89 protein-coding genes and 4 tRNA genes (1 of these 93 only partly in view) are annotated in these 115,343 nt (G+C 74.0%); 30 read left to right on the top strand and 63 right to left on the bottom strand.

Annotation, left to right across the window (positions count from 1 at the left end):
• Window positions 1-145 precede the first annotated feature (145 nt).
• The 4 genes from BCD49_RS05450 to BCD49_RS05465 all read right to left on the bottom strand — a co-directional run bounded on the left by BCD49_RS05450 (window position 146) and on the right by BCD49_RS05465 (window position 4,000).
• Window positions 146-1,015, bottom strand: coding sequence for a hypothetical protein (locus BCD49_RS05450; protein WP_007518466.1), 870 nt, complete (start codon window positions 1,013-1,015; stop codon window positions 146-148).
• Window positions 1,012-1,908, bottom strand: a complete 897-nt coding sequence (locus BCD49_RS05455; RefSeq protein ID WP_007518465.1) for an ABC transporter permease — start codon at window positions 1,906-1,908, stop codon at window positions 1,012-1,014. Before BCD49_RS05455 ends, BCD49_RS05450 begins: the two co-directional genes overlap by 4 nt.
• Window positions 1,909-1,951: 43 nt before the next feature.
• On the bottom strand, window positions 1,952-2,905 hold the full coding sequence (locus BCD49_RS05460; protein ID WP_007518464.1) for an ABC transporter ATP-binding protein: 954 nt from the start codon (window positions 2,903-2,905) through the stop codon (window positions 1,952-1,954).
• A 450-nt stretch (window positions 2,906-3,355) separates the two neighbouring features.
• A complete protein-coding gene (locus BCD49_RS05465) occupies window positions 3,356-4,000 on the bottom strand; it encodes a DUF6308 family protein (RefSeq protein ID WP_007518463.1) in 645 nt (214 codons plus the stop codon).
• A 428-nt stretch (window positions 4,001-4,428) separates the two neighbouring features.
• Between BCD49_RS05465 and BCD49_RS05470 the strand changes: the two genes are divergently transcribed.
• Window positions 4,429-5,376: a PhzF family phenazine biosynthesis protein gene (locus tag BCD49_RS05470; protein ID WP_007518462.1), complete on the top strand. Its 948-nt coding sequence runs from the start codon at window positions 4,429-4,431 to the stop codon at window positions 5,374-5,376.
• Here BCD49_RS05470 and ileS read toward each other — a convergent pair.
• The gene (ileS, locus tag BCD49_RS05475) at window positions 5,373-8,672 is read right to left on the bottom strand and encodes an isoleucine--tRNA ligase (RefSeq protein ID WP_007518461.1); all 3,300 of its coding nucleotides are present in this window, start codon (window positions 8,670-8,672) and stop codon (window positions 5,373-5,375) included. The two genes, BCD49_RS05470 and ileS, sit on opposite strands and share 4 nt — an antisense overlap.
• A 580-nt stretch (window positions 8,673-9,252) precedes the next feature.
• On the opposite strand from ileS, the gene BCD49_RS05480 reads away from it, so the two are divergent.
• The 4 genes from BCD49_RS05480 (at window position 9,253) to BCD49_RS05495 (ending at window position 13,639) form a co-directional block, all read left to right on the top strand.
• Window positions 9,253-10,440 carry a class I SAM-dependent methyltransferase gene (locus tag BCD49_RS05480; RefSeq protein ID WP_007518460.1) on the top strand — a complete coding sequence of 396 codons (1,188 nt, stop codon included), beginning with the start codon at window positions 9,253-9,255 and terminating at the stop codon, window positions 10,438-10,440.
• 261 nt (window positions 10,441-10,701) lie between these two features.
• Window positions 10,702-11,529 (top strand): signal peptidase II, encoded by an 828-nt coding sequence (lspA, locus tag BCD49_RS40295; RefSeq protein WP_232794164.1) that lies wholly within the window; start codon window positions 10,702-10,704, stop codon window positions 11,527-11,529.
• Complete coding sequence (locus BCD49_RS05490) at window positions 11,526-12,473, top strand: RluA family pseudouridine synthase (RefSeq protein WP_007518458.1); 948 nt, start codon at window positions 11,526-11,528, stop codon at window positions 12,471-12,473. Before lspA ends, BCD49_RS05490 begins: the two co-directional genes overlap by 4 nt.
• Complete coding sequence (locus BCD49_RS05495) at window positions 12,470-13,639, top strand: hypothetical protein (protein ID WP_007518457.1); 1,170 nt, start codon at window positions 12,470-12,472, stop codon at window positions 13,637-13,639. Before BCD49_RS05490 ends, BCD49_RS05495 begins: the two co-directional genes overlap by 4 nt.
• 96 nt (window positions 13,640-13,735) lie before the next feature.
• Here the strand turns inward: BCD49_RS05495 and BCD49_RS05500 are convergent, their stop codons facing one another.
• The 7 genes from BCD49_RS05500 to ftsZ all read right to left on the bottom strand — a co-directional run bounded on the left by BCD49_RS05500 (window position 13,736) and on the right by ftsZ (window position 19,072).
• Complete coding sequence (locus BCD49_RS05500) at window positions 13,736-13,915, bottom strand: hypothetical protein (RefSeq protein ID WP_007518455.1); 180 nt, start codon at window positions 13,913-13,915, stop codon at window positions 13,736-13,738.
• Between the two features lie 233 nt (window positions 13,916-14,148).
• Window positions 14,149-15,090, bottom strand: a complete 942-nt coding sequence (locus tag BCD49_RS05505; RefSeq protein ID WP_007518453.1) for a DivIVA domain-containing protein — start codon at window positions 15,088-15,090, stop codon at window positions 14,149-14,151.
• 93 nt (window positions 15,091-15,183) lie between these two features.
• The gene (locus BCD49_RS05510; protein WP_027140979.1) at window positions 15,184-15,438 is read right to left on the bottom strand and encodes a YggT family protein; all 255 of its coding nucleotides are present in this window, start codon (window positions 15,436-15,438) and stop codon (window positions 15,184-15,186) included.
• Window positions 15,439-15,516: 78 nt separating this feature from the next.
• Window positions 15,517-16,065 carry a cell division protein SepF gene (locus BCD49_RS05515; RefSeq protein ID WP_007518449.1) on the bottom strand — a complete coding sequence of 183 codons (549 nt, stop codon included), beginning with the start codon at window positions 16,063-16,065 and terminating at the stop codon, window positions 15,517-15,519.
• A gap of 9 nt (window positions 16,066-16,074) precedes the next feature.
• A complete protein-coding gene (locus tag BCD49_RS05520) occupies window positions 16,075-16,929 on the bottom strand; it encodes an alanine racemase (protein ID WP_007518447.1) in 855 nt (284 codons plus the stop codon).
• Window positions 16,926-17,687: a peptidoglycan editing factor PgeF gene (pgeF, locus tag BCD49_RS05525; RefSeq protein ID WP_007518446.1), complete on the bottom strand. Its 762-nt coding sequence runs from the start codon at window positions 17,685-17,687 to the stop codon at window positions 16,926-16,928. Before pgeF ends, BCD49_RS05520 begins: the two co-directional genes overlap by 4 nt.
• A 2-nt stretch (window positions 17,688-17,689) precedes the next feature.
• A complete protein-coding gene (ftsZ, locus tag BCD49_RS05530; RefSeq protein ID WP_071041233.1) occupies window positions 17,690-19,072 on the bottom strand; it encodes a cell division protein FtsZ in 1,383 nt (460 codons plus the stop codon).
• Window positions 19,073-19,503: 431 nt separating this feature from the next.
• Between ftsZ and murC the strand changes: the two genes are divergently transcribed.
• Entirely contained in the window at window positions 19,504-20,997 is a 1,494-nt protein-coding gene (gene murC, locus BCD49_RS05535) for a UDP-N-acetylmuramate--L-alanine ligase (protein ID WP_071041234.1), read from the top strand.
• Window positions 20,998-21,123: 126 nt separating this feature from the next.
• Here the strand turns inward: murC and murG are convergent, their stop codons facing one another.
• From murG to mraZ, 10 genes are all read right to left on the bottom strand, one after another.
• The gene (murG, locus tag BCD49_RS05540) at window positions 21,124-22,254 is read right to left on the bottom strand and encodes an undecaprenyldiphospho-muramoylpentapeptide beta-N-acetylglucosaminyltransferase (protein ID WP_007520547.1); all 1,131 of its coding nucleotides are present in this window, start codon (window positions 22,252-22,254) and stop codon (window positions 21,124-21,126) included.
• A 142-nt stretch (window positions 22,255-22,396) separates the two neighbouring features.
• Window positions 22,397-24,262 (bottom strand): putative lipid II flippase FtsW, encoded by a 1,866-nt coding sequence (gene ftsW, locus BCD49_RS05545; RefSeq protein ID WP_335341675.1) that lies wholly within the window; start codon window positions 24,260-24,262, stop codon window positions 22,397-22,399.
• A 380-nt stretch (window positions 24,263-24,642) separates the two neighbouring features.
• The gene (murD, locus tag BCD49_RS05550) at window positions 24,643-26,052 is read right to left on the bottom strand and encodes a UDP-N-acetylmuramoyl-L-alanine--D-glutamate ligase (RefSeq protein WP_051467195.1); all 1,410 of its coding nucleotides are present in this window, start codon (window positions 26,050-26,052) and stop codon (window positions 24,643-24,645) included.
• Between the two features lie 110 nt (window positions 26,053-26,162).
• The gene (mraY, locus tag BCD49_RS05555) at window positions 26,163-27,233 is read right to left on the bottom strand and encodes a phospho-N-acetylmuramoyl-pentapeptide-transferase (protein WP_007520677.1); all 1,071 of its coding nucleotides are present in this window, start codon (window positions 27,231-27,233) and stop codon (window positions 26,163-26,165) included.
• Between the two features lie 266 nt (window positions 27,234-27,499).
• On the bottom strand, window positions 27,500-28,912 hold the full coding sequence (locus tag BCD49_RS05560) for a UDP-N-acetylmuramoyl-tripeptide--D-alanyl-D-alanine ligase (RefSeq protein ID WP_071041235.1): 1,413 nt from the start codon (window positions 28,910-28,912) through the stop codon (window positions 27,500-27,502).
• Window positions 28,909-30,558, bottom strand: a complete 1,650-nt coding sequence (locus BCD49_RS05565; protein WP_007520536.1) for a UDP-N-acetylmuramoyl-L-alanyl-D-glutamate--2,6-diaminopimelate ligase — start codon at window positions 30,556-30,558, stop codon at window positions 28,909-28,911. Before BCD49_RS05565 ends, BCD49_RS05560 begins: the two co-directional genes overlap by 4 nt.
• 79 nt (window positions 30,559-30,637) lie before the next feature.
• On the bottom strand, window positions 30,638-32,746 hold the full coding sequence (locus tag BCD49_RS05570; RefSeq protein ID WP_071041236.1) for a peptidoglycan D,D-transpeptidase FtsI family protein: 2,109 nt from the start codon (window positions 32,744-32,746) through the stop codon (window positions 30,638-30,640).
• The gene (locus BCD49_RS05575) at window positions 32,743-33,561 is read right to left on the bottom strand and encodes a hypothetical protein (protein ID WP_071041237.1); all 819 of its coding nucleotides are present in this window, start codon (window positions 33,559-33,561) and stop codon (window positions 32,743-32,745) included. Before BCD49_RS05575 ends, BCD49_RS05570 begins: the two co-directional genes overlap by 4 nt.
• Window positions 33,558-34,616, bottom strand: coding sequence for a 16S rRNA (cytosine(1402)-N(4))-methyltransferase RsmH (gene rsmH / locus BCD49_RS05580; RefSeq protein WP_083401272.1), 1,059 nt, complete (start codon window positions 34,614-34,616; stop codon window positions 33,558-33,560). Before rsmH ends, BCD49_RS05575 begins: the two co-directional genes overlap by 4 nt.
• Before the next feature lie 496 nt (window positions 34,617-35,112).
• Window positions 35,113-35,544: a division/cell wall cluster transcriptional repressor MraZ gene (gene mraZ, locus BCD49_RS05585; RefSeq protein ID WP_007519229.1), complete on the bottom strand. Its 432-nt coding sequence runs from the start codon at window positions 35,542-35,544 to the stop codon at window positions 35,113-35,115.
• A gap of 806 nt (window positions 35,545-36,350) precedes the next feature.
• Between mraZ and BCD49_RS05590 the strand changes: the two genes are divergently transcribed.
• The 4 genes from BCD49_RS05590 to BCD49_RS05605 all read left to right on the top strand — a co-directional run bounded on the left by BCD49_RS05590 (window position 36,351) and on the right by BCD49_RS05605 (window position 43,100).
• Window positions 36,351-37,382: an AAA family ATPase gene (locus tag BCD49_RS05590; protein ID WP_007519227.1), complete on the top strand. Its 1,032-nt coding sequence runs from the start codon at window positions 36,351-36,353 to the stop codon at window positions 37,380-37,382.
• 10 nt (window positions 37,383-37,392) lie between these two features.
• A complete protein-coding gene (locus BCD49_RS05595) occupies window positions 37,393-38,766 on the top strand; it encodes a DUF58 domain-containing protein (protein WP_007519226.1) in 1,374 nt (457 codons plus the stop codon).
• Window positions 38,763-42,317 carry a transglutaminaseTgpA domain-containing protein gene (locus tag BCD49_RS05600; protein ID WP_071041238.1) on the top strand — a complete coding sequence of 1,185 codons (3,555 nt, stop codon included), beginning with the start codon at window positions 38,763-38,765 and terminating at the stop codon, window positions 42,315-42,317. Before BCD49_RS05595 ends, BCD49_RS05600 begins: the two co-directional genes overlap by 4 nt.
• A 390-nt stretch (window positions 42,318-42,707) precedes the next feature.
• Entirely contained in the window at window positions 42,708-43,100 is a 393-nt protein-coding gene (locus tag BCD49_RS05605; protein ID WP_007519222.1) for a DUF3040 domain-containing protein, read from the top strand.
• 36 nt (window positions 43,101-43,136) lie between these two features.
• Here BCD49_RS05605 and dinB read toward each other — a convergent pair whose 3' ends face one another.
• From dinB to BCD49_RS46090, 7 genes are all read right to left on the bottom strand, one after another.
• A complete protein-coding gene (dinB, locus tag BCD49_RS05610; protein WP_007519221.1) occupies window positions 43,137-44,417 on the bottom strand; it encodes a DNA polymerase IV in 1,281 nt (426 codons plus the stop codon).
• Window positions 44,414-45,214, bottom strand: coding sequence for a methyltransferase domain-containing protein (locus BCD49_RS05615; protein ID WP_007519219.1), 801 nt, complete (start codon window positions 45,212-45,214; stop codon window positions 44,414-44,416). The genes dinB and BCD49_RS05615 overlap by 4 nt, the downstream gene beginning before the upstream one ends.
• A 203-nt stretch (window positions 45,215-45,417) precedes the next feature.
• On the bottom strand, window positions 45,418-49,224 hold the full coding sequence (locus tag BCD49_RS05620) for an error-prone DNA polymerase (RefSeq protein WP_083401286.1): 3,807 nt from the start codon (window positions 49,222-49,224) through the stop codon (window positions 45,418-45,420).
• A 90-nt stretch (window positions 49,225-49,314) separates the two neighbouring features.
• A complete protein-coding gene (locus BCD49_RS05625) occupies window positions 49,315-51,060 on the bottom strand; it encodes a DNA polymerase Y family protein (RefSeq protein WP_071041239.1) in 1,746 nt (581 codons plus the stop codon).
• Complete coding sequence (locus BCD49_RS05630) at window positions 51,061-51,813, bottom strand: hypothetical protein (RefSeq protein WP_425343355.1); 753 nt, start codon at window positions 51,811-51,813, stop codon at window positions 51,061-51,063. It abuts the gene before it with no gap.
• A 62-nt stretch (window positions 51,814-51,875) separates the two neighbouring features.
• A complete protein-coding gene (locus tag BCD49_RS05635) occupies window positions 51,876-52,301 on the bottom strand; it encodes an SAV_6107 family HEPN domain-containing protein (RefSeq protein ID WP_007519070.1) in 426 nt (141 codons plus the stop codon).
• A 747-nt stretch (window positions 52,302-53,048) separates the two neighbouring features.
• Complete coding sequence (locus BCD49_RS46090) at window positions 53,049-54,869, bottom strand: MFS transporter (RefSeq protein WP_007519072.1); 1,821 nt, start codon at window positions 54,867-54,869, stop codon at window positions 53,049-53,051.
• Between the two features lie 237 nt (window positions 54,870-55,106).
• On the opposite strand from BCD49_RS46090, the gene BCD49_RS05645 reads away from it, so the two are divergent.
• The 4 genes from BCD49_RS05645 to BCD49_RS05660 all read left to right on the top strand — a co-directional run bounded on the left by BCD49_RS05645 (window position 55,107) and on the right by BCD49_RS05660 (window position 59,579).
• Entirely contained in the window at window positions 55,107-55,730 is a 624-nt protein-coding gene (locus BCD49_RS05645; protein WP_007519074.1) for a GNAT family N-acetyltransferase, read from the top strand.
• 130 nt (window positions 55,731-55,860) lie between these two features.
• Window positions 55,861-56,757 (top strand): carotenoid biosynthesis protein, encoded by an 897-nt coding sequence (locus BCD49_RS05650; RefSeq protein WP_071041240.1) that lies wholly within the window; start codon window positions 55,861-55,863, stop codon window positions 56,755-56,757.
• On the top strand, window positions 56,754-57,926 hold the full coding sequence (locus tag BCD49_RS05655) for a glycosyltransferase (protein WP_007519077.1): 1,173 nt from the start codon (window positions 56,754-56,756) through the stop codon (window positions 57,924-57,926). The genes BCD49_RS05650 and BCD49_RS05655 overlap by 4 nt, the downstream gene beginning before the upstream one ends.
• Before the next feature lie 117 nt (window positions 57,927-58,043).
• A complete protein-coding gene (locus BCD49_RS05660; protein ID WP_027140982.1) occupies window positions 58,044-59,579 on the top strand; it encodes a phytoene desaturase family protein in 1,536 nt (511 codons plus the stop codon).
• 18 nt (window positions 59,580-59,597) lie between these two features.
• Here the strand turns inward: BCD49_RS05660 and BCD49_RS05665 are convergent, their stop codons facing one another.
• Complete coding sequence (locus BCD49_RS05665) at window positions 59,598-60,131, bottom strand: cupin domain-containing protein (RefSeq protein WP_007519080.1); 534 nt, start codon at window positions 60,129-60,131, stop codon at window positions 59,598-59,600.
• Complete coding sequence (locus tag BCD49_RS05670) at window positions 60,128-61,045, bottom strand: NmrA/HSCARG family protein (RefSeq protein WP_035925261.1); 918 nt, start codon at window positions 61,043-61,045, stop codon at window positions 60,128-60,130. Before BCD49_RS05670 ends, BCD49_RS05665 begins: the two co-directional genes overlap by 4 nt.
• Window positions 61,046-61,194: 149 nt before the next feature.
• Between BCD49_RS05670 and BCD49_RS05675 the strand changes: the two genes are divergently transcribed.
• Both BCD49_RS05675 and BCD49_RS05680 read left to right on the top strand, forming a co-directional pair.
• Entirely contained in the window at window positions 61,195-62,121 is a 927-nt protein-coding gene (locus BCD49_RS05675) for a helix-turn-helix transcriptional regulator (RefSeq protein WP_007519084.1), read from the top strand.
• 215 nt (window positions 62,122-62,336) lie between these two features.
• Window positions 62,337-62,756: a globin family protein gene (locus tag BCD49_RS05680; RefSeq protein WP_007519086.1), complete on the top strand. Its 420-nt coding sequence runs from the start codon at window positions 62,337-62,339 to the stop codon at window positions 62,754-62,756.
• Between the two features lie 46 nt (window positions 62,757-62,802).
• On the opposite strand, the gene BCD49_RS05685 is transcribed toward BCD49_RS05680, so the two are convergent.
• A complete protein-coding gene (locus tag BCD49_RS05685) occupies window positions 62,803-63,486 on the bottom strand; it encodes a CDP-alcohol phosphatidyltransferase family protein (protein ID WP_027140983.1) in 684 nt (227 codons plus the stop codon).
• A gap of 26 nt (window positions 63,487-63,512) precedes the next feature.
• Here BCD49_RS05685 and BCD49_RS05690 point away from each other — a divergent pair, with 26 nt between their 5' ends.
• Window positions 63,513-63,761, top strand: a complete 249-nt coding sequence (locus tag BCD49_RS05690; protein ID WP_007519088.1) for a hypothetical protein — start codon at window positions 63,513-63,515, stop codon at window positions 63,759-63,761.
• Window positions 63,762-63,873: 112 nt separating this feature from the next.
• Here BCD49_RS05690 and metF read toward each other — a convergent pair whose 3' ends face one another.
• Together metF and BCD49_RS05700 are read right to left on the bottom strand one after the other, a co-directional pair.
• Entirely contained in the window at window positions 63,874-64,776 is a 903-nt protein-coding gene (gene metF / locus BCD49_RS05695; protein ID WP_007519090.1) for a methylenetetrahydrofolate reductase [NAD(P)H], read from the bottom strand.
• Window positions 64,777-65,206: 430 nt separating this feature from the next.
• Complete coding sequence (locus BCD49_RS05700; RefSeq protein WP_007519092.1) at window positions 65,207-65,908, bottom strand: DUF4097 family beta strand repeat-containing protein; 702 nt, start codon at window positions 65,906-65,908, stop codon at window positions 65,207-65,209.
• 555 nt (window positions 65,909-66,463) lie between these two features.
• Between BCD49_RS05700 and crtI the strand changes: the two genes are divergently transcribed.
• From crtI to BCD49_RS05735, 7 genes are all read left to right on the top strand, one after another.
• Window positions 66,464-68,050 (top strand): phytoene desaturase family protein, encoded by a 1,587-nt coding sequence (crtI, locus tag BCD49_RS05705; protein WP_007519094.1) that lies wholly within the window; start codon window positions 66,464-66,466, stop codon window positions 68,048-68,050.
• Window positions 68,051-68,123: 73 nt separating this feature from the next.
• Window positions 68,124-69,224 carry an AAA family ATPase gene (locus BCD49_RS05710; protein ID WP_007519096.1) on the top strand — a complete coding sequence of 367 codons (1,101 nt, stop codon included), beginning with the start codon at window positions 68,124-68,126 and terminating at the stop codon, window positions 69,222-69,224.
• Window positions 69,221-70,600, top strand: coding sequence for a DUF58 domain-containing protein (locus BCD49_RS05715; RefSeq protein WP_241832263.1), 1,380 nt, complete (start codon window positions 69,221-69,223; stop codon window positions 70,598-70,600). The genes BCD49_RS05710 and BCD49_RS05715 overlap by 4 nt, the downstream gene beginning before the upstream one ends.
• On the top strand, window positions 70,597-71,556 hold the full coding sequence (locus BCD49_RS05720; RefSeq protein WP_007519703.1) for a VWA domain-containing protein: 960 nt from the start codon (window positions 70,597-70,599) through the stop codon (window positions 71,554-71,556). The genes BCD49_RS05715 and BCD49_RS05720 overlap by 4 nt, the downstream gene beginning before the upstream one ends.
• The gene (locus BCD49_RS05725; protein WP_007519702.1) at window positions 71,553-72,488 is read left to right on the top strand and encodes a phytoene/squalene synthase family protein; all 936 of its coding nucleotides are present in this window, start codon (window positions 71,553-71,555) and stop codon (window positions 72,486-72,488) included. Before BCD49_RS05720 ends, BCD49_RS05725 begins: the two co-directional genes overlap by 4 nt.
• Before the next feature lie 246 nt (window positions 72,489-72,734).
• Window positions 72,735-73,997, top strand: coding sequence for a serine--tRNA ligase (gene serS / locus BCD49_RS05730; RefSeq protein ID WP_007519701.1), 1,263 nt, complete (start codon window positions 72,735-72,737; stop codon window positions 73,995-73,997).
• A 319-nt stretch (window positions 73,998-74,316) separates the two neighbouring features.
• A complete protein-coding gene (locus BCD49_RS05735; protein ID WP_007519700.1) occupies window positions 74,317-75,243 on the top strand; it encodes a peptidylprolyl isomerase in 927 nt (308 codons plus the stop codon).
• Between the two features lie 77 nt (window positions 75,244-75,320).
• Here BCD49_RS05735 and BCD49_RS05740 read toward each other — a convergent pair whose 3' ends face one another.
• Window positions 75,321-77,093, bottom strand: coding sequence for a DEAD/DEAH box helicase (locus BCD49_RS05740; RefSeq protein ID WP_007519699.1), 1,773 nt, complete (start codon window positions 77,091-77,093; stop codon window positions 75,321-75,323).
• 819 nt (window positions 77,094-77,912) lie between these two features.
• Here BCD49_RS05740 and BCD49_RS05745 point away from each other — a divergent pair.
• Window positions 77,913-79,355: a helix-turn-helix transcriptional regulator gene (locus tag BCD49_RS05745; RefSeq protein WP_035929776.1), complete on the top strand. Its 1,443-nt coding sequence runs from the start codon at window positions 77,913-77,915 to the stop codon at window positions 79,353-79,355.
• A 748-nt stretch (window positions 79,356-80,103) separates the two neighbouring features.
• On the opposite strand, the gene BCD49_RS05750 is transcribed toward BCD49_RS05745, so the two are convergent.
• The 19 genes from BCD49_RS05750 to pgsA all read right to left on the bottom strand — a co-directional run bounded on the left by BCD49_RS05750 (window position 80,104) and on the right by pgsA (window position 102,712).
• Window positions 80,104-81,318 (bottom strand): CaiB/BaiF CoA transferase family protein, encoded by a 1,215-nt coding sequence (locus tag BCD49_RS05750; RefSeq protein ID WP_007519697.1) that lies wholly within the window; start codon window positions 81,316-81,318, stop codon window positions 80,104-80,106.
• A 1-nt stretch (window position 81,319) separates the two neighbouring features.
• Window positions 81,320-82,462, bottom strand: coding sequence for a CaiB/BaiF CoA transferase family protein (locus BCD49_RS05755; RefSeq protein WP_007519695.1), 1,143 nt, complete (start codon window positions 82,460-82,462; stop codon window positions 81,320-81,322).
• Window positions 82,463-82,495: 33 nt separating this feature from the next.
• A complete protein-coding gene (locus BCD49_RS05760) occupies window positions 82,496-83,242 on the bottom strand; it encodes a dienelactone hydrolase family protein (protein ID WP_007519693.1) in 747 nt (248 codons plus the stop codon).
• A gap of 124 nt (window positions 83,243-83,366) precedes the next feature.
• Window positions 83,367-86,165, bottom strand: coding sequence for a RelA/SpoT family protein (locus BCD49_RS05765; protein ID WP_071041241.1), 2,799 nt, complete (start codon window positions 86,163-86,165; stop codon window positions 83,367-83,369).
• Between the two features lie 31 nt (window positions 86,166-86,196).
• On the bottom strand, window positions 86,197-88,821 hold the full coding sequence (locus BCD49_RS05770) for a RelA/SpoT family protein (protein ID WP_083401276.1): 2,625 nt from the start codon (window positions 88,819-88,821) through the stop codon (window positions 86,197-86,199).
• Between the two features lie 212 nt (window positions 88,822-89,033).
• Window positions 89,034-89,621: an adenine phosphoribosyltransferase gene (locus BCD49_RS05775; protein ID WP_007520026.1), complete on the bottom strand. Its 588-nt coding sequence runs from the start codon at window positions 89,619-89,621 to the stop codon at window positions 89,034-89,036.
• A gap of 9 nt (window positions 89,622-89,630) precedes the next feature.
• Window positions 89,631-90,845, bottom strand: a complete 1,215-nt coding sequence (gene secF / locus BCD49_RS05780) for a protein translocase subunit SecF (RefSeq protein WP_007520027.1) — start codon at window positions 90,843-90,845, stop codon at window positions 89,631-89,633.
• Window position 90,846: 1 nt separating this feature from the next.
• On the bottom strand, window positions 90,847-92,685 hold the full coding sequence (gene secD / locus BCD49_RS05785; RefSeq protein WP_007520028.1) for a protein translocase subunit SecD: 1,839 nt from the start codon (window positions 92,683-92,685) through the stop codon (window positions 90,847-90,849).
• A gap of 164 nt (window positions 92,686-92,849) precedes the next feature.
• Window positions 92,850-93,341, bottom strand: a complete 492-nt coding sequence (yajC, locus tag BCD49_RS05790) for a preprotein translocase subunit YajC (protein ID WP_007520029.1) — start codon at window positions 93,339-93,341, stop codon at window positions 92,850-92,852.
• 344 nt (window positions 93,342-93,685) lie between these two features.
• On the bottom strand, window positions 93,686-94,771 hold the full coding sequence (ruvB, locus tag BCD49_RS05795; protein WP_071041242.1) for a Holliday junction branch migration DNA helicase RuvB: 1,086 nt from the start codon (window positions 94,769-94,771) through the stop codon (window positions 93,686-93,688).
• Between the two features lie 31 nt (window positions 94,772-94,802).
• On the bottom strand, window positions 94,803-95,417 hold the full coding sequence (gene ruvA, locus BCD49_RS05800) for a Holliday junction branch migration protein RuvA (protein WP_071041243.1): 615 nt from the start codon (window positions 95,415-95,417) through the stop codon (window positions 94,803-94,805).
• On the bottom strand, window positions 95,414-95,977 hold the full coding sequence (ruvC, locus tag BCD49_RS05805) for a crossover junction endodeoxyribonuclease RuvC (protein WP_071041244.1): 564 nt from the start codon (window positions 95,975-95,977) through the stop codon (window positions 95,414-95,416). The genes ruvA and ruvC overlap by 4 nt, the downstream gene beginning before the upstream one ends.
• Window positions 95,978-96,094: 117 nt before the next feature.
• Window positions 96,095-96,850, bottom strand: coding sequence for a YebC/PmpR family DNA-binding transcriptional regulator (locus BCD49_RS05810; RefSeq protein ID WP_071041245.1), 756 nt, complete (start codon window positions 96,848-96,850; stop codon window positions 96,095-96,097).
• A gap of 345 nt (window positions 96,851-97,195) precedes the next feature.
• Window positions 97,196-97,807 (bottom strand): pyridoxal 5'-phosphate synthase glutaminase subunit PdxT, encoded by a 612-nt coding sequence (pdxT, locus tag BCD49_RS05815; RefSeq protein ID WP_007520606.1) that lies wholly within the window; start codon window positions 97,805-97,807, stop codon window positions 97,196-97,198.
• Complete coding sequence (pdxS, locus tag BCD49_RS05820) at window positions 97,804-98,748, bottom strand: pyridoxal 5'-phosphate synthase lyase subunit PdxS (RefSeq protein WP_007520608.1); 945 nt, start codon at window positions 98,746-98,748, stop codon at window positions 97,804-97,806. The genes pdxT and pdxS overlap by 4 nt, the downstream gene beginning before the upstream one ends.
• A gap of 342 nt (window positions 98,749-99,090) precedes the next feature.
• Complete coding sequence (locus BCD49_RS05825; RefSeq protein ID WP_051466383.1) at window positions 99,091-99,693, bottom strand: hypothetical protein; 603 nt, start codon at window positions 99,691-99,693, stop codon at window positions 99,091-99,093.
• 67 nt (window positions 99,694-99,760) lie between these two features.
• A complete protein-coding gene (locus BCD49_RS05830; RefSeq protein WP_007520143.1) occupies window positions 99,761-100,900 on the bottom strand; it encodes a glycosyltransferase family 4 protein in 1,140 nt (379 codons plus the stop codon).
• Window positions 100,897-101,853 (bottom strand): phosphatidylinositol mannoside acyltransferase, encoded by a 957-nt coding sequence (locus BCD49_RS05835; RefSeq protein WP_007520141.1) that lies wholly within the window; start codon window positions 101,851-101,853, stop codon window positions 100,897-100,899. The genes BCD49_RS05830 and BCD49_RS05835 overlap by 4 nt, the downstream gene beginning before the upstream one ends.
• A 19-nt stretch (window positions 101,854-101,872) precedes the next feature.
• Window positions 101,873-102,712 carry a phosphatidylinositol phosphate synthase gene (gene pgsA / locus BCD49_RS05840; RefSeq protein ID WP_083401277.1) on the bottom strand — a complete coding sequence of 280 codons (840 nt, stop codon included), beginning with the start codon at window positions 102,710-102,712 and terminating at the stop codon, window positions 101,873-101,875.
• Between the two features lie 368 nt (window positions 102,713-103,080).
• Between pgsA and BCD49_RS05845 the strand changes: the two genes are divergently transcribed.
• The gene (locus BCD49_RS05845; RefSeq protein ID WP_007520138.1) at window positions 103,081-105,198 is read left to right on the top strand and encodes an elongation factor G-like protein EF-G2; all 2,118 of its coding nucleotides are present in this window, start codon (window positions 103,081-103,083) and stop codon (window positions 105,196-105,198) included.
• A gap of 95 nt (window positions 105,199-105,293) precedes the next feature.
• On the opposite strand, the gene BCD49_RS05850 is transcribed toward BCD49_RS05845, so the two are convergent.
• Both BCD49_RS05850 and BCD49_RS05855 read right to left on the bottom strand, forming a co-directional pair.
• Window positions 105,294-105,806, bottom strand: coding sequence for an HIT family protein (locus BCD49_RS05850; protein WP_051467206.1), 513 nt, complete (start codon window positions 105,804-105,806; stop codon window positions 105,294-105,296).
• Window positions 105,807-106,597: 791 nt separating this feature from the next.
• A tRNA-Val gene (locus BCD49_RS05855) sits at window positions 106,598-106,669 on the bottom strand.
• A 539-nt stretch (window positions 106,670-107,208) separates the two neighbouring features.
• Between BCD49_RS05855 and BCD49_RS05860 the strand changes: the two genes are divergently transcribed.
• On the top strand, window positions 107,209-107,640 hold the full coding sequence (locus tag BCD49_RS05860; RefSeq protein WP_007520135.1) for an SsgA family sporulation/cell division regulator: 432 nt from the start codon (window positions 107,209-107,211) through the stop codon (window positions 107,638-107,640).
• A 420-nt stretch (window positions 107,641-108,060) separates the two neighbouring features.
• Here BCD49_RS05860 and BCD49_RS05865 read toward each other — a convergent pair.
• From BCD49_RS05865 to BCD49_RS05885, 5 genes are all read right to left on the bottom strand, one after another.
• Window positions 108,061-108,132, bottom strand: a tRNA-Val gene (locus tag BCD49_RS05865).
• A gap of 27 nt (window positions 108,133-108,159) precedes the next feature.
• Window positions 108,160-108,231, bottom strand: a tRNA-Cys gene (locus BCD49_RS05870).
• 43 nt (window positions 108,232-108,274) lie between these two features.
• Window positions 108,275-108,347: transfer RNA gene (locus tag BCD49_RS05875), tRNA-Gly, on the bottom strand.
• 292 nt (window positions 108,348-108,639) lie between these two features.
• Window positions 108,640-109,578 (bottom strand): N-acetylmuramoyl-L-alanine amidase, encoded by a 939-nt coding sequence (locus tag BCD49_RS05880; protein ID WP_007520134.1) that lies wholly within the window; start codon window positions 109,576-109,578, stop codon window positions 108,640-108,642.
• Between the two features lie 193 nt (window positions 109,579-109,771).
• Window positions 109,772-110,584 carry a DUF3097 domain-containing protein gene (locus BCD49_RS05885; RefSeq protein WP_007519525.1) on the bottom strand — a complete coding sequence of 271 codons (813 nt, stop codon included), beginning with the start codon at window positions 110,582-110,584 and terminating at the stop codon, window positions 109,772-109,774.
• Window positions 110,585-110,683: 99 nt separating this feature from the next.
• Here BCD49_RS05885 and BCD49_RS05890 point away from each other — a divergent pair, with 99 nt between their 5' ends.
• Window positions 110,684-111,301, top strand: coding sequence for an isochorismatase family protein (locus tag BCD49_RS05890; RefSeq protein ID WP_007519527.1), 618 nt, complete (start codon window positions 110,684-110,686; stop codon window positions 111,299-111,301).
• A gap of 161 nt (window positions 111,302-111,462) precedes the next feature.
• Here the strand turns inward: BCD49_RS05890 and BCD49_RS05895 are convergent, their stop codons facing one another.
• Together BCD49_RS05895 and BCD49_RS05900 are read right to left on the bottom strand one after the other, a co-directional pair.
• Window positions 111,463-111,756 carry a DUF4193 domain-containing protein gene (locus tag BCD49_RS05895; protein WP_007519529.1) on the bottom strand — a complete coding sequence of 98 codons (294 nt, stop codon included), beginning with the start codon at window positions 111,754-111,756 and terminating at the stop codon, window positions 111,463-111,465.
• A 355-nt stretch (window positions 111,757-112,111) separates the two neighbouring features.
• The gene (locus BCD49_RS05900; RefSeq protein ID WP_007519531.1) at window positions 112,112-112,642 is read right to left on the bottom strand and encodes a DUF3145 domain-containing protein; all 531 of its coding nucleotides are present in this window, start codon (window positions 112,640-112,642) and stop codon (window positions 112,112-112,114) included.
• A 425-nt stretch (window positions 112,643-113,067) separates the two neighbouring features.
• Between BCD49_RS05900 and glgX the strand changes: the two genes are divergently transcribed.
• Together glgX and treY are read left to right on the top strand one after the other, a co-directional pair.
• Entirely contained in the window at window positions 113,068-115,230 is a 2,163-nt protein-coding gene (gene glgX / locus BCD49_RS05905; RefSeq protein WP_071041246.1) for a glycogen debranching protein GlgX, read from the top strand.
• A gap of 48 nt (window positions 115,231-115,278) precedes the next feature.
• Window positions 115,279-115,343, top strand: the start of a protein-coding gene (gene treY, locus BCD49_RS05910; RefSeq protein WP_071041260.1) for a malto-oligosyltrehalose synthase. The gene runs 2,485 nt beyond the window's last position; only the first 65 of its 2,550 coding nucleotides appear in the window; its start codon is at window positions 115,279-115,281; its stop codon lies beyond the right edge, outside the window.

Consider the following 115,343-nt stretch of genomic DNA (forward strand, 5'->3'; position numbering starts at 1 on the left):
TCCCGCCGCGCCCTACGATTCCAGCCGGCCCAGACCCCGGCGCGGATCCCCGCGCCACGGCCGCCGGACGCCGACTCCGCCGATGTGACCATCCCCATGGTCGCACCGCAGGCGAGCACCCGATGTGGACCGGACTGACCGGAACCTAACAGTCCGGGTCCCGGGTCACCGCATCACCCGACGCCACTGTGGTGTCAGCCGGCGGACAACGCGGGTCCGCCGGGCCGGCGGCGCTGGCGCCGGTACGACCAGAACCGTTTGGTGCCGCGCCATGCGAGGCGGCGCCGTTCGGGCCGGCGCCGGCCGGGGCACCGCCGTCGGTGGCCGAGACACCGCCGTCGGTGGCGGGCGCGGGTGGCTCGTCGTCGGCGAACGGCAGCGGCGGCGGCTGGAAGGCGGACGCCGCGGCGAACACCGCGTCCGGCTCAGCCGGCGCCCCCGGCTCGGCCACCAGCTCGTCGGTTCCGCCCCAGCCCCGGCCACGCGGCCAGGGCGCCGGCAGCCACAGCGACAGGGCCAGTACCAGCAGGGCCACCACCGGCAGCACCAGGTACAGGCCGGTCGCGCGCACCCGCATGTCGACCAGGTCGATGACGTAGTTGCCCGCGTTCGGCGGCAGCTTGTCCAGCACGCCCGGCGAACGGATCAGGTGGCCGATCCAGCCGGCGAGCAGGGAGCCCGCGAATCCGCCGACGGTGAGTCCCACGGGCACCGGCCAGCCGCCGTCGGCCGCCTTGAGGCGGGCCAGCACGCCAGCGGCGATGCCAGCGCCCAGGCAGATGAACCCGAAGATCGCGTCGATGTCGGCCTGCGTGGTGAACGCGTTCTCGCTGCCGCTGATGCTGGCCGCGACGTCCAGGTGCGGCGCGGTCGCCGCCCACAGCAGGCCCAGCAGCGGCCCGGCGGCGGTGAGCGCCAGCAGGCAGACGATCCCGGCGCGCACCCCGGGACGCCGGTACAGCCCGGCGAACCACCCGGCGAGGCCGGCGAGGAGCGGCCCGAACTGCTGGTTCACGCAGTCCCGGCCCGGCGCAGCGCCCCGGCGGCGGCCGCCAGGGTGATGACGGCGACGAGGGCGCACACGCCCAGGTCGAGGGCGACGATGCCCCAGCGGGCCGACGGCAGGAACGTCTCTGAGAGGGCGTCGACGGCGTAGCTGCTCGGCAGCACGTCGCGTACCAGCCAGCCGACGCCCGGCAGGCGGTCCGACGGGATGATCCCGAGGAAGAGCACGATGCTCATGCCAAGCTGGCCGGCGACCGTGGCGAGCTCGGGACGGGGCGCGAGCAGCCCCGCCGCGGCGCCGATGCCCGCGAGGCTGGCGCCGGCGAGCAGCGCCACCGGTGCGAGGACCCAAAGGCCGGACAGCGGAAGGCCGAACAGCAGGGCGCCGGTGACGGCGGTGACGATGACCCCGGGGACGGCGAACGTCGCGTAGGAGGCGGCCGTGCCGAGCACGACGGCGGTGCCGGGCACCGGCAGCGTCAGGTAGTAGTCGAGCGCGCCGGCGGCGCGCAGCGCGCCGAACCGCTGCGCGAGCAGGTTCAGCGCGACGAACGCGACCACGAGCACGGTGCACCCGGCGACGACCTGGGCGCAGGTGGTGACGTCGGAGATGCTCACGACGCCGCGCAGCAGCAGGAGGATGCCCACCGACTGCAGCGTGGCGACGAACATCAGCGGCATGCGAGCGACCCTGCCGCGCGAGAGCTGCCCCCGGTAGACGGCGACGAACGCCACCGAAAACGAGGTGCGCCCCGGCACCGCGGGGACTACCGGCACGCCCACCGGCCCGGCGCCAGCGCCAGCGCCAGCGGCGGCGCTCGCTACCGGGGAGGTCTGGGAGCCGCCGGTCACGCGGGCCGGCACTGCGGGGATGCCGCCGTGGGCGACGGGGGCCACAGTCACCGGGGCACCAGCCCAGGCCGGGGGCCGCGCGCGTGGATGGGGGTCATGTGCGCTCCAGGTCGCGGGAGGTGCCGCCGAGCGACAGGTAGACGTCTTCGAGGGACGGCGTCGCCAGGCTGAAGTCGTCGAGGGCGGCGAACGCCGGGCCGGTGGTGAGCAGGGCGAGCGCCTCCCGGGCGCGCTCCGGCGTCATCCGGACCGTCCAGCGCCGGCCCGCGCGGCTCGCCTCGGCGCCGAGCCAGCGCACGGTCGGGTCGTCGGCCGGCGGGTCCTGGCGCCAGGCGAGCTCGAGGCGCACGTCCGCGTCGACCAGGGCCTTGAGGCGGCCGGGGGTGTCACAGGCGATCACCCGGCCGGCGTCGAGCACCGCCACCCGGTCGAGCACCGTCTCCGCCTCCAGCACGTTGTGGGTGATGAGGACCACCGTCACACCGGCCTCGTCGCGCCGCCGCCGCAGCGAGGCCCAGACCGCCCGTCGGCTGCGCGGGTCGAGCCCGGTCGTGGGCTCATCCAACACCAATACCGGGCGGGAGCCGACCAGTGCCGTCGCGACGCAGGCGAGCCGGCGCTGGCCGCCGGAGAGCTTCCCGAGCGGCCGGTCGGCGACGCCGGTCAGCTCGAGCTCGTCGAGCACGGCGTCCCGTTCGGCCCTGGCTGCGGCCTTCGTCAGGCCGCGCATCCGGCCGGTGGTCTCGATCGCGATGGCGACCGGCAGCTCGGCCAGCGCGAGGTCGCTCTGGCCGAGGTAGGCGACCAGCCGCGCCGGCAGGTCGGGCCGGGCGACGACATCGTGCCCGAACAGCTCGATGCTGCCCTCGTCCGGGCGCAGCAGCCCCATCAGCTGCCGCACGAGCGTCGTCTTCCCCGCCCCGTTCGGCCCGAGAATCCCGAACACCTCGCCCGCGGGGACGTCAAGGTCGACACGGTCGTTGGCGACCACGACCGTGTCCCCTGTCCGGTGCCGTCGGGTCAGACCCCGGACGGCGAAACTACGCACTCGCCCATTCTCCCGTACGACGGGCGTCGTTCGTACGGCCGCTCTGTCCGGAACGTCACTCGCCGGCCCACACGCCGTGCCACCTCGGGGCCGCACGGCCGCGGACGGGGCAGACATCACACTGTTCGAACGTCACTGAACACACATCCGTGCCCCAGAAACGTCCTATAGGCCTCGACATCACGCCATCGCCGTTGGTGAGCATCAAGCGCAACCGAGCCCAAGAGGTGACGGCGCATCAGCGCCGGCACCAGACCAACCACGTCCTGTGCCCGGAGCCAGTCCAACTCGGAAATATGCCTTCACCCGGATCCACCCGGGGAGGGCGCTCAGCGCCCGACGGCCGCGCCCTGCCGGATCGCGAAGCCGGGGTCCCTGCCGGATCGCCGGAGGCGATCTGGGAGGTCTGCTGGGAGGTCTGGGGCGCGRAGCGTCCGCCACGGGACGGCCTCAGACGGCGCTGCTCATCCAGACGACGATGTCGAGCATCCGCAGCGCGGTGACGGGCGGGCCGCCGCCGGGGACGAGGGTGGCCAACCGCTGGAACTCCGCGGCGTTCTCGCGCAGGTCGTACTGCATGGCGCGGACGAGCAGCTGCATGTACTCGCGCCAGGAACGGCCGTCCTTCGGCGCCGCCGGGACGCAGTTCTCATGCTGGTAGAAGATCCGTACCTTGGAGTCGAACAGCGGCACGAGGGCGGGCCGCTTGCGGTGCAGCACCTTGGCGATGAGTGAGCCCTTGACGTCGCGGTCGACGACGTCAGGGTCGTCCAGCGGGTCGTAGAGCGCGGCGACCAGGTCCAGGGTGACGTCGTCCGCCTCGATCAGCTCGATCCCGGGCGGCAGCTTGTCCAGCGCGCGCTGGAGCAGCGGCAGCAGCGCGGTCAGGGTGTGCAGCCGGTCGATGTCCACGCCGACGCCCAGCAGGCAGGGTGCGAGCAGGTCCCCGGTGCAGAGCAGGTCCGAGTCGCCGTTCGTCACCAGGCCGTCGTAGTACGGGTAGGCGTAGCGCAGCCCACGCTTGCGTGGTCCCAGGTACTCCTCGAGCAGGCTCTCCGCGTCGAAGACCTCCCGGGTGCCCATCGCCAGCTTCACCGAAAGCTCCTCATCCCTCACGTCGGGTGCCGTTCTTGGCACACGGGCGTCGGCGGCCGGTCGGCTGTGAGGGCGTTCTCCCCCGATACCGGGCTGCGCGGCGCCAGTTTCCCAAACAGTACGGCCGAGCGTGGCACTCTGTGACCATCCGTCGGGATCGTCACTGATCGCCCCGAGCACCCGGCGGCGATCCCCGCACGCCACTTTGGCGGGTACGGGCATCTCATCATCTCCCGACCCGCCATCCCCGGGAAGTACCGGTTACCGCCCCGCGAACGCGCGGCCCAACAGTTCCGGACCGTCCCGTTTGACCAGTCCCGGTTGACCAATCCCGTTTGACCGGTCCGTTCGGCCGTCAACGGTGTCGCGTGGGCGCGGCTACCGGGAGCCAGCCACGACGGGCCACCGCGATGTGGTGACGTAGCGGTATGAACGAGCTCTCAACCGAGGTCATCACGATCAGCGCGTGCCTTCGGGGCGGAAGCGGCGGAAGCGGCGGAAGCGGCGGCAGCCCCACCGCGGTCGTCGTGGACGGCCGCGGGCTCGGTGACGCGGAGCTCGCGCGGATTCCCGCGCGGATGGGCACCTCACACGTCGCGGTCGTCGCCCCGCGCACCGGTGCGCGGGGCGAGCGGGGTGTCCGGTTCTTCACGGCAACGGGCGAGCTACCCGGATGCGGCCACGGAACGGTGGCGGCGATCGCCCTCCTCACCGTCCAGGAGGCGGGGCTCCCGGAGGGAGCGCAGGCAGCGACGGCCGCGGCAGCGGCCGTGGGCAAGGACTTCCAGGGCCTGCTGCGCGTGGCTGGACGGGACGTCGAGGCCACCGGCGTGCTCGCCGCCGGATCCGGCGGCGCCGTGGTGGAGGCCTGGTTCGACCAGGGTCTGGTGGACCACCGCGCCGCCACCGCCTTCGAACGCGACGCGTTCCTGGCCGCTCTCGGCCTGGAACCGGACGCGCTGCACCCCGAGGACGACGTGTCCATCGCCTCGCCCGGCCGGGAGCGCCTGATGATCCCCGTCACCGACCGCGCCGTCCTGGCCGGCATCCGGCCGGATCAGGACCGGCTGGCCGCCGAGAGCCGTCGCCATGGGCAGCTCGGCTGCTTCGTGTACGTCCCGCCGTCCCTCACCGAGCCGACCGCCGCGGCACGCATGTTCGCCCCGGCCATCGGCGTACCGGAGGACGTCGCCAACGCCAACAGCAGCGGCTGCCTGGCCGCCCATCTCCTCCTTAGCGGCCACGACTCGACCGTCGCCGTCGATCAGGGCGACGCCCTCGGACACCCATCCACCGTCCACGCCGCCGCCACCCGCACCCCGCGCGGCATCACCACCCGGGTCGGCGGCACGGCCCGCGTCCTGCCCAGCCGCTAGCTGGCCGCTGGTTCCGCGACGCCGAGGGCGAAGGTGACGCCCAGCTCGTCGGCGGTGTGGTGGATGCCGGCCGGAAGGGCGCCCTCGACGAAGCGGACGGCCAGGACCTCGTCGGCGACCGCGGCGGCGTGCTCGCGCAGCGCCAGGGCGGTCGACGCTCTTGAGGCGGTCCACCAGACGTCGATGCGGTCGGTGATCTGCAGGCCGGAGCTCTTGCGGGCGTCCTGCAGGACGCGGACGACGTCGCGGGCGAGGCCCGCGCGGGCGAGCTCGGGGGTGATCTCCAGGTCGAGCGCGACCGACAGGCCGGACTCGGAGGTGACCGCCCAGCCCTGCCTCGGCGTCTCGGTGACGATCAGCTCGTCGCCGGAGAGCTCGACCCGCTCGCCGTCGACCTCGACCTGGAGCACCCCGTCGGCCGGGAGGCCCGCGGCGGCCACTGCCGCGGCGACGACGGGCGTGCGCTTGCCGAACCGGCGGCCCAGCGCCCGGAAGTTCGGCTTGACGGTGACGTCGACGACGTCGGCGGTCGCGCCCTCGACGCCCGCGACGTTGAGCTCGTCGGCGATCTGCGCGCGCAGCTCGGCGGGCAGCGCCTCGAACGCGGCGCCGCCGACGACGGCGCGCGGCAACGGCTGGCGGGTGCGGACCGCGCTCGACGCGCGGGCCGCGCGGCCGAGCTCGACGATCCGGCGGACCAGGTCCATCTGCTCGGACAGCGTCTCGTCCACCCATTCGGCGGGCAGCTGCGGCCAGGTCGCCAGATGCACCGAGTCCGGCGCGCCCGGCGCCGCCGCGAACAGCCGCGCCCACAGCCAGTCGGTGAGGAACGGGGCGAACGGCGCCATCGCCCTCGTCACGCCGTCCAGGCAGCGGTACAGCGTGTCCAGCGCGTCCGGGTCGCCGTCCCAGAAGCGGCGCCGCGAGCGGCGGACGTACCAGTTCGACAGGTCGTCGATGAACCGGGTCAGCCGCCGGCCGGCGCGCAGCGAGTCGAAGCCCTCCAGCGCCTCGTCCACCTCGCGGACCGTCGCCGCCAGCTCCGAGAGCGCCCAGCGGTCGAGCACCGGCCGCTCGGCGGGCGCCCGGCCGGGCGCCGCCGCGGGGTCCCAGTGCGCGGCGGAGGCGTAGAGGGCGAAGAACGAGGCGGTGTTCCAGTAGGTCAGCAGGACCTTGCGGACGATGTCCTCGATCGCCTCGTGGCCGACGCGGCGGTCCGACCACGGCGAGCCGCCGGCGAGCATGAGCCAGCGGACCGCGTCCGCGCCGTGCTGCTCGAACAGCGCGAACGGGTCGAGGACGTTGCCCAGGTGCTTCGACATCTTGCGGCCCTCGGCGTCGAGCAGCAGGCCGAGGCACAGCACGGTCTCGTAGCTCGACTGGTCGAAGACCAGCGTCCCGATGGCCATCAGGGTGTAGAACCAGCCGCGGGTCTGGTCGATGGCCTCGCAGATGTACCGCGCCGGGTAGTGCTTCTCGAACTCGGCCTGGTTGCGGTGCGGGGCACCCCACTGGGCGAACGGCATCGCGCCGCTGTCGTACCAGACGTCGATCACCTCGGGCACGCGGCGCGCGGTGCCGCCGCAGCCGGCCCGCTGGCAGGGCAGCGTCACCTCGTCGACGAACGGGCGGTGCGGGTCGAGGCCGGACAGGTCGCGGCCGGTGAGCGTCGAGAGCTCGGCGAGCGAGCTGACACAGGTCAGGTGAGCGGGGTCGTTCTCGCAGCGCCAGATGGGCAGCGGGGTGCCCCAGTAGCGGTTGCGCGACAGCGCCCAGTCGACGTTGCCCCGCAGCCACTCGCCGTAGCGGCCGTGCTTGATCCGGTCCGGGTGCCAGTCGGTCTTCTCGTTCTCCTCGACGAGCCGGTCGCGGACCGCCGTCGTCCGGATGTACCAGCTCGGGAGCGGGTAGTAGATCAGCGGTGTGTGGCAGCGCCAGCAGTGCGGGTAGCTGTGCACGTAGCTGGTGCCCCGCCAGAGCAGCCCGCGGGCCGCCAGGTCGGCGGACAGCGGCGCGTCGGCGTCCTTGAAGAACATCCCGCCGACGAGCGGGACCTCGGGCAGGAACCGGCCGTTCGAGCCGATCGGGTTGACGACCGGCAGGCCGTTCGCCCGGCAGACCGCGAGGTCCTCGGCGCCGAACGCCGGCGACTGGTGGACCAGGCCGGTGCCGTCGGTGGTGGTGACGTAGTCGGCGAGCAGGACCGAGTGCGGGGCGGCGGGGGTGGCGCCGGCGGCGTGCCGGCCGACGACGCCGTCGGCGCCCGGCTCGAAGCGGGCGGCGTCGAGCAGCTCGAACGGGCGGCGGTAGCGGGTGCCGGCGAGCTGGGCGCCGGTCAGCCGGTCGACGACCTCGGCGTCCTCGGCGGCGTCTCCCAGCGCGGCCGCCAGCAGTGGCTCGGCGACGACGAGGTGCTCGCCGGCGGCGGTGCGGGCCAGGACGTAGGTGACGTCGGGGTGGGCGGCGACGGCGGTGTTGGAGACGAGCGTCCAGGGCGTGGTCGTCCAGACGAGCAGCTTGGCGTCCCGTTCCGGGGTGAAGATGCCCTCAGGCCCGGTGCCAGCCACGACCGGGAAGCGGACGTAGACCGACGGGTCGGCGACATCCTTGTAGCCCTGGGAGACCTCGTGGTCGGACAGCGGCGTCTCGTCGCGGGGGCAGTACGGCGTGACGCGGAAGTCCTCGACCAGCAGGCCCTTGTCGAAGATCTGCCCCAACGACCACCACACCGACTCGATGTAGGAGGTGTCCATCGTGCGGTAGGCGCCGTCGAGGTCGACCCAGTAGCCCATCCGCTCGGTCATCGCCGAGAAGTCGGCGACGTGGCGCAGCACCGACTCGCGGCAGCGGGCGTTGAACTCGGCGATCCCGAACTTCTCGATGTCGCTCTTGCTGGTGAAGCCGAGCTCCTTCTCCACCGCGAGTTCGACGGGAAGACCGTGGCAGTCCCAGCCGGCCTTGCGGGGAACGTGATAGCCCTTCATCGTCCGGTAGCGCGGGAAGATGTCCTTGAACACCCGCGCCTCGACGTGATGGGCGCCCGGCTTGCCGTTGGCGGTCGGTGGGCCCTCGTAGAACATCCACAGCGGCGCGTCGGCACTCGCCCGCAGCGAACGTTCGAAGACCTTGCTGTCACGCCAGCGGTCGAGCGTCTCCTGCTCGAACTCCGGCAGGTCGACCTTCGCCGGCAACGGCGCGAACACCGCCGGGCGGGCGGCGGCAGGCGCGTGAGACGTGGCGGCCGCGGTGTTGGCGGACGTGGTGGCTGGGGTGCTGGTGGGTGTGGGGGTGCTCATCGCTGTGGGGTCCCGGTCTCCGTCGGACGTGGCAGTTCCGGCGGAGGGACGACGCCACTCCATTCCCAGGGCCGCTAACGGCCTCGGGGTGGGCGGGGCACCGCGGTACCACCCTCCTTGCGCGCCGCCAGGTCTCGGACCCGCGACGGCCACTCGTTCGCGCCACGGCTGCCGGATCTACTGACGCCCCGGATCGCTTCAACGTCCCAGGAACGCGTTCTCCCGACGGCTCCGGGGTGATGTTCACGACGCGCTGGCCACCGGGCTTCCACCGTCCCCGGCTCGCTCAGTACCTGTTGGATCCAGGTACCTGTTGGATCTAGGCCGCGCCTGCCGCTACTCGTCCCCATCGACGCCTTGCCGCTGGCTTGCTGCGCCCAGCCTAGCCGAACCGCCGCCGGGCTGGCACCGGGGTTTCCCGCAAGATCACGTCGCGCGGATGGCGCTGAGCCGCCTCCCGGGGTTTCGGCGACGGTCACGTCGACGTTCCCCGGGCCGTACCCGCGCGGTCATATTCTTTGTCATGCAAAAAGTCGGCACTTTCCGGGGCAGCCCGGACGGACGCTGAGGACCGGTGAGGATGAGCACGTCGACGTGGGAGCGGTTCGCCAAGAAGCTGCGGCAGGCGAGCCAGCGGAAGTCGGTGCGGACGCCGTTCGGAGTCCGAATGTCGGACGGCTCATCGTTCCAGGTCGGTGACGGCGAGCCACGGTTCTGGCTCGAAAGCCGGGGCAGCGCCGGAGACCGGGCGCTGTCGTCGATGGACCTGTTCCAGGTGGGTGACGCGTTCATCGCCGGCGCGTTCGACATCGACGGCGACGTGGTGGCGGCCTTTGCCGCGCGCAGGGTTTTCTCCGATTTCCACCCGATCGTCTGGATCAGGCGGTTCGCGCCGCTGGCGCTCGGCGCGCGCGGCCGGCGCAAGAAGGACGACGAGGCGATCGCCGCGCACTACGACGAGGACGCCGACTTCTTCCGCACGTTCCTCGACAGCGAGTTCCGCTGCTACACGCATGGGGTCTTCACCGCGGACGCCGAGCCGCTGGAAGCCGCGATGGCGAACAAGATGCGCTACGCCTACGACGCGCTGGCGCTCAGGCCGGGGGCGCGGGTGCTCGAGGTCGGCGGCGGCTGGGGGGCGTTCCTGCAGTACGGCTCCGAGCAGGGCGCGCGGGTGACCTCCCTCACCCTGTCGAGGGCGTCCGAGATGTTCATGAACGACCTCGCCAAGGAGCGCGGTTACGAGGAGGCCACCGTCGTGCGCCAGCACCTGTTCGCCTACGAGGGCGCGGGCGAGACGTACGACGCGCTGGTGAACATGGGCGTCACCGAGCACCTGCCCGACTACGAGACGACGCTGCGCAGGTACGCCGCGCTGGTCCGCCCCGGCGGGCGGGTCTATCTGGACGCGGTGGCGATGCGCCGCAAGCACCACCTGTCCAGCTTCATGAGCCGGCACATCTACCCGGGCCGGTCGACCCCGATGGTGCTGCACGACTATCTGGCCTGCGTGGCGAGGTCAGGGCAGTTCCGGGTGCGGACCGTGATCGAGGACACCCACAACTACATGCTGACCTGCCAGGCCTGGGCGCTGCGGCTCGACGCCGCCCGTGAGCAGATCGTCGAGCGCTGGGGACAGGAGGTGTACCTGAAGTTCCGCGCCTTCCTGTGGGGCTCGACCGCCGGTTTCGTCACCGGCCAGCTGGAGGCCTACCGCGTCGTCCTCGAGCGCCTCGGCACCCCCGACCCCACCCCGTCGGCCGCCTGACCGCCTGACCGCCTCCGCCGTCAAACCGCGCGGCGGGGTTTGTGATGTCGTTCTGGCAAGCCAGGCACGCAACCCAGCCACACCTGGTGACGGCGCATCGGCGCTGCGCCAACCCAGCCACGTCATCAGCCCCGGTCCAGCCCCACCACCGCTATATGCCAGCACCCGGAACCACGTAGGGAGGGCGCTCAGCGCCCGACAGGCTGCGCCCGGGTGCGGGCGCGGAGCGTCCGGCACCGGGACAGCCGTACAGTTGACGACGTGGGAGAGGCGCCGACCAGCGAGGGCGATGTACCCGGGCCTGGCGCGCGGGGCGATGAGGAGACCTCCATCGCGCGCGCATACCTGGACTGGGGCAGGGGCCCCGATCTGGCGGCCGGGAAGGCCACCGGCGCGCACGCCGGTCAGTCCGCGCAGCCGCGGGCCGACGGTGCGCCCGGCGGGGTCACCCGGGCCGGCGATGACGGGGAGGATGGGGGCGGAGGGTCCGCCCCGCACACCACCCCGTCCCGCCGGTCGGCGGGACGGCGCCCGATCGCCGTGCTGCTCGCCACCAGCCTCGGCGTGGTCCTGCTCGACGCCATCACGAAGATCATCGTGGTGGCGAGGATGAAGCCGGGCAACCCCGTCACGCTGATCCCCGGCGTGCTCGACCTGCAGCTGACCCGCAACTCCGGCGCCGCGTTCAGCATCGCCGGCGGCGCGACGGCCCTGTTCAGCATCATCGCGGTGGCCGTGGTCGTCGTGGTCGCGCTCACCGCGCGCAAGCTCGGCTCCCTCGGCTGGGCCGTCGTCCTCGGCGCCATCGTCGGCGGCGCGGTCGGCAACCTMGTCGACCGGCTGGTACGCGCCCCCGGCCCACTACGCGGCCACGTCGTCGACTGGATCCACCTGCACCACTGGCCGATCTTCAACGTCGCCGACTCGTCGATCGTCGTCGGAGCCGTCCTCGCCGTGGTGATCTCCGCGCTCGGCATCGGCCTCGACGGCTCGCGCCTGGCCCGGCAGGGCCCGGCGGCGGACGCGGACGGTGGCACGGCGGGCGAGCCCGAGACGGACAGACCGTCCGAGCCGGCGGGCCGGGAATGACGGCGGTGCGGGCCGGCGAGCGGCGGTCCCTGCCGGTTCCGGACGGGCTCGACGGCCTGCGCCTGGACGCGGCGCTCGCGCGGATGTTCGGCCTGTCGCGGACGGTGGCCGCGGCGCTGGTCGCCGACGGGCAGGTCAGCGTCGACGGCCAGATGCCCGGCCGGTCGGACCGGGTCCGCGGCGGCGCCTGGTTGGAGGTCGAGCTGCCGCCCCCGCCGGGCCCGGCCGTCGAGGCCGCGCCGACGCCGGTCGAGGGCCTGACGGTCCTGCATGACGACGACGACATCATCGTGATCGACAAGCCGGTCGGCGTCGCCGCCCACCCGGCGCCCGGATACACCGGCCCGACCGTGATCGGGGCGCTGGCCGCCGCCGGCTACCGGGTCTCCACCTCCGGTGCCTCCGAGCGCCAAGGGGTCGTGCACCGCCTCGACGTCGGCACGACCGGGGTCATGGTCGTCGCGAAGAGCGAGCTGGCCTACACGGCGCTCAAGCGGGCGTTCCGCGAGCGGACCGTCGACAAGCGCTACCGCGCGGTGGTCCAGGGCCACCCCGACCCGCTGCGCGGCACGATCGACGCCCCGATCGACCGGCACCCCCGCAAGCCCGGGCTGTTCGCCGTCGTCGCGGACGGCAAGCCAAGCGTCACCCACTACGACACCGACGAGGCGTTTCGGGCGGCGTCGCTGCTGATCATTCGGCTCGAGACCGGGCGAACCCACCAGATCCGGGTGCATCTCTCCGCGTTGCGCCACCCGTGCGTCGGCGACCTGGCCTACGGCGCCGACCCGACGCTCGCCGAGAAGCTCGGCCTGCGCCGGCAGTGGCTGCACGCCTTCGAGCTCTCGTTCGAGCACCCGGCGGACGGGCGGCCGGTCACGTTCACCAGTCCCGACCCGCCGGATCTCGCCGAGGCGCTGGAGCGGCTCCGGGCGATGTCGTGAGCCTGCGCCCGCCGCCGGTGCGCGCCAGCGGCTCCGGGGGCAAGGACCGCCAGGTGGGGCACGAACGAGGAGCATTTCCGCGCACCATCTGGTCTTCCGGGGCCCGTTCGGCGCGGAGCGCGGCCGACGCGGTCACGCACCGGGCCACCGCGGCGGTGGTGGAGGTCGCGACCGCCAGCGGCGCCGAGATCGCGAAGGCGGCGGATCGGGCCGGCCCGATGCTCGACCGACTGGACGACGCGCTGGTGCCCAGGACCGGCCAGGTGCTGGAGGCCGCGGTCGGCGCCGCCGCGGCGACGAGCAGGACGGTCACGGCCGGGCTGCTGCGTCTCGCGCTGCGCACCCGGCTGCTGCCCGGTCCGCCCCGCCCCCGGCGGGCGGACCACGGGTCCGGCTCGTTTCCCGCCGACGCGGCGGACGCCGAGGGGGCGGACACGGCGGACGGGCCGTCGGTCGGCCGGGCGTTACTCGAGCGCGGTGCCCGGATCGCCGTCCTCGGCCTCGTCGCGATGATCGTGTTGAGCGCCGCCGCCGCCCTGCTGCCCGGGATCGACGGCCAGCCCCGCAGCACGGGCGGGGCCGAGCCGGCGAGCCCACCGGCGGGAAACACGCCTGGCGGTCAGGCGAGCACCGCCGTCGTGCCCAGCGTGACGATCGGGCCGCCGGCAGGCGAGTCGACGGCGGACTACATCGGCGGCGCGGACCAGTCCCTCGCGTCGCTCGCCAGGGCCGCGCCGGCGGCGGACCTGCTGGCAGTGGTGAGCCTGACCGGCTACCGGAACCCGGACGGCCTGCAGGCGCTGCTGGCCACCTACCGGGTGACGCAGGTCTTCTTCGCGATCCCCGGGTCGGGCGCGGTACACCAGGCGGCGGTGCGCACCCCGGTGGACGACGTGCTGACGGCGTTCGCCGCGCAGGCCGCCGAGTCGTCCAGGCGAGCGACGACGGCCACCGACCCGGGGGCGCGGGAGAGCGCTCGGGCGGAGGCGGAGGCGCTGCGGGGTGGCCGGAGCTGCTCCTGCCTGTTCGCCGCCGTCGTGCGGGCGTCGGCCGCCCGGCTGCTCGCGCTGCGCCAGGACCCGTCGGTCCGCGTCATCGACGCCGCCCCACCGGCCACCCTGGAAAACACCGCCCGTTTCGTCCCCGTGAGCCCTGACCGACCGTAAGCCCCGCCCCTGACCGACGTGACGAGCCGCCGTCACGGCCATGCCGGGAACTCGTTCGCCGGGGGCGCGCCGGGCGGGTTGTGGCTCGGGGTGAGGTCAGGAGCTGACGGCGCCTCGGGCGGCGCGGCGGGCACGGCGGGCGGCGCCCAGTGGGAGCAGGCCAGCGGCGAGAAGCGTCAAGGCCAAAGATGCATACACGCACGCGGTCGGGCCCACGGCGCCGGCGACCAACAGCACCGCGGCGAGGACCAGCAGCACACCGCTAAGAATGATCACCTCGACCACCTCCGTCGTTCACCATTGTCGCCGCGGGTGACGCCCTGGCGGGCACGACACGGACGACCACGGCAGTGCGCGCGGGACTTCCCCGGCCCGCGCKCCGAAAGCTCGCGCGCCGGAAAGCGCGCGGGCGGCGACGGAGCTCCGCGCGGGCCGGCGGCGCGGCGGTCCACCACCAGTAGGCGGACGCGACCGTCCACCGGCCTGGCGACGGCGGACCCTCGGGCGGGTCAGAACTCCTGGATGCCGCCAGCGCGCGGGTCGCGCTCCCCGTGGTTGACGCCGTTCTGGCCACCCATGGCGGGCGGCCCCGGCTGGTAGGCACCTGCCGGAACCCCTACGGCCGCGGGCTGAGGCTGCTGGGGCTGCTGCTGACCGCCGCCCTGGGTGCCCGGGTTCAGGCCTGGACGGGCTGGGCCACCAGGGCCTACGGCCGGCTGGGTCGGCATGCCGTCGAGGTCGCGCAGCTGCATCTCCAGGTAGGCGCGCAGGCGCGTGCGGTACTCACGCTCGAACGCGCGCAGCTGCTCGACCTGGCCCTCGAGGCGGCGCTTGTCCTCCTCCAGGCCACCGAGCTGCTCGGCCACGTGCGCCCGCGCCTCGGCGAGGATGCGGTCGGCGTCCGAACGCGCCTCGCGGCGAGCCCGCTCCGACTCGGCGCGCGCCTCACGCAACGCCTCGTCCGCGGTCCGCTGGGCGAGCACCAGCGTGCGAGCCACCCGCTGCTCGATCTCGGCGTCGAGCTGGGCGCCGGCATTGGCGGGCGCGGGCACGCCGCCGCCACGCTGGCCGACGGCCGGCATGACCTGGGTGGCCCCGCCGGGGATCGGCACCGGCGAGGTGGACGGGCCTCGGGCGGCCGCCGCCTGTGCCTGGGCCTGGGCCTGCTGGGCCGCCGCCTGGGCCTGGGCGGCGGCCCGGCGCGCGTCGTCGAGCTGCCGGCGCAGCTGCTGGTTCTCCTCGAGAAGCTGGGGGGGCACCCCGGGGCCGCCGCCACCGGTGCGACGCGCCTCGTCGAGCTGGCGGCGGGTGTCGGCGTTCTCGTCGAGCAGACGAGTCAGCTCGGCCTCGACCTCGTCGAGGAAGGTGTCGACTTCGTCCTCGTTGTAACCGGTCCGGAACCTGGTCGGGCTGAAGACCTTGTTCTGCACATCCTGTGGTGTCAGCGCCACGTCGCCTCCTCTTGCGGCATCGCCGCTCCCCGAAGAGAGGGCGGTCTACGGGCAGTCTCCCGCGCTCGTGTCAGCGGCGTGCACACGACCCCGTCACAACCTCGTCGCATAGTTCTGCAACACCACGATCACGATGAACAACAGCAGGAAACCGAGGTCGAAGGCCACAGCCCCCACGCGCAGCGGCGGGATGAAGCGCCGAAGCAATCGTAACGGCGGGTCCGTGGCCGTATACACGACCTCGCAGAGCACCACCCACGGGCCGGTGGGCCGGAACGAGCGGCTCACCGACTGCAGCAGGTCGATAACCATCCGCGCTATCAGGAGCAGTAGGTACGCGGTCAGCACCCAGTAGAGCACGGTGCCGAAGATGCTTATGGCTGCCTCTCCCTGCCTTGCGGACGTCGACGGCCGGGCACCGCGACGTCAGGACTGGTTGTAGAAGCCACCTTCGGCGATACGACGCTTGTCGCTCTCGGTGACCTCGACGTTCGAGGGGGTCAGGAGGAAGACCTTGTTGGTCACCCTCTCGATCCTCCCGTGCAGACCGAAGATCAGCCCAGCGGCGAAGTCGATCAGCCGCTTGGCCTCGACATCRTCCATCTCGGTGAGGTTCATGATGACGGGCGTGCCGTCCCTGAACTCCTCACCGATCTGACGGGCGTCATTGTAGCTCCGCGGCTGGAGCGTTGTGATCCGGTAGGGGGATGCTTCCTCGACGGCGGCTACCCTCCGCATCGGAACGGCACCAGAGGGGCGCAACGGTTCGACGGAGGAGGAACGTCTGGCCATGGTCGGCGGCTCCTCGCGTGCGTCGATACGCCTCACCGTCCGGTCGAACGGAACGGGCTCGCGCACGTCCCGCCGGTCATCCTGCTGGTCGTCCTGACCGTCGTCATCGTCGTAGTCGTCGAGATATTCGTCGTCCTCCTCGGCCAGACCGAGGTAGACCATCGCCCTGCGACCGAGCCCCATGGCGCGACTCTAAGGGACAGGGCGCCGCTCACCGAACAAAGCGGTGCCGATCCGTAGGTGTGTCGCGCCTTCGGCCACCGCGGCCTCCAGATCGCCCGACATTCCGGCACTCATGACCCATGCCTCCGGGTGATCGCGCGTCAACCGTTCAGACACTTCCCGTAACCGGGCGAACGCCGGCCGTGGATCTTCTCCCCGGGGGGCCACCGCCATCACACCCGCCAGCCGCAGCCCGGCCGCCGCGGCGACAAGATCTGTCAACCGGGCGACATCGCTCGGCGCCACGCCACCTCGTCCGCTGACGCCGCCATCTCCCGATGTGTCCAGGGACACCTGGAGGCAGACGGCGATCATACGGCCCTGGCTCGTCGCCGCCCTCGCCAGGGCCGCCACCAGCTCCGGCCGGTCGACCGACTGCACCCAGTCCGCCCACCGGACGACCGCGTTCGTCTTGTTGCGCTGCAACTGCCCGACGAAGTGCCAAACCGGTCCATGCAACCCATCCGGTGCACCCGGCTCATCCGGCGAGGCCGTTCCGCCCAGCCGGGACAGTACCTGGGCGACCTTCGGGGCGGCCTCCTGCTCGCGGTTCTCGGCGAAATGGGCGACGCCCAGCGCACGCAGCGCCAGCACGTCGTCGGCGGGCCAGGTCTTGCTGACGGCGACGAGCGTGAGCCCGGCCGGGTCACGGCCGGCGGCGCGCGCCGCCGCGTCGATCCGCTCCCGGACGTCGCGCAGGTTCGCCCGCAGCCGCGCGAGGCGCGCCGCGCCGACCCCCCACCGGGCCGCCAGCTCGTCGGCCTCGCCCGCCGCGAGGTCGGGAGGAGCGCCGCCGGCCGGCGCCCCCGGATCACCGGGACTCAAAGCCAGACAACCCCGGCGAAACGGCCCGTACGCCCCTGGTCCCGACGGTGCGAGAACAGGGTGGGGTCCTCCATCGTGCAGCGGTCGGAGACCTCGACGTCGGTGACCCCGACGGCACGCAGCTGGGCGGCGACGCCCGCGCGCAGGTCGAGTGCCGGGGTGCCGGCCCTGGTGACGCTGGCCGTGCCGGGGACCAGTGCGGCGACCTCGTCGCGCATCGACGCKGGCACCTCGTAGCAGCGCCCGCACACCGACGGGCCGATGACGGCGCGCAGCTCGCCCGGCTCGGCGCCGAGCTCCCCGAGCGCCGCCACCGCCGCGGGCACGACGCCGGCGGCGAGCCCGACCCGCCCGGCGTGTGCGACGCCGACGGCTCCTGGGCTGGTGAACACGACCGGGACGCAGTCCGCGACCAGCACGGCGAGCCCACATCCCGGCGCGGCGGTGACCATGGCGTCGGCCTCCGGCGGCCGCGGCCAGCCGGCCGCCTCACCGGAACCACCCGGCAGGTCCCCGACCGGGGCGTCACCCGGCGGGCCGTCGGGTGACCAGCCGTACCGCGACGCGTCCCGGTACGTGATGACGCTGGCGCCGTGGACCTGGCGCATGAAACGGACCGGCACGCCGGTGGTCTCCACGAGCCGCTGCCGGTTGGCTCCCACGGCGGCCGGGTCGTCGCCGACCTTGCCGCCGAGGTTCAGCGAGCTGTACGGGCCGGTGGAGACGCCGCCGGCCCGGTCGGTGAACAGCAGTGGCACGGCTACTTGAGGAAGTCGGGGACGTCCAGCTCGTCCTCGTCGTCGGCGATCGGCCGGACCGGGCGCCGGGGCGGCGGGTAGCTCGGCCGCGCCCCCTGGCGGGGGCCCGCCGGGTCGGCGCCGTAGCCGCCCCCGGGACCAGCCGGCAGCCCCTGGCCCTCACTGGGGACGTGCTGCGCGGCGTAGCGGGCCGGCGGCTCGTCCAGGTCCGGCTGGGGCTCCAGCGGCTCGGGGATGTACTGCGGCGGCGCGGGCTGCGGCGCCGCCGGCGGCGGGCCCACCGGCGGCGCGTAGCTCGGGGCCGCCGGCCGGGACGCCGGCGGCGGCGGGACCACCGGCGGGATCGCCGGCAGCGCGCCCGCGACCGCCGGCGCCGCGGCGACCGCCGGCGGCACGGGGCGGGAGCGCGGCTGCGTGATGCCCTTCGCGCGCCGGTCGGGCACCGTGTCGAAGCCGGCGGCGATGACGGTGACCCGCACCTCGTCGCCGAGCGCGTCGTCGATCACGGCACCGAAGATGATGTTCGCCTCGGGGTGGGCGGCGTCGGCGACCAGCTCGGCGGCGGCGTTGATCTCGAACAGGCCGAGGTCGGACCCGCCGGAGATGTTGAGCAGCACGCCCTGCGCGCCGTCCATGCTGGCCTCGAGCAGCGGCGAGGCGATCGCCTGCTCGGCGGCGACGGTGGCCCGGTCGTCGCCGCGGGCGCGGYCGATGCCCATGAGCGCGCTGCCCGCGTGCGACATGACCGTCTTGACGTCGGCGAAGTCGAGGTTGATCAGGCCGGGCGTGGTGATCAGGTCGGTGATGCCCTGGACACCGGAGAGCAGGACCTGGTCGGCGCTGCGGAACGCGTCGAGCACGCTGATGTCGCGGTCGGTCATCGCCAGCAGCCGGTCGTTCGGGATGACGATGAGGGTGTCGACCTCGTTGCGCAGCGTGTCGATACCGGCGTCGGCCTGGTTCGCCCGGCGGCGGCCCTCGAAGGTGAACGGCCGGGTGACCACACCGATGGTGAGCGCGCCCAGCGAGCGGGCGACGTTGGCCACGACCGGCGCCCCGCCGGTGCCGGTGCCACCGCCCTCACCCGCCGTGACGAAGACCATGTCGGCCCCCTTGAGGACCTCCTCGATCTCCTCCCGGTGGTCCTCAGCCGCCTGCCGGCCGACCTCGGGGTCCGCGCCAGCGCCAAGGCCGCGGGTCAGCTCGCGGCCGACGTCCAGCTTCACGTCGGCGTCGCTCATCAGCAGCGCCTGCGCGTCGGTGTTGATGGCGATGAACTCGACGCCCTTGAGACCGACCTCGATCATGCGGTTCACGGCGTTGACGCCGCCACCGCCAATGCCGACAACCTTGATGACCGCTAGGTAGTTCTGCGGGGCAGCCATTGCGGGGTCGGTCCTCCAGCGGCGTCGGTGGGGCGGACAAAACCCGGCTCGCGCGGCATGACCGTGGGGACGGCGCCACCGGGACGAGACCGGAGAACTAGCCGCCGAGCTCCAACCTTCACCGTCCACTAGACGGTTAGAGTTATGTCAACTTGCGACTGTGGTTGGACAGTAGGCATGGCGTCCGCATGGGTCAAGGAACCTCCCGGCGCGTCAAGCGATGGAATTCGCCGTCCCGTTCGTCACACCCTCCACCGGCATAGCCGCCTCCCGCCTCGCCTCCCCACCCGTCCGCTTCCTCCCCCCTCACCAGCCTGGTGGCGGGAGTCCGGCGAGGTGTCCTTACCAGCCCTGGGCCGGGGGCCCATTCGGACCGGCCGCGGGTCCCGCCGGCGCATGCCAGGCCTTGCTCAGCCACACGGTGGGGGAGGATGGCGGCCGTGAGTTCGCGCGTGCACTTCCTTGGCATCGGCGGCTCGGGCCTCGCCCCGCTGGCCCGGATCGCGTTGGCCCGTGGCCACCTCGTCTCCGGCAGCGACCAGGAGCCCTCGGCCCGGGTCGAGGCGCTGCGGGCCCTGGGCGCCCGGGTGCGCACCGGCGCCGCGCCCGGCCCGGCGGCACTGGCCGCCGAGCTCGCCGGCGTGGACGTCGTCGTGGCCTCCAGCGCCCTGGGCGACGACCATCCGGAGGTCGCGGCCGCACGGGCCGCCGGCGTGCCGGTGCGCCGCCGCTCCGACTGGCTGCCCGAACTGACCGCCGGCTACCAGCTCGTCGCCGTCGCCGGCTCGCACGGCAAGACCACGACCTCGGCGATGCTCACCCTCGCGCTGCGCGCCGCGGGCGCCGACCCCACGGCGGTGATCGGCGCCGAGGTGCCGCAGCTCGGCGGCGGCGGCGCGCTGGTCGGTTCCGGCGAGCTGTTCGTGCTGGAGGCCGACGAGTACGGCGGCGCGTTCGGCGGACTGGACCCGGCGCTCGCCGTGGTCACGAACGTCGAGTGGGAGCACCCGGACCTGTTTCCCGACGAGGCGGCGGTGCGGGCGGTGTTCACCGCCTTCGCCGCCCGGATCCGTCCAGGCGGCGTGCTGGTGGCCTGCGGCGACGACCCAGGGGTGGCCGCCGTGCTCTCCACCCTCGCCGAACAGCCGGGCGGCGGGCCACGCGTCGTGCGCTACGGCCTCGGCGACGGCCTCACCTGGCGCGCGGCGGACGTCACGACCGTCGATGGCACCACCGGTGGGTCGGCGGGCAGCCAGGAGCTGAGCGGGATCCCCGGGGACGCACCGGCCGTCGTGACGCGGGCCACCGTGCTGCGCGACGGGGAGCCGGTCGGCACGCTGCGCCTGGCGTTGCCGGGCCGGCACAYGGTCCTCAACGCGCTCGCGGTGCTCGCCGTCACCAGCGAGCTCGGAATGCCCGTCGAGGCGGCGCTGTCGGCGCTGGCCGGCTACACCGGCGCCGCCCGGCGCTTCCAGCACGTCGGCTCCGCCGACCTGGTGAGCRCCGGCGGCTCGGTAGAGGTGATCGACGACTACGCCCACCACCCGACCGAGATCCGCGTGACGCTCGCCGCCGCCCGGCAGAAGGCCGCCGGCCGGGAGGTCTGGGCGGTCATCCAGCCGCACACCTACAGCCGGCTCGCGGCGCTGCTGGACGACTTCGCCGTCTCCTTCGGCGACGCCGACCGGCTCTACGTCACCGACATCTACGCCGCCAGGGAGCACGACGACCTCGGCCTGCACGCCACGGACCTCGCCAAGCGGGTGCGCTCCCCCGCCGAGACGAGCTACGTCGGCTGGGGCGAGCTGCCCGAACGCCTCGCCGCCGACCTGCCCGGCCATGACGTCCTGCTCCTGACCCTCGGCGCCGGCACGATCACCGAGCTGGGCCCCCGCCTGCTGGCCCTCGTCACCGCCGCGACCTGAAGTGCGGCGGACCAGCGCCTCTATAGGGACGTCCAGGTAACACACCTACACACCGGACCGTCGGAGCGTGTTGCCTGGACGTCGTCATAGAGGCGTCCAGGTGACACGGTTTGCGTGTCGCGCCGGTCAGTGGGCGGCGTGGCGGCCGCCGCCGCGGCGGCGGGACGCGGCGGCCTCGTGGATCATCGCGACGATCGTCCGCGCCGCCTCGGGGTGGCCCATGCCGGCGCAGGCGGCGCTCATCTTCGCCAGCCGCTCCGGCACCGTGACCACCGGCAGCACCTCGCGCGCGATCCAGTCGGGCGTCAGCTGCGCGTCGTCGACGAGCAGGCCGCCACCGGCCTCGACGGTCGGCAGCGCGTTGCGCCGCTGCTCGCCGTTGCCGAACGGCAGCGGCACGTAGACGGCCGGCAGGCCCACCGCGGCGAGCTCCGCGCAGGTCATCGCCCCGGACCGGCTCAGCACCAGGTCCGCGGCGGCGTAGGCCGACGGGATGTGGTCCAGGTAGGGCACCAGCACGTAGGGGGCGGGCAGGCCCGACGGCAGCGCCGCCGCCACCTCGTCGAAGTTCTTCGGGCCGGTGGCGTGCAGCACCTGCACCCCGGACTGGGTGAGCGCCCGGGCGGCCCCCGTCATCGCCTGGTTGAGCGAGCGGGCGCCCTGCGAGCCACCGAACACGAGCAGGGTGGGGCGGTACGGGTCGAGCCGGTAGCGGGCCCTGGCGGCGCGCACGGCGGCCGGCGACCGGTCGAGGGTGAGGATCTCCTCGCGCAGCGGGATGCCTGTGAGCCGCGCGCCCCGCAGCGTCGTTCCCGGGTAGGAGATGGCGACGTACGGCGTCAGCCGCGCGCCGAGCCGGTTGGCGACCCCGGGCAGCGGGTTGGCCTCGTGGACGACGATCGGGACCCCGTGGCGGCGGGCCGCCAGGTAGGCGGGCACGGAGACGTAGCCCCCGAAACCGACGACGACGTCCGCCCGGGTCTCGGCGAGCACCTCGGCCGCCCGGGAGATGGCGCCCGCGAGCCGGCCGGGAACGGTAAGCAGTTGCGTCGACGGGCGCCGGGGCAGGGGGACCTTCGGAACGGTCGCCAGCTCGTAGCCGCGCGCGGGCACGACCCGCGCCTCCATGCCCGTCTCGGTGCCGAGCAGGGTCAGCCGGATCCGCGGGTCCGCCGCGCGCAGCGCGTCGGCGACCGCCAGCGCGGGTTCGACATGGCCGGCCGTACCGCCGCCGGCGAGCAGCACACTTTTCAGCATCGGCTCTCACGATGGCACACCGACCGGCCACCCGGAGCGGCCGGCCCGCGATGCCCGTCTGCTCCCCGCGTACCCGGCCTGGCGGCTCTGGCCCGTTTCCCTGCTTGCCCGCCGGGGCTCGCCGGGTCGCCTCCGCGTCCGCTCAGCCAGCGGCGGGGGGACCAGTGGGATCCGGACGCTGAGGGCGCCGGTAGGGCCCCGGCTCGGCGGGCCCACGCCGAGTGCCTCCCCCGCCGGAACCGGCACCGCCAGCGGAACCGGAAGGACCGGATCGGCCGGAGGAACCAGCACGGCCGGCGTCGTCCGCACCCGCGCGGGTGCGCGGCGCGCGACGGGTCGCGGAGCCGGCCGACCTGGCGGGGCTGGCGCCCTGGCGCGGGCGGCGGCCCGCGCCTGCCGGGTTGGCGGCCCGGGTGTCTTCCGTGGCCCGGGCCGCGCCCTCCTGGCCGGCGCGGGCGGGACGGGCATTGCCGCGGGTGCCGCGGGTGTCGGCGGTCGCCGCGCGGTCCGCGGGGCGAGACCGGCCCGGGCCACGGCGTCCTTGGCGGCCCTGCCGGGCGCGGCGGGCCTCCCGGCGCTCCTGGGCGCGCTCGGCCAGCAGCCGGGCCGCGGCCGGCTCCGACCGGGCGAACGCGAGCAGCATGCCGATCGAGAGCATGGTCGGCACCAGGGACGAGCCGCCGAACGACACCAGCGGCAGCGGGATGCCGGTGATCGGCAGCAGGCCGACGACCGCGCCCATGTTCACCACGGCCTGGGTGAGGATCCAGCCCGTCGACCCGGCGGCGGCCAGCCGCACGAACTGGTTGTCGGTGCGGTGCGCCACCCGCAGCCCGGCATAGCCGAAGACGCCGAACAGCAGGACCACGAGCAGGCAGCCGAGCAGGCCCAGCTCCTCGCCGATGATCGCGAGGATGAAGTCGGTGTACGAGGCCGGCAGCAGGTCGGGCCATTTCTCCCGGGACGCTCCCAGGCCCTCGCCCCACCAGCCGCCCGAGGACAGCGCGTAGATCCCGTGAACGGCCTGCCAGCCGCTGCCCTGGGCGTTTTCGAACGGGTCCCGGTAGGACAACAACCGTTCCAGCCGGTACGGCTCGATCACCGCCAGGATCGTGCCGATCACCCCGATCACCCCGAGCAGGCCGCCGTAGACCCGGCCGGGCGTGCCCACCACCCACAGCACGACGAAGAGCACCGAGAACACCACGATCGTCGTGCCCATGTCGGGCTGCAACATGATCAGGCCACCGACCAGCACCGTCATCGGCACGATCGGGATGATCAGGTGCTTCCAGTCGCCGAGCAGCCGGTGCTTCCTGGTCAGCAGGTCGGCCGACCAGAGCACCAGCGCGAGCTTGGCCAGCTCGCTCGGTTGCAGGGTGAGCGAGCCGACGCCGACCCAGCGCTGGGCGCCGTTGGACGACACCCCCAGCGGCGAGAGCACCGCCAGGAGCAGCAACAGGGCGACCCCCATGAGCGGGTAGGCGACCCGGCGGAACACCCGCAGAGGCATCCGGCTCGCGGCGAGCAGCACCGGCAGACCGATGCCCATCCAGGTCGCCTGCCGAACGAAGATCGTGTAGGACGAGCCGAAGGCCTCGAACGACCGCACGTTCGACGCCGAGAGCACCATGACCAGGCCGAGCAGCAGCAGCAGCCCGGCCGACGAACCAAGCAGGTAGTAGGAGGCCAGCGGGCGCTCCAGCAGCGGCAGCTTCGCCAGCGCCGCGCCCTGAGCCTCGAGGTCCGGCACCGGGCGCAGCAGGGCACGCCGCTGACCGGGCCGCACGGCGGCCGGCTGGCGCCGCCGTGGCTCCCGGCCGGTCTCGTCCTCGGCCGGGCGGGCCGGGCGGGCCGCGCCGGCGGCCTCGTCGTCCTGGGGTTTCGTCCCGGGGCGGATCCCGGGACGGCGCACGGCCGGCGCCATCGCGTCGCGCAGGTTCGTCGCCCGTCTGCCCGAGCCGGCCGGCGGTGTGGCCCCGCGGCCCGCGGGCACCCCTCGAGCCACGGTGGGCACGGCGGGCGACGGGCGTCCCTCACGCGCCGTGCCCGGCCTGCCCTCCCCCGGTGGTCTGCCGCGCGAGCCCGTGCGCGGGTCCCGGGCGGGTCCCTGCTGGTCGCGCCGCTCCGGGCGCGCCCGACCGCCGGGCGGATCCTCGTCGCCGGCCGCGGCGCGCGGGCGCGCGGACGCCCCGGCGCGCGGGCCACCGGCCCGGGGGGCGGCGGCCGATCTGGCACGGGCACGCTGGCCGGATGCCGAACCGGAGCCGGAGCCGGCACCGCCGGACCCGGCACCGCCGGACCCAGCACCCGGCCTGGAGCTCGGCGCCTCGCGCACGCTGCCGCCAGCCTCCTCGACTCTGTCGCTCCAGGGAGTGGCCCCCGGCCCTAGCTGTCCGGGGTAACGGTCCCCCGGATCGTCCGACGACGGGCCGCCGCGGCGAACAGGTCGCCACGTTCGGCATAGTCGCGGAACATGTCCATCGAGGCGGCGGCGGGCGCGAGCAGGACAGTGTCGCCCGTCCTGGCCAGACGCGCCGCGACCTCCACCGCATCGTCCATGCCCGTGGCCCTTTCTACGGGGACATCGGGGGCGTGTCGGGCGAGAGCCGTCGCGATCTCGTCCGCGCAGCGCCCGATCAGGACCACGGCGCGCAGCCGGTCACGGGCCAGCAGCACCAGCTCGTCGAACTCGAGGCCCTTGTTGAGACCGCCCGCGATCCACACCACCAACGGATAGGCGGTCAGCGACGCGGCCGCGGCGTGCGGGTTGGTGGCCTTGCTGTCGTCGACGTAGCGGACGCCGTCCGCGGTGACGACGTGGGCGTCGCGGTGTGCCCCCGGCCGGTAGCCGGCCAGCGCCGAGGCGATCGCGGCGGGCTCGACGCCGTCCGCGCGAGCGAGCGCGGCGGCGGCGAGCGCGTTGGCCACCAGGTGGCGGCCCGGCCCGGCACCACCGGGCGCCGGCGCGGCGGCACCCGGACCGGCGCCGGGGCCAGGACCGGGGCCGGTGAGCAGGTCGGCGACGGCGGCGAGCACCCCGCCGCCGAACGCGCGGTCGACGAGCTGGCCGTCGATGACCGTGACGTCGGCGCTGGCCGGGTCGAGCCCGAAGGTGACCCGCCGCCCGGGCGCGCGGGCGAGCAGCGCCGAGCTGACCGGGTCGTCGGCGTTGCCGACGGCGATCGTGGCCGGGTGCATCCAGATCCGCGCCTTGTCGGCGGCGTAGCCGTCGGCGCCGCCATGCCAGTCGAGATGGTCGGGCGCGACGTTGAGGATCGTGGCCGCGACCGGCGCCGCCGTGTCGGTGTAGTGCAGCTGGAAGCTGGACAGTTCCACCGCGAGGGTGTCGTAGGGCGGCTCGGCGAGCGCGGCGGTGACGAGTGGGGTGCCGATGTTGCCTGCTGTGGCGGACCGCCGGCCGGCGGCGGCGAGGATCGCGCCGAGCATCTCCGTCGTCGTCGTCTTGCCGTTGGTGCCGGTGATCGCGAGCCAGCGGGCGTCCGGCCGCATCCGCCAGCCCAGCTCGATCTCGCCCCAGATCGGGACCCCGGCGGCGCGCGCCGCGGCCAGCAGCGGGGTACCCGGCGGGACGCCGGGCGAGGTGACGACGAGCCGTGCCGCGCCGGGGCCGGGAGGCAGGCCACCGAGGGTGACCTCGGCGCCGGCGGCGCGCAGCTCGGCGGCGGCCGCGCGGGGCCGCTCCCCGTCGACGGCGTCGACGACGTGAACCCGGGCACCGAGACCGAGCAGGGCGCGCGCCGCCGCGGCGCCGGACACGCCGGCACCGACGACCATCACCGGCGCGCCCTTCAGCTCGTCGACCGCCGGCCCGCCAGCGGCGGACTGGCGGTCGCCACGGTGGCGGTCGGCGGGCCGGCCGCCACCCGTTCCGGCGCCCGGGGAGGTCACGGGTTACCGCCGTTGGAGAGGAACTCGGCGTAGAACAGCCCGAGCCCGAACGCGACCGCGAGCCCGGAGACGATCCAGAACCGGATGATCACAGTCGTCTCCGGCCAGTCGGCGAGCTCGAAGTGGTGGTGGATCGGCGCCATGTTGAACACGCGTTTCCTGGTCAGCTTGAAGCCCGCGACCTGGACGATGACCGACACCGTCTCGATGACGAACAGCCCGCCGAGGACGAACAGCAGCAGCTCGGTGCGGCTGACGATGGCAATGCTGGCGAAGGCGCCGCCGAGGGCGAGCGAGCCCGTGTCCCCCATGAAGATCTTCGCCGGGCTGGCGTTCCACCACAGGAAGCCGAAGCAGGAGCCCATCGCCGACGCCGCGACCAGCGCGACGTCGAGCGGGTCGCGCACGAGGTAGCAGCCGGCCTCCAGGTTGCCGGGCTCGCACAGGTTGCCGAACTGCCAGAACGAGATCACCACGTAGGCGCCGAACACCATCGCCGACGTGCCGGCCGCGAGCCCGTCGAGGCCGTCGGTCAGGTTCACCGCGTTCGACGTCGCCGCGATGATCATCCAGGCGAGCAGCGGGAAGCCGATGATGCCGATGGAGATGTCGGTGTCCCGCACGACGGAGATGAACGTGGAGCCGGGCAGCAGCCCGTCCGCGTTCTTGAACCGCACGGCCAGCAGGCCGAACGCGAGCGCCACGGCGGCCTGGCCGGCGAACTTCGTCCGGGCGGTGAGGCCGAGGCTGCGCTGCTTGCGGATCTTGATGTAGTCGTCGAGGAAGCCGACGCCGCCGAGCCCCGTCATCACCATCAGTACGAGCAGGCCGGACGCGGTGAACCCCGCGCCGGTGGCCAGGTGCGCGATGAAGTAACCGATCAGCGTCGCGGTGACGATGACGGTGCCGCCCATGGTCGGCGTGCCGCGCTTCTTCAGGTGGGTGGACGGGCCGTCCTCGCGGATCTCCTGGCCGTAGCCCTGACGGCGGAAGAGTCTGATCACCCACGGCGTGCCGAGCAGTGACACCACCAACGCGACCGAGGCCGCGACAAGAACTCCCCTCACCCGTGGCCGCCCCGGTCGGCGGCCCTCAGGGCTGCCAGCGCGCCCTCTGGCCCGCGGGCCCAGCTAAACACCCTTTCCCACGTCCCCTCGATCACGGCGTCTCTCGCGCCGTCTGTGCCGTCCCGTCGCCCCCGTGAGCCCGGTCGACGCTGTCTGACCGGTCGACGCTGTATGTCCGACCTGCCTCTCGGGGCCGGACTCCGTTGGACGTCCGGACGCCTTGGAAGATCCGGTCGTTGCCGTGGACGCGCCACCGCGCCGCCCGTTCACCGGTCGCCGCCCCCGTCGCCGCGGGGCTCGGCGAGCGCCCGCGCGAGCTTCTCCAGCCCGTAGGACCGGCTGGCCTTGACCAGCACGACGTCGCCGGCGCCGAGGCCGGCGGCGGCGAGCCAGTCGGCCGCCGCGGCGACGCCATCGACCCAGTCGGTCCGCGCCCCGGCTGCCGCGGCGGCTGCGGCCAGCGGGCGGGCCCCCTCGGCGACGGCCAGTACCCGGTCGACCCCGAGCCCGGCCACGAACCGGCCGAGCTCGGCGTGCTCGGCGTCGGCGGCCGCGCCGAGCTCGGCCATCGGGCCGAGCACCGCCCACGTCCGCCGCCGCGAGGCGGYCGGTTCGGCCGAGGCGCCGCCGAGGTCGACCAGCGCGCGCAGCGCGGCGCGCATCGACTCCGGGTTGGCGTTGTAGGCGTCGTTGACGACCACGAGCCCCGACGGGGCCGTCGTCACCTCCATGCGCCAGCGGCTGCGCGGCCGGGCGGCGGCGAGCGCCTCGGCCGCGGCGGCGGGCGTCATCCCGACGGCGCCGGCGGCCGCCGCCGCCGCCAGGGCGTTGCTCACCTGGTGGGCGCCGACCAGCCCGAGCGTCACCCGGTGGCGCTCGCCGCCGGCGAGCAGGTCGAACGACGCCCGGCCGGCGCGGTCGATCTCGACGCGCTCGGCGCGCACGTCGGCGCCGGCGGCTCGGCCGAACGTCACCACCCGGCCGGCCGCCCTGGGTCGCATCGCGGCGACCAGCGGGTCGTCGGCGTTCAGCACGACCGTGTCGGTGGCGGCCTCGGCGAGCTCGCCCTTGGCCCTGGCGATGCCGGCGCGCCCGTCGGCRTACTCACCGACGTGCGCCGAGCCGACGTTGAGCACCAGCCCGACGTGCGGCCGGGCGACCGCGCAGAGCGCCGCGATGTGGCCGATGCCGCGGGCGCCCATCTCCAGGGCGGCGTACTCGGTCGTCTCCTCGAGGCGCAGCAGCGTCAGCGGCAGCCCGATCTCGTTGTTGAACGAGCCGGGCGGGGCGATCGTCGGGCCGAGCACGCCGAGCAGGTCCGCGAGCAGGTCCTTGGTGGTGGTCTTGCCGGACGAGCCGGTGACGGCGAGCACCGCGGCCTTCGCGAGGTCGCGGACGTGCCCGGCAAGCGTCACCAGCCCCGCCGCCGGGTCGGCCACCAGCACCGCCGGGACGCCGACCGGGCGGGCCGCGAGCACCGCCGACGCCCCGCTGGCGGCCGCGGCGGCGGCGAAGTCGTGCCCGTCGGCTCTGTCCCCCGGCAGCGCGACGAACAGCGCGCCCGGTTCCGCCAGCCGCGAGTCGACGACCACCGAGGTGACGAGTGCGTCCGGCTCGGCGCCACCGTCGAGACGGCCGCCGGTGGCCGCGGCCACCTCGGCGAGCGTCACCGGGATCACCGGCGCACCACCGGTGTCCCCGAGCCCGCGGCGCCTGCCGGACCGGCCCGGCCGTCACCGACCCGGCCGCCGCCAACCGAACCGCCGAGCGTGGCGGCGATCGCCGCGGCGAGCGCCGCACGGTCGTCGAACGGCGTCACCACGCCGTGCTGCTCCTGCCCACGCTCATGGCCCTTCCCCGCGACAACGACCGCGTCGCCGGGGCCGGCCTCGGCGACGGCGGCGGCGATCGCCTCGGCCCGGTCGGGGATGACGGTGACCTTCGCCGCCGTGCCTGCCTGGCCGGCGCCGGCGCTCATCTGGGCGAGGATCTCCGCCGGGTCCTCGGAGCGCGGGTTGTCGTTGGTGAAGAACGCGAGGTCGGCCTGCCGCGCGGCCGCGGCACCCATGAGCGGACGTTTGGCCCGGTCCCGGTCCCCGCCGCAGCCGAGGACGACGATCAGCCGGCCGTCGACCAGCCCGCGAACCGACGTGAGGACGGTCTGCACCGCGTCCGGGGTGTGCGCGTAGTCGACCAGGGCGAGGTAGGACTGCCCGGCCTCCACCCGCTCCATCCGGCCGGGGACGCCGGCGAGCTCGCCGATCCCGGTGGCCGCGGCCTCGGCCGGCACCCCGGCGGTCACCAGCAGCGCGAGCGCGCCGAGGGCGTTGACGACGTTGAACCGCCCGGGCAGCCGGACCTGGACCGGGACCTGGAGCCCGCCGGGCCCGCGGGCGGTGAACGTGCTGCCTCGCTCGCCGACGACCAGGTCGTCCAGCCACCAGTCGGCGGGCGGATCGGGCGCGTACGTGACGGCCCCGGGGATGCGGGCGGCCAGCTCGGGCCCCCAGGGGCCGGTGGCCACGTCGGTGCCGATGACGGCGGCGGCGGACCGCTCCGGCTCGAACAGCTTCGCCTTCGCCTCGAAGTAGTCCCGCATCGTGGGGTGGTAGTCCAGGTGGTCCTGGCTGAGGTTGGTGAACAGTGCGCCCGCGAACCGCAGCCCGTCGACGCGGTGCTGCGCCAGCGCGTGGCTGGACACCTCCATCGTCGCCGCCGTGACCCGCCGCTCGACCATCAACGCGAACAGCGCCTGCAGGTCGGCGGACTCCGGGGTGGTACGCACCGAGTCGAGCCGTTCGTCGCCGACGCGGGTCTCCACGGTGCCGAGCAGCCCGGTGTGATGGCCGGCGGCGCGCAGGCCCGCGTCGATGAGGAACGCCGAGGTGGTCTTGCCGTTCGTCCCGGTGACGCCCAGCAGGGTGAGCTGGCGCGACGGCTGGCCGTAGAGCCAGTCGGCGACCAGGGCCAGGTCCTGGCGCGGGTTGTCCGTCACGACCACCGGCACCGCGAGGGCGCCAGCGAGGATCGCCGCGCCCGCCGGGTCGGTGAGGACCGCGGCGGCACCCGCGGCGACGGCACCCGCGGCGAAGGTGGCCCCGTGCGCGTGGGCACCGGGCAGCGCGGCGTACAGGTCACCGGGACGGACGGCGCGCGAGTCGTGGGTGACACCGCGCAGCACGACGCCGGCGGCGGCGTGAGCCGTGGCGCCGGGCGGGCTGGGCGCGCCGGCCGACGCGAGGCTCCCGAGGCCGGCGAGCAGGCCGTCCAGCTCGGGGAGCGTCCGCGCCGGCGGATGGGCCGGGCGCAGGGCCGGAGGGGTCACGCCGTCGACCTTAGTAGGGCACCTGGCGAGGCCTCACGCCTGCCGTGGGTGTCGCCTCGTGGCCGTGCCGGCCGTCCGTTCATCCGGATGGCGGCGAGCCGCCCGCCGCCGGGTTCGTCCCCTGCCCGCCGGTAGCGTCCGCCGGGGCCGCGCCCGCCGGGGCCACCGCGCCGTCACCGGCCCCGCCGGCCGTTGTCTGGTCGGTGGTCCTCCCATCGGCGGCCGTGCCGGGCTGGGTGAGCGGCAGGTGGGGCGCCGCGGAGCCGGCCGGTGGCACGCCGAGCGTGGCGAGGGTGAAGGTCATCACCTTCTGGAACGCCGGCGCCGCGGTGAGACCGCCGAAGTGCTCCGCCTTCGGGTTGTCCAGGACGACCGCGATCACGACCCGCGGGTTGTCGGCCGGGGCGTAGCCGATGAACGAGGAGACGTAGCTCTGCCCGTTCGGGCCGAAGTAGCAGCCGCAGGACGGGATGATCTGGTTGGCGGTGCCGGTCTTGCCGGCGACCCGGTAGCCGGGCACGGCGGCGGCGGGCGCGGTGCCGTTCGTCGTGATGACCTGCTCGAGCATGTCGGACAGCGTGCGCGCGGTCTGCTCGCTCACGACCCGCACCCCCGGCGCCCGCTGCGTCGGGACCATCGCGCCGCCGCTCGCGCCGATCGCGTCGACCAGCCGCGGCGTCATCCGCACCCCGCCGTTGGCGATCGTCGCGTAGACCGTCGCCATCTGCAGGGCCGTCACACTCATCCCCTGGCCGTAGGCGACGGTGGCCGCCTGCGAGGCCGACCACTTCGTCGACGGGGCCAGCTGACCGCCGCTCTCGCCGGGGAAACCGAGCCCGGTGGGCTGGCCGAGGCCGAAGTCGCGCATGGTCGCCTCCAGCCCCGCGGCGCCGACCTTCTCCGAGATCAGTACGGTGCCGATGTTGCTGGAGTGGGCGAGAACCCCGGCAGCGGTGAGCTGCAGCGTCCCGTGCGTCTCCGAGTCGCCGATCGGCGAGCCGCCGCGGCGGATGCTCGGAGGGACCGTGACCGGGGTCGTCGCGGTGATCAGGCCACTGTCGAGCGCGGCGGCCATCGGGATGACCTTTTCCACGCTGCCGGGCTCGAACGCGAACGCGGTGGATCGGTTGCCGAGCGCGTCGGAATTGGCCGCGCCGACGTTGTTCGGGTCGAAGTCCGGGGAGTCCGCCATCGCCAGGATGTCCCCGGTGTGCGGATCCATGATCACGATGGTTCCAGCGACGGCCTGGTTCTCGCGCACCGCGTCGGCGATCGCCGTCTGCGCCTCCCACTGGATGTCGGTGTCCAGGGTGAGCCGCAGGTCGGAGCCCTCGACGGGGGCCTTCTCACTGCTGTGTGCCGACGGGATCTCCCGCCCGGCCGGGTCGGTCTCCAGGGTGCGGGTGCCGTCCCGGCCGCGCAGGACGTCGTCGTAGGCGAGCTCGATCCCGCCGTTGCCCACCAGCAGGTCGTTGTCGCCGAAACGGGTGTAGCCGATGACGCCCGCCCCCACCGAGTCGTTCGGGTAGACCCGGCGGCGCTCGTCGAGCACGCCGACGCCCTTGAGGTCGAGCTTCTCGACCTTGGCCTTGACGCCAGGGTCGAGGCCCCTGGCGATGTAGACGAACAGCAGCTTGCGGTCGCGGGTGATCCGCTTCTCGATCGTGTCCGCCGGCTGCCCGACGAGGGGGGAGAGCTTGGCGGCGACGGCGGCGGGGTCGGCGATGACGCTGGGGTTGGCGTAGACGGCGCGGGCGTCGACGTCCTGGGCGAGGGTCGCCCCGTGCCGGTCGGTGATCTCGCCGCGGACCGCCGGCAGGGTGATCTCCTGCATCCGCTGCTTCTCCGCCTGGCGGGCGTAGGTGGCGGCGTTGAAGCCCTGCAGCTGGGTCAGCCGGCCTGCGAGCGCCAGCAGCACCACCACCAGCATGACGACGCCGATACGCAGCCTGCGCCGCGAGCTGGCCAGCGCGCGGCGCCGCGAACCACCCGGTGGCCGCCGCCGCGGCCGCTGGCCGCCCGGTCCCCGACGGGCGGCGGCCGCCCTCGCGGCCGCCGCCCGGGCCGCCTGCGGCCGGGCGCGGTCGCTCCTGGTCGGCCGGCCGGCCCGCGCGGAGCCGGTACGCGCCCCCTCCGTCACCAGCCGCAGGCGCGTGCGACCCCCGGGCGGGAGGAGCGTGGAGCTCACCGCCCGGACGTCCCCGCGCCCGCGGCGGCCGTGCCCTGGCCCGGCTGCACGCCCTGCCCCTGCTGACCGTCCTGGCCGGCGGGCTGACCGGCCGCGGCGTCCGCGGCCGGCTGCCCGGGGGCCGGGACGACGTAGAGGATGACACCGCCGTTCGCGTCCCCGCCGCCGGCGACCACGCGGGCGCCCGACGGCAGCGGGGTACCCGCCGGCACGTACCGGGGCAGGCCGCCGGGCATCATCCCGAGGGCCTGCGCCCGCGCGGCGAGCGCGCCCGGCGCGGACAGCCGGTCGGACTTGACGGCGAGCGCCTCCTCCTCGTCGGCGAGCGCCGAGGAGGTGGCCTGCAGCGAGTGCTCCTGGAACGCGTTCTCGCTCAGCGCCGTGTTCAGCAGCAGCAGGCAGACGAGGCCGCTGCCCATGAGCACGAGCAGCAGGATCACGAACGGGGCCCGCGGTGCCCGCTGCGACCGGGCTGCCTTGGCCCGCGCCCGAGCCAGCGCCGTCGGCCCCGGCGCCGGGGCGGCCCGGGACCCGGGCCTCGCGGCCGGCCGCGCCGCCGGTCTGGCGGCGGGGGCGGCCGCCCCCGCGCTCGCGGCCCGCGCCGGCCGGCCGGCCGGCGCGGGGCGCTCGACCGGCTCGGACCGCTCGACCGGCTGGGCCGAGGCGGTCGGCGGGCCGGCGCGGCGGGGCCGCTGCTGGCGGGCTGGTGGCTGGCGGGGTGAACGCGGCGCCGGAGTCGGGGCCGCCGGCTGCGGCGCCAGCGCGGTCGCGCCGGCCGACATCGGCAGCTGCTCGTCGCTCGGCGCGGCGGTCATGGTGTTCCTCCCCTGGATCCTTCTGGCGACGAGGGCGGCCGGAGGCGCGAAGGCGGAAGATTTTCGCGCCTCCTTCGGCCCACTTGGCCTCCCGTTCTGTCGGTGTCGGCCGGCGGGCGGACCCGCTCGGCGGCCCGCAGCCGAGCGGACGCCGCCCGCGGGTTGGCCGTCACCTCCGCCTCGGACGCGGCCTGCGACCCGCGGGTGAGCAGGCGAAAGGTCGGCTCGGCGCCGGCGGGCACCACCGGCAGGTCCGGCGGCGCCTTCGTCGTGATGACCTCGGCCAGCGCCCGCTTGACCATCCGGTCCTCCAGTGAGTGGTAGGCGAGCACGGCGATCCGCCCGCCCACCGCGAGCCGGTCGAGCGAGGCGGGCAGGRCCCGGTCCAGCACCTCCAGCTCGGCGTTGACCTCGATGCGCAGCGCCTGGAACGTGCGCTTGGCCGGGTTCCCGCCGGTCCGCCGCGCCGCCGCCGGGATCGCCGCGCGCACCAGCTCGGCGAGCCGGGCCGAGGTGGTGAACGGGCTCCTGGCCCGCTCGGCCACCACGGCGGCGGCGATCCGCCGGGCGAACGGCTCCTCGCCGTAGCGGCGCAGCACCCGGGCGAGCGACGCCTCGTCGTAGGTGTTGAGGATGTCGGCGGCTGTGCGCGGGCCCGTCGGGTCCATCCGCATGTCCAGCGGGGCGTCCCGCGAGTAGGCGAAGCCGCGGTCGTCGGTGTCCAGTTGCAGTGAGGAGACGCCGAGGTCGAACAGCACCGCCTGCACGGTCCGGATGCCCAGGCCGTCCAGCACGTCCGGCAGCTCGTCGTAGACCGCGTGCGCGAACTCCACCCGCCCGGCGGCGAAGTCGAGCCGGTCGCGGCTGGCGGCCAGCGCCTGCGGGTCACGGTCCAGGCCGACCAGCCGAAGCTCGGGCAGCTCGCGCAGCAATGCCTCGGCGTGCCCGCCGAGGCCGAGGGTGGCGTCGACGGCGACGGCGCCGGGCTGGCCCAACGCCGGGGTGAGCAGCGCGCTGACCCGGTCCAGCAGGACCGGGATGTGGCTGGCCTGCACCGCTCGCCGCCCCTCTCGACTGGGCCCTTCCCGCGCCGGTCCCTCTCGGCCGAAGCGCCAGGCGAACGGGTACTTACGCACGGGCCCGCCCACGTCGGCATCCAGCCGGTGGAGGGCCGGGGCCGGTGGGCACGCGCCGACGGCGGCGCGCCCGCGGGAGGAACGAGCGGACGCGGCGTGCGCCCAGGTCCCGCCCCGCCGGGCCGCCGGGCGCCGGGGAAGTGGCGCCCGGAGGCAGGCGGGGGGAGAACTCGACACGCGACGGCCGTCTGTTCCAGTTGCTGGTGGTTGCGCTTGGTTCCGCTGGCCGTGCGGAGGGCGGGGCCACCCTGTCGGGTCACCGGGCCGGGCCCTCGCCGGCAAGCCTGGCCCGCCGCGGGTTCGAGGCCGCGGGCCGCGGAGAGCGCCCGGAGGTTCCCGGGTACTCCTGGGGCTCGGTGGTACGTGTGGGGCTCGGTGGTACGTGCGTTCCCGGGCGTCGCGTCGCCCTGGAGCGCTAGATGACGCCGGGCAGCACCTCCTCGGACAGCTGCGCGAAGCTCTCCTCCTGCTCGGTCAGGTAGGCCGTCCACCGCTGCGCGTCCCAGATCTCGACCCGGGTGTTCGCGCCGTTGACGACGCAGTCGCGGGTCAGCCCGGCGTACTCGCGCAGTGCCGATGGGATGTTGATCCGGCCCTGCTTGTCGGGGATGTCGTCGCTGGCGGAGGAGAAGAAGACTCGGCTGTAGTCGCGCAACGACTTGGCCGTAACCGGCGCGGTACGCAGCGACTCGCTGATTCTGGAGAACTCGGCCAAGGGGAACACATAAAGACAGCGTTCCTGCCCTTTGGTAATCACGAGTCCTCCTTCCAACTCCTCCCGGAACTTCGCGGGCAGCGTGAGCCGGCCCTTGTCGTCCAGGCGCGGGGAGTGGCTACCGAGAAACACGGCGCCCCTCCTCGCTCACCAGCGCGGGGTCATGCGCCGCGGCCGACGGTCTCCCCACAGATCCCGCTCATCGGTCCCGCAAACAGGCCATCAGTCCGTCGCCGTCCCCCCACTGCGCGCCACTGTACCCCACTATCCCCCACCCAGCACCCCCGCGACACCCCGAAGAGGTGGCTTCCCCCACTGCTCCCACACGGCTGCGAGACGTCGTTCCGTACGCCCGCCGGTTCCCGGGACCACCGACGTCCCGTGCGCCAAGAAGTGCGCCAATTCGGCGTACGTAAAGGCGGCGCAATCCGGTCACGGGCCATCACCGTCGCTGATAGGCCGCACAGGCATCGCCCGGGCTCCGTGATAGGCGAAGGCCGCCTCCGCGGAGCCGCGCGGGACGGCCGGCGAGCCTTGGACACGCCGGCCACGTCGACGGCCGGCGGAACGAGGACCGGAGGAGGCCAACGCACACCGGTGGCGTCCGACCGATGCGCCGACGGCGGGGCGTCGACCCGGGCGGCGAACCCACGATGACGTGCCGGCGACGCGCTGGTGGAACGCTCGCGGGCGGGGGCCGAGACCCGCGAACAGACGGGGATCGAACGGCCGATGCCACTCGGCCCGCACCCGGCGGTCGCGGGCCACTGGCGTCACTACGGCGCATCACGCCGCCGCGTACCGGCGCGCGACCCCCTCCCCCAGGTGGTGGTTTGACGCCCTTGCACGCAAGGATCGCCGGTTGGGATGTCACACTCGGGAATGGAGAGCTCCCGCCGGGGGCCGGACCGATCCGCTGATCCCGGAGGAGGGCCTACGTGGCGACGGAGCCAGGAGTCCTGCACTGGCGTGACCCCGCGGGCGATCTCGGCCAGCTCGCCGATGTCGCCGACCGGATCCAGCATTCGGTGGCCGCGGTGATCGACGGCAAGCCCGAGGCGATCAGGGCGGCGCTCGTCGTGCTGCTGGCCGAGGGCCATCTGCTCATCGAGGACGTGCCCGGCGTCGGCAAGACGATGCTGGCCAAGGCGCTCGCCCGCTCGATCGACGCCCGGGTGCGCCGCATCCAGTTCACCCCCGACCTGCTGCCCGGCGACGTCACCGGCGTGAGCGTCTACAACCAGGGCACCCGCGACTTCGAGTTCCGGCCCGGCCCGGTGTTCGCGAACATCGTCGTCGGCGACGAGATCAACCGGGCCGAGCCGAAGGCCCAGTCCGCGCTGCTGGAGTGCATGGAGGAGCAGCAGGTCACCGTCGACGGGGTCAGCTACCGGCTCGAGTCGCCGTTCATGGTGATCGCCACCCAGAACCCGGTGGAGATGGAGGGCACCCGGCCGTTGCCGGAGGCGCAGCGCGACCGCTTCACCGCCCGGATCTCGATGGGCTACCCGTCACCCGCCGCCGAGTTCGCGATGCTCGACAACCACGGCAACACCGAGCCGCTGGCCGACGTCGTCCCGGTCACCTCCGCCGCCGAGATCGCCAAGATGAGCGCCCTGGTGCGCGGGGTGCACGTCGCCGACGAGGTCCGCCAGTACGTCGTCGAGCTGGTGGGCGCTACCCGCCGCCACCCGGAGATCATGCTCGGTGCCTCCCCGCGCGCGGCGCTGCACCTGATCCGGACAGCCAGGTCCGCCGCCGCGCTCGACCGCCGGTCGTTCGTCCTGCCCGACGACGTGCAGGCGTTGCTGGTGCCCGTGCTCGCCCACCGGCTGCTGCTGCGCCCGGAGCTGGCGATGTCCGGCGACCCGGTCGTCGACATCGCCGCGCGGCTGCTCTCCGACATCGTCGCCCGCACGCCGATCCCCCGTCCCGGCCCGGCCGCCAGGCCGCCGCGACGCGGGCACTGACGGCCACGCGGTGCGCGACCTCGCCGCCGCCCTGCGCGGACTGACCGTCCGCGGCCGTTCGTTCCTGGCCGCGGGCGGCGCCTGCGCCATCTCCGCGCTGGTGCTCGGCGAGCAGGACCTGCTGCGGGTGGCCGTACTTCTCCTGCTGCTGCCGCTGTCGGCCGCCGTGTTCGTCTCCCGGACGCGCTACCGGCTCGCCTGCACCCGCCGGATCGACCCCCCTCGGGTCGCCGCCGGCCGGGCCGCGCGGGTGCACGTCCGGCTGGACAACATGAGCCGGCTGCCCACGTCGGTGCTGCTCGTCGAGGACCGGGTGCCCGACGCGCTCGGCGCCCAGGCCCGCTTCGTCCTCGACCGGATCGAGCCAGGCGGCACCCGGGACCTGTCCTACGAGCTGCGCGCCACGCACCGCGGGCGCTACCAGCTGGGCCCGATGTCGATCCGCCTCGCCGACCCGTTCGGGTTCTGCGAGCTGACCCGCGCCTTCCGCAGCCGTGACGAGCTGGTCGTGACGCCGACGATCGAGCTGCTGCCCGGAGCCCGCCCGGAGCCGCACGCCGCGGTCTCGACACTGCGGCGCTCCGCGCTGCACGGCGAGGACGAGGTGACCACTCGGCCCTACCGGTCCGGCGACGACCTGCGCCGGGTGCACTGGCGCACCACCGCCCGGGTCGGTGAGCTGATGGTGCGCCGGGAGGAGAAGCCACGGGTGGGCGGCGCGACCGTTCTGCTCGACGACCACCTCGGATCCTGGGGCCACCACATCGGCCCGGCATCGCCGTTCGAGTGGGCGGTCGGCGCGACCGGCTCGATCAGTGCGCATCTGGCCCGCAGTGGCTACGGCGTCCGGCTGGTCACCAATCACGGGCTCGCGGCCGTCGCGACGGCCGGCAGCGTGAACCCGCTGCTCGACGAGCTATCGACGGTCACCCAGGTCTCGACGTTCGACCCGACGGCGGCGTACACGGCGATCGCGGCCGGCGACGGCGGGATGCTGGTGCTCGTCCTCGGACAGACCTCGCCAGAGGTGGCCCGCCGCCTCAGCGCGATGCGGCCGCGCTCCGCGCCGGCCGTCGCCGTGCTCGTCGACCTCACCCGCTGGGGAAACGACGCCGCGGCCAGGACGGACCTCGCCGGCTGCGAGCTCGCGTTCAGCCGCGCCGGCTGGCGAGTGCTCGTCACCGGGCACGGCAGCCGGCTCGCCGACGAGTGGCCGCGGGTGTCGCTGCCCGCCGTCCGCTACGGGACCGGCTGGTCGCGCGCCGGCTCCCAGTCTGGCGCGCCCTGGCTCGGAGCCACCCCCCGCCCCAGCCGGGGCGGCCCGGCGGTGCTCCCGAGGGACGGGCGCGAAAGCGCCGGTGACGCACACGAGGTGCCGCGATGACTCGGCCTGCCATGCCCGCCGCCGGCCGGCCGGGCGCCACGAACCGCGGCGGACGGCTCGCCACCCTGGTGGGCGCCGGCCACGCCAGCGCCCAGGGCCAGTGGGTGCCCACGGCCGTCGGGGCGTTCGCCTCGCTGATGTGCGCGCTCGCGCTCACGCCGCTGTTCCGCGGTCTGTGGTGGTGGTTCGGCCCGGTGCTGCTCGCCGTCCTGGTGGTCGTCGGGCTCGCCGCCTTCGGCCGCCGCATCGGCCTCGGCCCGTCCGCCACCATCGTCCTGAGCCTCACCGGCCTCCTGCTCACGCTCACCGGGCTGTGCACGCGTACCGAGGCCTGGCTTGGCTTCGTGCCGAACGGCGCCAGCCTCGCGCGCCTGACGGACCTGATGTCCGACGGCCGGGGCGACATGTCCCGGCTGGCCGCGCCGGTACCGAGCCGGCCCGGGCTGGTCGTGCTGACCGTGCTCGGCGTCGCGCTGGTCGCGCTGGTGGTGGACCTGCTCACGGTCGCCGCCCGCCGGCCGACGCTGGCCGGGCTGCCGCTGCTGGGCCTGTTCGCGGTGCCGGCGGCCGTGCTGCCCGGCGGCGTCGGCGTGGTGCCGTTCACCGTCGGGGTGTTCGGATTCCTGGCGCTGCTCATACTCGACGGGCGTTCCGTGATGCGGCGGTGGGGGCGGCTCGTCACCACCCACGGCCAGGGGCGCTCCCAGCTGCTGCTGGGCGGCCTGGCCGGCCGGGTCGCCTTCGGCGCCGTGCTGCTCGCCGTGCTGGTCCCGGTGATCACGCCGTCGCTGAACGGCAACGGCCTGGTCAACCGCGACACCGGATCGGCGAGCGGGGACGGCCCCGGCAGCTCGCAGACCAAGGTGAGCCCGCCGATGGCGACCCTCACCCAGCGGCTGCACGACAACCCCGACCGCCCGGTGATGACGGTGCTGCGGCCGAGCGACCCGGACGCGTCGCTGCGGCTGCGGCAGGTGGCGCTGGACGACTTCGACGGCAGCGCCTTCAACATGCGGCAGCTGGAGGCGACCACCGACGACCGCATCGAGCACGGCCTGCCCCGCCCGCCCGCTGGCCTGACCACCACCGAGACCGTCGCGACGATCTCCATCAGGCCCGGCTACCCGGATGTCTACCTGCCGGTGYCAGGCCTCCCGACGTCGGTCAAGGACCTCACCGGCGACTGGCGGCTCGACCGCGACACCGGCACCATCTTCGCCGCCCACGCGAACGCGTCCGGCATCACCTACACCGTCACCGCCGCCACCCCGGCGCCCACCTCCGAGGAGCTCACCGCCGCGGGGTCGCCGCCGGAGGGCCTCGGCATCGACGTCACGCTGCCGAAGAGCCTCGACCCGCGGGTCGCCGAGCTCGCGCTGCAGATCACCCAGGGACGCGCCACCAGCTACGACAAGGTCCGCGCCATCCAGGACTACTTCCGCGGTGGCACCTTCACCTACGACCTGAACGGTGCGCCGACGAACAAGCCGGGGGCACTCGTCGAGTTCCTCTTCGGGAGCAGGCGGGGCTACTGCGAGCAGTTCGCCTCGGCGATGACGGTGCTCGTCCGGTCGCTGGGGATTCCGGCGCGGGTGGCCGTCGGCTTCGTCGACGGCGTCCGGCAGGCCGACGGCAGCCGGCTGATCCGCAACGGCGACGCGCACGCCTGGCCGGAGGTCTGGCTGCCCGGCACCGGCTGGATCGCCTTCGAGCCGACCCCGCGCACCGACGGCGCCACCCCGGCGCCGAACTACGCTCCCGACCCGAGCCAGGGTCCCGCCGGTGGCGGCGCGTCCACGCCGGGTCAGACCCAGTCGGCGACCCCGGCGCCCGACCAGGACCAGCCAGGCACGACCCAGACCGAGGGCCCGGCGAGCGCGCCGCGGCCGGCCAACCCCGACGGGCACTCGACCGCCGACCTCGCCGGCAGCCTGCACCAGGATGATCTCAGCACGCCGAAGCTGAGCGTGCGGACGGCGGACCCGAACGCCTTCAAGGACGTGTTCCTGCGGGAGACCGCGCTGGACACGTTCGACGGCGAACGCTTCACGTCGGTGCGGCTGCCCGGCGCCGGCGACACGTCGGTGGCCGCCGGCCTGCCCGGCCCCGCGGTGGGCGTCGCGACGACCACGGTGTCCGCGACGATCGCCGTCCATCCCGACTTCCACGAGACCGACCTGCCGGTGCCCGGCGTTCCGGCATCGATCACCGGGCTGGCCGGCGACTGGTGGCTGAACCAGCCGACCAGCACCCTCTACGCGACGGTCGGCACGTCGGCGGCCGGCGCCACCTACACGGTCGAGGCCAGGATCCCGGCGCCGACGGCCGCCCAGCGGGCCGCCACCGGACCGGTGCCCGCCGAGCTGGACGCCGACAAGGCGCTACCGTCCACCCTCGACCCGCGAGTCGCGTCGCTGGCGCGGCAGGTGACGGGCGGTTACCGGGGCAACTACGACAAGGTCAGCGCGATCGAGCGCTACCTGCGCGGCTCCGCGTTCACCTACGACCAAAACGCCGTCGCCGGCACGCTCGCCAACTTCCTGTTCGGCACGAAACGCGGCTTCTGCGTCGACTACGCGACGGCGATGACGGCGATGGTCCGGTCGCTCGGCATCCCGGCCCGGGTCGCGATGGGCTTCGCCTACGGCGTCCCACAGCCCGACGGCACGCTGCTCTACAAGAACGGCAACAAGCACGCCTGGACGGAGGTCTGGCTGCCCGGCACGGGCTGGATCAGCTTCAACCCGACCCCGATCGGCGAGCTGCGCGGCCTCGGCGACAACACCTGGGCACCCGCCGCCGACCAGCACCAGAGCGAGACCGGGCAACAGCCGGCGGCCACCGCGACCCTCGGCGCCGGCGAGGAGACGGGCGCACGGACGGGAATGGGCCGCGCGGCCCATCTCGTGCTGTGGGTCGGGATCTGGCTGCTGGTCGCGCTCGCCGCCATCGGCCTGCTGCTGGCGCCGGCCATCGCCCGGCGGGTGATCCGGCGCCGGCGGCTGCGCGCCGGGCCAGCGGCGGACGCGGCCACGGCCGACGCCGTCGGCGAGGAGCCCATGCGGGCGAGCGCGCGGGTGCGGGCTGGCTGGGCGGAGCTGCTGGACGTGTCGACGGACCTCGGCATCCCGCTGCGGCCCAGCGACTCGCCCCGGATGGTGGTCGCGCGCCTGTCCTCCTACCTGTCGGCGGGGCCGGAGGCGCAGGACGAGCAGGTCGTCGCCGCGCGGGCGGCGCTCAGCCGGATCGGCTGGGCCGAGGAGCKGGTCCGCTATGCCCCGCCGGGCACCCCGCTCGGCGGGGGCGCGGGCACCATCGGAGCCGACGTGACCACGGCGATCGACGCCCTGCTGGCCGTCGCGCCCCGTGGCCGCCGCCTGGTCGCGCAGGTCGCCCCGCCGTCCGTTCTGCGCAGACTGACTCGTTCGGGCGCCTATGCGGCCGACGAGCGTGCCTGGCAGCGCCGCTCCCCCGACTCGGCCGCGGCCTCGCCCGACCTCTCCCCCCAGCACGAGTCCGCGGAGCCGCCCGAGCCCGCCGGCCGCTCCTGACCTGGCCGCTTCCTGCCCCGGCTGGCCTTGCGAAGATCCGGCGCGGTCGGGGTGCCGCGCCTCGCCGGGCCGCCTGGCCGGGGAGCCGCGGCCAGCCTGGTCGGGATCCAGACACGGCTCGGACTGTCTGCGGGACCCCACACCCGACTGTTTTGTTTACGCTTGGCCCCACAGGGGTGTCGAGGGTCGGCTGGCTCCGTCCTAACGGCCAGTGACAGCCCGGCAGGACGCAACTACGAACCAGAAGCACGCACCCGGGGACCACGGCGTCCTCGGGGTACCTATTCAGTGTTACGGCTGGGTACCTAGGATGGCCGGTTGCCTACCGCGCCCGCCCTCAGATGCCTATCCTTGGTTAGGTTCGTCCTACCGGCCGTGGGAGGAGCGTCGATGCCGCTCTCGGAGAACGAGCAGCGCATGCTCGAGCAGATCGAGCGCGCTCTTGTCGAGGACGACCCGAAGTTTGCGAGCACTGTCCGCTCGGCTACTCCGCGTACCTATCTGGTCCGCCGGATTCGCCGCAACGCGGTGTTGTTCGTCCTCGGGCTCGCGATGCTGATTGTCGGCGTCGTACTCAGCCAGCTGCCGGTACTGACCGTCGTACTGGGCATCCTCGGCTTTTCGATCATGCTGACCGCCGCCGTCCGCGGCGCCGGCGACCTGCGCCGCATGAGCGGCCGGGGCCCCGACCAGGGCCGTCGCGCCGGCGCCCCCCGCCGCCGCACCCGCCCCAGCGTCACCGAGCGCTTCGAGGAGCGCTGGCGTCGACGCTGGGAGGGGTGAAGCGCGTTTCTGGGCGAACCAGAAACATCGCGTCGGTCAGGGCTTGTCGCGTTTCGGGTCGGGTGGCGGTTGGACCTGGCGGAGGAGCAGGCTGGCGGGGGCTACGGCGCCCGCGCCGAAACGGGCTCCGGCCGCGTCGGTGGCCCGGTCCAGCTGGGGCCAGCCGGCTGGGCGCTCGTCGAAGGTGAGTTGGTGGCCGGTGTCGGCGGCGTCGGTGAGGCTCGCGGCTCGGACGCCGACAAGCCGGACGGCCCGCCCCGCGATCCCCGCCTCGTGCAGCAGCGCCAGCGCCGTTCGGTAGATCTCCTGGCTCACCGCGGTGGGCTCACGCAGCGTCCGCGCCCTCGTGACCGTCGTGAAGTCCGCGAACCGGACCTTGATCCCGATCGTGCGGGCGGCCCGGCCGCGTGCCCGCAGCCGGCGGCCCACCTGGCCGGACAGCCGCAGCAGCTCACGCGCGAGCTGGTCCACCTCGGCGACGTCCACGGGCAGGGTGTGCTCGGCGCTGATACTGACCTCGGTCGTGTCCGGGTCGACGGCGCGCTCGTCGCGGCCGTGGGCGAGCGCGTGCAGGTGGTGGGCGACCGCGTCGCCGACGGCGTGGCGCAGGGTGAGCAGCGGGCAGTCGGCGATGTCACCGATGGTGCGCAGCCCGAGTCGGTCGAGCGCCGTCTCGGTGGCCCGCCCGACTCCCCACAGCGCGGAGGTCGGCAGCGGGTGCAGGAACGCGAGCACCTCGCCGGGCGGGACGACGAGCAGGCCGTCCGGCTTGCATCTGGTCGAGGCGATCTTCGCGACGAACATCGTCGGCGCGACGCCCACCGAGCAGGTGATCCCCTCCTCGGCGAGCACCCTGGCGCGGATCATCCTGGCGATCTCGGCGGGAGTCCCGAACAGCCGGCGGGCGCCGGCGACGTCGAGGAACGCCTCGTCCACGGACATCGGCGCCACCAGCGGGGTGACGTCCCGCAGGATCGCCATCACCCGCCGCGAGACCTCCTGGTAGCGGTCCCGCTCCGGCGGCAGCACCAGCGCGGCCGGGCACAGGCGACGGGCGCGGGCGATCGGCATGGCGCTGTGGACGCCGTAGGCGCGCGCCTCGTAGGTCGCGGAGAGCACCACCCCGCGCGGCCCACCGCCGATGATCACCGGCTGGCCGCGTAACTCGGGCCGGGCGAGCAGCGTCACCGCGGCGAAGAACGCGTCCATGTCGACGTGCAGGATGTCGCTGCCCACCGATCCGGCCCCGCCGGTGGCGGTCTCGCCGGGCGGGCTCCCGTCGGGCCCGCTCCTGTCGGACGCGTTCCTGTCGGTCATGGCGCGGCCGGGACGCGGCGGGCGAGTACGTGCAGCTGGGCGGCCAGGTCACGGTAGGGCGGACGGGTGGACACGGCGGCCTCCAGGTCGGCGAGCTGGTCGGCCCAGGCCGCGGGCGGTTCCCGCTCGCCCTCGCCGCGGGCCGGCGGGGGCGCCGCGGCCAGGTCGGCGAACACCCGCACACCGTGGACCGCGACCACCTCGGCGCCGGCCGAGCGCACCAGGGACATGGCCTCGGCGGTGTCGAAGCGGCGGATGGGCTCCCCCGGGACAGTCTGGCCCGCCGGGTCGGTGAGCACCCGGGCCGCCTCGCCGAACCTGCCGGCGAGCGCCCTGGCGAGCACGGCGCCGGCCCGGCCGGCGACGAGCAGGCTCAGCCAGCCGCCGGGGCGCAGCACCCGCACCGCCGCGGCGAGCGCCTGCTCGGGATCCTCGACCTGGTCCAGGACGGCGTGGCAGAGCAGCAGGTCGGCGCCGCCGGCGGCGGCGACGGCCGGGCCGGCGGCGGTGGCGAGCTCGGCCAGGTCTCCCTGGCTGCCGGTCACCCGGTCGGCCACACCGGCGTCGGCGGCGCGCCTGGCGAGCGCGGCCAGCGCGTCCTGGCTCGGGTCGACGACCGTCACCCGATGCCCGCGCTGCGCGAGCGGCACGGCGAAGCCGCCGCTGCCCCCGCCGGCGTCGACGACGGTGAGCCCCGGCCCGACCGGCCCGGCGGCGGCGAGGATGTCCTCGAGCGCCCGCCACACGGCCGCGTGCCGCGGGTCCGACGAGGAGGCGGGCGGGCGGGCGACCGTCATCGGGCAGGAAGGGAGAACCCGATGACCACGCCGACGACCAGCCCACCCACGGAGACACCGGCGACCGTCATTATCCATCGGGACATCGGCTACCCCCACGCTCGGTAACAACGGCACCCGCAAAGATAACCGATGGTAATCGAGTGGAAGCGACTCAGCCACGGTGTCCGGCCGCCGCGCGGTGGGCGCCCCGGCGGCCGGGCTCACCGGAAGTCCCGGGAGCGGCGGGCGACGGCGATCGGGAGACGTTCCAGACGCTCGGCGATCACGTTCACCACGCCCTCGGCCTTCTCCAGCCTCCCCCTGACGATCAGCGCGGGCGCGCAGGTCGCGACCGTCCGGTGGCGGACCCAGACCCCCCGCGAGCAGATGACGTTCACCAGCCCGGTCTCGTCCTCCAGGTTGAGGAAGGTGGTCCCACCCGCGGTCGCGGGGCGCTGCCGGTGGGTGACCACGCCGGCGACCACGACGCGCCGGTCCGTCTCGAGCCCGGCCAGCCCCGAGGCGACGACCACTCCGAGCGCGTCGAGCCGGTCCCGGACGAACTCGGTCGGGTACCGGCTCGGCGTGATCCCGGTCGCCCACAGGTCGGCGACCACCTCCTCGGCGGCGGTCATCCCGGGCAGGTAGGCCGCGACCGCCGCCGGGTCGGCACCGACGGCCATCCCCTCGAGCCGGCCCGGTCGGGCCTGGGCGGCGGCACCGGCCGCCCACAGCGCCTCCCGCCGGGCCATCCCGAAGCAGCCGAACGCGCCGGCGGTGGCGAGCGCCTCCAGCTGGGCGGCGGCCAGGCCGGTCCGCCGGGCGAGGTCGGCCGGATCCCGGAAGGGGCCGTCCGCGTCCCGGGCGGTGACGATCTTCTCCGCGTTCGCCGCGCCGATGAGGCGCACCCCGGCCAGGCCCAGCCGGACGGCCGGGTACCGATCGGCCGCCTGGTCGGTGTCCACCAGCCAGCCGGCGCCCCGACCCCCCAACGCCACCGTCGGGGCCGCGAGGGCCGCCGGGGCCGCCGTCGCGAGGGGGGCCAGGTCTGCCGGGGTTCCCGCCGGATCGACGGGGTTCCGGCCTCTCCGGGGTCCTTGCGCGATCGACTCAGCGGCGCCAGCCCCGCCGGCCCCGCGCGGGCTGGTCGGGCCGGTCGGGCCGGTCGGCGCCATGGCATCCCAGCGGACCTCCCGGATCGCCGGCCCGGCAGGGGCCCCTGGCCTCGCCGGGCCGGCGGGAACCCCGTCCGCGGGCTGGCGGGGGGCGGGGATGTTCTCCAGGGTGGTGGCGGCGGCGGAGACGTTCAGGTCGGGGCCGTGGACGGTGACCCCGTGGCGGCGGGCATCGGCGACCAGGCTCTGCGGGGAGTAGAAGCCCATCGGCTGGGCGTTGAGCAGCGCCGCGCAGAACGCCGCCGGGTAGTAGAGCTTGATCCAGGCGCTGGCGTAGACGAGGAACGCGAAGCTCACCGAGTGGCTCTCCGGGAAGCCGAAGTTCGCGAACGCGGCGAGCTTCGTGTACAGCTCGTCGGCCGTCTCCCCGACGATTCCGTTCGCGGCCATGCCCTCGTAGAAGCGGGCGCGCAGCTGGTCGATCCGCTCGGTCGCCCGCTTGGCGCCCATCGCCCGGCGCAGCTGGTCGGCCTCGGCTGCCGAGAACCCGGCGATGTCGATGGCCATCTGCATGAGCTGCTCCTGGAAGAGCGGAACGCCCAGGGTCTTCTTCAGGGAGCGCTCCAGCAGCGGGTGCGGGTAGGTGACCTCCTCGGTGCCGTTGCGGCGCCGGATATAGGGATGTACCGAACCGCCCTGGATCGGGCCGGGCCGGATGAGGGCCACCTCGACGACCAGGTCGTAGAAGCGGCGCGGGCGCAGCCGGGGCAGGGTCGCCATCTGGGCGCGGCTCTCCACCTGGAAGACCCCGATGGAGTCGGCGGCGCAGAGCATGTCGTAGACCGCCATGTCCTCCGGCGGGATCTCACCCAGGTCCAGGTCGCGGCCGTGGTGGGCACGGATCAGCTCGAACGCGCCGTGCAGCATGCCGAGCATGCCCAGGCCCAGCAGGTCGAACTTGACCAGCCCTGCGGTCGCGCAGTCGTCCTTGTCCCACTGGATGACGGTCCGCCCGGGCATCCGCGCCCACTCCACCGGCACCACCTCGGCCACCGGCCGGTCACAGATCACCATCCCGCCCGAGTGGATGCCCAGGTGCCGGGGAAACCCCAGCAGCCGCCCGGCGAGCCCCACCACCTCGGCCGGGATCTCCGGCCCGATCCGATCCCGCGGCTCGGGGCTGGCGGCCGCCCGGTCGGGCGGTGCCGCCGAGACCGCCGCGGCTGGGGCTGGCCCGGCCGGCGCTGCCGCTGCCGGCGCTGCCGCTGCCGGGGGTGCCGCTGCCGGGGGTGCCGGGGCTGACGCCTGGGTCGGGATGGCCGGTGCCGTGGTGGTGGCGGGCAGCGGGGACCAGCGGTCGATGCCGGTGGACCAGGCGTCCTGCTGGCCGGGCGAGAAGCCGAGCGCGCGGGCGACGTCGCGCACCGCCGAGCGGGACCGGTAGCTGATGACGTTGGCCACCTGGGCGGCCCGGTCCCGGCCGTAGCGGCCGTAGACGTACTGGATGACCTCCTCTCGCCGGCCGGACTCGATGTCCAGGTCGATGTCGGGCGGGCCGTCGCGCTCCGGGGCGAGGAAACGCTCGAACAGCAGGCCGAAGTGGACCGCGTCGACGCCGGTGATGCCCAGCGCGTAGCAGACCGCCGAGTTCGCCGCCGAGCCGCGGCCCTGGCAGAGGATGTCCTCTCGGCGGCAGAACTCGACGATGTCGTGGACGATCAGGAAGTAGCCGGAGAAGCCGAGCGACTCGATCAGGTTGAGCTCGTGGGAAAGCTGGTCGTAGGCGCCGACCGCCCGCTCCCGCCACGGCGGGCCGTACCGGCGGGCGGCGCCCTGCATGGTCAGCAGCCGCAGCCAGCTGGCCTCGGTGTGCCCGGGCGGCACCGGGAAGTCCGGCAGCCGGGGCGCGACGAGGCGCAGGTCGAAGGAGCATTCGGCACCGATCCGGGCGGCCGCCGCGACCGCGCCCGGGTAGCGGGTGAACCGGCCGGCCATCTCGTCGCCGGACCGCAGGTGCGCGCAGCCGGCCGGGGGCAGGTGGCCGTCCATCTCGTCGAGGGCGCGCCGGGCCCGGATCGCGGCCATCACCGCGGCGAGCCGGCCCGCCGACGGGGTGGCGTAGTGGACGTTGTTCGTGGCGACGCAGGTCAGCCCGGCTTCCTGGGCAAGCTCGTACAGGGCGTCGTTGCGGGCGGAGTCGAGCGGCTGGGCGTGGTCCCACAGCTCGACGGCGACGTTGTCCCGGCCGAACCGGGCGACCAGCCCGTCCAGGCTGTCCCGGGCGGCGTCGACCCCGCCTGCGGCCAGCGCGGCCGGTACCGCCCCTTTCCGGCAGCCGGTGAGGATCTGCCAGTGCCCGTCGCCAGCCGCGGCGGCGAGCACGTCCAGGCTGGTCAGCGGGCGGCCMTTCTCCCCGCCGGCCAGGTGCGCGTCGGACACGGCCCTGGACAGCCGCCGGTATCCCTCCGGGTCGCGGGCCAGCACGAGCAGGTGCTCGCCGTCGGGGTCGGGGCCGCCTGGGCGCGGGGCAGGCAGGTCGAGGGAGACCTCCACCCCGTAGAGCGTCCGCAGGCCCACCTCACCCGCCGCCTCCGCGAACCGGACCACCCCGTACATGCCGTCGTGGTCGGTGAGAGCCAGCGCGGACAGCCCCAGCCGGGCGGCTTCCTCGACGAGATCCTCCGGCTGGCTGGCCCCGTCGAGGAAGCTGAACGCGGAGTGGCAGTGCAGCTCCGCGTACGGTTCGCCCGCCAGCGCCGCGCCGTCGCCGCCGCGCGCGGCGGCGACGGCGGCCGCGACCAGCTCCGGCGCGGGGCGGTAGGGCTCGCGCCGCCGCGTCCACGCCGGCGCGTCCCCACCATCACCGTCCGGCCCGTCCTCGCCCCCGCCTGGACGGGCCGGACGGCCCGACATCCGCCGCTCCAGCTCCGTCCACGAAACCGCCGGATTCCACCAGCTCACCGCAACCTCCCGACCCATACACCCCAACACGGCCCGCCGTCCCTACCCGTACGACGCCTCCCACCACCAGCGGCCGGACTCGACGAACAGCAGGCAGGCCGAGCCGTCCTCGGTGACCAGCTGGAACCGGGCCCGGCGTCGGGCGGTGGGCTCCCACCACCGCTCGTCGACCGGCCACGGCCCGGCCCAGCCGACGACCCGGGCCCGTGGGCGGCCCTCGACGGCCAGCCAGGCCGGCGCCCCGGTGGTCGTCGCCCGCCCGCTGACGACGACCGGATCGCCGGTGGCATCAAGCAGCTCGGCGGGGCGGGGCTCGGTCAGCACGGTGGCCGGCGCCGGCGAGGGCAGCCGGCCGGGCCAGGGGGCGGCGGCCCGCTCCGCCTCGGCCGGGCCGCGTGGGCCGCGGGGCTCCCCCCACGGCACCAGCCGGACGGCGGCGAGCGGGTCACGCCCGCCGCGCACCTCGGCGGTGAGGACCGCCTCCGGCCCGAGCAACCCCTGCACCCGGTCGAGCGCGCGACGCACCCGGCCATCGACCGCTCCCGGCTCCCCCCACAGCCCCAGCTGGCGGCCGTCGGCGGCGAGCAGGTCGTGTGGGGTCACCCGGATCCGGATGACCCGGGCCGGTTGGGGAGGTCGCCCCAGATGCGACGGGGAAGTGGTGACCGCATCTGGGGCGGCCTGCCCAACCGGCCCGCTGACGGCGTTCGCGGCGGACAGCCAGCCGTCGAGCTGCCAGCGGATCCGGTCGGTGATCGCGGCGGCGGTCAGCGGGCCGTCGTGCCGCCAGACCCGGCGCAGCGGCTCGCCGTGCTCCGTCTCCGCCTCGATCGCGACTCGGGCGCAGGCCAGCCCCGCGGCCAGCAGCCTGGCGTGGGCGTCCTCGGCGAGCCGGCGGGCGGTGAAGACGACCTGGTCGACGTTGTCGGCCGGCGGGTCGAGCTCGGTCTCGACGGCGAGGTCCGGCGGGACCACCCGCGGCGTCGGCAGCCGCTCGTCGTCGCCGCGGGCGAGCCGGTGCGCGAGCGCCCCGTCCGGGCCGAACCGGACCAACACCTCCCGCGCGGGCAGCGCGGCGAACGCGCCCAGGGTGGGCAGCCCCAGCCGACGCAGCAGCCCGGTGAGCTCGGGACGGTCGAGCAGCTCCACCGGCAGCGGCGCGAGGAAGCCGGCGGCGGCACCGGCCGCCACGGTCTCGCCCAGCCGGGCGGCCACCATGGCCGCGAACGGCCCGTCGGCGATCCCGAAGGACGGGCGCGCCGCCGCCGCCGCGCCTCTGCCCGAGCCACCCCCGTCAGCCAGACCGGCCCTGTCGCCCAGGCCTCTCGGGCCGCTCCGGCGGGCCGAGCCGCGTGGGCCGCCGGTCGCCGCGGGCCCACGGGCCGCGGCGCCGGTCGCCACGGCGGCCAGCGCGGCGGTGACCGCGCCCCGGATCTGGGCGATCACCACGGCCTCGGCGCCGAAGTAGCGGGCGGCGCCGCGGACGGGCACGAGGCAGTCGCCGGGCTGGGTCACCTCGGCGCCGGGCACTACGGTCTCGACCGCGGCAACCACCGGCTCGAACAGCCGGGCGTCCCGCTCCGGGTCGGCGGCCAGCAGCCGCAGCTCGGGGCAGCGCCCCTGGGCGTCTCGACGGCGCAGCCCGGGCAGCACGCCGGCGGCGCGGGCGGCCGCGGTCACCGCCACGACCTGGTTCGCCTCGATGACGGCGGCGGGCTCCTCGGGACCGGCTCCCGCGGCCGTCGTCGGCCAGTCCGGGCAGTGCAGGGCAAGCATCCGCACAGGCATCTAGGCCGCCCTCTCGGCAGAGGACGGCCCTGGCGCGACCCGCGTCTCTCCGCCGGCTCGCGACCCGACGCCGGGGTCTCGGGCGGCGGCAGCCAGGCTGGTGACGGGATCCGCGCCGGCGACGGTGAGCCAGCCATCGCGCGGGCGGGCCGCGGCGCCGCGGCCGGATACCCGGACCAGCAGCCGGGCGCCGCGGAGGTGGCCGTGCCCCTGGCCGACGCCGTGGAAGGAACGCTCCCCGGCGGCCAGGCGCAGGTCCGCGCCGTCCCATCCCTCCCCGACCGGGACCAGCACACAGCCCCGCTCCCGGGCACGGGCCGTGAGCCGCCGGGCCGCGCTGGCCGTCCCGGCCGCCGCGCCCCGCGCCGGCGGGCGGACCGCGACCACGTCCAGGGCGTCGATCAGCGCGGCGACGACCACCGGCCAGCGCGGCCCCGGTTCGGGGACCAGCACCAGCCGCTCCAGCGCGATCCCCGCCTCGGCCGCCGCGAGCAGACCGAGCGTGGGGCAGCCGACCACCGCGCACCAGGCCCCGGCCCTGGACGGCTCGGCGAGCACGGTGAGCAGCAGCGCCGCCGATCCCTCGACGGCCACCGTCGCCCCGCGCGGCAGCGCGCGCCGGGGCAGCAGCGCGGCCAGCGCCGCCGGCACCGGCAGCATCCGGTCCGGGTCGGTGAGGTCTGGCGGGTCGGCCCGGCCCTCCGGGCCGCTGGCGATCTCCCGCAGGTCCCGCAGCTCCCGCAGGTCCCGCAGCGCGGCCACCACCGGCTCGGCGAACCCGTGGGCGGGATCGGCCGCCCTGGCGGGCGCCACGGCTATTCCGTCCCGGAACGGGCCGTCCCCGGCACCGTCCCGGTGAGCGCAGGCTGGGATGGCAGGCCGAGGACCTCCTCCACCACGCCGAGGAAGATCTCCACCTGCCGGACGAGGTCGTCGGCCTCGCGGGCGTTCACGACCGACAGCCCGGCCTCCGCCGCCGCCCGCCGCGGCGCGCCCGCGGCGAAGAAGTCCGCCCACTCGCCCAGCTCCGGGGCGACCTGGGCCAGCAGCCGCCAGGCGCTCACCGGCCGGCCGCGCCGGCCCGGCCGCGGCTTCGCCCGGGCCGCCAGCACGGCCGCGGCCACCCGGAGCGCGGCGAGGTGAGCGAGGGCATACCGCTCACCCGCCGGCCGGGCGAACGCCGCCTCGGCCAGCCCGTGCCGGGCCGCGGCCAGCAGGTCGTCCCGGGAACGGCGCGGCATCCCGGCCGCCGGGACCGCCACGCGGCGATCATCGGAGGAAACCTGTCCCACCCCCGAGGCAGACTGCGAGGACAACGGAGGCTGTGGAGGCCGCGGCGGCTGCGGGGGCCGATGGCGGACCGGGTGAAGGGTGGGCTGCTGGCACACGGGCTGCTGACGCATGGCTGGGCGCGGCGCTGGCTGAGCTGGCTGGTACGGAGTCGGCTGGCTGTTCATGTCCCACCCTCCGGTCTGGCGGCGTCCTTGCTGGCGTCGTCAGTGCTGACTGCGGGCTGACTGGCCGGCGCCCCACCCGTGTTCGAACACAAGTTCGAACACAACTGAAGGTAGCCCGGCCGAGAGGAGGCGTCAATGTCACCGGTCATGCCGTGTCGAGCCGTCGCGGCAGCCGGTCCGCACCCGGTTCCGCCGGCGAGTTTCCCTTGCGAGAAAGGCCTTCCCGCCGGTGCGACCGGCCCCCCGCCGCCGCTGGTCACCGTCGACCTGTGGCGGGTACCGACCCGGCGGGTCGGCGCGGCGCTGGTCCGGATGGCGCTGGGCGGGGCACGGCTACGCCGGGTCCCCGGGCTCACCTTCGCCAAGCTGGTCGGCACCGGCGCCCCCGGCGCCTTTGGCCCGCTGGACGCCGAGCCGCGCCGCTGGGGCCTGGTGGCCGTCTGGGACAGCGAGCGAGCGGCCGAGGCGTTCACGACCTGCGCCGTCGCGCGCTCCTGGGCCCACGCCGCCGAGGAGCATCTCCACCTGCGGCTACGGCCCGTCGCCACCAGGGGTCGCTGGTCGGGCCGTGAGCCCTTCGGCCGCCTCGCCCCGGGACGCCGAGCCACCGAGGAGGCGCCTGGCGGCCCGGTGGCGGTCCTCACCCGCGCCCGGCTCGCGCCCAGGCACGCGGTCACCTTCTGGCGGGCCGCTCCCCCGGTCGCCGCGGACCTCGCCGCCCTGGCCGCCGACCCCACCGCCGGACCGTGGCTCGCGATCGGCATCGGAGAGGCCCCGATCGGCCTGCAGGGGACGTTCAGTGTCTGGCCGGACCTCACCGCCGTCCGCGCGTTCGCCTATGGGCGCCCCGCGCACGCCGCCGCCGTCCGCCGCACCCCCGAGGTCGGCTGGTACGCCGAGGAGCTGTTCGCCCGCTTCGCGGTCCTCGACGCCCATGGCACCCTCGACGGGCGCGACCCCCTGCGTCCCGGCGGTGGTCGATGACCCCCGCCGGTCACGCGGACGCCCGTTCCGGGCGGTGGTGGTGGCGACTGGCCGGCGCAGCGCCACCCGGGCCAGAGCCAGAACGCAGACCCCGCCCAGTGCGCCCGCGGCCGCGATGACGAGGCCCGGGGCGATGAAGGTGCCCGCCAGGCCGCCGAGCGCGGCGCCCGCGCCCTGCGCCGCCATCAGCCCGCTGGCCTGCAGGGTGAAGACGCGTCCGCGCGCCGCCGGGCTGGTGGCGGCGACGACCAGCGCGTCGAGCCCCTGGCCGAACGCGATGCCGGTTCCCGCCACCGCCAGCAGGACGGCGGCGACGGGGATGGTCGGCGTCGCGGCGAACGCGATCAGGGGAAGCTGCATCAGCAGGGCGAGCGGCAGGAGGAGAACGCGCCGCGCACGCGGAGGAAACCGCGAGACGACGACCTCACCCAGCACGGCCCCCGCCGCGTTGCTGACGAACAGGACGCCCGCGCTCGACGCGGACGCGCCGGTGCGCACGGTGTAGGCGACGATCAGCGCCTCGGCGACGATGCCGAACGCGGCCGCCGTCCAGCCCAGCAGGACCAGCCAGCGCAGGGGCGAGGTCCCGGCCAGGTAGCGCAGGGCGGCCAGGGAGTCGCCGAGCATCGACCGGGCAGGCTCAGCCCTCTCACCGCCCTCGGCTCCCTCAGCCCTCGCGGCGCCCTCGGCCTTCTCGGCCCCTTCGGCTCCCTCGACGACCGGGCCGGCGTCTCCCCGGCGCCGGCCGCCCCTCTCGCCGGCCGGCGCGGGGGTGGCCGGCGACCGGAGTCTCAGCAGGGCCGCGGACGTGAGGAAGCTGGCCGTGTCCGCCGCCAGCAGCCAGGTCGGCCCCAGGACCCGTAGCGCGATGCTTCCCGCCGCCATGCCGGCGAGCAGCGCGGACTGGCTGATGGTGCGCAGCAACGACCTGCCCGTCGGGAAGGCGTCCGGGCCGAGGAAGATGGCGAGGCTCGCCGCCCGGGCGCCCTGGAAGACCGGCGCGACGGTCCCGATCACCAGCAGCAGGGCGAACAGCCCTGCGATCGGCAGCCCCGGGACGAGCATCGCGCCGACGCAGGCCGCGCTGATCAGGTCGCAGGCCACCAGCACCCGCCGGGCCGGGAAACGGTCCGCCACGGCGGAGAGCGCGGTCCCGCCGACGGCATACGGCAGGAACGAGAAGGTCAGGACCAGCGACGACAGGAACGCCGAGCCGGTGCGCTGGAACACCAGGATGCTCAGCGCGACCTCGGCGGCGACCGTGCCGACCATGGACACCGCGTGCGCCCCGAACACAGCCCGCAGCCCCGGGGAACTCAGCAGCGCCCGATAGCCGGGGGGCAGTCCGGGCATTTCGGTCGCGGCCATGGCGGAATCGTTCCACGCGCAATGTCGCACACCAGCCGAAATCAACTGCGACTGAGTAATCGATTAATGTCTCTCTGTCCTCTTCGTGGTCCGCTCCCCCCGTCGCCGGGCGCGCGACGGCACCGGCGGGTTATCGTCGACCTCCCGACTCCACGCCGAACCCTGGCTCACGGAGGCGCGAAGGACGAGCTTGTCGCGCTTCCTTCGGCCAGGCGCCCAACCCCTGCGAGGCGAGCCTTGGCGAGTGCCGACATCAGGCTGGTGCGCTGGACGCCCGCCCGCATGCGGGCCCGCCTCGACGAAGTGATCGCCGTCTACAAGGCCGCCTTCCTGGACGTCCACGAGGCCGATCCCGTGCGCGCCGCACGCGACCGCATGACCCATGCCCGCCGGCACACCGAGCGGCGCGACCTGCGCGCCGTGGCCGCGCTGACCTCCGACGACGTCCTGGTCGGCATCACCTACGCGATGCCGGGCCAGGTCGGGCAGTGGTGGCACGACGTGGTGGCCTCGGCGCTGTCGCCGGCCGCCGCGGCGTACTGGCTGGAGGACTGCCTGGAGATCGTCGAGCTCCACGTCCTGCCGGACTACCAGGGCCAGGGCATCGGCCGCGAGCTGCTGCGCGAGCTGCTGCGCGACGTGCCGTACCGCACCGCGGCACTCTCGGCGCTGGAGCTCCCGGACAGCCGCGCCCGCCGGCTCTACACCAGCGAGGGATTCGCCCCGCTGCTGTCGAACTTCCGCTTCCCTGGCAGTTACACCCCCTACGCGGTACTCGGCAAGGAGCTGCCGCCGCCGGCCTCCCGGCGCCGGCGCGGCGCTGTGACGGCCCGCTTCGGCCGTCCCGCCCGCGCACTGTAGGCGGGCCGCCCGCGTGGCCCACGGCTTCGGTGCCGCGGGCGGGTCGCCCCTGTCACCACCGGGGCCCCCGCCATCTCGGGGGGTACGGGTTCCGCCGTCGCGGGCCTGGGTGCCTTGGCTCGCGGCCGGGATGGTGGTCGCAGCCCAGATCCCCTACCCGCTGCTGCCGGCGGGCGGGCGCGGGCGGCTCTGGCTGACGGCCGCCCAGATCGTGGCGTTCTTCGTCGCCTCGGCGAGTCACGCGGCCCTGCGTCGCGGCTGGGTCTTCACCGCCGGATACCTGGTTCTCACGATTGGCCTCGGTTTCGCCGCCGAGGTGGTCGGCGTGCGCACCGGCTGGCCGTTCGGCCGCTACTCCTACACCGGCGGACTAGGCCCCGAGATCGTCGGCGTCCCGCTACTCATCCTCCTCGGCTGGGCCATGATGACCTACCCGGCCCTGCTGTTCGCCCGTTGGCTGACACATCGCCAGGGGGACACACCGGGAACGCGCGGCCACGATGCGTTGACCGCGATCGCCGGTGGGGTGCTGCTTGCCGGATGGGACCTCTTTCTCGACCCTCGGATGGTCGCCGAGGGCTTCTGGGGATGGGCGCCCGGCGGCGGGCCGGCCCTCAACGGGATTCCGCTGACCAACGCCGTCGGGTGGCTGTGCGTCGGCACGGTCCTGGTGGCGCTCGTCGACCGGCTCCCTGACCMGACCCGTCGACGGGCGCCGGAGGACGGCCACCGGCTGGCGGGCGACGGCGTCCCGCTGCTGCTGCTCTGCTGGACCTACGGATCCTGGGTGTTCGCCTGCCTGGTCTTCTTCGGCCAGCTCACGGTCGCGCTCGCCGGCGGCGTCGGCATGGCCCTGCCGCTGTTGCCCGTCGCGTTCCTCGCCGCCGCGCGAGCCGTCCGCCGCCTGGCACATCAGCCTGTTCCCCCCAGGCCGGACGAACCGCGTGCCCCGCGGCGCGATCTGACCGACACCTCCACCGGCGCCGGGCCAGCAGGACCGCCGGCGCCGCCCAGGAAGCGCGGATGACAGCCAGGTGGACGGCCGCCAGGTGGACGACCGTCCGGGCCGCCGCACGCGCCGCGACCCGCGACGCCGTGCGCGCCGGGGCCGCGGGGGCGGTACTGGTCACGGCGCACACCGTCGTCAACACGCGGCTGTGGCGACGGCCTCCGCCGGCGCGGGCCGCCGCCGAACGGGTCTCCGTGCTGCTGCCCGCCCGCGACGAGGCGGTCGCGATCGGGCCGTGCCTGGCCGCCGTGCTAGCCGCCACCGGCGTCGACGACCTCGAGGTGATCGTCCACGACGACGCCTCCACGGACGCCACCGCGGATCTCGTCGCCGCCGTCGCGGCCGTCGACCCGCGGGTGGTGCTCCAGCGCGGCCAGGGCCCGCCGGCCGGCTGGCTGGGCAAGACGCACGCCTGCGCCCGGGCGGCCGAGGCGGCGACCGGGAGCGTGCTGGTGTTCGTCGACGCTGACGTCACGCTCGCCCCGGACGGCCTCGCCCGGGCGGTCGCACTGTTGCGCGACGCCGGGCTGGACCTCGTCAGCCCGTACCCACGGCAGGAGGCGGTCGGCGTGGCGGAGCGACTGGTGCAGCCGCTGCTGCAGTGGTCGTTCCTGGCGTTGCTACCGCTGCGAGCGGCCGAGCGCTCGCCCCGCCCGTCGCTGTCGGCCGCGGGCGGGCAGCTGCTCTGCGTCGACGCGGCCGCCTACCGGCGCGCCGGCGGGCACGCGGCGGTGCGCGCCGAGGTGCTGGAGGACATCGCGTTGCTGCGGGCGGTCAAGCGGGCCGGCGGGCGCGGCGTCGTCGCCGACGGGACGCGGCTGGCCGCCACCCGGATGTACACCAGCGCCGCCGAGCTGCGCGACGGCTACGCCAAGTCGCTGTGGGCGGCCGGTGGCGGGCGGGTGATCGCCAGCGCTGGCCAGGTCGGGCTGCTCGGCTGGCTGTTCGTGCTGCCGGCCGTCGCGGCGTTGCGCGGGTCGCGTGCCGGCCTCGCCGGCTACCTCGCCGGGGTCGCCGGCCGGGCGGTCACCGCCCGCGCCACCGGCGGGCGCGCCTGGCCGGACGCCGCCGCGCACCCGTTGTCGATCTGCGCCCTCGGCTGGTTGACCGCGCTGTCCTGGTGGCGTCACCGCCGCGGCACCCTCAGCTGGAAGGGCCGCTTCCTCCCCGGACCCGACGGCCCCTGACCCCACGGCCGGGAGCGGCGCCGCCCACGCGCGAGGTGAGCGAGGCACGGCGAGCGGCGGGCGGCGGCGGTCGCCGAAACCGGCGATCGCCATGATCGAGGTCAGTAGAGTCGGCGGATGGCCAGGATCGTGGTGGTGGGCGCCGGGGTCGGCGGGCTCGCGGCGGCGGCCCGGCTGGCCGCCGCCGGGCACGTCGTCACGGTGTGCGAGCAGTCGTCCCAGATCGGCGGCAAGCTCGGCTGGTACAGCAGGGACGGCTTCTCCTTCGACACCGGCCCGTCGCTGCTGACCATGCCCGAGGTCTTCGAGGAGCTGTTCACCGCGACCGGCGGGCCGCCGCCGGCCGGGCTGGAGTTCCGCAGGCTCGACCCGATCGCCGCCTACCGGTTCGCCGACGGCTCCGGTTTCGCCGCCCGCGCCGGCGACGACGAGTTCCGCGCCGAGCTCGACGATGCCCTGCTCCCCGGCGCGGGCGAGCAGTGGGCCCGTTTCGACGCGCACGCGGCCAGGGTCTGGGAGATCACTCGGGACACGTTCCTCGGCCAGCCGATGTCCGCCGGCCGGCTGGCCCGCCTCGCCGGCCGCCACCCCGCCGGCATCACCGCGGTGGCCGCCGGATGGACCCTGCGGGGCCTGGCCGCCCGCCACCTCACCGACGAGCGGCTGCGGATGTTCGCCGAGCGCTACGCGACCTACACCGGCTCCGACCCGCGCCGCGCCCCCGCCGCGCTCGCCGTGATCGCGCACGTCGAGCGCCGCTACGGCGGCTGGTACCTCCCCGGCGGGCTCTTCCGGCTTGGCGAGGCGATCGCCGAGCGGGCCGCTGAGCGCCGGGCCAGGATCCGGGTCGACGCCCCGGTCGTCACGATCACCAGGGAGCCGGGCGGCCGGGTCGACGGGGTGATGCTCGCGGACGGCGGCCGGCTGCCCGCGGATGTCGTGGTCGCGAACGCGGACGCGGCGACGGTGTTCGGCGGGCTGCTCGCCGGGGCTGGGGGCAGTGGGGCTGGGGGCAGTGGGGTGGGCCGCTGGCTCGCGCCCAGGCCGACGCCGTCGCTGTCCGGCTTCGTCCTGCTGCTCGCCCTCGGCCCGGACACCCGGCCCAGGGGTCCGTCGAGGCCGGGCCACCCGGGCCACCACACGGTGCTGTTCCCCGCCGACTACGACGCCGAGTTCGACGCCGTCTTCCGTGGCCGGCTGCCGACCGACCCGACCGTGTACGTCAGCGCGCCGCCCGACCCGACACTCGCCCCGCCCGGCTGCGAGGCCTGGTTCGTGCTGGTCAACGCCCCGCCGCACGCGGCCCGGCCCGGCCCGGCGCGCGCCGGTGTCGACTGGGACCGGCCGGGGCTCGCCGCCTCCTACGCCGAGCGCGTCCTGGACCTGATGGCGGCCCGCGGCCTCGACGTCCGCCACCGGCTGCGCTGGTACGAGACGATCACGCCCGCCGACCTGGAGCGGCGCACCGGCGCGCCCGGTGGCTCGATCTACGGCACCTCGTCCAACGGCGCCAGGGCGGCCTTCCTACGCCCGTCGAACCGGACCTCGGTGCCCGGGCTGTTCCTCGTCGGCGGTTCCACCCATCCCGGCGGCGGCCTGCCGCTGGTCACCATGTCCGCCCGCATCGTCGCCGACCTGGTCGGCCCCGCCTGAGCCTCCCGCCCGGCCTGGTCAGCCGCCTGGGACGGGCTGGACGGGAAGGCCGGGGACGAGGGGCGTGAGCTGCTCGATGTCGTGGCGAGCCCGGAGGGCGACGATCTCCGCCGGGTTGGGCGGCCCGCCGGCTGTCAGCAGCTCGCCCAGCTCGCGCATGTAGTGCTCGTGCCCGGACGGGGCGACCACGAACAGCATCCGGGCCGGCACCGAGCCGGGGTTCGCGAAGGCGTGCGGGCAGCCCGGCGGGACGTGCATCAGGCTGCCGGGCCCGCCACGGGCGATCTTCCGACCGTCGGTGCCCTCCCAACGCTGCCAGTCCCCGGAGGTCCGGACGAGCGGCTCGAACGCGAGCAGGTCGAGCTCGCCGTCGAGGATGTAGAAGATCTCCTCGGCGGCGCCGTGCCGGTGCGCTCCGACGTCGAAGCCCGGCGGCACGTCGGCCTCGAACACCGACCAGCGCGCCGAGACCTCGGCGCCGATCTTCAACGTCATCCCCGCCGACTGGAGGCGCCGGCCCGCGCCTGGCGGCAGGACAAGCCCATCGGTCATGCCGCCAGACCTCCATCGCGTGGTTCCCAGCCGGTGGCGTCGAGCCAGCCGGCCAGCGTCAGCAGGCCGGGGTGCAGCGCGCGCAGGGCGCCCAGGTCCGGCCGCTGGCTGGCACCGGCGTCGAGCCACGCGAACATCGCGGCGACGTTCTCGTCGAACGCGCGCACGTCGGCCAGCGGGGTCTGCCGGAAGAGCACAGGCTGGCGGGACGCGGCGGCGAACCGCTCGGCGATCTCCAGCCCGGTCAGGATGTCGCCGCCGATGACCGTCGGGCCGGCGGCGAACCGCTCCGGCTCGTCGAGAGCCATCGCCCCCAGCGCGCCGATGTCCCTGATGGAGATCGTGGACAGCCGGGTGGTCGGTCGGACCGCCAGGCTGACGGTGAGCGCGCCGTCGCGCGCCTGCGGCCGGGTGAACGAGGCGAAGTTCTCCATGAAGAACACCGGCCGCAGGATCGTCGTCGCGAGGCCGAGCCGCGCGAGGTGGGCCTCGATCCGGCTCTTGCTGTCGACGTGGGGAACACCGGTGGGGTCGACAGCGTCCGGGTCCGCTCCCGCGATCGAGCTGTAGACGAGGTGCTGGACGCCGACCTCGGCGGCCACCTCGCAGACCGCCTGGCCACGCCGCTGTTCGGCCGCCACGCCCGCGTCGGTCACCCGGGGGCCGGTCATCATGGTCAGCGCGAGGAAGACCGACGGCGTGTCGGTCATCGCCGCGCGCAGCGACGCGCGGTCGTCGAGGTCGCCGGTGACCAGCACCGCGCCGGCGTCCCGCAGCTCGCGCGCCGCCGGCCGGTCCGGGTCGCGGACCAGGGCGTGCACGGTCCGGCCTCGCTCCAGCAGGGCGCGCGCCACGGCGCCGCCTTGCTGGCCTGTCGCGCCGATCACCAGAATTGGTGGGGATCCATCCGTCATGTGCGGAACGGTAGGTCTCTGGGCTGTTCTCAGCCTGGTGCGATTGCCACCAGGCAATGGCGACAAAATGGCATCAGGCGGCGAGGACGTCGGCACAGCCGGCTCGGAGCAGAGTGGCAAAGGGGCCAGACATCTACGGGTGGTCATAGATGACGACCGACGGGCCATCAGCCGATCAGGGGCAGTCACCGGCGGCGGCCCGACGTGCCGAGCTCGCCGTGTTCCTGCGCAGCCAGCGCGCGCGGCTGCGTCCGGCCGATGTCGGCCTGACGTCCGGCCACGGCCGGCGCCGCACCCCCGGCCTGCGCCGCGAGGAGGTCGCCGAGCTGGCAGGCATGTCCCTCACCTGGTACACCTGGCTGGAACAGGGCCGGCCGATCCCGGCGTCGGCCCAGATCGTCGACGCGCTCGGCCGCGCGCTGCGGCTGGATCCCGACCAGCATCGCCACCTGCGGGCGCTGGCCGACCTGCCGATGCCACCCGTGCCGACCCCCGCCGAGACGGCGACACCCCGGCTGCGGCGCCTCGTCGACGCGGCCGCCCCGAACGCCGCTTCCCTCTATGACCGGCACTACGACTTCATCGCGTGGAACGACGCCTACGTCCGGCTGCGGCATGACCCGGGCTCGATGCCACCGCCGCGGCGCAACCTGCTGTGGATGATGTTCACCGATCCCGAGAACCGGCGGCGAATGGCGGGCTGGGAGCCGGCCGCGCGCGCGGTGCTCGGCCAGTTCCGCGCCGCCGCCGGCCGCCAGCCCGACGATCCGCGCTTCGCCGAGCTGGTCTCGGCGCTCACCGACGCCAGCCCCGAGTTCCGGCAGTGGTGGGCGAGCTACCCCGTGCGCGACTTCAGACCGGCGGCCATCGTGATCGACCACCCGATGGCTGGGCGGATCACCCTTGACCTGTTCCAGCTGCGGCCGGTCGAGCATCCGGACCTGCTCCTGGTCCTGCAGGTCCCGGCCGGCGCCGAGGACACCCGCCGCGCCCAGGCCGTTCTCGCGCCACCGGCCGCCCGGCGGTCCGACGGCGACGGCGACGGCGACGGACCAGCCTCTGACATGTCGGCATAACGATCTCTGGGCGACCGCGTGGGCGCCGTATGGTCAGCTGCCAGTGCCGAACGCCCGCCGGTCTCACATCGGCGGGTGGCCCACCGTGAGAGGACTTTCACGGGCCCGAGACCCGTAACGGTGCGTGCCGTAACCGAGTCGCAGTGCACTGGGCGTCGGCAGGGGCCACGCGACGGCGCGTGGCCCGACGAACGCCCACCCCAGAGCAGGAGATCATGAGCCCTGAGGAGATCCGGCTGGTCCAGGAGACGTTCGGCGCCGTCGCGCCGGCGTCCGACGCGGTCGCCGCGCTGTTCTACACCCGGCTGTTCGAGCTCGACCCCGCCCTGCGCGCGATGTTCCCGGCCGACCTGGCCGAGCAGCGCGGCAAGCTCATGAACATGCTGGCCGTGGCCGTTAACGGCCTGTCCCGGCTCGACTCGATCGTGCCGGCGGTGCGGTCGCTCGGCGTGCGGCACGCCGGCTACGGCGTCAGCGACGCGCACTACGACACGGTCGCCGCCGCGCTGCTGGCCACCCTCGCCGAGGGTCTCGGGGACGCCTTCACCCCGCCCGTGCGGGACGCCTGGACGAGCGCCTACACGCTGCTCGCCGACACGATGAAGAGCGCGGCCCACGAGGCGGCGGCCGCGTAGCGAGGGCCGGCCGGAGAACGAGAAGCCGGAGAAGGAGAAGAGGTCCTTAGCGGCCGCGCAGGACACGGTTGAGGACGGCGGTGAGCTGGCCGAGGCCGATGACGGCGACGGCCAGGGCGGCAGTGGCCGCGGCGACGGACGCCGGGCCGCGCAGCGACGGCAGGACGCCGGCGGCGAGTAGCCCCACGGCCGTGATGATCACACGGGTGGGCCGCTCCCCCACGGTGACGACGCCTATCTCGCCGAAGCCGGCGTTGCCGGCGCGGGCCCGGGTGTACTCCAACAGCCCCATGGCCGCGCCGGCGGCGACGGCGAGCCAGCCAGGCGCGCCCAGGAGCCACAGCGCTACCAGGTAGAGCACGTCGGCGACCCGGTCGGCCACCGAGTCCAGCACGAACCCGGTGGCGCTCACCCGGTCACGCAGGATGGCCACCGCGCCGTCGAGGTTGTCCAGCAGGCCGCTCACGGCCACGACGAGCGCCGCCAGCAGCGGCCACCGGCCACCGGCCACCGCGGCGGGCAGGGCGAGGGCCGGCATGGCCGCCGCGGCGGCCGTGACGGCGGCCGGTGGGGTCCTGGCGGCGGCCAGCGGCCGGGCCAACAGATAGGTCACGGTCAGCCAGCCGCGGACGAGCGCGTTACCCGTCGCCGGGTCGTAGCCACCGTGCGTCACAGCCCATGCGGCGAAGTAGTCGATCCGTCCAGGCACGGGGGTACGCACGCGGCCTATCGTCGCCTCCCCGTAGAGTGCCCCGCGTGAGCGAGCAGATTTCGGGCGTCGTCGAGAGCCTCGACGACCTTGACCCGGCCGAGTTCTTCAACACGAGCCGCGACCAGGTGATGCTCGCGGTCAAGATCACGCCCGTCTTCGGCACGCTCGACCTGAGCCTGGTGATGGCCGTCGTGGACGCCGCGAACGAGGCGGGGTTCGCCCTCGTCCGCGAGCAGCCCCTGCGCGACGAGTATCTGCTGTGCGTCTTCGACGCCTACGAGGAGCAGGACTGAATCAGGCCACGACACCCGGCTTACAGGATTAGGCCGTGCGCGAGGCGTTCGGCACCAGAACGAGCAGGGCGGAGCAGCGCGCCGCGGCGCGCTGCTCCGCCCGTTCTGCGTTCTAGCTGACGCCGCCGGAGTGGTCGGCGCCAGAGCGGCCGTGGTGGGCGCGGACGACCTGGCAGACCTCGCGGGTCGCGCTGGACCGGTTCAGGGTGATGAAGTGCAGGCCGGGTGCGCCGCCCGCGAGCAGCCGCTCGGACAGGTCGACGGCCACCTCGATGCCGATCGCCCGCACCGCCGCCGGGTCGTCGGCCACGGCGTGCAGCCGCCCGACGAGGTCGGCGGGGAGCTCGGCGCCGGACAGCTGCGCCATCCGCTCGATCTGCGCGACGTTGGTCACCGGCATGATGCCCGGGATGATCGGCGCATCGCAGCCGCGCGCGCGGACCCGTTCGACGAGCCGGAAGTAGTTGTCGGCGCTGAAGAAGAACTGGGTGATCGCGTAGTCGGCGCCGGCCCTGAACTTGCCGACCAGGAAGTCCGCGTCGCTGTCCGGGTCTGGCGAGCGGGGATGCTTGTCCGGGAAGGCAGCGACGCCGACGCAGAAGTCGCCGAGCGACTTCACCAGCTCGACCAGCTCGCTCGAGTAGCGCAGCCCTTCGGGGTGGGCGACCCAGTCCCCCTGCGGGTTGCCCGGCGGGTCGCCGCGCAGCGCCATCACGTTGCACACCCCGGCGCCGGCGTAGTTGCCGATCACCTGGCGCAGCTCGGCGACGGAGTGGTTCACCGCGGTCAGGTGGCCGATGGGCGTCAGCGTCGTGTCGGTGGCGATCTGCTCGGTGACCCGGATCGTGCCGTCGCGGGTGGACCCGCCGGCGCCGTAGGTCACGGAGACGAACGAGGGGTGCAGCGCCTCGATCTCGCGCAGCGCCCGCCACAGCGCGCGCTCGCCATCCGGTGTCTTGGGCGGGAAGAACTCGAACGAGTACGAGATCTCACCGGCGGCGAGGAAGTCCCGCACCGTCCTGGGCCGCTCCGTCTCAGGAGTCTGTGTCGTCCCAGGAGCCGGTGTCCTCGGAGGCAAGGTCACTGGAGCGCTCCCCACCGCTGTCATACCAAGGAGCGTAGCCGGGATACAGCCCACTCCCAGAACCGCCCCAAAGCTGTGTTGCTGGTTCGCTCCGTGCGGGCACGGCACTCCGGCCCCGTACTCGCTTCGCTCCCACGGGACCTCCGCGCCGCGGGGTTCCTGCCGGATCCGACGAAGTCGATCTGGGAGGTCCGCCTCCTCCGCTCACGTGCGCTGCGGCGACCTCCGCTGCGGCCCAACCCACGTCGCTTCACTCGTGGGCCGGGCCTCCGCGCAGGCGCGCCTCCGCGCCGCACGGTCACCTCTCACTTGACCGTTCAAGAGACCAGGTCAGGCCGGTGCCGGGGCCACATCCTGCAACTCAGATCGGGCGGGTGCCGCCGGCGGCGGGGGTGCCGACGCGGACTGGGCCGCCGTGGCTGCGCACCAGGATGGCGCTTGGCGCGTCCGGGTCGGTGTCGACGTCGACGCGCGCCGGGCTCGCAGGGTCCGCGGACTCCACCTCGACGGCATAGCGGCCGTCCGGCAGCACGATGGTGATCGTCCCGGACCCGCCGGTGACCGCGAGCCGCCTCGGCTGGCCGGTGAAGTGCAGGCTGATGTCCCCGGCCGCGGCGCGCGCGGTGACCTCCGTCCCGGACAGCTCGCGCGCGGCGATCGTCGCCGTCTCGGTCACCAGCGCAAGGTCCCCCGCCGAGCCCCACATGCTGATCTCGCCGGCGCGCAGCTCGACGCGCGCCGGCGTCGCGCGCGGCAGCCGCAGCCGCAGCCGCGCCTCGCTCGTCTCGCCGTCCAGGCGCAGCGTCCCGTCGGCCACCGTGAGCCGGGGAAGGGCCTGGCCCACCCGGCGACGTACCGTCAGGTCGACCCGCGCGTCGGCCCGGTCGTCCTCGCCGATCTCGACTCGGCCGGCCATGAGTCGAACCTCGACGGCGCGTACCCCCTCGACCGTGCGCACGGCGGACACCGGCGGGCGGCGCAACAGCCGCAGCCCGCCGACCGCGAGCGCGAGGAACACGGCCGCGAGCACCACCACGAGCGCGTTGCCGACGGGACCGGACACGGGAATGCTCCACACAGGTATCAACGGGCATGTGCACGGACAGGACGGACGCATGGAGGCACGACGACCTCGGCTTGGTGACGTTACAGCGGCAAGCAACCGAGCTGGGAGCGAAGGCACACCTGTGCAGCGCCCCAGCCACGAGCGACGGGGTCCCTGCGGAATCGGCGAAGCCGATTCCGCAGGTCGTGCAAGCTCTCTACCAGCCCTGTGCTTCCGGGTTGGTGACGTTCCAGCGCAAGGTGACCGTGCGGCGCGCAGGCGCGCCTCCGCGGAGGCCCGGCCCCGCGCGAAGCGACCTGCCCCGCAGGGATGGTTCCGGACCCGGTCGTCGTGGGTCGGTGACGTTCAGCGGTTGGTGACCGTGCTGGCGCGGAGGCGCGCCTCCGCGGAGGCCCGGCCCCGAGCGAAGCGAAGGGGTTGGGCCGCAGCGGAGGTCGCCGTAGCGCACGTGAGCGGAGGAGGACGGCGCGCGGAGGTCCCGTGGGAGCGAAGCGAGCACGGGGCCGGAGCGCGCCGCCCGCACGGAGCGAACCATGAAACAAAGGTGGCGGCGTGCGGACGGTGATCGGGCCGACGGACCATGTGGTGGTGGTCGGCGCGGGCCTGGGCGGACTGTCCGCCGCGCTGCGGCTGGCCGGAGCCGGCCGGCGGGTGACCGTGCTGGAGCGTGCCGACGTTCCCGGCGGGCGGGCCGGGGTATGGCGCGCCGGCGGCTACCAGTTCGACACCGGCCCGACGGTGCTGACGATGCCGGACCTGATCGCCGACGCGTTCGCCGCCGTCGGCGAGGACCTCGCCGACTGGCTGACGCTGCGCCCCCTCGACCCGATGTACCGGGCGCGCTTCGCCGACGGGTCGACGCTCGACCTGCGGGCCGACCCGGAGGCGACGGCCGCCGGCATCGAGGCGCTGTGCGGCCCGGCGGAGGCCGCCGGCTATCGGCGATTCGTGGAGCTGGTCAGCGCGATCTACCGGGCCGAGATGCGCGACTTCATCGACGCCCAGCTCGACTCGCCGCTGGCGCTGCTGCGCCCGTCGCTCGCGCGCCTGGCCGCGCTCGGGGCCTTCCGCCGGCTCGACCGGCTGGTCGGCGCCCACCTGCACGACCCGCGGACCCGCCGGCTGTTCTCGTTCCAGGCGATGTACGCCGGCCTGGCGCCCAGCCAGGCGCTCGGGGTCTACGCGGTGATCTCCTACATGGACTCGGTGGCGGGCGTGTTCCACGCCGAGGGCGGCATGCACGCGGTGCCGGCGGCGATGGCGGCGGCGGCCGCCAAGCACGGCGTGACGCTGCGTTACAGCACCGCTGTCACCGGGGTGGAGGTCCGGGGCGGGCGGGCGGTGGCGGTGCGCACCGCCGACGGTGAGCGGATCGCCGCCGACGTGGTGGTGCTCAACCCCGACCTGCCGACCGCCTACCGGGAGCTGCTGCCGCCGGCCCTGACCCCGGCGCGGCTGGCCCGGCTGCGCTACTCGCCCTCGTGTTTCCTGCTGCTCGCGGGCGCGGGCGCCACCGCCCATCCGGACGCCGGCCGCCCGGAGGCCGCCGCCCAACACACGATCCACTTCGGCCACGCCTGGCGGCGGACGTTCGCCGAGATCATCGGGCGGGGCGAGCTGATGACCGACCCGTCGTTCCTGGTCAGCGTCCCRTCGGTGACGCAGCCTGGGCTCGCGCCGGCGGGCGGGCACGCGTTCCACGTGCTGTTCCCGACGCCGAACACGGTGGCCGGGGCGGGGCTGGACTGGTCGGTGATCGGTCCGCGCTACCGCGAGGAGGTCGTCGCGGCCCTGGAGAGCCGGGGATACCCGGGTTTTGGCGCTTCGGTGGCAGTGGAGTCGATCACCACACCGGCGGACTGGCAGGCGCGCGGGCTGACCGCTGGCGCGCCCTTCGCGGCGGCGCACACCTTCCGTCAGACCGGCCCGTTCCGGCCCGGAAACCTGGTTCCCGGCCTGGAGAACGTCGTGTTCACCGGCAGTGGCACCCGCCCGGGCGTCGGCGTGCCGATGGTGCTGATCTCCGGTCGACTGGCGGCGGAACGCATCATCGCGAGCCGCCACGCCCGGCTACTCCCGGCCGGTACGCCCATGTCCCTAACCGCCTTAAGAAACCGTAACCGCCTTAAGAATCCGTAAACAAACAGGACGAGCGTGGCTGGACCTCGGCTTTCCCCGCCGGTTTCCCGGCCCGGCTGGGAGAATGGGACCCATGGAGGAACGGGCGGAGACGCTGGCCGCACCGGACACGACCAGCGATGCGGCACTGCTGGAACGTGCGCTGTTCGAGGTGAAGAAGGTCATCGTCGGCCAGGACCATATGGTCGAACGGATGCTGGTCGCGCTGCTGGCGCGCGGGCACTGCCTGCTCGAGGGCGTGCCCGGCGTGGCGAAGACGCTGGCCGTGCAGACGCTGGCCGACGTCGTGGGCGGCAGCTTCGTGCGCATCCAGTTCACCAACGACCTGGTCCCGTCCGACATCGTCGGAACCCGGGTCTACCGGGCCAGCCGGGAGACGTTCGACATCGAGCTCGGGCCGATCTTCGCGAACTTCGTCCTGGCCGACGAGATCAACCGGGCGCCGGCGAAGGTGCAGTCGGCGCTGCTGGAGGTCATGTCGGAGAAGCAGGTCTCGCTCGGCGGCGTCACCCATCGGCTGCCGGTCCCGTTCCTGGTGCTGGCCACCCAGAACCCGATCGAGTCCGAGGGTGTCTACCCGCTGCCCGAGGCGCAGCGCGACCGGTTCCTGATGAAGGTCAACGTCCCGTACCCCACGCCGGGMGAGGAGCTTGAGATCGTCCGGCGGATGGGGGTGCGCCCGCCGAGAGCGGACCGGGTGCTCGACCCGAAGACGCTGGTGCGCCTGCAGGAGCGAGCCGACGACGTCTTCGTCCACCACGCGATCATGGACTACGCCGTCCGTCTCGTGCTGGCGAGCCGCACCCCGGAAACCTACGGCCTGCCCGACCTCGCCGGCCTGCTCACCTACGGCGCGTCGCCACGCGCCTCGCTCGGCCTGATCGCCGCGGCGCGGGCGCTCGCGCTGCTGCGCGGGCGGGACTACGCCGTGCCGGACGACGTCCGCGCGGTCACGCTCGACGTCATGCCGCACCGGCTCGTGCTCTCCTACGACGCGCTGGCCGACGGCCTGAGCTCCGACGAGATCGCCGCCCGCATCGTCGCCGGCGTGCCTGCCCCGCAGGTCGCCCCCCGCCAGCAGCCGGGTGGGCGCGTCCCGGTCGGCGCCGGTCGCTGGTCCCCGAACGTCAGCAACGGCTTTCCCGAGTACCAGGACGAGGACCGGCCGGCATGACCGATCCCCGGCGCCGCCCGGGCTGGCTGACTCCCCGTGGCGCGGTGATGTCCGCCCAAGGGGGCGGCCCTCCCCCCGTGCCCGGCGTCGGTCGGCCGTGGGCCGGGCCCTCCCCGGACCCGGACCTGGTGGCCGGGACGACCGGTCTCGCGCCGGCCGGGACCGGGGGCACCGCCGGCACGGGTGACGCGGCCGGCCGGGCGCACGCGCGGGCCACCGACCCCGTGGTCGAGCGGACGCTGCGCCACCTGGAGCTGACCGTGCTGCGCCGGCTCGACGGGCTGCTGCTCGGCGACTACCTCGGCATCCTTCCCGGCCAGGGCAGCGAGAAGGCCGAGAGCCGCGAGTACCAGTTCGGCGACGACGTCCGCAGGATGGACTGGGCGGTCACCGCCCGCACGACGGTCCCGCACGTGCACGACCTGATCGCCGACCGCGAACTGGAGACCTGGGCACTGGTCGACCTGACCGCGAGCCAGAACTTCGGCAGCGCCCGCTGCGAGAAGCGCGAGCTCGCCATCGCCGCCACCGCCGCCGTCGGCTTCCTGACCGCGCGGACCGGCAACCGGATGGGGGCGATCGCGCTCACCGACACCGGCACCCGGCTGATCCCGGCGAGGCCCGGCCGCGCCGGCCTGCGCGCGCTGCTGCGCACACTGCTGTCCCTCGAGCCCGCCGCCTCCGCCGAGGCGCCGCGACCGGGCATGTTCGGGCGCCGCGCCCCTGGCGCCACCCGGACGGCCCGCGGCACCGGCCAGCCGCCGGCTCCCACCCACCAGCAGCCGCCCCCGACGCACCGTCCCAAGGCGCCAGGGAGCCCCCGGCCGGGCACCGACCTCGCGGCGGCGATCGAGGCGCTGCGCCGGCCCGTGCGCCGGCGCGGCCTGGTCGTCGTGATCTCCGACTTCCTGTCCGTCGACCTCGCCTGGGCGCGCCCGCTGCGGGCGCTCGGCGGCCGGCACGACGTGCTCGCCGTCGAGGTGGTCGACCCGCTGGAGCTGTCGCTGCCGAACGTCGGGCCGCTCGCGGTCGTCGACCCGGAGACGGGCGAGCTGTTCGACCTGCCCACCCACTCCCGCCGCTTCCGCGAGCGCTACGAGGCGGCCGCGGCCAGCCACCGCGCCGAGGTGGCCGCGGCGCTGCGCGGCGCCGGCGCGGCGCACCTGCGGCTGCGCACCGACAAGGACTGGCTGATCGAGATCGCCCGGTACGCGGCGGCGAGCCGGCGCGGGCAGGCCGCGCTGCGCGGCGCCGGGGGTGCCAGCGGCGCCGGGGGTGGGGGCGCCGCCAGGGCACGCGCCGCCAGGGAGACGGCCCGCCAGCACCGCCCCGCGGCCACGGTCCGCCCGATCCGAACAGGCGGCACGACGACATGAGCTTCCTGTCCGCCCACTGGCTGTGGCTGCTGTTCGCCGTCGCGGCGCTGCTCGCCTGGCACATCGTCGCCTCGGTCCGCCGCCGCGGCTACGCGGCCCGGCTCGCGTCCGCCTCCACGCTCGCCTCGGTGCTGCCGATGCGGCCGCAGTGGTGGCGCCGGCACGTCCCGGCCGCGCTGATGCTGCTCGCGCTCACCGGGATGGTCTTCGCGCTCGCCCGCCCGGCCAAGGCACAGCGGGTGCCCCGGGAGCGGGCCACGATCATGCTCGCGATCGACGTGTCGAACTCGATGGCGGCCACCGACATCACCCCGAACCGCCTGGCCGCGGCCAAGCAGGGCGCCCAGGCGTTCGTCGACCAGCTGCCGCCGCGGATCAACCTGGGGCTGGTGTCCTTCTCCGGCAGCGCGGCGGTGCTGGTGCCGCCGACCACCGACCGCGAGGCGATCCGCACGGCGATCAACGGCCTGCAGCTCGGCCCGGCGACCGCGATCGGCGAGGGTATCTACGCCTCGCTACAGGCGATCAGCAGCGCGGGCGAACGGCTGACGGAGGCCAGCCAGTCCCCGCCGCCGGCGGCGATCGTGCTGCTCTCCGACGGCGAGACGACCCGGGGCCGGCCCAACACCCAGGCCGGCCAGGCCGCCAAGGACGCGCACGTCCCCGTCGACACGATCGCCTACGGCACCGCCGGCGGCACGCTCGACGTCGGCGGGCAGCTGATCCCGGTACCGGTGAACGAGCCGGCACTGCGCCAGATCGCCGAGCAGACCGGCGGCTCGCACCACCGGGCCACCTCGGGCGACGAGCTCACCTCTGTGTACAAGGGCCTGGGCAGCTCGATCGGCTACCGCAAGGAGTTCCGCGAGATCACCCCGGCCTTCGTCGGCGCCAGCCTCGCGCTCGGCCTGGCCGCCGGCGCCCTGGGCCTCGCCTTCGGCCGCCGGCTCCCGTGACCGTTACCCAGGAAGCCGAGCTGGCCGCGATCGCAGCGGAGCCGGTACTGCGTCGCTCCTATGCCGCCGCCCGCCGGCTCAACGCCGAACACGGCCGCACCTACTATCTGGCCACCCTCATGCTCCCGGCCTGGAAACGGCCGTACGTGCACGCCCTCTACGGTTTCGCCCGGTATGCCGACGACATCGTCGACAGCCTGGACTCCCAGCTGCCCGCCGCCGACCGGGCCGCGTGGCTCGCCGACTGGGGCGGCCGCCTCGTCGACACGCTGCACCGCGGCGCTGACGCCACCGACGACTCGGTGCTGCCGGCCGTCATCCACACGATCCGCCGCTGGGACCTGCCCGTCGGCTACTTCGAGTCGTTCCTCACGTCGATGGCGATGGATCTCACCGTCACCGGCTACGACACGTTCGACGACCTGATGACCTATGTCTACGGCTCGGGCACCGTCATCGGCCTGCAGATGCTGCCCGTCCTGGGGCCCTCCTCCCCCGCCGCCGCCCCGTACGCCGGCGACCTCGGCACCGCCTTCCAGCTGATCAACTTTCTGCGCGACGTCGGCGAGGACCTGCGCCGCGGCCGGGTCTACCTGCCGCGCGAGTCGATGGAGCTGTTCGGCGTCACCCGGGAGAAGCTCGCGACCGGCGTCGTTGACGGCGCCGTGCGCCGGCTGCTGCGCCACGAGATCGGCCGGGCGCGCGAGCTGCTGCGCGCCGCCACTCCAGGTATTCGGCTGTTGCACCCGACCTCGCGGGACTGCATGTGGACGGCGGCCCGCCTCTACGGCGGCATCCTCGACGAGATCGAGAAGGCGGACTACCAGGTGCTGTCCCGCCGGGTCGCGGTCGGCACGCCGCGCCGGCTCGCCGTCGCCGGCGGCGTGCTGGTGCGCAGCCGCGCTCGCCGCCTCGTGCCACGGCAGCGCTAGAGCCCCTCACCGGAACGATCCCGACGATGACGCACAGGCGTCGACTCTGCCGCCGGGGTCGGCTGTATCGTCTGTCGATCGTCTGTCGCGCGCCATGGGCCTCGACGGGCGAGACACGCGAGACCCGGCTGATAGCGTGACCATGAATCGACCTCACGTACCAGGTCGGACGGCCAGCCTGCCCGCAGCCGAGCATGCGCCGGGCGAAAGGCGGTCGGAACCTTTCATCGGGAACGACGGGACTTCATGCTCGACAAGCGCTTCATCCGGGAGAACCCCGACGCCGTGAAGCAGGCGGTGGCCGTCAAGGGAATCGACCTCGACGTGGACGAGCTGCTCCAGCTCGACCAGGACAACCGCAAGCTGCAGTTCGAGGTCGACACGGCGCAGGCCAGCCGCAAGTCCCGGTCCAAGGAGTTCGCCAAGGCCGACGCGGCCCGCAAGGCCGAGCTGCGGGCCGAGCAGGCCGACTTCGACAGGAAGCTGACCGAGCTGCGCGAGCAGCTGTCCGCGACCGGCGCCCGGCTGAACGAGCTGATGCTGGCGACGCCGACCATCCCGTGGGAGGGCGCACCGGTCGGCCCGGACGAGTCCGCGAACACGGTCGTGCGCACCTGGGGCACCCGGCCCGAGTTCGACTTCGCTCCGCTCGACCACGTCGACCTCGCGGAGAAGCGCGGCTGGGCCGAGTTCGCTCGGGCGCGACGGGTCGCCGGTGAGCGCGCCTACGTGCTGTGTGGCGACGCGGTGCTGTTGGAGCGGGCGCTGCACTCGTACGCCCTCGACCTGCTGCACGGCCAAGGCTTCCGGTTGATGTCGGTGCCCTCGCTGGTCAAGGAGGCCCCACTGGTCGGCACCGGCATGCTGCCGAAGGGCCGCGCCGAGATCTACGAGATCCCGGCCGACGACGCCTTCCTCGCCGGTACCGCCGAGGTATCGCTGGTCGGCCTGCATGCCGGCGAGATCCTCGACGCCGCGCGGCTGCCGATCCGGTACGCGGGCATCTCGCCGTGCTTCCGCCGGGAGATCGGCAGCGCGAGCCGGGACGTGCGCGGGCTGCTGCGCGTCCACCAGTTCGAGAAGGTCGAGCAGTTCGTCATCTGCGCCAACGACCAGGACGAGTCGGACCGCTGGCACGCGGAGCTGCTCGGCACCGCCGAGTCGATCCTGCAAGCCCTGGGACTGGCCTACGAGGTCGTCGAGTGCGCCACCGGCGACATGGGCGTCGGCAAGTATCGGATGAACGACATCAACACCTGGTTCCCGTCGCTCGGGATGTTCCGGGAGACGCACAGCTGCTCGTCGCTGAAGGACTGGCAGGCGCGGCGAGCGAACGTGCGCTACCGGACCACGGATGGCGAGATCCACTTCGCGTACACCCTGAACAACACCGCTGTCGCCACCCCCCGGCTGCTGGCCGCCGTGCTGGAGAACTTCCAGACGGCCGACGGCGCCCTGCGGGTACCCGAGGTGCTCCGCCCCTACCTGGGCGGCCGCGACACCCTGTGAGGCCGACCCGGGCTCCCGGCGTGAGGCTCTCCTGCCCCGCCGGGATTCCCGGCGAAGCGCCATCGCTCAATGATCGGAACGATGCCACGGATCCGGTAACTTCGCCGACGGGTACCGTCGGGCGGTCCGTGCCTCCAAGGTTTCGCTAAGGCGACCCCAAGGCAATGCTTAGCCGGATTCAACAGGCTTGGGCGGGTCGGCGAGCCGGGCGGGCCGAAGGGCATGCGGAAATGATCTTCTTTCGCGTGCCCGGCGGCCATGGTCACTCAGGGACGCGGACAGCAGCGGCAGGCGTGTGTAGGGCAGGGAGGCCCGGTCGGTGAGCAACTCGAAGACACGGCGACGGCGCGAGCTGGAGATGGCCAGAGCGCAGCGGGCGGCGGAGCGGCGGCACGCCGCCCGTCGCCGACGGCAGCGGGTCATCACCATCGTCGCGGCCGCGCTCGTGGTCGTGCTCGGTGGCACGATCACGGCCGTCGTGCTGGCCACCACCGGTGGCGACGGCAGCCCCACCGCGAGCCCGACCCCGAGCGCGAGCGCGGCCGGCGCCACCACCAAGGTCGGCGACTGTGTCTACACCAAGGACACCTCCGGCCAGGCACCGGCGAAGGAGGTCTCGATGCCCGCCGCGGCGCCGGCCGTGAGCACCAAACCGGCGACGATGACCATCAACACGAACCTCGGCACGATGGTCGCGACTCTCGACCCGGCCAAGGCCCCGTGCACGGTGCACGCGCTGTACGCGCTGGTGCAGCAGAAGTACTTCGACGACACCCCGTGTCACCGGGAGACCTTCGGGCCCGAGGCCGGCATCTACGTGCTGCAGTGCGGCGACCCGACCGGCACCGGCTCGGGCAGCCCCGGGTTCACCTACAAGAACGAGAACACCGCGGGCGTCAACTACAACCGCGGCGTGCTCGCCATGGCGAACGCCGGCGCCGACACCAACGGCAGCCAGTTCTTCATCAACTACGCCAACCCGAGCGAGGAGGGCGCCAAGGCCCTCGCCGGCGGCTACACCGTCTTCGGCCAGATCACCCAGGGCCTGGACATCCTCGACAAGATCACCAGCCCGGGCGTCGACGAGGGCGGCTCGGACGGCGCCCCCGTCACCAAGCCCCAGATCACCTCGATCACGATCGACCAGGAGCAGCCCGCGGCCGCCACCGGTTCCGCGTCGCCGGCTCCCACCACGAGCCCGGCCACGTCACCGACGCCGACCGCCACCGCCACTCCGTCGTCCTGACGGGACGGCGGGCCCGAAGTACCCAGGCCGGGGCTGACCTCCGCGGAGGTCAGCCCCGGTGGCGTCTCACGGGTCCGCTAAGAGGCGTTCCACTTCCGGATGGTGTCGATCCTGGTACGCAGCTGGGCGGCGGTGGCCTGGCCGCTGGGCGGCCCGCCGCAGGTGCGGCGAAGCTCGGCGTGGATCATGCCGTGGGGGCGGCCGGTGCGATGGTTGTTCGCCGCGACCAGCCGGTTGAGCTCCTTGCGCAGCTCGCCGATCACCTCGTGGACCGGGCGGCTGCCGTCCTCCTCCGCCGCCAGCGAGCCGACCTGGGCCGGCGGGGTGACGCCCGCCGCGATGTCCTTGGCCGCCTTGGACTTGCGGGCGCGCTCGGCGGCGAGCTGCGAGGCCTGGCGCTGGCGCAGCAGGGTGGTCACCTGGTCGGGCTCCAGCAGGCCGGGCAGGCCCAGGAAGTCCTCTTCCTCGGCCGAGCCCGCCGCGGCCGGCGCGCCGAACTCGCCGCCGTCGAAGATGACCCTGTCCAGCTCGGCGGAGGAGTCCAGCGCCGTGAACGGTGAGTCCGGCTTGTCGGTGGTGTCGCGGCGCCGGTTGGCCTCGCGCAACGCGTCGTCGTCGAACCCCTCCGGCTCGCGCAGCGGCTTGTCCAGCGCGTGGTCGCGCTGGACCTCCATCTGGCCGGCGAGATCGAGCAGTACGGGGACGCTGGGCAGGAACACCGACGCGGTCTCCGCCCGCCCGCGACCGCGCACGAACCGGCCGACGGCCTGCGCGAAGAACAACGGCGTCGCCACCGACGTCGCGTAGACGCCGACCGCCAGCCGCGGCACGTCGACGCCCTCGCTGACCATCCGCACCGCGACCATCCAGCGGTCCGTCGAGCGGCGGAACGCCTCGATCCGGTCGCTGGCGGTCGGGTCGTCGGACAGCACGACCGTGGGCTCGGTGCCGCTGATCCGGCGCAGCAGCCCGGCGTAGGCGCGGGCGTTCGCGTGGTCGGTCGCGATCACGAGGCCGCCCGCGTCCGGCATGCCGCCGCGGCGGACCTGGGTGAGCCGCATGTCGGCCGCGGCGAGCACCGCGGGGATCCAGTTGCCCCGCGGGTCGAGCGCCGTGCGCCACGCGGCGGCCGTCTGCTCGTTGTTCAGCGGCTCGCCGAGCCGGGCGGACAGCTCGGCGCCGGCGCTGGTCCGCCAGCTCATCTCGCCCGAGTACGCGAGGAAGAGCACCGGGCGCACGACGCCGTCGCGCAGCGCCTCGGAGTAGCCGTAGGAGGAGTCCGCGACGCTGCGCGTCACCCCGTCCTGGCCCGGCAGGTAGGTGACGAACGGGATCGGGTTCACGTCGGAGCGAAAGGGCGTCCCCGTCAGCGCCAGGCGGCGGGTGGCCGGGCTGAACGCCTCCCGGGTCGCCTCGCCCCAGGACAGCGCGTCGCCAGCGTGGTGGATCTCGTCGAGGATCACCAACGTCCGCCGGGCCTTGGTGCGGGCAAAGTGCAGCGCCGGGTGCGCGGCCACCTGGGCGTAGGTGAGCACGACGCCGTCGTAGTCACGCGAGGTCGCGCCGGCGGAGTTGCGGAAGTTCGGGTCGAGGGAGATACCGGCGCCGGCGGCGGCGTCCGCCCACTGGCGCTTGAGGTGCTCGGTCGGCGCGACGACCGACACCGCCGTCACCACGCCGGCGGCGAGCAGCTCGGCGGCGGCCGTGAGGGCGAACGTCGTCTTGCCTGCTCCCGGCGTCGCGACCGCGAGGAAGTCGCGGCCACCCGCGGCCGAGGTCGCGCGGTAGCGCTCCAGCGCCACCCGCTGCCACTCCCGCAGCGGGCGTGCCTGGGTTCGCGGGGCGGGCACGGTCTGGGCCGCCTGCCGCGGTATCGGCCGGGTTGGCTCGGATTGGTGGCGGACGTTCACGGGCTCTGACTCTATGGGGCACCACCGACAACCGGCCGCCCCCGGGGCAGGCGCCGCGCCGGAGCCCACCCGTTCGAGGCCCGGCGGCGGCTGGCGGCCAGGCGGCGGCCGGCCGGGCGGGCGCGCCTCACGGTGCGCGGCAGGTGACCGGGCCGGCCCGACCTGCCCGCGGCGGACGCACGGGCCGTGACCGCACGGGCTGTGACCGGCGACGAAGTGGAGTGATCTGCACCACATCGGGCGCACGAGGATTTCCACAGCACGGTAGCCGGCACGAGCGTTGGTGACGACCATCTGCACGACAGGATGCACCTGCAGTCACGCTACGCCACGCTAAGGCCACAGCCCGAATACGTAGCGCCGAACGCGCGGCTACATTCTGTTTGCCGAAACCCAGGCCTGTACGTTCCGTGAACAATTCCGGAGCAGGTACTCGTGGACTCGCCTTTCCAAGCGGTTACGCTGATCGTGTCCATTGCCTGACCTGGAGGTTGCGCGATGCCGGCACAAGTCGGGACCGAGGCTCGTCCCATTGCGACTGAACCGCGTCGCGTGCTGGCCGCGGACCGGGGCCGCGCCCCGGCTGCCCGAGGCGCCCACCCGGGTCAGGGCAACCGTGGCCAGAACACCGCCCTGCCGGGCGCGCCTGGCCAGCACACCGCGGGCCGCGGCGGGCACGGCCAGAGCGTTCACCACCAGCCCGACCGGTCACGCCCGGCCATCCACCCGGCCGATTCCGAGATGGACGCGGCGAGGCCGATGCCCGCGCGAACTCCGAATGGCCGGCTGCGGACCTGCCGGGAGGAGAAAGGCTGGTCCCAGGAACGGCTCGCCGTCGAGCTGCGACGTTTCGCGGTTCTGCACGAGGGCCGGGAGGCCGGCGTCACCGGCAACATGATCTGCAAGTGGGAAAAAGGCGACAAAAAGCCGAGCCTGCGTTACCAGCGGCTGTTGCGAGCCCTTTTCCACCGCTCATCGGCGGAGCTTGGATTCATCGACGACGACCCAACATCGAATGGGCCCACCGCAGGCATGGCCGCGGGAATTCTGGGTATAGCGGACGTCGTGGACCCGCACGTAGTGAACACCATGGCCACGAACAGCTCCGGAAACCATGTCGACCGCACGTCGTCGATTGTCCTGCGCACCGGCGAGGACGCTCGCGGCATTCCGGTCGAGCGGCGCGGATTCCTTCGGATGATGGCGGCCGGTGGGGTCGCCGTCGTCCCGGTCGGCGCCACCGTCGCCGCGACGGGAGCCGCCGACGAGGCGCCCTGGGACCGGCTCTCGGCGGCGCTTCGCCAGCGCAGCCCCGTCACCCCCGAGCTCGCCCAGCAGCTCAGCCAGCACACCGCCGGTCTTTTCGGCCTGGAAGAGCGGGTGCCCGCGCGCACGCTGCTGGGCCGCGTCGCCGGCCACCTGTGCACCCTCACCCAGCTGCTCGAGTCGACGACCCGCTCACCGATCCGGCGCGAACTCGCCAGCACCGCGGGCGAGACGGCGGCGCTCGCCGGCTGGCTCGCGTTCGACATGAACGACAACCCCTCGGCGCTCGCGTATTACCGGGTCGCCATCGAGGCCGCCAAGGAGGCCGACGACCCGGCGCTGTGGGCCTGCGTCCTCGGCTACGAGAGCTACCAGCCGGGCGCGGCCGGCCGCCCCGACCAGGCCTGCGCGCTGCTCGCCGAGGCGCAGCGCAGGATCGGGCGTGGCGCGAACCCACTGACCAGGTCGTGGCTCGCCGCCAGGGAGGCCGAGGAGCAGGCGGCGCGCGGCGACGGCCGCGCGGCGAGCGCCGCGATCGACCGGGCCCAGGAGGCGTTCGCGAAGGCCAACACGCCGGACCGGGTCTGGACTGGCTTCTTCGACCGCGGMCGCCTCGACGGCCTGCGGGTGACCACCATGACGCGGCTGCGCCGCCCGACCGCCGCGTACGCGGCGGCGAGCGACGCGCTGCGCGCCGCCGGCCCCGCCGCCACCAAGAAGCGGTCCCTCCTGCTCGCCGACATCGCCGAGGTGCACATCCAGCGACGCGACATCGAGAGCTCCTGCCGGTTCGCGGCCGATGCCCTCGCCATCGTCGCGCAGACGGACTTCTCCCTCGGCCTCGGCCGTGTGCAGCGGGTCCGCGAGCGTCTCGCCCCGTGGCAGTCCACCGTCGCCGTCCGCGACCTCGACGAGCAGCTGCGCGCGCTCGTCTAATTGGTTCGCTCCGTCCGGGCACGGCGCTCCGGCCCCGTACTCGCTTCGCTCCCACGGGACCTCCGCGCCGTGTCCTCCTCCGCTCACGGGCGCTCCGGCGACCTCGCTGCGGCCTCCCCACGTCGCTTCGCTCGTGGGGAAGCCTCCGCGAGGCGCGCCTCCGCGCCAGCGCGGTTGCGATCCGCTGAACGTCACCAACCCGAAACCACAACGCTCGTATGGACACGTCGCTTCGCTCGTGTGGCGGCTTTCACCCCTGTCTAGACACTCCACGAGCGCAGCGAAGTGTCCCGACGGACAGGCCTGCTTCGGCTACGTGACGTTCAGCGCAAGGTGACCGTGCGGGCGCGGAGGCGCGCCTCGCGGAGGCCCGACCCACGAGCGAAGCGAGGTGGGCCGGGCCGCAGCGAGGTCGCCGGAGCGCCCGTTCGCGGAGGAGGACGGCGCGCGGAGGTCCCTTGGGAGCGAAGCGAGTAACGGGCCGTAGCGCGCCGCCCGCACGGAGCGAACCAGCAACAACCTTCCACCCCAACCCCGGAGCCTGCGAAGCGAGTACGGGCCGGAGCGTGCTGCCTGGACACAGCGAACCAGAAATACAACCCAGCCCGTGGAAAAACCGGTCCGCCGGCGCCGGATACCGCATTCTTACCTGTCCGGCGGCAGCGCATCCCGACTCCGACGCGGACTCACCGAGCTCCCATTGTGAACGGAGCCCGAGGCTGAAAGACCGAGCCCGGAAAATGAGCGTTCACACCGGATATGGATATTTCTCCGGGGATGAGGCCACCGCGCGGCGGGTGTGGAGGTCGTCGATGGTCGCCGCGTCGTAGCCGAGCTCGGTGAGAATCTCCCGGGTGTGTTCGCCGTACAGCGGTGCCGGGCGGTCCGGGCGGGTCGGGGTGTCGCTAAAGGTCATGAGGTTGCCGAACTGGCGAACCCGGCCGAGCAGCGAGTGCGTGTGCTCGGTGACCAGGCCAAGGCGCACCAGGTCCTCGTCGAACAGCAGGGTCTCGCCGTCGCGGGTGTCCGCGGAGATCTCGGCCGGCACCCCGGCCGCGTCGAGTGCACGTACCCAGGCCAGCGCCCGGTCCGCGCGGAAGGCCTCGGCGAGCAGCGCCGTGAGCTCGGCGCGGCGCTCTTCGCGGGCGGCCGGCGTGGCGAACCGCGGGTCGGCCGCGAGTTCGGCGAGGCCCAGCACCGCGCACAGCGCCTGCCAGTGCTCGGGGCGCACCGCGGCCAGCTGCAGCCAGCCGTCCCTCGTCTCGTACAGCCGGTAGAGGGCGCCGAGGCCGAGCTGCTCGCGGTCGAGCTCGCCACGCGGCGACGGGGTGCCGTCGGCGGCGAGCCAGGAGTCGGCGGTGTGCAGCATGCTGCCGTGCAGGATCGACGTCCACACCGACTGGCTCACCCCGGTGTTGGCGCGGTGGAACAGCGCGACCAGCACGCCGAAGACCGAGGGGATGGCGGCGGCGATGTCTCCGTGCCCGTAGCGGTACCACAGCGGCGGGTTGCCCGCGGGGACCGGACCCTGCTCCCATTCGATGCCGCTGGCCGCCTGGCCGAGCGGGTCGAGCCCGCCCAGGTGGGAGTACGGCCCGACCGGCCCGTACATGTACGTGTTGCAGTACAGGATGTCGGGTCGCACCGCCTTGCAGTGCTCGTGGCCGATGCCGAGCCGGTCGGCGATGCCCTTCTGCATGTTGTGGTGGACGACGTCGGCGGTCGCGACCAGCCGCAGCGCGACGTCCAGGCCCTCGGGCTTCTTCAGGTCGAGGGCGATGTCCCGCTTGCCGCGCTGGCAGCCCAGGAACGGGCCGACGTTGTGGTGGCGCATGCCGTCGCCGTGGATCGACTCGACCTTGATGACCTCGGCGCCGAGGTCGGCCAGCAGCATCGGCCCGAACGGGCCTGCGAGGAACTGACCGAAGTCGATGACGCGAATACCCTCGAGTGGCCCGGGCACGTCAGATCACTCCCTTCGCGCGCAGGTCGGCGAGCTCGGCGGTGTCGTGGCCGAGCGCGCCGAGCACCTCGTCGGTGTGCGCCCCGGCCGCGGGGCGCGGGCCGGCCACCACGGCCGGGGTCGCCTCGAGGAAGACGACCGGGCCTACCTGGGTGGTGGCGCCGACCTCCGGGTCGACGACCTCGACCACCGATCCGGTGGCCAGCAGCTGCGGATGGCCGAACCGTTCGTGGGGCGGCCCGATCGGCTCGGCGTTGCGGCCGGCGGCGTGAAGCTCCTCGATCAGCTCGGCGCGGTCGCGGCGGGCGAACGCCGCTGCCTTCTTCGTCTCGTGCGCGGCCCGCTCGGCCGGCGACATCGCGAAGACGACGGCCGGTTCGACGTCCTCGATGCCGAGGATGTCACCTTCGGTGCGGGTCGGCTTCCCGCCGGTCACCATCGCCGCGTGGATCCACTCGCCGTTCGCGCACTCGTAGATGCCGGCCTGGTGGATGGAGGGGAACGAGTTCGGCAGGCCGTGCTGACCGGTGTCGGTCCAGTTCCAGTTCTGGGTGGTCAGCGACATCGCCCCCGCGAGCAGCGACACCTCGACCCGCTGGCCCCGGCCGGTGCGCTGCCGGGCGACGAGCGCACCCATGATCGCCACGGGGACGAGGTACGCCGCGCCGAGGCTCGCCACCGGGCTGTGCTGGAACACCGGCCCGGGGCGGTGACTGGGCACCTCCCAGTGCAGCCCGGCCCGGGCCGACACCAGCGCGTCGTAGCCGGACCGGTCCGCGAAGCGGCTACCGGTCGGCCAGGCCGGGACCGCGCAGTAGACCAGCCGGGGGAACTCGTCGCGCAGGTCGGCGTAGTCGAGCCCGAGGCGGGCCATCGTCCCGGCGGCGAACGCCTCCACCAGCACGTCCGCGGTGGCGAGCAGTTCCCGCAGCAACCGCGCCCCGTCGGCGCTTTTCAGGTCGAGCGTCACCGAGCGCCGGCTGCGGTCGTAGACCACCGACGCGGGCTCGGCCCGCCCGGGCCGGCCACCCGGCGGCTCGATCTTGATCACGTCGGCGCCGTGCTCGGCGAGCTGCAGCACGCCGAGCGGCCCAGCGATCCCACCGGTCAGGTCCAGCACTCGAACACCGTCAAGAGCCTGCATGCGCCGCGCCTCGGCCTTCCGTCGAAGTGGTGGTCAGCTGCTCCGAGCCGGTCGCAGGTGCCGGTCGAGGAACGTGGTGGCGTCCGCCCAGGCCGCGCGGTCCGCCGTCTCGTCCCGCATCGGGCCCCACGGCGAGCTGAACGCGTGGCCGGCGCCGGCGTAGAGGCGGACGTCGGCGTCGACGCCCCAGCGCTCGATACGGGCCCTCAGCTCGTCGAGCAGYGCCGGGGGCACGACCGGGTCTGCGTCGCCGTAGAGGAACAGCGCCGGGCAGGTGAGCTGCCAGAGCAGGTCCAGCGGGTGCACGGGCGTGCGCGGGCCGAGCTCGTGGAAGCGAGGCTGGCTCGGGTAGTACAGGACCGCGGCGGCCAGGTCACCTCGCCCGCAGGCGGCGAGCCAGGCCAGCGTTCCGCCCGTGCAGTACCCCCACACGGCGACCCGGCGCGGGTCGACGGCCGGGTGGGCGCGCAGGGCGTCGACGGCGCCGGCCAGGTCGCGCGCGCCGTGGGTGAAGTCGAGCCGGTCGACGTGCTCGCGGACCTCGGTGAAGTCGTCGTAGGCCTCGGTCCTGGCCGGCCCCTGGCCGCGGTAGTAGTCGGGGACCGTCGACGCGTAGCCCCGGTCGGCGAGCCGTCGCTGTATGCCTCGGATGAACGGGTTGATCCCGTAGGCCTCCGCCCCGAGGACGACGCCGGGGAACGGCCCTGAGCCGGCCGGCGTGACGACCTGTGACGCCGGGCCGGGCAGGAAGCGCCCCGCGGCCGCTAAGTCGGACTCCACCTCGATCGGCCCACCTTCAGGCTCGGTCCAGCAGTTTTGGTGGCAGTGTCGCGACGTGAATACTAGGTCCGTCCCGCCCGCTCTGTCTCTGGTTCGCTCCGTGCCCGCACGGCGCGAACCAGACTCACGCGGGCGGCTGGCAGGCGCGGAAGCAGTCGTAGACGCCGCCCACGGTGCGGACGGCGGCGAGGACGGCGGCGAGCTGGTCCGGGCCGGTCACCTCGACGGTGAAGCGGGCATGGGCCACCCGGTCCTCCGACGTCGACGTCGACGCGGCGCGCAGGCCGGCGGCCGTCTCGGAGAGAACCTCCGTGATGTCGGCGAGCAGGCCGTACCGGTCGAAGGCCTCGACGCCGATCTCCGCGGGGAAGGTGTGCGTCTCCGGACATCGCCAGGACAGGACCTGTACCGGCTCCCTGACCGGGCCGGACGGTCCGGACGGCCGTGTGTTCGGGCATTCGGCGCGATGCAGCGTCACCGCGCTGTGGCCCGCGCTCTGGCTGGCGACGAAGCCGATGAGTCTGTCCCCGGGCAGCGGGAGGCAGCAGCGCGCGATCCGTACCGGTGCGGCGTCCGCCTGCCCCTCCAGTGACGCCACGCCCGCCCAGGCCGGCGTCGGCCGCCTGCCCACCACGGAAGCGCTGGCCGACCGCGCCTGGCGGCCCCGGCGCGCGCCGGTCGCGGAGTCGGCGTCCGAGCCCTCCGGCGCCGGCCGTGCGCCGGCCGCGGCTTCGGTGACGCCCATACCAGCGGCGACGGCGGCGGCGGCGCTGGCGACGACCGCCGCCTTGGTGGCCGTCGAGCCGTCCGCATCCGCACCCCCACTCGTGCCGACGACGCCTGGGTCGGTCACCGGCGTCGGCATCGGCACGGACGGCTCGCCCGCGGCGGGCGGCGGGCCCGCGGCCCGGGATGCGGGCGGGGCGTGGTCCAGGGCGGCCGTACCAGCCCGGACGGGCTCTCGCCGCGGGTCGGCGGAGGGCTCGGCGACCGGGGCGGGGATGCCGGTGGTGGGCGTGGGGCTCTCCGGCCGGCCACTGGTCTCGGCGTCCGCCCCGGCCCCGGCGGGGGCGGTACGAGTGGCGGCCGGCGAGGCGGGGGCGGTGACGGCCGGGGCGGGCACATCCGGGCTTGGCGACGCATGGCCGGACGGGACCGTCGCCTCGGCGGGCGGCGCGGCGGACGCGCCGCCCGCCGAGGCGACGGTCTGCCCGGCCACGGGCGTGGCCGGAGCCACGACCGGGGCCGGGGCCACCGGTGCGCCCATCGACGGTGAGGTGCCCGTCTCCGATACCGGCGGCTGGGTGCCCTGGGCCTCGGCGGCGTCGCGGCGGCCACGGGCGAGGCGGCGACGGATCCGTACTCGGGCGCGCGCGGTCCTGACGAACGACAGCCAGTCCTCGCTGGGCCCGGCGTGCGGCAGGTTCGACGTGAGGATCTCGACGACGTCGCCGTTGCGCAGCCGGGTGTGCAGCGGCACCAGCCGGCCGTTCACCCGGGCGCCGACCGCCCGGTGGCCGATGTCGGTGTGCACCGCGTAGGCCACGTCGACGGGCGACGACCGGGCCGGTAGCGCGATCGCCTTGCCCTTCGGGGTGAAGGCGAGCACCTCGTCGGCGTCCAGGTCGCTGGAGAGCGACTCGAGGAACTCCCCCGGGTCCTGCGCCTCGTCCTGCCAGTCGAGGAGGCTGTGCAGCCAGGCCAGGCCCTCCAGCCGGGCCCCGTCGGCGCCGGCGCCGACGGGGCGGGCGACGATGCCGGTCTCGGCGAGGACGTGCATCTGCCGGGTACGGATCTGGATGTCGACCGCGTGGCCGGTCGCGTCGGTGACCGTCGTGTGCAGCGACTGGTACATGTTGAACTTCGGTGTGGCGACGAAGTCGCGCAGCCGGCCCGGAACAGGCCGCCACAGCCCGTGGATCACCCCGAGCGCGGCGTAGCAGTCGCGGACGTCCTCGACGAGCACCAGCACCCGGACGATGTCGTAGAAGTCCCGGGGCTGCCGGCCGCGTTCCTGGGCGCGCTTGTGGATCGAGAACAGGTGGCTGGTGCGCACGGACACGTCACCGGCGATCTTCGCCTCGCCGAGGCCGGAGCGCAGCCGGGTGACGACCGCCGTGAGCTGGCCGCTCTCCCGCTCGGCGGCGATGAAGTCGTCGACGAGCATCTTCGTGCGCCGGTGCTCGTCCGGGTCGAGCACCTCGAACGCCCGGTCCTCCAGCTCGCGCTTGATCACGCTGACGCCGAGCCGGTGCGCGAGCGGGGCGAGGATCTCCAGGGTGACGCGGGAGATCTTGGCCTGTTTCGGCGGCGACATGAAGCCCAGCGTCCGCATGTTGTGCAGCCGGTCGGCGATCTTGATCAGTAGGACGCGGTAGTCCTTGGCCAGCGCCACGATCAGCTTGCGCAGCGTCTCGGCCTCGGCCGCCTCGCCGAAGCGCATCTTGTCCAGCTTGGTGACCCCGTCGACGAGGTTGGCCACCTCGCTGTCGAACTCCTCGGTGAGCAGCTCCAGGGTCGCCCTGGTGTCCTCGACGGTGTCGTGCAGCAGCGACGCGACCAGGGTCGTCGTGTCCACCCCGAGATCGGCGAGGATCTCGGCGACGGCCACCGGGTGGATGATGTACGGGTCGCCGCTGCGGCGCATCTGGCCGCGGTGGTAGAGCTCGGCGGCCTCGTACGCGCGCACGATCGCGCCGATCTCGGCCTTGGGGTGGAAGTCGCGATGGGCCTCGACGATGTCGCGCAGCTCCGGCGGGATCTGCCCGCCGCGGCCGGAGGCCACCCGGCGCGCCAGGTGCGCGAGCCGGTGGCTGGCCTGGCGGGCGGCCAGCAGCGGGCGCGCGTCCTCACCAAACGGCGTCGTCACCCCAGGCGACAGACTTCCCCCGGCCGGCAGTGCCGCCCGCGCCCCAGCGTCCATCGCCCCCGCCCTCCTCTACGGCGCCGCAGGCCTACGCCTGTACGCCAGATGTGACCCGGAAACAGTCGTAGACGCCCTCGATCCGGCGCACCGCGCCGAGCACCTGTCCCAGGTGCTTCGCGTCGCCCATCTCGAAGGTGAACCGGCTGATCGCCACGTTCTCACGGTTCGTGGTGACCGACGCCGACAGGATGTTGACGTGATGGTCCGACAGCACCCGGGTGACGTCGGAGAGCAGCTTCGCGCGATCCATCGCCTCCACCTGTATCACCACCAGGAAGACGGAGCCGCTGGATGGGGCCCATTCGACACTCACCTGCCGGTCCGCCGACGGGCTCGCCGGGTCGCCGACGTTGACGCAGTCGGTGCGGTGCACCGACACACCTCGTCCGCGGGTGACCAGGCCGGTGATCTCGTCACCCGGCATCGGCGTGCAGCACCGGGCCAGCTTCACCCAGATGTCGGACGCCCCGGAGACCAACACCCCCGGGTCGCCGGCGGAGCGGCGCAGCGGGCGGATCGGCAGCGCGGTGTCGGCGACGTCCTCCTCGGTCGCCTCCGGACTGCCCATCGCGGTGAGCAGCCGGTTCACCACCGCCTGCGCGCTGATGTTGTTCTCGCCGACCGCCGCGTAGAGCGCGCTCACGTCGGCGTAGCGCAGGTCCTTGGCCAGGCTGAGCAGGCCCTCACCCGTCATCAGCCTGGTCAGTGGCAGGTTGTGGCGGCGCAGCGACCTGGCGATCGCGTCGCGGCCCGCGACGACCGCGTCCTCACGGCGCTCGCGCGCGTGCCACTGGCGGATCTTGGAACGGGCCCGGGACGAGCGGACGAACGTCAGCCAGTCCTCGCTGGGCCCGGCTCCCTGTGCCCGGGAGGTGAAGACCTCGACGGTGTCGCCGTTGTCGAGTTCGGTGTCCAGCGTGACGATCYGGCCGTTGATCCGGGCGCCGACGCACTGGTTGCCGACGTCGGTGTGGACCGCGTAGGCGAAGTCGATCGGGGTGGAGCCCGCCGGGAGCGGGATGACGTCACCCTTCGGGGTGAACACGAAGACCTCGTCGGCCGGAGCCTCGAAGCGCAGGCTGTCGAGGAACTCGCCGGGGTCCGCGGACTCCCGCTGCCAGTCCAGGATCTGGCGCAGCCAGCTGGCCAGGTCCGGCTCGTCGCCGCCGCGGCGGCGACTCCTGGCCAGGTCCGGCTCGTCGCCACCGCCACCGCGGCGGCGGCTGGCGGCCCGGCCCTCCTCCTTGTACTTCCAGTGCGCGGCGATGCCGTACTCGGCCCGGTTGTGCATCCCGTGCGTGCGGATCTGCAGCTCGACCGGCTTGCCCTCCGGGCCGATCACGGTCGTGTGCAGCGACTGGTACATGTTGTACTTCGGCATCGCGATGTAGTCCTTGAACCGGCCCGGGATCGGCTTCCAGTTCGCGTGGACGGTGCCGAGGGCGRCATAGCAGTCGCGGACCGAGTCGACGAGCACCCGAATGCCGACCAGGTCGTAGATGTCGTCGAAGGACCGGCCGCGCACGACCATCTTCTGGTAGATCGAGTAGTAGTGCTTGGGCCGGCCGACGACGACCGAGGCGATGCCCGCCTCTGACAGGTAGGACTGCACCCCTGCGGTGACGTCGGCGAGGTAGACGTCCCGGCTCGGCGCCCGGTCCGCGACCAGGCGGACGATCTCGTCGTAGCGCTTCGGGTACAGCGCGGCGAAGGAAAGGTCCTCCAGCTCCCACTTCAGCGAGTTCATCCCGAGCCGGTGCGCGAGCGGCGCGTAGACCTCCAGCGTCTGGCGGGCCTTGCGCTCCTGGCGGTGCTCGGGCAGGAACCGCAGCGTGCGCATGTTGTGCAGCCGGTCGGAAAGCTTGACGACGAGGGCCCGCGGGTCGCGCGCCATCGCGATCACCATCCGGCGGATCATCTCCGCCTGCGCCATCTCGCCGGCGTTGACCTTCTGCAGCCGGCTGACCGCGTCGACGATCAGCGCCACCTGGTCGCCGAACTGCTCGCGGATCGCGTCGGCGGTGAGCGTCGTCTCCTCGAGCGTGTCGTGCAGCAGCGCGGCGCACAACGTCGGGACGTCCATGCCCAGGTCGGCGAGGATGCTCGCGACCGCGATCGGATGGGTGATGTAGGGGTGGCCGGAGGCTCGCACCTGCCCGGCATGCGCCGCGTCCGCCACCTGGAAGGCCAGCTGGACCGGCCCGATGTCGGCCTTCGGGTGGTTGGTGAGCAGGCCGCGCAGCACCGGGTCCAGCGCGGAGGGCGGAGTCTCGCGATGCGGGGAGAGGCGCGAGAGCCGGCTGCGCAGCCGGCGCGGCAGCGGCGGCGACTCGTGGCCCAGCCGGGGCGTCACCGGGGCGCCGTCCTCGGGCAGCTCGTCCGACACCGGCCCGCCGGCCAGGACACCACCGCTGGCCAGGACACCCCCGCCGACCGGTGCGCCCCCGCCGACGGCCTCGGTCTCGGTGACCGGACGGTCGACCCCCGCCGCGCCCGCCGCGGTGGCGCCCGCGTCCTCGCCGGGAGCGCGCTCGCCGGCGCCCTGGCTCCCGGTTCTGGGCAACCCACGACGCCGCTCCGGCGCCGGACCCGTCACGGGCCCGGGCGCCGGGAGCGGTCCGCCGCCGGTTATCACCGGGATTGCGTCGGGCACTGGCCTGCTCCTGCCGGAAAGTCTGACTTCGAGACTAACGCTGGGTTAGCCGCAGGCCTTCCGCAACCCAGCCAAGCCGACACCGAAGCCCCGGGATCATGCCTGGGTGGCCTCGGTGACGCGCGCGGCGGCCGTAAGGACGGCGGCGCGTGGCAGGTAGGGCAGGGCCCCGCTCGGCGGCGGGCGGCCCGCGGGCGGCGGGAGCGAGAAGCCTAGATCGACAGAAGGGTGGTCACGTTGAGTGACGGAATCTGGGTGCGGCCGGCCAGGAACGTGAGCTCCATGAGCACGGCGAGGCCGAGCACCTCGGCGCCGCCGTGGCGCAGCAGGTTGACGGCCGCGGCGGCCGTACCACCGGTGGCGAGGACGTCGTCGATGATGAGCACCCGGTCCCCGGCGCCGACGGCGTCGGCGTGCATCTCCAGGGTCGCCGTGCCGTACTCCAACGCGTAGGACTCGGTGACCGTGCGGCCGGGCAGCTTGCCCTGCTTGCGGATCGGGACGATCCCAGCGCCGATCCGGTCGGCGACCGGCGCGGCCAGCAGGAAGCCGCGGGCCTCGATGCCCGCGACCACGGTCGCACCGAGCCGTTCGGCCGTGTCGGCGAGCGCGCCGATCACCGCCCCGAAGGCGGCCGGGGTCGCCAGCAGCGGAGTGATGTCCTTGAACACCACGCCCGGCTGGGGGAAGTCGGGGACGTCGCGCACGTGGGAGCGCAGCGCCTGGGCCGCCGCCGCGAGGCCGGCGTCGGCCGCCTCGGGCGTCAGGGCGCTCGCCGCGGGAGTCTCGATGCTCGTCATGGCGCCTTCTTACCGTCGCCGCTTCCCACCGGGGCGACCTCCGCCGCGGCGCGGCGCGGCGCGGCCGCGGCCGGCCGGCTGGCCAGGGCGGGCACCCGGACGGCGTGGCACTCCCGCCGAGGCGGGTTCCCGTTCCTCGTCACCGACCTCGACGACGCTGGCGTCCGCCTCGCCGGCCGCCCCGGCCAGGCGGGGGGCGCGCGCCGCCGTGCCCGTGTTCTTGCCCGACGCCGCGGCTTCGGCCATCGCGCTCGTGCGCGCGGCGCTCGCCCGGGCCCGCAGCACCCGAGCCTGGAGGGCCAGAACCGCCGGCTCACGCTGCTTGAAGTCCACCAGCAGCGGGGCAGCGAGGAACAGCGACGAGTAGGTGCCCGAGGCGATACCGACGAACTGGGCGAGGGCGAGGTCCTCGAGCGTGCCCGCGCCCAGCAGGCCCGCGCCGACGAACAGCAGCGACGCGACCGGGATCAGCGCGATGAACGAGGTGTTCAGCGAGCGGATCAGGGTCTCGTTGAGCGAGTCGTTGGTCTCCTCGGCGTAGGTACGCCGGCTGGACGTCGCGATCCCGGCGGTGTTCTCCCGTATTCGGTCGAAGACGACGACGGTGTCGTACAAGGAGAAGCCAAGGATGGCCAACAGCGCGATGATCGTGGACGGCGTGACCTCGAACCCGACGAGCGAGTAGATGCCGAGAGTGACCACGAGGTCATGGATCAGCGCCACCATCGCGGCGGCCGCCATCTTCCACTCGAACCGGAACGTCAGGTAGAGCATCACCAGCACGAGGAAGATCACAAGGCCCTCGACGGCCTTTTTCGTGATGGTGGAACCCCAGGAGGCGCCGACCGTCGAGACCGCGATATCGGCGCTCTTCGCTCCGAAGTCCTCTGCCACCTGACTGGTGACTGCCTCGGCCTGGGCGTCGGTGAGCACCGGAGTCTGAACCCGCAGCTGCTTGCTGGTCTCGAGCTGCTGGATGATCGCGTCGTTCGGGTTCACCCCGGCCGAGTTCAGCGTGCCGCGGGCGTCCTCGACCGAGTGGCCGTTCGCCGGGAACTGGAAGACGGCGCCGCCGGAGAAGTCGATGCCCAGCGAGAAGCCGCGCACGATCATGCTGACGATGCAGATCACCAGCAGGACACCCGAGAACAGGTACCAGATCTTGCGCCGGCCGATGAAGTCGAACCAGAACTCGCCGCGGTAGAACCGGGTGATCGCCGACATCTCAGGACTCCCGCTTCTGTCCGGGCCTGGCGGCACGCGCCCCCGGCCGGGGGCCGGAAGCCACTCCTGGCGGCGCTCCCTGGGCCGGGGTGCCGCCGCCTGGTGCTCCGCCACCTGGTACTCCGGCGGCCGGTACGGTGCCGACCCGGCGCGAGAGCCGGGGCCGCTCCTTGCCGTCGGTGCTCCCGCGTTTCGCCGGGGTGAGGCCCGACCACTTCGGCGAGTTGAACAGCCGGCGCCGGACCAGCAGGGTCACCAGCGGCCTGGTGAAGATGAACACGATGACGACGTCGGACAGCGTCGAGAGCCCCAGGGTGAAGGCGAAGCCGCGTACCGACCCGATGGAGACGATGTAGAGCACCGCGGCCGCGAGGAACGAGACCGTGTCCGCGGACAGGATGGTGCGCCGCGCGGCCGGCCAGGCCCGCTCGACCGCCGCCCGGGTGGTCCGGCCCTGGGCGACCTCGTCCTTGATGCGTTCGAAGTAGACGACGAAGGAGTCAGCCGTCACGCCGACCGAGAGGATCAGACCGGCGATGCCGGCGAGGGTGAGCGTGAACCCGATCGCCTCGCCGAGCAGCGTGACCGCGGCGTAGATCAGCACGCCGCTGACCGCGAGCGAGGTGATCACGACGACGCCGAGCAGCCGGTAGTAGAAGAACGAGTAGAGGATCACCAGGGCGAGGCCGATCCCGAGCGCCAGCAGGCCGCCCTTGAGCTCGTGCCGCCCGAGCGTTGGCGAGATCGACTCCGCCTGCGACTTCTCGAACGACAGCGGCAGTGCGCCGTACTTCAGCACGTTGGCCAGGTCGTCAGCGTCGGACTGGGTGAAGCTGCCGGAGATCTGGGCGGAGCCGGGGATGCGCTCGTTGGTCGTCGGCGCTGACTGCACGACGCCGTCGAGCACGATCGCCACCTGCTTGCCGATCGTGTCCTCGGTCAGCTTGGTGAACTTGTTCTGGCCCGAGCCGGTGAAGTCGACGTTCACGACCCACTGGCCGGTGTTGACGTTGGTGGTGCCGCCGCTGGACAGCAGGCCCGCCGACGCGGTCTTGACGTCGGTGCCGATCACCTTCGCCGGCTTGAGCAGGTACTTGACCTGGCCGGTCCGGTCGCACGCGGCGGTCCAGTCCCCCGGCGCGTCGGTGGCGGCGGCGGAGCCGCGTACCTCCGACGGGGCACAGGTCAGCTCGTCGTACTTCTTCTGGACGTCGGCGGGCGGCGTGTTCGCGTCGGCCGCCGGGCTGGCGCTCGGCGTCGGCGTCGCGGACGGGGTGGCGCTCGCGGACGGCGTCGAGGTAGGCGTGGGCGTCGGGGTGGCGCTCGGTGTCGCAGCCGCGGCCGGGCTCGCGGACGCCGAGGCCGACGCCGTCGCGCCGGCGGTCGGCTGCCCGCTCGCCGGCGCGAGCGTCGAGCCGGCCGACGGCGAGGCCGACGCGCCGGCGGACGGGGTGGCCGTCGGGCTGGGAGCCGGTGCCGCGGCGCCGGAGGTGACGACCTCACGGAACCGGAGCTCGGCCGTCTGGCCGACGAGGTTGACGACGTCGGAGCGCCCGCGGCCGGGCACCGAGATCTCGATCTGGTTGCCGTTGCGCTTGACCTCGGACTCGGCGACGCCAAGCCCGTCGACCCGCTGACGGATGATGTCGATCGCCTTGTCGACGGCGCCGCTGTTGACCTTCTGGCCCGCCTGCGTCGACTTCGGCGTGAGGATGACGCTCGTGCCGCCCTGCAGGTCCAGGCCGAGGCGGGGCGTGAACGTCCCGGTCAAGGCCATGATCCCGTACAGCACCACCAGCACACCGGCGAGGGACCCCAGCCGGAGCCAGAACGGCCGCATCTCGCGCGACCGTGTCGACCGACGTGCCAACGGATGTCCCTTCATGACCGCCGGGTCGACGATGATCCCGGCCGGAGCCCAACGTATCCGACGAGCGACGGGATGGGGACGTTGGCCGCCCAGCCCGCGCCGGATGGGTCGTTCTTCTTACGACGCAGGGACGCCTACAGTTCCTTCTTCGGCTTGTCCGCGTCATCGGGCGCCGGACGGTCCTCGCTTGCCGGCTCGCCCGAGGGCTCCGACGTCGCGTCCGCGGCCGTCCCGGCCGGCGATCCGTCGGCCGTCGGCGTGTCGTCGTCCGGAGTCTCGGCCGTGTCCTCGTCGACCTCGGTGGTCGGCGAGCTCACGATCCGGCCGATCGCGCCCCGGCTGAACCGGCACACGACGTCCGGCGCGATCTCCAGGAGCACATCCTGGCCGTCGACCTCGACGACCGTCCCGTAGAGCCCGCCGCGGGTCATGATGAGGCTGCCCGGGCCGAGCTTCGACTGCTCCTGCTGGGTCGCGCGCGATCGCCTGCGCTGGATCGTGAAGAAGTACACCCCTACCAGAATGATCAGAAGCGGCAGTAGCCAGCTGCCGGCGCCGCCACCGCCACCCTTGTCGTCGGCCGTGGTCTCGCCGGCCGCAAACGCGGCGGTCGCCAGTACGTGCACGTCCTGCCCTCCTCGGTGTCGCGGCCGATCGTACGGCGGTCCCGTGACCGGACGCTCCGCGCCCCAGACCTACCAGATCGCTACGCGATCCGGCAGGGACCCCGACCAGGCGCCGCCTGTCGGGCGCGCAGCGCCCTCCCCGAATGGTTCCGGGTCAAGGCGTATGACGATCGTTGGCCTGGTCGCGGGTGGGCGACGTGGCCGGGTTGGTACTGCGCCGATGCGCCGTCACGTTCTGTGGTTCTGTTGCGCGCATTGCCCACCAACGCGACGCCTCACCAACCGTGCGGCCTGACGTCCGAACCCAGGCCACGCCCAAGGGGCCGGTTGGGCGGTGGGATGACTCAGTTGGCGTCGGCGTCGGCCTCGAAGCCCGGTTCGAACAGGGGGGCGGGGATGGCCTGGGAGCGGCCCAGCGGGTCGGCCGGGGGGTCGTAGCCGAGGTGGGCGAAGGCGGCCGGGGTGGYGACCCGGCCGCGGGCTGTCCTGGMGAGTAGGCCGGCGCGCAGCAGGAACGGCTCGGCCACGTCCTCCACGGTCTCCGGCTCCTCACCCACCGACACCGCGAGCGTGGTGAGCCCGACGGGGCCGCCCCCGAACCGCTTGACCAGGGCGGTGAGCACCGCGCGGTCGAGCCGGTCGAGCCCGAGCGGGTCGACGTCGTACACCCGCAGCGCCGCCCTCGCGACCTCCAGGGTGATGACCCCGTCGGCACGCACCTCGGCGTAGTCGCGGACCCGGCGCAGCAGCCGGTTGGCGATCCGAGGGGTGCCGCGGGAGCGCCCCGCCACCTCGACCGCCCCCTCTGGCCTGAGCTCCACCCCCAGCAGCCGGGCGGACCGGGTGAGCACGGCGGTCAGCTCGTCCGCGTCGTAGAAGTCGAGATGGGCCGTGAAGCCGAACCGGTCGCGCATCGGCCCGGTCAGCAGGCCCGCCCGGGTGGTCGCGCCGACCAGGGTGAACGGGGCGACGTCGAGCGGGATCGCGGTCGCGCCGGGGCCCTTGCCGAGCACTACGTCGACGCGGAAGTCCTCCATCGCGGAGTAGAGGAGCTCCTCGGCCGGGCGGGCGATCCGGTGGATCTCGTCGATGAAGAGCACCTCGCCGGGCGCGAGCGACGTGAGGACGGCGACCAGGTCACCGGCCCGCTCGATCGCGGGGCCGCTGGTGAGCCGCAGCGGCACCGCCAGCTCCTGCGCGATGATCATGGCAAGGCTCGTCTTGCCGAGGCCCGGCGGCCCGGACAGCAGCACGTGGTCCGGCGGGCGCCCCCGGCCGCGCGCACCGGCCAGCATGATCGACAGCTGTTCCCGTGCCTTGCGCTGCCCGACGAACTCCGCCAGCGTCCGCGGCCGCAGTCCCGCCTCGAACGCACGCTCCTCGGCGTCCGCCGCGGTCGCGGCCGCGACGAGCCCTTCCTCGCTTCCCATGTGCCCCACTGTCCCGTACGCCCCCTGCCGCCTAACGCGGCCGCAGGACGGCGAGCGCGGCGCGCAGCAGCGCGGAGACGTCGCCGTCCGGGCCGTCGCCGGTCGCCGCCACCGCGTCCTGCGCCTCGCGGGTCGAGTATCCAAGGCCGACGAGCGCGTCCGTCACCTGCTCGGTCGCGGTCCTCGGGGCGGGCATGATCCGTCCCGAGGCGCCGAGGCCGGCGCGCGGCGCCGCGCCACCCACCGGCGGGCCGAGCTTGTCCTTGAGGTCGAGCACGATCCGCTGGGCGCCCTTGCGGCCGACGCCGGGCACCTTCGTCAGTGCCGCCAGGTCCTCCTCGGCGACCGCGCGGCGCACGTCGTCCGGCGCCAGCACCCCGAGGACCGCCTGGGCCAGCTTCGGCCCGACTCCGCCCGCGGCCTGCAGAGTCTCGAAGACCTCCCGCTCGTCGGCGTCCGCGAACCCGTAGAGCGTCAGCTCGGTCTCCCGGACCACCAGGGCGGTCGCGAGCCGCGCCGGCTCGCCGACGACGAGCCCGGCGAGCGTCACGGGGGTGCACTGCACCAGGAGTCCCACCCCGCCGACCTCCACGACGGCCGCCGTCGGCGACACCGACAGCACCGGCCCGGCGACGGACGCGATCATGTCGGCCCCCCGGCCGGCGGCGTCGCGAGCCGGGCGGCGCGGGCAGCCCCCGCGCCGGCCGCGGCGGCCCGCACCCTGGCGAGCGCGGGCCCGCGCCAGACATGGCACAGCGCGAGCGCGAGCGCGTCGGCGGCGTCCGCCGGTCTCGGCGGCGCCGCGAGGTCGAGCAGCTTAGTGATCATGAAGGTCACCTGGCTCTTGTCCGCCCGGCCGCTGCCGGTGACGGCGGCCTTGACCTCGCTCGGGGTGTACAGGGCGACCGGCAGGCCACGGCGCGCCGCGAGCACGATCGCGACCGCGCCGACCTGCGCGGTGCCCATCACCGTGCGCACGTTCGCCTGGGCGAACACCCGCTCCACCGCGACCGCGTCCGGGCGGTGCCGGTCCAGCCAGGACTCGATCTCCAGCGAGATGTCCCGCAGCCGGATCGCCACGTCCTCATCCGCCGGCGTCCGCGCGACCCCGACCTCGACCAGCGTCGCGCGCTGCCCAGCACCCCCGCCGTCCACAACCCCAAGCCCGCACCTGGTCAGCCCGGGATCAACACCGAGCACCCGCACCCGCCGAACCTCCGCCCAGGACAAGAGCGTTCACCGAGATAGCGAACGCCTGTTCGGATCCTAGTACGGGACGGTTCGGACATCGCCCGACACGCCGCCGGGCAGCGACTCCCGCCGTCAACCCGCGACGAGCTCCATGACCTCGTCGGAGATGTCGRCGTTGAACCAGACGGACTGGACGTCGTCCAGGTCCTCGAGGGCATCGACGATCTTGAGCACCTTGCGGGCGGGCTCGGCCTCGAGCGGCACGCTGACGCTCGGGAGCCAGGAGATCTCGGCGGACTCCACCGTCAGGCCGGCGTCCGTCGCCGCGACCCGCACCGTGTGCAGGTCGGTGGCCTCGGCGACCACCTCGAAGGCCTCGCCGAGATCGTTGACCTCGTCGGCGCCGGCGTCGAGAACCGCCAGCAGCACGTCGTCCTCCGTCAGCCCCGCAGTCTTGGTGACCAGCACGACGCCCTTGCGGTTGAACAGGTAGGAGACCGAGCCCGGGTCGGCGATCGTGCCGCCATTGCGGGTGACGGCAACCCGGACGTCCGAGGCGGCCCGGTTGCGGTTGTCGGTGAGGCACTCGACCATCACGGCGACCCCGCTCGGGCCATAGGCCTCATAGGTGATCGACTCGTAGGTCACGCCACCGGCCAGCTCACCGGAGCCGCGCTTGACCGCCCGCTCGATGTTGTCGTTCGGCACGGACTGCGACTTCGCCTTCGCGATCGCGTCGGCGAGGGTGGGATTACCGGCCGGGTCACCGCCGCCGGTCTTCGCGGCCACCTCGACCGTTTTGATCAGTTTGGCGAACAGCTTGCCACGACGGGCGTCGATGACCGCCTTCTTGTGCTTCGTGGTCGCCCACTTGGAGTGACCGCTCATGCTTGCCCCTCTGTTGACCCAACGCCTCTGGCGGCGCGACGACGCAGCACGCGCGCACCTCCTTCGGCCAGTCCGTCGGCCCGGCCGTCCCCGGCACGGGAACCTTCATGATCCCACATGGCCAAGGGGTGCGCGAGAACGGCGGAGCCATGCGCGCCCGAAGGCCGAGTTCTGGTTGTCCGGGCCGGCGGGCACCGTAGCCGGCCGACCGGTGAACGTCGTGTTTCCTCCTACCATCTTTACCGCGACTGGCCCACCGCCCCCCGCGGCCGGCGTCGACCAGGCGTCGTGAACCGGGCATTGGAGGCATGGCACCAGGCACCAGGCACCAGGCGGCGAACGCCGTTAGCCCGGCGCGCGCCGCCGGGTCACCATGTCGACGAACAGCTCGTGCATTCGGGTGTCCCCCGTCAGCTCCGGGTGGAACGACGTCGCCATCAGATGCCCCTGCCGGACCGCGACCGGATGTTCCCCGACCCTGGCGAGGACCGTCACGCCGTCACCGGCCTTCTCGACCCACGGCGCGCGGATGAACACGGCGTGCAGCGGCGGGCCGACCAGGCCCTCGACCTCCAGGTCGGCCTCGAACGAGTCGACCTGCCGGCCGAAGGCGTTGCGCCGCACGACGACGTCGAGGCCGCCGATGAGCGGCTGGTCCGGCCGGCCGTCGAGCACGTCCTGAGCGAGCAGGATCATCCCGGCGCAGGAGCCGTACACCGGCAGGCCGTCGCCGACCGCCGCCCGCAGCGGCTCGAGCAGCCCGAAGATCCGCAGCAGCCGGCCGATCGTCGTCGACTCCCCGCCCGGCAGCACCAGCCCGTCGACGGCGGCGAGCTCCTCGGGCCGGCGCACCTCGACCGCCTCCGCCCCCACCGCGACCAGCGCCCGGGCATGCTCCCGCACGTCCCCCTGCAGCGCCAGCACGCCGATCCGGACGCTCTCCTCCGAAGAACTCACCAGCCGCGGTCGGCGTAGCGGGCGGCGGGGGCCAGCTCGCTGACGTTGATGCCGACCATGGCCTCGCCGAGGCCGCGGGAGACCTTGGCGATCACGCCCGGGTCGTTGTACATCGTCGTCGCCTCGACGATCGCCCGCGCCCGCTTCGCCGGGTCACCGGACTTGAAGATGCCGGAGCCGACGAACACCCCGTCCGCGCCGAGCTGCATCATCAGCGCCGCGTCCGCCGGGGTGGCGATGCCTCCCGCGGTGAACAGCACGACCGGCAGCTTGCCGAGCCGGGCGACCTCCGCGACCAGGTCGTACGGCGCGCGCAGCTCCTTGGCGGCGGAGTAGAGCTCCTCGGCGGGCAGCGCCGACAGCCGGGCGATCTCCGCGCGGATGGTGCGCATGTGCACGACGGCGTTGGACACCTCGCCGGTGCCCGCCTCGCCCTTCGAGCGGATCATCGCCGCGCCCTCGGAGAGCCGCCGCAACGCCTCGCCCAGGTTCGTCGCGCCGCAGACGAACGGGACGGTGAACGCCCACTTGTCGATGTGGTGGTGCGGGTCGGCCGGGGTGAGCACCTCGGACTCGTCGACGTAGTCGACACCCAGCGCCTGGAGCACCTGCGCCTCGACGAAGTGCCCGATCCGGGCCTTCGCCATGACCGGAATGGAGACGGCCTCGACGATGCCCTGGATCATGTCGGGGTCGCTCATCCGGGCGACGCCGCCCTGGGCGCGGATGTCAGCCGGGACCCGCTCGAGCGCCATCACGGCGACGGCGCCGGCGTCCTCGGCGATCTTGGCCTGTTCGGGCGTGACCACGTCCATGATCACACCGCCCTTGAGCATCTCGGCCATGCCGCGCTTGACGCGCGCGGTGCCGGCCTGCCTCGCTGGCCCGGCGGGCGCGGGGACTCCGGCGGGCGTTTCAGCTGGCGTGGCTCCGGCAGGCATGGCGATCCGTCTCTCTCGGGTGTCCTCGTCACGGTCATGCGTTCTGGTCATGTCCCGCACCGGTCCGGCTCGCGGCCGTACGGCCGCGAGCCCCCGTCGTCCCGAGGGCCGCGGAACTCGCGCGCTGGTCGGACGGGCGGGGCCCGGAGGCCCAGTCCAGGGCCGCGCCCCGTGTCCGGACCCTGTGTCCGGACCCTGCGTCCGGTCGCGACTCCCCGACCTCGACCGGCCCTCACCGGCCGGGCGGACATACCAATCCCATGGTACGGCCGACCGGCGCGCTTCAGCCTCGCCGCAGCGCGTCCCGCTGATCACTCCGGGTGCCTGGCGTTCGCCCGGACGTCAGATGGCCGGGTCCGCGACCACCTCGGTCGGGCGCTCGCGACCCGGACCTCCCAGATCGCTTCGCGATCTGGCGTGGAGCCCCCCGCCCCACCGCGCCGGCAGGGCATCGTCGATCTCGAAGTAGGCCGGCAGCGGGCGGCGGCTGCCCAGGCGCGTGACCCGCACCAGGCGCCGGCCCCGCAACGCGCGCAGATCGCGCACCGCGTCATTGTGCAGCTGGCGGGCGAGCGCCACCCGGGCCGCCGCCGAGTCGACGGCGTGCAGCAGCTGCGGCGCGCCCTGGCCGGCGGTGCCCACCTCGGGAGCGCGCAGGGCGCGGCTGAGCTCGTTCTCGGTGTCCTCGACACCGGTGTCCAGCGCCGCGCCGGCCCGCAGCGCCGCGTGCCCGGCCAGCGCGCGCTCGGCCGCCGCGGTCAGCGGCAGGAGCCCGCGGCTTTCGGCCAGTGCCACCGCCGCCCCCGCGCGCGCGGCCAGCTGGGCGGCCAGCCCGGCCTGGGCCGCGTCCACCCGGACGCCGAGCCGGTCGAGGCGGCGCGCCATCCAGGTGAGGTAGGTCGCGATCGCCACCACGACGGCGACCACGGCCACGACGACTGTCATTCCGGGCAGCGTAGACGACCGGGTGGCGGCTGGGTCCGGGACGTCCCGAGCATCACAGAAGCCGGGTTCAGGCGTCCGCGGCGGAGGCGAGGGAGACGGGACCGGCGCCGGCGGTGACCATACGGTAGAGATCGACGATCGACTCGGCGATCACCGGCCAGTCGTAGCCGGCGACGACCGACCGGCCGTGCCGGACGAGCGCGGCGCGCGCCACCTCGTCCCCGAGCAGCTCGGCGAGCCCGGCTGCGAGCTGGGCCGGCTCGCCGACACCGAACAGCCGGCCCGCCCGGCCGTCGTCGAGCACCCGGCGGAACGCGTCGAGGTCACTGGCCATGACGGGGGTGCCCGCCGCCATCGCCTCCAGCAGCACGATCCCGAAGCTCTCCTGGCCGGTGTTCGGCGCGCAGTACACGTCGGCGGAGGCGAACACCCTGGCCTTGTCCTCGTTCGACACGAGCCCGACGAGGTTCACCTGGTCGCGCAGCAGCGGGTCGAGCCGGGACCGCACCGCCGCGACGTCGCCCGGCCCGGCGACGAGCAGGCGCACGCCCGGCACCCGGCGAGCGAGCTCCGGCAGCGCGGCGAGCAGCACGTCCAGCCCCTTGCGCGGCTCGTCGATGCGGCCGAGGAAGCAGACGGTGTGCCGCGGCGGCTCATAGCCGGGCAGCGGGTGGGCACCCGCGAACGCGGCGACACGCACCCCGTTCGGGATCAGTACCGCGCTGGTGCCGAGATGCTCGACGATCGTGCGCCGGGCCGCCTCGGAGACCGCGATCCGGGCGCGCAGCTTCTCCAGTGACGGCTGGAGGGCGCCCTGGGCGGCAGTGAGGATCTTCGAACGCGGGTTGGCGGTGTGGAAGGTGGCGACGATCGGGCCGTCGGCGAGCATGCAGGCGAGCAGGCCGATGCTCGGCGCGGTCGGCTCGTGGACGTGCAGCACGTCGAAGTCGTGCTCGCGCAGCCAGCGGCGCACCCGGGTCGCCGAGACCGGTCCCATCAGCACCCGCGACACCGAGCCGTTGTATGGCACCGGCAGCGCCCGGCCGGCGTCGACGGCATAGGGCGGCAGCGCGTCCGTGTCGTCGGCCGGGGTGATCACCGACACCTCGTGCCCGGCCGCGATCAGCGTCTCGGCCAGGTCACGGACGTGTACCTGCACCCCGCCCGGGACGTCCCAGGTGTAGGGGCAGGCCAGCCCGATCCTCACCGCTCCCCCGGCCCCGCCTGGGCCGCCCCGCCCGCCTGGCCCGCCCCGCCCGCCTGGCCCGCGCCGGCCGCCTGGCCCGCGCCGGCCGCCTGGCCCGGCTCGTCCAGCCAGACGCGCTGCAGCATGTGCCAGTCGGCCGGGTGCTCGCGGATCGTCGTCGCGAACGCGTCGGCCATCGCCTGGGTCATCGTCGCCACGTCCGTGTGCTCGACGGGAGGGAAGATCCGGGCGCGCCAGCCGCCCCCCTCGAACCAGAGCGTGGTCGGCAGCAGCGCGGCGCCGGTGCGCAGCGCCAGCGCCGCCGGCCCCGGCGCCATCCGCGCTCGCCCGCCGAAGAACTCCACCGGCACGCCGCGCGCGGACAGGTCCCGGTCGGCCAGCAGGCACAGGCAGCCGCCGGCCAGCAGCCGCTCGGTGAGCAGTGCCGACGGCGGCTCGGCGCCGCCGGTGAGCGGGATGACCTCCATACCCAGCGACTCGCGGAAGGCCACGAACCGATCGAAAAGCGACTCGGGCCGCAGCCGTTCGGCGACGGTGGTGAACGGGACCCCGGTGCCGGCGAGCCACGCGCCGGCCTGTTCCCAGTTCCCCATGTGCGGCAGGGCGAGGATCATGCCCTTGCCGGCGGCGTAGGCATCGCGCAGGTGGTGCTCGTCGCGGACGGCCATGTCCCCGATGTAGCGCTCGGGCGGCATGTCCTGGAGCCGGAAGACCTCGAGCCAGTAGCGCGCGTAGGAGCGCATCGCGGCCTTCGTCAGCGCGTCGAGGTCGGTGCCCTCGGGCACGACGTGCGCGAGGTTCGACCGCAGCCGCCGCGCCCCCTTGCCGCCGCGGCGGATGGCCCAGTCGGCCCCGGCGGCGAAGCCGCGCGCGGCGAGCCGCTCGGGCAGCGTGCGCACCACCCGCCAGCCCACCGCGTAGGCGAGGTCGGTGAACCGACCTGGGGAGGGCACGGGACGGGCCGTCCCGGGCTCAGCCGGCCGAGGTGACCGGACCGGCCACCTCGACACCGGCCACCGCGCCGACCACCGCCATCGGCCCCGCCGGGCCGCTGGCCCGGTGCGGTGGGATCCCGACGGCCGCGGCTCCGTTGGCGTCGGCCGCGGTACCGCCCGCCGGAGGCGCGTCGACCGGGCCCGACGCCGCGTCCGCCGCGGGCGCGTCGATGTTGGCCGCGGCCGACGCGAGCGCCGCGGCACCGGCCCCACCGGAACGCTGGAACTGGCGGTACACGTGCCAGATCCGCTGGACGACCGTGATGACGGTCGCGACGGCGAGCACCCACAGCGCGACCGGCAGCAGGTACGGCACGCCGAGGCCGTAGAGGCCGGCGGCGACGAGCAGCAGGAGCAGCCGCTCACCGCGCTCGGCCAGGCCGACATTGCAGGTGAAGCCGAGGCTTTCCGCCCGAGCCTTGACATACGAGGTGACGGCGGCCGCGACCAGGCTGATCAGCGCCGCGCCGGCCAGCGGCAGCGAGTCACCGTCACCGGCGTACCAGATCACCAGCGACCCGAAGACGGCGCCGTCGCCGATCCGGTCGGAGGTCGAGTCGAGGAAGGCGCCCCACTTGGACGAGATCCCGCGAGCCCGAGCGATCGCGCCGTCGATGAGGTCCGAGAAGACGAACAGCGTGATCACGAGGGTGCCGAGGAAGAACACTCCGCGAGTGAAGAAGCCGAGCGCGCCGCCGACCACGCCGACCGTGCCGATGATCGTCACCAGGTCCGGCGAGAGCGACGTCCTGGCCGCCCATCGGCTGAACGGCTCCAGCAGCCGGTTGATCTGCGGCCGCGCCTTGCTAGCGAGCATGTCCGTCCCGTCGTGTCCGGCGCGGTGTTTTTCGCGCGGGTTCACCCTACCGATCCCCACTGCTGTGCCAGCCCTCAGGAACGCCGGCGCCAGGGTCCCGCSCACCGGGAGCCAGCGCTTGGTGCCACACCGGGTGTTGCGGGGAACTAACTCAAGGTTCACCTCCTCTTGTGCTTTAGGTCACATGAGCGCAGGCTGAGCGACGACGTCAGCAACCGTCCGAGCGCAGGAGGCCAGCCCAAGGAGGCGCGAACACATGATCTTCCTGTTCCCGCGCGGCGGCCTCCGCCCCCTGGAGTTCAGGGCCCCGGAACATCGGCCCATGGCGCGCTAGGGAGGCGCTCGGCTGGATCCGAACGGAGGCCGAGATGCCGTCTGCCGCGGCTAAAGTCCGCAACGTCGTCCTTGTGGGTCACACCGGCGCGGGTAAGACCGCGCTGGCCGAGGACCTGCTCAGCGTGGCCGGGCCCGGGAGCGCCGGGCAGGGCCGTGAGCAGGCCCGCCACGGGGACGGCGAGCACCGTTCGGCCCGCGGGATCAGCCTCACCCTGTCCGCGCTGTGCCACCGGAACATGACGATCAACCTGCTGGACACCCCCGGCTACCCCGACTTCGTCGGTGAGTTGCGCGCCGGGCTGCGCGCCGCCGACGCCGCACTGTTCGTCGTCAGCGCGATCGACGGCATCGACGGCGCCACCAGGGCGCTGTGGGCCGAGTGCGCCGAGGTGAACATGCCGCGCGCCGTCGTCGTCACCCGCCTCGACCACCCGAGGGCCGACTTCACCGCCGCTGTCGCCGCCTGCCAGGACGCCTTCGGCGCCGGCGTCCTGCCGGTCTTCCTGCCCGACGGTGCCACCGAGGGCGGCGACGGAGCCCGCCTGGTGGGGCTGCTCACCGGCCGCGTCGTCGAGTACGGCCCCAAGGGTCGGCATGAGGTCGACGAAGGCGCCGAGCTCGACGGTCCCTACGCGGCGGCCCGCGGCGCGCTGATCGAGGGCATCATCGCCGAGAGCGAGGACGAAAGCCTGCTCGACCGCTACCTCAGCGGTGAGGAGCTCGACCCCAAGATGCTGCTCGACGACGCCGAGACCGCGATCGCGCACGGTTCCTTCCACCCGGTGCTCCCCTTCGCCCGCGCCGCGAACGGCGCGGGTCCGCCCGTCGGCTCGGTCGAGCTGCTCGACATGCTGGTCGACGCGTTCCCCTCCCCCGCCGAGCACCCGATCCCGCCGCTCACCCGCTGCGACGGTTCGGACTGCCCGCGGATCTCCGCCGACCCCGACGGCCCGCTGCTCGCCGAGGTCGTGCGCACCACGACCGACCCCTACGTCGGGCGGATGTCGGTGGTGCGGGTCTTCTCCGGCACGCTGCGCCCCGACGCCACTGTGCACGTCTCGGGTCACGGCCGCGCCGCCGCCGGCCATCCCGACCACGACGTCGACGAGAAGATCGGTGGGCTGTCGCTGCCGGCGGGCACGGCGCTGCACCCCGTCGACGCCTGCCAGGCCGGCGGCATCTGCGTGGTGACCAAGCTCGGCACCGCCGAGACGGGCGACACCCTGTCAGACCGGGACGACCCGCGCCTGCTGGCGCCGTGGTCGATGCCGGAGCCGCTGCTGCCGATCGCGATCGAACCGCGCACCAAGTCCGACGAGGACAAGCTGCCGGGGGCGCTCGGGCGCCTGGCCGCCGAGGACCCGACGGTGACCGTGCGGACCGACGCCGAGACCGGGCAGCTGCTGCTGTGGTGCATGGGTGAGGCACACGCCGACGTGCTGCTCGACCGGCTCGCGAGCCGCTACGGCGTCGATGTCGATCGCCGGGAGCCGCGGATCGCGCTGCGCGAGACCCTCCGCGGGGCGGCGCACGGCCTGGGCCGGCACGTCAAGCAGTCCGGCGGCCACGGCCAGTACGCGATCTGCCAGATCGAGGCCGAGCCGCTCCCCGCCGGCGCGGGTTTCGAGTTCGTCGACGAGATCGTCGGCGGCGCGGTCCCCCGCTCGTTCATCCCGTCCGTGGAGAAGGGCCTCGCCGCCCAGCTGGCCAGGGGCGTCGCCACCGGCTGCCCGATGGTCGACGTCCGGGTCCGCCTGGTCGACGGCAAGGCGCACAGCGTCGACTCGTCCGACCTGGCCTTCCAGGTCGCCGGCGGCCTCGCCCTGCGCGACGCCGCCGCGAAGGCGGGGGTCGCGCTGCTCGAGCCGATCCTGGAGGTCTCGGTCCTCGTGCCCGACGAGCACGTGGGCGCGGTCATGGGCGACCTGTCCGGCCGCCGCGGCCGTGTGATCGGCATGGAGCCCCTGGGCGCGGGCGACGTCGGCCGTACCGTCATCAGGGCCGAGGTCCCCGAGCTGGAGATGATCCGCTACGCGGTCGAGCTGCGTTCCCTCACCCAGGGCACCGGCACCTTCACCCGGTCGCCGGCTCGCTACGAGCCCATGCCCGACCAGCTGGCAGCCACGATGATCCGCGATCGCGCCAGCTGACCCGCCTGCCCCCTGTCGAGGCACCCCCGCCTCGACAGGGGGCAGGCGGCGGGCCGGCGGCCGTGCCGCCAGACGCGATGGCGCGCCTGCCGCTGTCAGTCCTCGCCGACGATCTTCTCCCAGGCCTCGGCGATGAGCACCCTGGTCTCGCCCAGCAGCGCGGGCAGCACCCTGGTGCCGCCGATCACCGGCATGAAGTTCGTGTCCCCGCCCCAGCGCGGCACCACGTGCTGGTGCACATGCGCCGCGATCCCGGCGCCGGCGACCGATCCGAGGTTCATCCCGGTGTTGAACCCGTGTGCCCCGCTGGCCAGCCGCAGCGCGCGCAACGCCCGCTGCGTGAACAACGCCATCTCGGTCGTCTCGTCCGGCGTGAGGTCGGCGTAGTCGGCGACGTGCCGGTAAGGGACCACCATCAGGTGCCCCGCGTTGTACGGGTAGAGGTTGAGCACCGCGTAGACGACCGCGCCGCGAGCGACCACGAGGCCGTCGTCGTCGGTCATCGCGGGGATCAGGCAGAACGGACAGCCGTCGTCGTCCGACCGTCCCTCGCCCTTGATGTAGGCCATCCGGTGCGGTGTGTACAGCCGCTGGAATGCGTCCGGCATCCCGACGCCCGCCTGCTCGTCCAGCGGAATACCGCTCGGCGCCGAGCCGTCCACCGTCCCGCTCAACCGCCTACCTCACATCCCTGCATCCCGCACCGCGCCCCGACCGTACCAGCCGCGGCGCCCCCACCAGCCCTGAACCAATCCCGCCCATCCGACGACGGGCGGCCGCCCACCACCTCGCCGACGCTCCGCCGCGGTGGCCCACCCGCACCGTTTCGCGGCTCGGTGGCACTGGCCCGTCCCAGCACCCGTCCACGCCAAAGCCCCAGATCCACCGGCGTCCCCGTCCCCCACCAGGGTGACGCGCGGTGTGTCGCCGTCCCGCCCAGGGTGACCCGCTCACCCGCTACCGGCCATACCGGGACATGGACCTCATCGATCAGTGGCCACCACCTCGGCCACCGTCCAGACTCGGACCGACACCCGACCCGAGGAGACTCATGACCCCCGGCCGCCCAAGCGCGACCAAGTCCCCGAGCAAACGGGAAACCGCGACAGCAATCCCCCCTCGGCAGCCCAACGCCCCACACCCACCCGACCCAACGCAACAAACGAAAAAGGCCGCAACGCGCGAAGCGCGAGCGGCCGGGGGTGTCAGGGGCGGAGCCCCTGACCCGGGGGTTCCAGGGGGTCGCCCCCCTGGGCAGACATCGCGGCCGGTGGCGCAGCCAACCAAAGGTTGGCAAGCAGCCGAATCCGGCTCGGGGTTCCAGGGGGTCGTCCCCCTGGGCGGACATCGCGGCCGGTGGCGCAGCCACCAGAGGTGGCAAGCAGCCGAATCCGGCTCGTGGGCGTACGTGGTTTCGAACCACGGACCTCTGCCGTGTGAAGGCAGCGCTCTACCCCTGAGCTATACGCCCGCTGGACGCAGCCGAACCCGATCTTTGGCTGGCCGATCTCTGGCTGGCCTTCGAGCGGCTCCTCGATCAGTTGGCTGCGGGGCTCAGCTTACACAACCCGGCGGGAGCGGCGGAACGGCGGGCCGCTCGGTCTCCGCCGGGGTCTCGCTCCGAGTCAGGGGCATGTCCGTCCCATGTCGGACTGATGTCCCGTCGCTGGTGGTCCTGTGGGCGTTGGTCGGCACTCGCCGTGGTTGAGGCCCGCGCCGCGGGGAACGATATCGGCGCAYGGCCACGACAGTGGGATCCGTGTCCGGGGGGATCCCGGTGGGGGTTCGCAACGAGGGCCGACGCCGCCTCCCGGCGGCTCGGACCGACGCCGGGCCTTCCACCGCGGGGGCCTGACGGATGTGGGCACACCTCCCCGGCCAGGCAACTCGCCCGAACCGTCGTAACAGATGTTGTCTTGGCATAACCTTGTTTCCTACGAGCCGCAGAGTGGGAACTATCTCGTTACACGGGTGCTCGCCCGCACCACCGCACCGCTGAGAGGCCGCCCGATGACTATTCGTCACGATTCGATCACCGCAGAGCTCGCCCTCCGGCTCGTCGTGCCAGGAGGTGCTCCAGTCCCCGTCGCCGCGACGGTCCGGTACGAGCCCGACGACCCGTACGCGGTCAGCATCGGGTTCCGCACCGGAGCGGACGAGGTCGTCGAGTGGACCTTCGCCCGGCAGCTCCTGAGCGACGGAGTCCGCCGCCCGGCCGGGGACGGCGACGTCCAGGTCTGGCCCGCGGCGCAGTCCGGCGGCAGGATCGTCTGCCTGTCGCTGTCGAGCCCGTCAGGGCACGCGCTGTTCGAGATGCCCCGCTCGGAGGTGTTGGCGTTCCTACGCCGCACCTACGCCGCGGTCCCGCTAGGCAGCGAGAGCGACGTCATCGACCTCGACGCCGAGCTGGCTCTCCTCATCTGGGGCGGCCCCGACCGGTGACGCTCCCGGGTCGGACGCCGTAAGGGGCCCGACCCGTGAAATCCGGTGCGGGCACCGTTCGGCGAACGACAATCGCCAGCCCGCTCGGTGGGACCCTCCACCGAGCGGGTTTTTTCGCGCCCTTCGCGCCGAGGTACCCAGCCCGACCGCTGAAAGACCCACCCCTCGACCGAACGGCATCCGCCAGCTGTCCACGTGAACAGGGCCGCCTAAGTCGCCCCGCCCCGGAAGCCCAACGCCCCCGCACCCACCAGCGCAACGCAAGAAAAGAAAAAGGCCGCAACGCGCGAAGCGCGAGCGGCCGGGGGTATCGGGGGCGAAGCCCCTGACCCGGGGGTTCCAGGGGGTCGCCCCCTGGGCAGGCATCACGGCCGGTGGCGAAGCCTCCCCGAAGGGAGGCGAGCAGCCGAATCCGGCTCGTGGGCGATACTGGGATTGAACCAGTGGCCTCTACCGTGTCAAGGTAGCGCTCTCCCACTGAGCTAATCGCCCGAAAGGGTTTACACCCAAGTAAGTGCGAGGCGGAGGCGGGAATCGAACCCGCGTACAGGGCTTTGCAGGCCCTTGCCTAAACCACTCGGCCACTCCRCCGGAGGAGGCCTTGTGGCGTGACCTCGTGACCTCGCTACTTCCGAGCGGACGACGGGATTCGAACCCGCGACCCTCACCTTGGCAAGGTGATGCTCTACCAACTGAGCCACGTCCGCGTGCGTTGCCTACCTTACAGGATCCGGATCCCGTTCCCGCGACCGTGTCTCACGACTCGTTCACGGGTTGGCCGGCTCGCCGCCCTCCGGAGTCTAGCAGCAGGTTCCGGTCGACCAGAAGATCGGGTTGAACCGGTTTGCCCCACTTTGCCGCTCCCCGTCGGGTGCAAGATGAACTCTAGCGGACGGCGAGGCCGATCGTCGAACAGCGCGCGAGCGTCGTCCAGATGTTGCGCGGCCATCAGCGCCATCGATCTGCCGTGGACCCCCGAGTGAGGCACCACGGGACCGCCTAACTCCCGGGCGCGGTGAGGTAACGGGCGATGCCGTCGGCGATGCCGTCGGCGGCGCGCTGGCGCCAGACCGGGTCGCTGACGTGCGCCGCGTCGGCCGGGTTGCGCATGTTGGCGCACTCGACGAAGACCTTGGGGACCGTCGACAGGTTGAGGCCGCCCAGGTCGGACCGATCGACGATGCCCTGGTGGGTGGGGAGGTAGTTGGCTGGTGCCTCGCCGGTCGAGGCGGCGAAGGCGTCGCGCAGCTGGGTCGCCAGCCGGCCCGAGGCCACCAGGATGCCGGCGTTCACGTTGTCGGGCCCCCGGTCCGGGGCGATGACGTGGAACCCGAAGCCGTCCGCCGGGCCGCCGTCGGCATGGATGGAGACGGCGGCGTCGGCATGCGCGTCGGCGCTGGCCCGGGCCCGGGCGTCGACGCACGGGCCGATACCGGTGTCGTCCTTTCTCGTCAGCACGACGGTGGCGCCGCGGTCCCGCAGCACCTGGGCCGTCCGGTTGGCCACGTCCCAGGTGAAGGCGTGCTCCGGGTAGCCGGCGTCGGTGCTCGCGCCGACGGTGTCGCACTCCTTCAGGAAGCCGCCGGCGTCGACCTTGCGGTCGATCTGCGCCGGCGCCGCGCCGTTGCCGCCGTCATGCCCCGGGTCGAGCACGACCACCCGTCCGCGCAGGTCGACGCCGGGCCCCGCCGCGCCGGGGGCCGCGGAGCTGGGAACCACCGGGCTGGGGACCGCCGTCGCCGACGGGACCCCGCCGGGCACCGCCGAAGCGGCCGTGTCGCCCGCTCCACCCGCGCCGGCGACGCCGGGCCCTCCGGCCACGGTGGCGCCCCGCGGCGGCGCCGGAGTGCCTCCCGTCGCGCCGGCCACCAGCACGGCCACCAGGGCCGCCAGCAGCAGCACCGCGACCGCCACCACCGCGAGCACCGGCCGGGGCATCCCCCGACCGGCGGCCAGCGGCGACCGTCTCGCTAACCCCAACCGGCTGCGCCGCCCTCGCCGGGCCGGCGCGCTCCGGCGCCCCGCACCCGCCCGCGGCGGCCGCGAGGACCCGCGGGCCCCGGTCGGCCTGCGGACCCCGGTCGGCCGCCGACCGCCGGCCGACAGCGGCTGGCTCGCGGACGGGGGCGGATCAGCCGGTGGTGACAAAGTCGATGAGCTCCTCGACGGCTCGTAGCAGACCCACCTCGAGGTCGCTGTAGCTGTCCACGGACGCCAGCACGCGCCGCCACATCTCTGCCGGCTCGCGCACGCCGAGCGCGCGGCACACGCCTTCCTTCCACGGCTGACCGCGCGGCACCTCGGGCCAGGCCCGGATGCCGACGGAGGCGGGCTTCACCGCCTGCCAGATGTCGATGTAGGGATGGCCCGTCACCAGGACGTGCTCGCCGGTGACGGACGCGGCGATCCGGCTCTCCTTGGAGCCGGCGACCAGGTGGTCGACGAGCACCCCCAGCCGGCGCCCGGAGCCCGGCCGGAACGCCGCGACGATCGCCGGCAGCTCGTCCACGCCGTCGAGAGGTTCCACGACGACACCCTCGACCCGCAGGTCGTCGCCCCAGACCCGCTCGACGAGCGCCGCGTCGTGCAGGCCCTCGACGTAGATCCGGCTGGCCCTGGCGACCCGCGCCGGCGCGCCAGGCACCGCGACCGAGCCGGACGCGGTCCGCGAGGGACCCGTGGGCGCCGCCCGGCGCGGCCGCGCCAGCGTCACCCGCCGGCCCTCCACCAGGAACGCCCCTTCCTCCAGGGGGAAGAGGCGGCGCACGCCGAACCGGTCCTCCAGGGTGACCCCGATGGCGTCCAGCTCGACGACGGCTCCGCAGAAGCCGCTCACCCGGTCCTCGACGACGAGGTCCAGCTCGGCCTCGACGATGGGCAGGGGCGCCGGCGCCTTCTTCGCGGACGGAGCCAGTACGTCCCGGCCATAGTCACGGCTACGCATACCCGACACCCTAGGATCACAGCACGACTGCCCCCACGCGGGCACACCGGGCGGGCACGGCGGGGCGGGCACAGCGGGCGACACGGAAGGAACACGCCGATGACGACGTATGGCCCCGGGGTGGCGTTGATCGTCGTCGACCTGCAGAACGACTTCGCGACGCCGCGAGGCAGCCTGTACGTGCGGGGCGGTGAGGAGATCGTCGACGCGGTCAACGCGCAGGTGGCCGAGGCCGAGGCCGCCGGGTCACCCGTCTTCTGGACGCAGGACTGGCACCCCGAGGTCACACCACACTTCGTCACGTCCGGTGGCGTCTGGCCGCCACACTGCGTCGCCGGGACGGCGGGCGCCGAGTTCCATGCCGGGGCGCGCGTCACCGGCGAGGTGGTTCGCAAGGGCGCCGACGGCGCCGACGGCTATTCGGGGTTCTCGGTGCGCGACCCCGAGTCGGGCGCGCGGACCTCCACCGTGCTCGGCGAGCGGCTCGCCGCGGCCGGCTGTCGCCAGGTGGTCGTCGTCGGCCTCGCCGGCGACTACTGCGTCAAGGAGACGGCACTGGACGCGCGGCGACTCGGGCTGGACGTCATCGTCCCGCTCGAGCTCACCCGCTTCGTCAACCTCCAGCCGGGCGACGACGAACGCACCGTCGCCGAGCTGCGCGCCGCGGGCGTGCAGGTGGATGCGCCCCCGCGGGTTCCATCAGACGTGATCTCGTAGGGAAGACGTGATCTCGTAGGGACGCGCGGGTCCGGAGCCGGGGGCTGAGCCGCGGACCCGCCGGATTGGCATCGCCAATTCGGCAGGGTCCCCGGAGACCCCGGCGACCGGGCCAGCGCGGTGGGAAACGAGCTGTTTCCCAGTTACGCGGCAAATCTTCGTTAGGCGGCGCAGTCCCGGCAGATCATGCGACGAGCGTCCACCAGCTGGCTACGGTGATGAACCAGGTAGCAGCTGGTGCAGGTGAACTCGTCGGCCTGGCGAGGCAGTACCCGTAGGTTCAGCTCCTCGCCAGACAGGTCGGCTCCGGGCAGGTCGAGCTCGGTCTCGAACGGGTCGACTTCATCACCGAGGTCGGCCGCCGCGTCCGCCCGCCGCGCCTTGAGGGCCTCAAGGCTCTGCTCGGGGGCGTCCTCGAGATCCGCGGTACGGGGGGTGTCGTAGTCGGTGGCCACTTGATTTCTCCCAGATGGTCAGGGTCCCCGCGGAATCGACGAAGCCGATTCCGTAGGTTGCGCTCCTCGTGCCCAACCCACAACGCACGACTGTCTGGCAATGTGCCCAGGCTGTGCCCTGGACTTTCCTGTGGCCTTCGCCACACGATACGACCGGGCCACCGCGCAGCGTGGTCACATCGGCCCCCGCGCGGCGTGCCGAACAGCCCAGACCAGCGGAAGGCCAGCCAGCCCAGTCATCGGGCCGGACCTGGTATACCCCGAACACGGACATCCACGTCGAGCCGCGCGAGGCAGGCGAGGGCGCGAGGCGCCCAGGATGTCGGGGGCGAAGCCCCCGACCCAGCGCCCGACCTTATCCGGTCCGGCGCAGCCAGGTCACCGGGGCACCGTGGGAGCCACGGCGCAGCGGCTCGAGCACGTCGTCCCAGTCAGTGCCGAGCAGGCGGTGCAGGCCGCGGGCGAGGGTGTCGCGGCCCTCGCCGCGTTCCAGCAGGGCGCGCAGCGCCGCCTCGCCGATGACCACGTCGCCGTTGGCGGCGATGCCGACCCGGTGCAGGCCGAGGTCGGGCGTGTAGGAGTAGCGCTCCGCGTCGCAGCCGGGCGACGGGCCCTCGACGACCTCGAAGGTGACGTGGCCGAGACGGCGCAGCCGGGTCGCGAGCCGGCCGGCGGTCGCGGGAGCGCCCCGCCACTCCAGCCCCGCGTAGAGACAGCCGGGCCGGGCCGGCTGCGGCGACCAGGTGAGTGACACCGTCGCCGACAGCGCGCCGGACACGGCGAACTCCAGGTGTGGGCACAGCGCCGGCGGGCAGGCGAGCACCGACAACATGCCCGGCACCACGTTCGACGCCGAGCTGGATGACAGCCCTTGGGCTGACGACATGACCACGGAGTACCTCCGTCGACGAGGAACGCCTTCCCCTTGCGTCTCGTCAGCGGTGGGCCTGTGCCGGGTACGGGACGATCGTGCCATGTCACGGGGGTCGCGGACCACCGGTTTGGCCACCCAAACGAGTTATCTGACCCGCAATCCGGGTGACAGTCCAGGCCAGGTGTCGGCGAGGTCTCCGGCGCGTGTCCGATCCGTGTCACCGCGCACCAGCCCGCGGTGTGGCGGTTCCGGTCCGCTTCTGTGACGGACGGCCCCTTGGGCCACGACACGCTGGTCCGTGCTCGCCGCCGTCGGGTTTCCCGTCGCGCGTTCCCCCTCTCCCCGCGGGCCGGGAGAGGCTCCTCCGTCCACGGAACACCAGGCGCGCGGGCGGCCACCGGACCCATGTGGGGGTAGATTCCGTAGGCTTCGCGGGTATGTCGCAGGTCTGGCCTGGCCACCCTTATCCCCTGGGCGCCACATATGACGGATCCGGCACCAACTTCGCGATCTTCTCCGAGGTGGCGGAGCGGGTCGAGTTGTGCCTGTTCGACGACGGGGGTACCGAGCAGCGCATCGAGCTACACGAGAAGGACGCCTTCGTCTGGCACGGCTACCTTCCCGGGGTCGGACCGGGCCAGCGCTACGGCTATCGGGTCCACGGCCCGCACGACCCGGCCCACGGCGTGCGCTGCAACCCGAACAAGCTGCTGCTCGACCCCTACGCCAAGGCCGTCGACGGTGAGATCGACTGGGACCAGGCGTGTTTCGGCTACACCTTCGGCGAACCAGACAGCCTCAACACGGCGGACTCCGCGCCACACGTGATGAAGTCGGTGGTGATCAGCCCGTTCTTCGACTGGAACGGCGACCGGCCGCCGCGCACCGCGTACGAGAAGACGGTCATCTACGAGGCACACGTCCGCGGCCTCACGATGCGCCACCCCGATCTACCCGACGGCTACCGCGGCACCTACGCCGGCGTCGCCCACCCGATCATGATCGAGCACTACCAGAAGCTCGGGGTCACCGCCGTCGAGCTGATGCCCGTTCACCAGTTCGTCCACGACGAGCACCTGGTGAGCCGGGGCCTGCGCAACTACTGGGGCTACAACTCGATCGCGTTCCTCGCCCCGCACAACGCCTACTCCGCCTCCGGCGGCCTCGGCCAGCAGGTCCAGGAGTTCAAGGGCATGGTCCGGGACCTGCACAACGCCGGGATCGAGGTGATCCTCGACGTCGTCTACAACCACACCGCCGAGGGCAACCACCTGGGCCCGATGCTGTGCTTCCGCGGCATCGACAACGCGGGCTACTACCGGTTGATGGCTGACGAGCCGCAGTACTACATGGACTACACCGGCACGGGCAACACGATGCACGTCCGCCACCMGCACGTGCTCCAACTGATCATGGACTCGCTGCGCTACTGGGTGACGGAGATGCACGTCGACGGTTTCCGCTTCGATCTGGCCGCGACGCTCGCCCGCGAGTTCTACGATGTCGACCGTCTGTCGAGCTTCTTCGACCTGGTGCAGCAGGACCCCATCGTCTCCCAGGTGAAGCTGATCGCCGAGCCGTGGGACCTCGGCGAGGGCGGCTACCAGGTGGGCAACTTCCCCGCGCTGTGGACGGAGTGGAACGGCAAGTACCGCGACACCGTCCGCGACTTCTGGCGCGGCGCCGACCACGGCATCGCCGAGTTCGCCTCCCGGCTGACCGGCTCCAGCGACCTCTACCAGTTCAACGGCCGGCGCCCGATCGCCTCGATCAACTTCGTCACCGCGCATGACGGCTTCACGCTCGCCGACCTGGTCTCCTACAACGGCAAGCACAACGAGGCGAACGGCGAGGACAACCGGGACGGCTCCGACGACAACCGGTCGTGGAACTGCGGGGCCGAGGGGCCCACGGACGACGCGGCGGTGCTCGCGCTGCGCGGTGCGCAGGCCCGTAATCTCCTCACGACGCTGTTCCTGTCCCAGGGGGTGCCGATGCTCGTCGCCGGCGACGAGATGGGCCGCACCCAGGGTGGCAACAACAACGCCTACTGCCAGGACAACGAGACGAGCTGGCTGGACTGGTCGCCAGCCGCCCAGGACTCCGGCCTGCTGCGGTTCACCGCCGAGGTGTCGCGGCTGCGCCGCGAGCATCCGGTGTTCCGCCGCCGCCGGTTCTTCCATGGCGCCCCGATCCGGGGAACGGGAGACGGGGAGTACGGGGTTGACGACGGCCTGAAGGACATCGTGTGGCTGCGCCCGGACGGCGGCGAGATGTCCGACCACGACTGGGAGTCCGGCACCGCGCGCTCGCTGGCCGTGTTCCTCAACGGCTACGGCATCCCCGACCCGGACGAACGCGGCGAGCCGGTCCTCGACACCTCGTTCCTGATGTTCTTCAACGCCCACCACGAGACGGTCAGCTTCCAGGTGCCGCCGGTGGAGCTCGGCCCCAGCTGGGAGATCGTCGTCGACACCCGGGTCTCCGCCCAGTCCCAGGGCGACGCCCCGCAGCCGAACGCCGGCCCCCACCTGGTCAAGGCCGGAGACGCGGTCCCCCTCGACGCCCGCTCGACGCTCGTCCTGCGCCGTGCCGACTAAGCCCGGATCAGCCGCTTCGGGGCGGATGGAGCGGATGGAGGGGTGTCGATGAGCGACGGCGGCCCGACTGGCGACGAGCGCACCCGGGTCGTGCCCACGTCGACCTACCGGCT

This window comes from Pseudofrankia sp. EUN1h (assembly GCF_001854645.1).
GTDB classification, from domain to species: domain Bacteria; phylum Actinomycetota; class Actinomycetes; order Frankiales; family Frankiaceae; genus Pseudofrankia; species Pseudofrankia saprophytica.

Coding starts and splice junctions, on each gene's coding strand:
- BCD49_RS05470 (WP_007518462.1), top strand. CDS start 4,429: ATGAACGAGCTCTCAACCGAGGTCATCACGATCAGCGCGTGCCTTCGG.
- ileS (WP_007518461.1), bottom strand. CDS start 8,672: ATGAGCACCCCCACACCCACCAGCACCCCAGCCACCACGTCCGCCAAC.
- BCD49_RS05480 (WP_007518460.1), top strand. CDS start 9,253: ATGAGCACGTCGACGTGGGAGCGGTTCGCCAAGAAGCTGCGGCAGGCG.
- BCD49_RS05490 (WP_007518458.1), top strand. CDS start 11,526: ATGACGGCGGTGCGGGCCGGCGAGCGGCGGTCCCTGCCGGTTCCGGAC.
- murG (WP_007520547.1), bottom strand. CDS start 22,254: ATGCTGAAAAGTGTGCTGCTCGCCGGCGGCGGTACGGCCGGCCATGTC.
- murD (WP_051467195.1), bottom strand. CDS start 26,052: ATGGTCGTCGGTGCCGGCGTGTCCGGCGCCGCGGCGGCGCGCGCCCTG.
- BCD49_RS05575 (WP_071041237.1), bottom strand. CDS start 33,561: ATGACCGCCGCGCCGAGCGACGAGCAGCTGCCGATGTCGGCCGGCGCG.
- BCD49_RS05605 (WP_007519222.1), top strand. CDS start 42,708: ATGCCGCTCTCGGAGAACGAGCAGCGCATGCTCGAGCAGATCGAGCGC.
- dinB (WP_007519221.1), bottom strand. CDS start 44,417: ATGACCGACAGGAACGCGTCCGACAGGAGCGGGCCCGACGGGAGCCCG.
- BCD49_RS05615 (WP_007519219.1), bottom strand. CDS start 45,214: ATGACGGTCGCCCGCCCGCCCGCCTCCTCGTCGGACCCGCGGCACGCG.
- BCD49_RS05625 (WP_071041239.1), bottom strand. CDS start 51,060: ATGCCTGTGCGGATGCTTGCCCTGCACTGCCCGGACTGGCCGACGACG.
- BCD49_RS05635 (WP_007519070.1), bottom strand. CDS start 52,301: ATGCCGCGCCGTTCCCGGGACGACCTGCTGGCCGCGGCCCGGCACGGG.
- BCD49_RS46090 (WP_007519072.1), bottom strand. CDS start 54,869: ATGGCCGCGACCGAAATGCCCGGACTGCCCCCCGGCTATCGGGCGCTG.
- BCD49_RS05655 (WP_007519077.1), top strand. CDS start 56,754: ATGACAGCCAGGTGGACGGCCGCCAGGTGGACGACCGTCCGGGCCGCC.
- BCD49_RS05660 (WP_027140982.1), top strand. CDS start 58,044: ATGGCCAGGATCGTGGTGGTGGGCGCCGGGGTCGGCGGGCTCGCGGCG.
- BCD49_RS05665 (WP_007519080.1), bottom strand. CDS start 60,131: ATGACCGATGGGCTTGTCCTGCCGCCAGGCGCGGGCCGGCGCCTCCAG.
- BCD49_RS05670 (WP_035925261.1), bottom strand. CDS start 61,045: ATGACGGATGGATCCCCACCAATTCTGGTGATCGGCGCGACAGGCCAG.
- BCD49_RS05675 (WP_007519084.1), top strand. CDS start 61,195: ATGACGACCGACGGGCCATCAGCCGATCAGGGGCAGTCACCGGCGGCG.
- BCD49_RS05680 (WP_007519086.1), top strand. CDS start 62,337: ATGAGCCCTGAGGAGATCCGGCTGGTCCAGGAGACGTTCGGCGCCGTC.
- BCD49_RS05715 (WP_241832263.1), top strand. CDS start 69,221: ATGACCGATCCCCGGCGCCGCCCGGGCTGGCTGACTCCCCGTGGCGCG.
- BCD49_RS05720 (WP_007519703.1), top strand. CDS start 70,597: ATGAGCTTCCTGTCCGCCCACTGGCTGTGGCTGCTGTTCGCCGTCGCG.
- serS (WP_007519701.1), top strand. CDS start 72,735: ATGCTCGACAAGCGCTTCATCCGGGAGAACCCCGACGCCGTGAAGCAG.
- BCD49_RS05755 (WP_007519695.1), bottom strand. CDS start 82,462: ATGCAGGCTCTTGACGGTGTTCGAGTGCTGGACCTGACCGGTGGGATC.
- BCD49_RS05765 (WP_071041241.1), bottom strand. CDS start 86,165: ATGGACGCTGGGGCGCGGGCGGCACTGCCGGCCGGGGGAAGTCTGTCG.
- BCD49_RS05775 (WP_007520026.1), bottom strand. CDS start 89,621: ATGACGAGCATCGAGACTCCCGCGGCGAGCGCCCTGACGCCCGAGGCG.
- secF (WP_007520027.1), bottom strand. CDS start 90,845: ATGTCGGCGATCACCCGGTTCTACCGCGGCGAGTTCTGGTTCGACTTC.
- secD (WP_007520028.1), bottom strand. CDS start 92,685: ATGCGGCCGTTCTGGCTCCGGCTGGGGTCCCTCGCCGGTGTGCTGGTG.
- ruvA (WP_071041243.1), bottom strand. CDS start 95,417: ATGATCGCGTCCGTCGCCGGGCCGGTGCTGTCGGTGTCGCCGACGGCG.
- pdxS (WP_007520608.1), bottom strand. CDS start 98,748: ATGCCTGCCGGAGCCACGCCAGCTGAAACGCCCGCCGGAGTCCCCGCG.
- BCD49_RS05825 (WP_051466383.1), bottom strand. CDS start 99,693: ATGACAGTCGTCGTGGCCGTGGTCGCCGTCGTGGTGGCGATCGCGACC.
- pgsA (WP_083401277.1), bottom strand. CDS start 102,712: ATGCTCGCTAGCAAGGCGCGGCCGCAGATCAACCGGCTGCTGGAGCCG.
- BCD49_RS05845 (WP_007520138.1), top strand. CDS start 103,081: ATGCCGTCTGCCGCGGCTAAAGTCCGCAACGTCGTCCTTGTGGGTCAC.
- BCD49_RS05850 (WP_051467206.1), bottom strand. CDS start 105,806: ATGCCGGACGCATTCCAGCGGCTGTACACACCGCACCGGATGGCCTAC.
- BCD49_RS05860 (WP_007520135.1), top strand. CDS start 107,209: ATGACTATTCGTCACGATTCGATCACCGCAGAGCTCGCCCTCCGGCTC.
- BCD49_RS05880 (WP_007520134.1), bottom strand. CDS start 109,578: ATGCCCCGGCCGGTGCTCGCGGTGGTGGCGGTCGCGGTGCTGCTGCTG.
- BCD49_RS05885 (WP_007519525.1), bottom strand. CDS start 110,584: ATGCGTAGCCGTGACTATGGCCGGGACGTACTGGCTCCGTCCGCGAAG.
- BCD49_RS05890 (WP_007519527.1), top strand. CDS start 110,684: ATGACGACGTATGGCCCCGGGGTGGCGTTGATCGTCGTCGACCTGCAG.
- BCD49_RS05900 (WP_007519531.1), bottom strand. CDS start 112,642: ATGTCGTCAGCCCAAGGGCTGTCATCCAGCTCGGCGTCGAACGTGGTG.